General features: G+C 69.4%; 103 protein-coding genes (2 of these 103 only partly in view). 68 read left to right on the top strand and 35 right to left on the bottom strand.

Annotated features, from left to right (window positions below):
- The 13 genes from cpaB to AQJ46_RS06325 form a co-directional block, all read left to right on the top strand.
- Positions 1–177, top strand: the end of a protein-coding gene (gene cpaB, locus AQJ46_RS06380) for a Flp pilus assembly protein CpaB (RefSeq protein WP_059204662.1). 531 nt of this gene lie to the left of the window's left edge; only the last 177 of its 708 coding nucleotides appear in the window; its start codon lies beyond the left edge, outside the window; its stop codon occupies positions 175–177.
- A gap of 9 nt (positions 178–186) precedes the next feature.
- Positions 187–1437: an AAA family ATPase gene (locus tag AQJ46_RS06375; RefSeq protein WP_059204661.1), complete on the top strand. Its 1251-nt coding sequence runs from the start codon at positions 187–189 to the stop codon at positions 1435–1437.
- A gap of 44 nt (positions 1438–1481) precedes the next feature.
- A complete protein-coding gene (locus AQJ46_RS06370) occupies positions 1482–1805 on the top strand; it encodes a pilus assembly protein (protein WP_263972862.1) in 324 nt (107 codons plus the stop codon).
- A 1-nt stretch (position 1806) separates the two neighbouring features.
- Positions 1807–2160: a TadE/TadG family type IV pilus assembly protein gene (locus AQJ46_RS06365; protein ID WP_057609953.1), complete on the top strand. Its 354-nt coding sequence runs from the start codon at positions 1807–1809 to the stop codon at positions 2158–2160.
- A 12-nt stretch (positions 2161–2172) separates the two neighbouring features.
- A complete protein-coding gene (locus AQJ46_RS06360; RefSeq protein WP_059204659.1) occupies positions 2173–3510 on the top strand; it encodes a CpaF family protein in 1338 nt (445 codons plus the stop codon).
- Positions 3511–3521: 11 nt separating this feature from the next.
- Positions 3522–4466, top strand: a complete 945-nt coding sequence (locus AQJ46_RS06355; protein WP_059204658.1) for a type II secretion system F family protein — start codon at positions 3522–3524, stop codon at positions 4464–4466.
- Positions 4467–4476: 10 nt separating this feature from the next.
- Positions 4477–5367, top strand: coding sequence for a DUF5936 domain-containing protein (locus tag AQJ46_RS06350; protein ID WP_057609956.1), 891 nt, complete (start codon positions 4477–4479; stop codon positions 5365–5367).
- Positions 5368–5378: 11 nt separating this feature from the next.
- Entirely contained in the window at positions 5379–6674 is a 1296-nt protein-coding gene (locus AQJ46_RS06345) for a sensor histidine kinase (protein WP_404828380.1), read from the top strand.
- A 32-nt stretch (positions 6675–6706) separates the two neighbouring features.
- Positions 6707–7501, top strand: a complete 795-nt coding sequence (locus tag AQJ46_RS06340) for a response regulator (protein ID WP_059204657.1) — start codon at positions 6707–6709, stop codon at positions 7499–7501.
- 112 nt (positions 7502–7613) lie between these two features.
- Complete coding sequence (locus AQJ46_RS56115) at positions 7614–7775, top strand: Flp family type IVb pilin (protein WP_167368204.1); 162 nt, start codon at positions 7614–7616, stop codon at positions 7773–7775.
- Positions 7772–8389 carry a pilus assembly protein TadG-related protein gene (locus tag AQJ46_RS06335; RefSeq protein ID WP_079072198.1) on the top strand — a complete coding sequence of 206 codons (618 nt, stop codon included), beginning with the start codon at positions 7772–7774 and terminating at the stop codon, positions 8387–8389. Before AQJ46_RS56115 ends, AQJ46_RS06335 begins: the two co-directional genes overlap by 4 nt.
- A 16-nt stretch (positions 8390–8405) precedes the next feature.
- Complete coding sequence (locus tag AQJ46_RS06330; protein WP_057609959.1) at positions 8406–8987, top strand: hypothetical protein; 582 nt, start codon at positions 8406–8408, stop codon at positions 8985–8987.
- 8 nt (positions 8988–8995) lie between these two features.
- Positions 8996–9628 carry an OmpA family protein gene (locus tag AQJ46_RS06325; protein ID WP_059204655.1) on the top strand — a complete coding sequence of 211 codons (633 nt, stop codon included), beginning with the start codon at positions 8996–8998 and terminating at the stop codon, positions 9626–9628.
- A gap of 19 nt (positions 9629–9647) precedes the next feature.
- Here the strand turns inward: AQJ46_RS06325 and AQJ46_RS06320 are convergent, their stop codons facing one another.
- Positions 9648–10880 carry a cytochrome P450 gene (locus tag AQJ46_RS06320; protein ID WP_059204654.1) on the bottom strand — a complete coding sequence of 411 codons (1233 nt, stop codon included), beginning with the start codon at positions 10878–10880 and terminating at the stop codon, positions 9648–9650.
- 389 nt (positions 10881–11269) lie between these two features.
- Between AQJ46_RS06320 and AQJ46_RS06315 the strand changes: the two genes are divergently transcribed.
- The 3 genes from AQJ46_RS06315 to AQJ46_RS06305 all read left to right on the top strand — a co-directional run bounded on the left by AQJ46_RS06315 (position 11270) and on the right by AQJ46_RS06305 (position 14502).
- Positions 11270–11608: a hypothetical protein gene (locus tag AQJ46_RS06315; protein ID WP_059204653.1), complete on the top strand. Its 339-nt coding sequence runs from the start codon at positions 11270–11272 to the stop codon at positions 11606–11608.
- A 61-nt stretch (positions 11609–11669) separates the two neighbouring features.
- A complete protein-coding gene (locus AQJ46_RS06310; protein ID WP_059204652.1) occupies positions 11670–13937 on the top strand; it encodes a DUF6571 family protein in 2268 nt (755 codons plus the stop codon).
- Between the two features lie 31 nt (positions 13938–13968).
- Complete coding sequence (locus AQJ46_RS06305; RefSeq protein WP_059204651.1) at positions 13969–14502, top strand: hypothetical protein; 534 nt, start codon at positions 13969–13971, stop codon at positions 14500–14502.
- Between the two features lie 37 nt (positions 14503–14539).
- Here the strand turns inward: AQJ46_RS06305 and AQJ46_RS06300 are convergent, their stop codons facing one another.
- Positions 14540–14947: an ATP-binding protein gene (locus AQJ46_RS06300; protein WP_059204650.1), complete on the bottom strand. Its 408-nt coding sequence runs from the start codon at positions 14945–14947 to the stop codon at positions 14540–14542.
- A 235-nt stretch (positions 14948–15182) separates the two neighbouring features.
- Here AQJ46_RS06300 and AQJ46_RS06295 point away from each other — a divergent pair, with 235 nt between their 5' ends.
- Both AQJ46_RS06295 and AQJ46_RS51810 read left to right on the top strand, forming a co-directional pair.
- The gene (locus AQJ46_RS06295) at positions 15183–16025 is read left to right on the top strand and encodes a helix-turn-helix domain-containing protein (protein WP_059204649.1); all 843 of its coding nucleotides are present in this window, start codon (positions 15183–15185) and stop codon (positions 16023–16025) included.
- Positions 16026–16033: 8 nt separating this feature from the next.
- Complete coding sequence (locus AQJ46_RS51810; protein ID WP_079072152.1) at positions 16034–16258, top strand: DUF397 domain-containing protein; 225 nt, start codon at positions 16034–16036, stop codon at positions 16256–16258.
- A 32-nt stretch (positions 16259–16290) separates the two neighbouring features.
- Here AQJ46_RS51810 and AQJ46_RS06290 read toward each other — a convergent pair whose 3' ends face one another.
- The 3 genes from AQJ46_RS06290 to AQJ46_RS06275 form a co-directional block, all read right to left on the bottom strand.
- The gene (locus AQJ46_RS06290) at positions 16291–17619 is read right to left on the bottom strand and encodes a S8 family serine peptidase (RefSeq protein WP_063803771.1); all 1329 of its coding nucleotides are present in this window, start codon (positions 17617–17619) and stop codon (positions 16291–16293) included.
- A gap of 94 nt (positions 17620–17713) precedes the next feature.
- Entirely contained in the window at positions 17714–19087 is a 1374-nt protein-coding gene (locus AQJ46_RS51805; protein ID WP_079072151.1) for a hypothetical protein, read from the bottom strand.
- A 55-nt stretch (positions 19088–19142) separates the two neighbouring features.
- A complete protein-coding gene (locus AQJ46_RS06275) occupies positions 19143–19463 on the bottom strand; it encodes a hypothetical protein (RefSeq protein WP_059204646.1) in 321 nt (106 codons plus the stop codon).
- 564 nt (positions 19464–20027) lie between these two features.
- On the opposite strand from AQJ46_RS06275, the gene AQJ46_RS51300 reads away from it, so the two are divergent.
- The 5 genes from AQJ46_RS51300 (at position 20028) to AQJ46_RS06250 (ending at position 25367) form a co-directional block, all read left to right on the top strand.
- Entirely contained in the window at positions 20028–20570 is a 543-nt protein-coding gene (locus AQJ46_RS51300) for an SseB family protein (RefSeq protein ID WP_059204645.1), read from the top strand.
- Positions 20567–21151, top strand: coding sequence for a hypothetical protein (locus AQJ46_RS06265; RefSeq protein WP_059204644.1), 585 nt, complete (start codon positions 20567–20569; stop codon positions 21149–21151). Before AQJ46_RS51300 ends, AQJ46_RS06265 begins: the two co-directional genes overlap by 4 nt.
- Complete coding sequence (locus AQJ46_RS06260) at positions 21151–23157, top strand: putative T7SS-secreted protein (RefSeq protein WP_059204643.1); 2007 nt, start codon at positions 21151–21153, stop codon at positions 23155–23157. The genes AQJ46_RS06265 and AQJ46_RS06260 overlap by 1 nt, the downstream gene beginning before the upstream one ends.
- Positions 23157–24203, top strand: a complete 1047-nt coding sequence (locus AQJ46_RS06255) for a type VII secretion system-associated protein (RefSeq protein ID WP_059204642.1) — start codon at positions 23157–23159, stop codon at positions 24201–24203. Before AQJ46_RS06260 ends, AQJ46_RS06255 begins: the two co-directional genes overlap by 1 nt.
- A gap of 183 nt (positions 24204–24386) precedes the next feature.
- Positions 24387–25367, top strand: coding sequence for an alpha/beta hydrolase (locus AQJ46_RS06250; protein WP_107117216.1), 981 nt, complete (start codon positions 24387–24389; stop codon positions 25365–25367).
- A gap of 9 nt (positions 25368–25376) precedes the next feature.
- Here the strand turns inward: AQJ46_RS06250 and AQJ46_RS06245 are convergent, their stop codons facing one another.
- Complete coding sequence (locus AQJ46_RS06245) at positions 25377–25784, bottom strand: hypothetical protein (RefSeq protein WP_059204641.1); 408 nt, start codon at positions 25782–25784, stop codon at positions 25377–25379.
- Positions 25785–25922: 138 nt separating this feature from the next.
- On the bottom strand, positions 25923–26285 hold the full coding sequence (locus AQJ46_RS06240) for a DUF192 domain-containing protein (protein WP_059204640.1): 363 nt from the start codon (positions 26283–26285) through the stop codon (positions 25923–25925).
- A 96-nt stretch (positions 26286–26381) separates the two neighbouring features.
- Between AQJ46_RS06240 and AQJ46_RS06235 the strand changes: the two genes are divergently transcribed.
- From AQJ46_RS06235 to AQJ46_RS06190, 10 genes are all read left to right on the top strand, one after another.
- Entirely contained in the window at positions 26382–26945 is a 564-nt protein-coding gene (locus AQJ46_RS06235; RefSeq protein WP_059204639.1) for a dihydrofolate reductase family protein, read from the top strand.
- 50 nt (positions 26946–26995) lie between these two features.
- Positions 26996–27868: an LLM class flavin-dependent oxidoreductase gene (locus AQJ46_RS06230; RefSeq protein WP_059204638.1), complete on the top strand. Its 873-nt coding sequence runs from the start codon at positions 26996–26998 to the stop codon at positions 27866–27868.
- Positions 27869–28024: 156 nt separating this feature from the next.
- Entirely contained in the window at positions 28025–28813 is a 789-nt protein-coding gene (locus tag AQJ46_RS06225) for a methyltransferase domain-containing protein (protein WP_059204637.1), read from the top strand.
- A gap of 682 nt (positions 28814–29495) precedes the next feature.
- Positions 29496–30269 (top strand): isoprenyl transferase, encoded by a 774-nt coding sequence (locus tag AQJ46_RS06220; RefSeq protein ID WP_059204636.1) that lies wholly within the window; start codon positions 29496–29498, stop codon positions 30267–30269.
- Positions 30270–30610: 341 nt separating this feature from the next.
- On the top strand, positions 30611–31936 hold the full coding sequence (locus AQJ46_RS06215) for a PhoH family protein (RefSeq protein ID WP_057609974.1): 1326 nt from the start codon (positions 30611–30613) through the stop codon (positions 31934–31936).
- Positions 31937–32362: 426 nt separating this feature from the next.
- Complete coding sequence (locus tag AQJ46_RS06210; protein WP_225887257.1) at positions 32363–33046, top strand: aggregation-promoting factor C-terminal-like domain-containing protein; 684 nt, start codon at positions 32363–32365, stop codon at positions 33044–33046.
- A gap of 125 nt (positions 33047–33171) precedes the next feature.
- Positions 33172–34515, top strand: coding sequence for an AI-2E family transporter (locus AQJ46_RS06205; RefSeq protein ID WP_059204635.1), 1344 nt, complete (start codon positions 33172–33174; stop codon positions 34513–34515).
- A gap of 154 nt (positions 34516–34669) precedes the next feature.
- Positions 34670–35488 carry a MarR family transcriptional regulator gene (locus AQJ46_RS06200; protein WP_225887256.1) on the top strand — a complete coding sequence of 273 codons (819 nt, stop codon included), beginning with the start codon at positions 34670–34672 and terminating at the stop codon, positions 35486–35488.
- 42 nt (positions 35489–35530) lie between these two features.
- Entirely contained in the window at positions 35531–35929 is a 399-nt protein-coding gene (locus tag AQJ46_RS06195; RefSeq protein ID WP_059204633.1) for a roadblock/LC7 domain-containing protein, read from the top strand.
- Positions 35930–35933: 4 nt separating this feature from the next.
- Complete coding sequence (locus AQJ46_RS06190) at positions 35934–36362, top strand: hypothetical protein (protein ID WP_057609978.1); 429 nt, start codon at positions 35934–35936, stop codon at positions 36360–36362.
- A gap of 28 nt (positions 36363–36390) precedes the next feature.
- On the opposite strand, the gene AQJ46_RS06185 is transcribed toward AQJ46_RS06190, so the two are convergent.
- From AQJ46_RS06185 to AQJ46_RS06165, 5 genes are all read right to left on the bottom strand, one after another.
- On the bottom strand, positions 36391–38754 hold the full coding sequence (locus AQJ46_RS06185) for an ABC transporter permease (RefSeq protein WP_059204632.1): 2364 nt from the start codon (positions 38752–38754) through the stop codon (positions 36391–36393).
- Positions 38751–39437: an ABC transporter ATP-binding protein gene (locus tag AQJ46_RS06180; RefSeq protein WP_057609980.1), complete on the bottom strand. Its 687-nt coding sequence runs from the start codon at positions 39435–39437 to the stop codon at positions 38751–38753. Before AQJ46_RS06180 ends, AQJ46_RS06185 begins: the two co-directional genes overlap by 4 nt.
- Positions 39434–39958, bottom strand: a complete 525-nt coding sequence (locus AQJ46_RS06175; RefSeq protein WP_059204631.1) for a PadR family transcriptional regulator — start codon at positions 39956–39958, stop codon at positions 39434–39436. The genes AQJ46_RS06180 and AQJ46_RS06175 overlap by 4 nt, the downstream gene beginning before the upstream one ends.
- 105 nt (positions 39959–40063) lie before the next feature.
- A complete protein-coding gene (locus AQJ46_RS06170) occupies positions 40064–40330 on the bottom strand; it encodes a hypothetical protein (RefSeq protein WP_059204630.1) in 267 nt (88 codons plus the stop codon).
- Positions 40327–41244, bottom strand: coding sequence for an SPFH domain-containing protein (locus AQJ46_RS06165; protein ID WP_059204629.1), 918 nt, complete (start codon positions 41242–41244; stop codon positions 40327–40329). The genes AQJ46_RS06170 and AQJ46_RS06165 overlap by 4 nt, the downstream gene beginning before the upstream one ends.
- Before the next feature lie 238 nt (positions 41245–41482).
- Between AQJ46_RS06165 and AQJ46_RS06160 the strand changes: the two genes are divergently transcribed.
- On the top strand, positions 41483–43837 hold the full coding sequence (locus tag AQJ46_RS06160; protein ID WP_059204628.1) for a transglycosylase domain-containing protein: 2355 nt from the start codon (positions 41483–41485) through the stop codon (positions 43835–43837).
- A 60-nt stretch (positions 43838–43897) separates the two neighbouring features.
- On the opposite strand, the gene AQJ46_RS06155 is transcribed toward AQJ46_RS06160, so the two are convergent.
- From AQJ46_RS06155 to AQJ46_RS06140, 4 genes are all read right to left on the bottom strand, one after another.
- Positions 43898–46018: a SpoIIE family protein phosphatase gene (locus AQJ46_RS06155; RefSeq protein ID WP_059204627.1), complete on the bottom strand. Its 2121-nt coding sequence runs from the start codon at positions 46016–46018 to the stop codon at positions 43898–43900.
- 295 nt (positions 46019–46313) lie between these two features.
- Positions 46314–47006: a cytidylyl-2-hydroxypropylphosphonate hydrolase gene (gene fomD, locus AQJ46_RS06150; protein WP_208616889.1), complete on the bottom strand. Its 693-nt coding sequence runs from the start codon at positions 47004–47006 to the stop codon at positions 46314–46316.
- A 72-nt stretch (positions 47007–47078) separates the two neighbouring features.
- A complete protein-coding gene (locus tag AQJ46_RS06145) occupies positions 47079–48482 on the bottom strand; it encodes a class II fumarate hydratase (RefSeq protein ID WP_079072150.1) in 1404 nt (467 codons plus the stop codon).
- Between the two features lie 71 nt (positions 48483–48553).
- Positions 48554–49129: a CGNR zinc finger domain-containing protein gene (locus AQJ46_RS06140; RefSeq protein WP_059204625.1), complete on the bottom strand. Its 576-nt coding sequence runs from the start codon at positions 49127–49129 to the stop codon at positions 48554–48556.
- Between the two features lie 87 nt (positions 49130–49216).
- Here AQJ46_RS06140 and AQJ46_RS06135 point away from each other — a divergent pair, with 87 nt between their 5' ends.
- A complete protein-coding gene (locus AQJ46_RS06135) occupies positions 49217–50389 on the top strand; it encodes an epoxide hydrolase family protein (RefSeq protein ID WP_059204624.1) in 1173 nt (390 codons plus the stop codon).
- A gap of 204 nt (positions 50390–50593) precedes the next feature.
- On the opposite strand, the gene AQJ46_RS06130 is transcribed toward AQJ46_RS06135, so the two are convergent.
- The gene (locus AQJ46_RS06130) at positions 50594–52264 is read right to left on the bottom strand and encodes a fumarate hydratase (RefSeq protein WP_057609989.1); all 1671 of its coding nucleotides are present in this window, start codon (positions 52262–52264) and stop codon (positions 50594–50596) included.
- Between the two features lie 166 nt (positions 52265–52430).
- On the opposite strand from AQJ46_RS06130, the gene AQJ46_RS06125 reads away from it, so the two are divergent.
- Both AQJ46_RS06125 and AQJ46_RS06120 read left to right on the top strand, forming a co-directional pair.
- Positions 52431–53147 (top strand): DUF1707 SHOCT-like domain-containing protein, encoded by a 717-nt coding sequence (locus AQJ46_RS06125; RefSeq protein WP_059204623.1) that lies wholly within the window; start codon positions 52431–52433, stop codon positions 53145–53147.
- 174 nt (positions 53148–53321) lie between these two features.
- The gene (locus tag AQJ46_RS06120; RefSeq protein WP_079072149.1) at positions 53322–53696 is read left to right on the top strand and encodes a WhiB family transcriptional regulator; all 375 of its coding nucleotides are present in this window, start codon (positions 53322–53324) and stop codon (positions 53694–53696) included.
- Between the two features lie 77 nt (positions 53697–53773).
- On the opposite strand, the gene glpX is transcribed toward AQJ46_RS06120, so the two are convergent.
- Entirely contained in the window at positions 53774–54808 is a 1035-nt protein-coding gene (gene glpX, locus AQJ46_RS06115) for a class II fructose-bisphosphatase (RefSeq protein ID WP_037719931.1), read from the bottom strand.
- A 127-nt stretch (positions 54809–54935) separates the two neighbouring features.
- Here glpX and AQJ46_RS06110 point away from each other — a divergent pair, with 127 nt between their 5' ends.
- The gene (locus tag AQJ46_RS06110) at positions 54936–55457 is read left to right on the top strand and encodes a DUF4245 domain-containing protein (protein WP_057609992.1); all 522 of its coding nucleotides are present in this window, start codon (positions 54936–54938) and stop codon (positions 55455–55457) included.
- Between the two features lie 60 nt (positions 55458–55517).
- On the opposite strand, the gene AQJ46_RS06105 is transcribed toward AQJ46_RS06110, so the two are convergent.
- The 3 genes from AQJ46_RS06105 to xseA form a co-directional block, all read right to left on the bottom strand.
- On the bottom strand, positions 55518–56108 hold the full coding sequence (locus tag AQJ46_RS06105; protein ID WP_057609993.1) for a malonic semialdehyde reductase: 591 nt from the start codon (positions 56106–56108) through the stop codon (positions 55518–55520).
- A gap of 137 nt (positions 56109–56245) precedes the next feature.
- Positions 56246–56482, bottom strand: a complete 237-nt coding sequence (locus tag AQJ46_RS06100) for an exodeoxyribonuclease VII small subunit (protein WP_059204622.1) — start codon at positions 56480–56482, stop codon at positions 56246–56248.
- A 9-nt stretch (positions 56483–56491) separates the two neighbouring features.
- Positions 56492–57700 (bottom strand): exodeoxyribonuclease VII large subunit, encoded by a 1209-nt coding sequence (xseA, locus tag AQJ46_RS06095; RefSeq protein ID WP_059204621.1) that lies wholly within the window; start codon positions 57698–57700, stop codon positions 56492–56494.
- A 200-nt stretch (positions 57701–57900) separates the two neighbouring features.
- Between xseA and AQJ46_RS06090 the strand changes: the two genes are divergently transcribed.
- Together AQJ46_RS06090 and ppgK are read left to right on the top strand one after the other, a co-directional pair.
- Positions 57901–58911, top strand: a complete 1011-nt coding sequence (locus AQJ46_RS06090) for a 4-hydroxy-3-methylbut-2-enyl diphosphate reductase (RefSeq protein WP_079072148.1) — start codon at positions 57901–57903, stop codon at positions 58909–58911.
- A 29-nt stretch (positions 58912–58940) separates the two neighbouring features.
- Entirely contained in the window at positions 58941–59684 is a 744-nt protein-coding gene (gene ppgK / locus AQJ46_RS06085) for a polyphosphate--glucose phosphotransferase (protein WP_059204620.1), read from the top strand.
- 64 nt (positions 59685–59748) lie between these two features.
- Here ppgK and AQJ46_RS06080 read toward each other — a convergent pair whose 3' ends face one another.
- Positions 59749–60144 (bottom strand): DUF6542 domain-containing protein, encoded by a 396-nt coding sequence (locus AQJ46_RS06080; protein WP_059204619.1) that lies wholly within the window; start codon positions 60142–60144, stop codon positions 59749–59751.
- 300 nt (positions 60145–60444) lie between these two features.
- Here AQJ46_RS06080 and ychF point away from each other — a divergent pair, with 300 nt between their 5' ends.
- Positions 60445–61533 (top strand): redox-regulated ATPase YchF, encoded by a 1089-nt coding sequence (gene ychF / locus AQJ46_RS06075; protein WP_059204618.1) that lies wholly within the window; start codon positions 60445–60447, stop codon positions 61531–61533.
- 88 nt (positions 61534–61621) lie between these two features.
- Here the strand turns inward: ychF and AQJ46_RS58770 are convergent, their stop codons facing one another.
- The 6 genes from AQJ46_RS58770 to AQJ46_RS06050 form a co-directional block, all read right to left on the bottom strand.
- Entirely contained in the window at positions 61622–63382 is a 1761-nt protein-coding gene (locus AQJ46_RS58770; protein WP_079072147.1) for an AAC(3) family N-acetyltransferase, read from the bottom strand.
- Positions 63379–64641, bottom strand: a complete 1263-nt coding sequence (locus tag AQJ46_RS06065) for an FxsB family cyclophane-forming radical SAM/SPASM peptide maturase (protein ID WP_079072146.1) — start codon at positions 64639–64641, stop codon at positions 63379–63381. Before AQJ46_RS06065 ends, AQJ46_RS58770 begins: the two co-directional genes overlap by 4 nt.
- Before the next feature lie 92 nt (positions 64642–64733).
- A complete protein-coding gene (gene fxsT / locus AQJ46_RS06060; protein WP_059204616.1) occupies positions 64734–68705 on the bottom strand; it encodes an FxSxx-COOH system tetratricopeptide repeat protein in 3972 nt (1323 codons plus the stop codon).
- Complete coding sequence (locus AQJ46_RS06055; protein ID WP_079072145.1) at positions 68695–69996, bottom strand: TIR-like protein FxsC; 1302 nt, start codon at positions 69994–69996, stop codon at positions 68695–68697. Before AQJ46_RS06055 ends, fxsT begins: the two co-directional genes overlap by 11 nt.
- A 160-nt stretch (positions 69997–70156) precedes the next feature.
- A complete protein-coding gene (gene fxsA, locus AQJ46_RS51295; protein WP_225886344.1) occupies positions 70157–70351 on the bottom strand; it encodes an FxSxx-COOH cyclophane-containing RiPP peptide in 195 nt (64 codons plus the stop codon).
- A 329-nt stretch (positions 70352–70680) separates the two neighbouring features.
- Positions 70681–71589, bottom strand: a complete 909-nt coding sequence (locus AQJ46_RS06050; protein WP_059204615.1) for a LysR family transcriptional regulator — start codon at positions 71587–71589, stop codon at positions 70681–70683.
- A 79-nt stretch (positions 71590–71668) separates the two neighbouring features.
- Between AQJ46_RS06050 and AQJ46_RS06045 the strand changes: the two genes are divergently transcribed.
- Positions 71669–72499 carry an oxidoreductase gene (locus AQJ46_RS06045; protein ID WP_059204614.1) on the top strand — a complete coding sequence of 277 codons (831 nt, stop codon included), beginning with the start codon at positions 71669–71671 and terminating at the stop codon, positions 72497–72499.
- A 337-nt stretch (positions 72500–72836) separates the two neighbouring features.
- On the opposite strand, the gene AQJ46_RS06040 is transcribed toward AQJ46_RS06045, so the two are convergent.
- Positions 72837–74018 carry a serpin family protein gene (locus AQJ46_RS06040; RefSeq protein ID WP_059204613.1) on the bottom strand — a complete coding sequence of 394 codons (1182 nt, stop codon included), beginning with the start codon at positions 74016–74018 and terminating at the stop codon, positions 72837–72839.
- Positions 74019–74101: 83 nt separating this feature from the next.
- On the opposite strand from AQJ46_RS06040, the gene AQJ46_RS06035 reads away from it, so the two are divergent.
- The 6 genes from AQJ46_RS06035 (at position 74102) to AQJ46_RS06010 (ending at position 80619) form a co-directional block, all read left to right on the top strand.
- On the top strand, positions 74102–75379 hold the full coding sequence (locus AQJ46_RS06035) for a DUF4190 domain-containing protein (protein ID WP_059204612.1): 1278 nt from the start codon (positions 74102–74104) through the stop codon (positions 75377–75379).
- Between the two features lie 147 nt (positions 75380–75526).
- Positions 75527–76279: a GntR family transcriptional regulator gene (locus AQJ46_RS06030; RefSeq protein ID WP_059204611.1), complete on the top strand. Its 753-nt coding sequence runs from the start codon at positions 75527–75529 to the stop codon at positions 76277–76279.
- A gap of 313 nt (positions 76280–76592) precedes the next feature.
- Positions 76593–76784, top strand: coding sequence for an SPOR domain-containing protein (locus AQJ46_RS06025; RefSeq protein WP_057610010.1), 192 nt, complete (start codon positions 76593–76595; stop codon positions 76782–76784).
- 24 nt (positions 76785–76808) lie between these two features.
- Positions 76809–77216 carry an NUDIX domain-containing protein gene (locus tag AQJ46_RS06020; RefSeq protein WP_059204610.1) on the top strand — a complete coding sequence of 136 codons (408 nt, stop codon included), beginning with the start codon at positions 76809–76811 and terminating at the stop codon, positions 77214–77216.
- 95 nt (positions 77217–77311) lie between these two features.
- Positions 77312–77719 carry an ATP-binding protein gene (locus tag AQJ46_RS06015; RefSeq protein WP_059204609.1) on the top strand — a complete coding sequence of 136 codons (408 nt, stop codon included), beginning with the start codon at positions 77312–77314 and terminating at the stop codon, positions 77717–77719.
- Positions 77720–77991: 272 nt separating this feature from the next.
- The gene (locus tag AQJ46_RS06010; protein ID WP_059204608.1) at positions 77992–80619 is read left to right on the top strand and encodes a SpoIIE family protein phosphatase; all 2628 of its coding nucleotides are present in this window, start codon (positions 77992–77994) and stop codon (positions 80617–80619) included.
- A 15-nt stretch (positions 80620–80634) separates the two neighbouring features.
- On the opposite strand, the gene AQJ46_RS06005 is transcribed toward AQJ46_RS06010, so the two are convergent.
- On the bottom strand, positions 80635–81957 hold the full coding sequence (locus tag AQJ46_RS06005; RefSeq protein ID WP_225887255.1) for a hypothetical protein: 1323 nt from the start codon (positions 81955–81957) through the stop codon (positions 80635–80637).
- Positions 81958–82098: 141 nt separating this feature from the next.
- Between AQJ46_RS06005 and AQJ46_RS06000 the strand changes: the two genes are divergently transcribed.
- Genes AQJ46_RS06000 through AQJ46_RS05990 form a run of 3 tightly spaced genes read left to right on the top strand, consistent with a single transcriptional unit; the run spans position 82099 to position 84515 of the window.
- Positions 82099–83187 carry a glycoside hydrolase family 18 protein gene (locus AQJ46_RS06000; RefSeq protein ID WP_225887254.1) on the top strand — a complete coding sequence of 363 codons (1089 nt, stop codon included), beginning with the start codon at positions 82099–82101 and terminating at the stop codon, positions 83185–83187.
- A gap of 45 nt (positions 83188–83232) precedes the next feature.
- Complete coding sequence (locus AQJ46_RS05995) at positions 83233–84204, top strand: phosphotransferase (RefSeq protein ID WP_059204606.1); 972 nt, start codon at positions 83233–83235, stop codon at positions 84202–84204.
- Positions 84205–84209: 5 nt separating this feature from the next.
- Positions 84210–84515, top strand: coding sequence for a hypothetical protein (locus AQJ46_RS05990; protein WP_159063995.1), 306 nt, complete (start codon positions 84210–84212; stop codon positions 84513–84515).
- Here the strand turns inward: AQJ46_RS05990 and AQJ46_RS05985 are convergent.
- From AQJ46_RS05985 to AQJ46_RS05970, 4 genes are read right to left on the bottom strand one after another with little or no spacing between them, the layout of a single operon-like run.
- Positions 84496–85266, bottom strand: a complete 771-nt coding sequence (locus AQJ46_RS05985) for a succinate dehydrogenase/fumarate reductase iron-sulfur subunit (RefSeq protein WP_059204604.1) — start codon at positions 85264–85266, stop codon at positions 84496–84498. The two genes, AQJ46_RS05990 and AQJ46_RS05985, sit on opposite strands and share 20 nt — an antisense overlap.
- Complete coding sequence (locus AQJ46_RS05980) at positions 85263–87197, bottom strand: fumarate reductase/succinate dehydrogenase flavoprotein subunit (RefSeq protein WP_059204603.1); 1935 nt, start codon at positions 87195–87197, stop codon at positions 85263–85265. Before AQJ46_RS05980 ends, AQJ46_RS05985 begins: the two co-directional genes overlap by 4 nt.
- 17 nt (positions 87198–87214) lie before the next feature.
- The gene (locus AQJ46_RS05975; protein WP_059204602.1) at positions 87215–88051 is read right to left on the bottom strand and encodes a hypothetical protein; all 837 of its coding nucleotides are present in this window, start codon (positions 88049–88051) and stop codon (positions 87215–87217) included.
- A gap of 19 nt (positions 88052–88070) precedes the next feature.
- Positions 88071–88361, bottom strand: coding sequence for a hypothetical protein (locus tag AQJ46_RS05970; RefSeq protein WP_057610020.1), 291 nt, complete (start codon positions 88359–88361; stop codon positions 88071–88073).
- 298 nt (positions 88362–88659) lie between these two features.
- On the opposite strand from AQJ46_RS05970, the gene AQJ46_RS05965 reads away from it, so the two are divergent.
- From AQJ46_RS05965 to AQJ46_RS05905, 12 genes are all read left to right on the top strand, one after another.
- Positions 88660–90894 carry an ABC transporter family substrate-binding protein gene (locus AQJ46_RS05965; RefSeq protein ID WP_059204601.1) on the top strand — a complete coding sequence of 745 codons (2235 nt, stop codon included), beginning with the start codon at positions 88660–88662 and terminating at the stop codon, positions 90892–90894.
- 128 nt (positions 90895–91022) lie between these two features.
- The gene (typA, locus tag AQJ46_RS05960) at positions 91023–92930 is read left to right on the top strand and encodes a translational GTPase TypA (RefSeq protein ID WP_059204600.1); all 1908 of its coding nucleotides are present in this window, start codon (positions 91023–91025) and stop codon (positions 92928–92930) included.
- Positions 92931–93301: 371 nt separating this feature from the next.
- A complete protein-coding gene (locus AQJ46_RS05955) occupies positions 93302–94321 on the top strand; it encodes an ABC transporter permease (protein ID WP_059204599.1) in 1020 nt (339 codons plus the stop codon).
- Between the two features lie 99 nt (positions 94322–94420).
- A complete protein-coding gene (locus tag AQJ46_RS05950) occupies positions 94421–96214 on the top strand; it encodes an ABC transporter substrate-binding protein (RefSeq protein WP_059204598.1) in 1794 nt (597 codons plus the stop codon).
- Between the two features lie 98 nt (positions 96215–96312).
- Positions 96313–97290, top strand: coding sequence for an ABC transporter permease (locus AQJ46_RS05945; RefSeq protein ID WP_059204597.1), 978 nt, complete (start codon positions 96313–96315; stop codon positions 97288–97290).
- 15 nt (positions 97291–97305) lie between these two features.
- The gene (locus AQJ46_RS05940; protein ID WP_059204596.1) at positions 97306–98367 is read left to right on the top strand and encodes an ABC transporter ATP-binding protein; all 1062 of its coding nucleotides are present in this window, start codon (positions 97306–97308) and stop codon (positions 98365–98367) included.
- Positions 98368–98380: 13 nt separating this feature from the next.
- Positions 98381–99517 (top strand): ABC transporter ATP-binding protein, encoded by a 1137-nt coding sequence (locus tag AQJ46_RS05935; RefSeq protein WP_059204595.1) that lies wholly within the window; start codon positions 98381–98383, stop codon positions 99515–99517.
- Between the two features lie 952 nt (positions 99518–100469).
- A complete protein-coding gene (locus AQJ46_RS05925) occupies positions 100470–102113 on the top strand; it encodes a peptide ABC transporter substrate-binding protein (protein WP_059204593.1) in 1644 nt (547 codons plus the stop codon).
- Positions 102114–102120: 7 nt separating this feature from the next.
- Positions 102121–103044 (top strand): ABC transporter permease, encoded by a 924-nt coding sequence (locus tag AQJ46_RS05920; protein WP_059204592.1) that lies wholly within the window; start codon positions 102121–102123, stop codon positions 103042–103044.
- Positions 103037–104005 (top strand): ABC transporter permease, encoded by a 969-nt coding sequence (locus tag AQJ46_RS05915; RefSeq protein WP_057610030.1) that lies wholly within the window; start codon positions 103037–103039, stop codon positions 104003–104005. Before AQJ46_RS05920 ends, AQJ46_RS05915 begins: the two co-directional genes overlap by 8 nt.
- A gap of 304 nt (positions 104006–104309) precedes the next feature.
- On the top strand, positions 104310–105284 hold the full coding sequence (locus AQJ46_RS05910; protein WP_059204591.1) for an ABC transporter ATP-binding protein: 975 nt from the start codon (positions 104310–104312) through the stop codon (positions 105282–105284).
- Positions 105277–106314 (top strand): ABC transporter ATP-binding protein, encoded by a 1038-nt coding sequence (locus tag AQJ46_RS05905; protein WP_059204590.1) that lies wholly within the window; start codon positions 105277–105279, stop codon positions 106312–106314. Before AQJ46_RS05910 ends, AQJ46_RS05905 begins: the two co-directional genes overlap by 8 nt.
- Positions 106315–106433: 119 nt before the next feature.
- Here AQJ46_RS05905 and AQJ46_RS05900 read toward each other — a convergent pair whose 3' ends face one another.
- On the bottom strand, positions 106434–108557 hold the full coding sequence (locus tag AQJ46_RS05900) for a S9 family peptidase (RefSeq protein WP_059204589.1): 2124 nt from the start codon (positions 108555–108557) through the stop codon (positions 106434–106436).
- Between the two features lie 176 nt (positions 108558–108733).
- Here AQJ46_RS05900 and AQJ46_RS05895 point away from each other — a divergent pair, with 176 nt between their 5' ends.
- From AQJ46_RS05895 to AQJ46_RS05875, 5 genes are all read left to right on the top strand, one after another.
- The gene (locus tag AQJ46_RS05895; protein WP_059204588.1) at positions 108734–108928 is read left to right on the top strand and encodes an SH2 domain-containing protein; all 195 of its coding nucleotides are present in this window, start codon (positions 108734–108736) and stop codon (positions 108926–108928) included.
- 45 nt (positions 108929–108973) lie between these two features.
- Complete coding sequence (mshB, locus tag AQJ46_RS05890) at positions 108974–109831, top strand: N-acetyl-1-D-myo-inositol-2-amino-2-deoxy-alpha-D-glucopyranoside deacetylase (protein ID WP_059204587.1); 858 nt, start codon at positions 108974–108976, stop codon at positions 109829–109831.
- Entirely contained in the window at positions 109828–110238 is a 411-nt protein-coding gene (locus AQJ46_RS05885) for a DUF6113 family protein (RefSeq protein ID WP_059204586.1), read from the top strand. The genes mshB and AQJ46_RS05885 overlap by 4 nt, the downstream gene beginning before the upstream one ends.
- A gap of 160 nt (positions 110239–110398) precedes the next feature.
- On the top strand, positions 110399–113023 hold the full coding sequence (locus tag AQJ46_RS55355) for a hypothetical protein (protein ID WP_059204585.1): 2625 nt from the start codon (positions 110399–110401) through the stop codon (positions 113021–113023).
- A 109-nt stretch (positions 113024–113132) separates the two neighbouring features.
- A protein-coding gene (locus AQJ46_RS05875) for an ABC transporter ATP-binding protein (RefSeq protein WP_059204584.1) crosses the window boundary here: on the top strand, positions 113133–113441 show its beginning. The gene runs 627 nt beyond the window's last position; 309 of the gene's 936 nt are visible here — the first part of the coding sequence; its start codon is at positions 113133–113135; the stop codon falls past the right edge of the window.

The raw sequence follows: 113441 nt of genomic DNA, 5'->3' as shown, positions 1-113441 counted from the left end.
ACCCGCGCGGCGACCGAGGCCCGCCCCATCACCTTCGCCCTCTCCGCCCTCGACGCCCAGCGCATCACGTACGCCGAGTCGTTCGCCAAGCGGGTCCGGCTCGCCCTGGTCGCGCCGGGCGAGACCGGGACCGTGCCCGAGCAGGAGCGCACGTACGAACTCGCGAAGGACAAGTGAGAGGCCGCCATGCCCACGAGGATCCTCCCGGCAGTCGGCGACGCGGACGCGGTCCGCTCCCTCACCACGCTGCTCAGCCAGCTCCCGGACGCCGAGCCGGTCGTCCCGGTGACCGACTCCACCCAGCTCATCGACACCCTCGCACGCCTGGCGTCCGAGTCGATCGACGAGCTGCCCGAGGTCGTCGTGGTGCACGAGCGGATCGGGCCCGTCCCGGCCCTGGAGCTGATCCGTGAGGTCGCCCTGCGTTTCCCGGCCGTCGGCGTCATCCTCGTCACCTCCGACGTCAGCCCCGGCCTCTTCCAGGCCGCCATGGACTACGGCGCCCGCGGTCTGATCTCCCTCCCGCTCGGCTACGAGGAACTCGCCACCCGGGTGCACGCGGTCGCCCAGTGGTCGACGGGCGTACGACGGCACCTGGGCGCCGCCACCGACGTGTTCACCGGCATCGGCGGCACCGTCGTCACCGTCAGCGGCGCCAAGGGCGGCGTCGGCGCCACCACGGCCGCCATCCAGCTCGCCCTCGCCGCCCAGGCCTCCGGCCGCACCACCGCCCTGCTCGACATGGACCTCCAGACCGGCGACGTCGCCTCCTATCTGGACGTCCAGTTCCGCCGCTCGGTCGCCGACCTCGCCACCATCACCGACATCTCCCCGCGCGTCCTCGCCGACGCCGTCTTCCCCCACGACACGGGCCTCGCGCTGCTGCTCGCCCCCGGCGAGGGCGAGCGCGGCGAGGAGGTCACCGAGCGCGCCGCCCGCCAGATCGTGAGCGCGCTGCGCTCCCGCTACGAGGTCGTGGTGGTCGACTGCGGGTCGCAGCTCAGCGGGGCCGGCGCGGCGGTCGTGGAGATGGCCGACACGGCCCTGCTGGTCACCACGCCCGACGTGGTCGCCGTACGCGGCGCCAAGCGTGCCGTGCGCATGTGGGACCGCCTCCAGGTCCGCAAGGCCGAGGAGACCACCGTCGTCGTCAACCGGCACAGCCGCGCCACGGAGATCCAGCCCGCGCTCATCCAGAAGATCACCGGCACCGGTGTCGCGGCGACCGTGATCCCGGCGAACTTCAAGGAGCTCCAGGGCGCGGTGGACGCGGGGCGGGTCCACGAACTCGACGCCAAGGGCACGGTCAAGCAGGCCCTGTGGACGCTCGCCGGTGAACTGGGCCTGGTCAAGGGCTCGGAGGCGAACTCCCATCGCAACGGAGGCCGGGAGCGCGGCGCGCTGGCCTTCCGGCGGCGCAGGGAGCTCGGGAGGTGAGCGGGCGGCGGGACGAGGGGCAGGTGACCATCGAGTTCCTCGGGATGACCCCGCTGATCCTGATCACGCTGGTGTTGCTGTGGCAGTTCGTGCTGCTGGGATACACGTACACGCTCGCGGGGAATGCTGCGGACGAGGCGGTACGGGCCGCGACGGCGGCGCCACCGGGGGAGCGGGAGGCCGCGTGCGAGCAGGCGGGACTGGACAAGCTGCCCGGCGCCTGGACCGGCCAGGTGGACTGTGCCACCGGCGGTGGCTATGTCACGGCCGATGTCCACCTGGACGTCCCCGTCCTCTTCCCGGGCGCGATCGCCTTCCCCTTCCAGGTCGACGGACACGCGGGCGCCGTGGAGGAGGACAAGGACTGAGATGTCGTACTCCCGGAAGAGCACGCGCGACCGCGGCCAGGTGGCCCTCGAGTACCTGGGCTTCATCCCGATCCTGATCCTCGTCGCCATGGCGGGCGTCCAGATCGGGCTCATCGCCTACACCGCCCAGCAGGCCGGTACGGCGGCCAGGGCCGGGGCGCGGGCCGCCTCGCTGGACATGAGCGCGCAGGAGGGCTGTGTGAACGCGATCAGCGACTGGCTGTCCGTCGACTGCGCCGAGGGCGGCGGAGGCGACTCGGTCACCGTCACCGCCACCGTCCAGATCCCGTCGATCGTCCCCGGCTGGGACTTCGATCCCGCCGTCAAGACCGCCACCATGCCGCTCGACCACTGAACGAGGTACCTCATGAGTCTGCGGTCCCGCATCAACACCCCCGAGGAGAACGGCAGCCGGGGTGAGGACGGCCACCTCGTCTCCTCCTACCGCGCCAAGCTCCTGGAGGAGATCGACCTCGCGGAGATGAGCGTGCTGGCGGCGGCCGAGCGCCGGGCCCGTCTCGAGCGGGTGCTCGGGCACATCATCAGCCGTGAGGGTCCGGTCCTGTCGACGGTCGAACGCTCGCAGCTCATCCGGCGGGTGGTCGACGAGGCCCTCGGTCTCGGCATCCTGGAGCCGCTGCTCGAAGACGCCTCCATCACCGAGATCATGGTCAACGGCCCGGACTCGATCTTCGTCGAACGCGGCGGCCGCGTCGAGCAGCTGCCCCTGCGCTTCCCGTCCCACGACCAGCTGATGCAGACCATCGAGCGAATAGTCTCCACGGTCAACCGGCGCGTGGACGAGACGAACCCGATGGTCGACGCGCGCCTCCCGTCCGGCGAGCGGGTGAACGTCATCATCCCGCCGCTCTCCCTGACCGGCGCGATCCTCACGATCCGCCGCTTCCCCCGCTCCTACACGCTGCAGGAACTGGTCGGCTTCGACTCGCTCGACGAGAACATGCTGTACCTGCTGGCGGGCCTGGTGCAGGCGCGCTTCAACATCATCGTGTCGGGCGCGACGGGCACGGGGAAGACGACCCTGCTCAACGCGCTGTCCGGGCTCATCCCGGAGGGCGACCGGATCATCACCATCGAGGACTCGGCCGAACTCCAGCTCCAGCAGCGGCACGTGGTCCGGCTGGAGTCGCGGCCGCCGAACGTGGAGGGCCAGGGCCGGGTCACCATCCGCGATCTGGTCCGCAACTCGCTGCGGATGCGCCCCGACCGGATCGTGGTCGGCGAGGTCCGCGGCGGTGAGTCCCTGGACATGCTCCAGGCGATGTCGACGGGCCACGACGGCTCCCTCGCCACCGTCCACGCCAACAGCGCGGAGGACGCGCTGATGCGGCTGAAGACCCTGGCCTCGATGTCGGAGGTGGAGATCCCCTTCGAGGCGCTGCACGACCAGATCAACAGCGCGGTCGACGTGATCATCCAGCTCACCCGGTTCGCCGACGGCGCCCGCCGGATCACCGAGATCGCCCTGCTCGACAGCCACGGCAGCGAGCCGTACCGGCTGGCCACGGTGGCCCGCTTCGACGCCCAGCCGATGGCGGCGGACGGCCGGATCTACGGCCGGTTCGAGTACTTCCCGCTTCCGCGCCGTACCGTCGACCGCCTCTACATGGCGAGCCAGCCCACGCCCCAGGCCTTCGGCGTGGCCCAGTCCGCGAACCAGTTGGCCATCCGAGAAGCCAGGTAGGACCCACCCCCATGGACCTGCAGACCCTAGTCACGCTCACCATCGGCGCCACCCTGCTGACCTGCGCGCTCGCCGTCGTGGGCATCCACTTCTACGCCAGGGGACGGGCCCAGCGGGCGGCGCTGGTCGACCGGCTGTCGGCCGCGAGCCAGGTGCCGTACACCGGCCGCCGCCGGCACTTCCGCGACCTGGACCGCCGGCTGCGCCGCACCCGGCTCGGCAGGCAGCTGGAACTCCGGCTGGCGGCGACCGGGCTGGACGTGACGCCGGGCGAGTTCTTCGCCGCGATGGTCGGGCTAGTCGGAGGCCTGTGGCTGATCGGCCAGGCGACCCTGGCGCCCTTCTTCGGCCCGCTGGCCGGTCTGGCGGGCGTCTGGGCGGCGGTGCAGTTCCTCAACTGGCAGCGGCAGAAGCGCATCGAGAAGTTCATCAACCAACTCCCCGAACTGGCCCGCATCCTGGCCAACGCCACCCACGCGGGCCTCGCCCTGCGCACCGCGATCGGCATGGCGGCGGAGGAACTGGAGGCACCGGCGGGGGAGGAACTGGCGAAGGTGGCCAACCAGTTGGCGGTGGGCGTGTCGATGGAGGACGCGCTGGACGAGATGGCGAAGCGACTGCCGTCCCGGGAGCTGGTGGTCCTGGTGACGACCCTGGTGCTGTCGAGCCGGGCCGGCGGCCAGGTGGTCAGCGCCTTGCGGAACCTGACCGAGACGCTGGAGGAGCGCAAGGAGACGCGGCGCGAGGTCCGCACCCAGCTCTCCCAGGTGAACATGACGTCGTACGCGGTCCCGGTCCTGGGCATCGGCTCCCTGTTCCTGATGAACGGCGTCAAGGACGGTGCGCTGGAACGCATGACGGGCTCACCACTCGGCCAGGCGGCGGTGATCATCGCGTTCGCCCTGTACGCGGTGGGATTCATCCTGATCCGCCGCCTGTCCCGGATCGACGTCTGAGGGGGCGGCCATGATCGGTATCGGACTGGCCCTGTTGATGGCCGTGAGCGTGTGGGGCGTCTTCGCCGGCCTCCGTATGTACCGGGCGGAGGCGAAACTGCCGAGCGACCTGGTGCTGGCACTGGAGGTCGGATCGACCCGCACCGGCGCGGTGGACTCCCTCATCGACCGCATGGGCATGCGCTACGCCCCCGCCGTGCTGCGTCTGATGGGCCCCAAACAGGTCGCCAAGTACCGCCGCAAGATCGACCTCGCGGGCAACCCCGGCGGCCTGACCATCCACCGCTACGCGGCCCGCAGGGCGGTCTACGGCTTCCTCGGCGCCCTGGGTTTCCTGGTCTTCCTCCTCCGCGGCCAGATCCTGGTGGCCCTGCTCCTGCTGGCCTTCGGGGCGTTCTGGACGGAGGTCGGCATCTGGTCGGCGATCCGGGTCAGGAAGGACGTCATCGAGCGCACGCTCCCCGACTTCCTGGACGTGCTGGCGGTGGTGGTGAGCGCGGGTCTGGGCTTCCGCCAGGCGCTGGACCGCGTGGCCTCCAAGTACGAGGGCCCCTGGGCCGACGAACTGCGCATCACACTCCGCCAGATGGACCTGGGCATGAGCCGCCGCCAGGCCTTCGCGGAGCTGCGCCGCCGCAACGACTCCGAACAGGTCGCGATGTTCGTGACGGCGCTGCAGCAGGGCGAGGAACTGGGCGCGCCCATCGTGGACACCCTGGTCTCCCTGGCCAAGGACATGCGCCGTACGGACGCCCAGAACGCCCGCCGCAAGGCCGCCCGCGCGGTCCCCAAGGCCACCATGATGATCACCACCTTCATGGTTCCGGCCACGATGCTTCTGCTGGCCGCCGGGCTGCTGCTCGGCTCGGGCACCGACTTCGGCACGATCACGGGGAAGTAGGGGGCCGGGCGATGTCGATGACGGATGCGCGCAGGAACACCGACCCCGCCGAAGGCCGGGTGGGGGCCTCCGACGTACCCGCACTGGACATCCAGGTCAACGCACTGCAGGCCATGTGCCGCCAGGTCTTCGGCTTCCGGCTGGCCATGATCGCCCTCGCCGCGCCCGCCGCCCTCCTCAACGCCAACCCCGGCCTCGGCACCCGTTTGGTCGGCGCGGCGGTCGTCGTCACCTTCATGGTGTCCTACGCCCTCTTCAGGGACTGGGAACGCTTCGGTCCCCTCCTCCTGCGCCACCCCAGCCTCCTCGCCGCGGACACCCTCTTCGCCAGCCTCCTCCTGATCTCCGCGGGCCCCGACACCACGCTCGCCTACGTCAGCGTCTGCACTCCTCTCCTCGCCGGTATCGCCTACAGCTGGCGAGGCGCCGCGGTCTTCGCGTCCCTGCAGTCCCTGATCCTGCTCCTGGCCCAGACAGCCCTCCCGCACCCGAACACGACTCCCGCCGAGATGCTTCTCCTCCCGGGCTTCTGCGTGATCACGGGCGCGGTCGGCTCGACCCTGCGCAACCTCCTGCTCCGCTTCGGCACGGCGACCCAGGCCCTCACCGCGATGAAGGCACGCCTGGCGGTGACGGAGGCGATCAGCGAGGAACGGGCCCGTCTGGCGCGGGAGATGCACGACTCGGTGGCGAAGACCCTCCATGGCGTGGCCTTGGCGGCGGAAGGCCTGGCGACATCGGCGGCCGCCCCCACCCCGGACCCGGCCCTGCTCAAGCAGCAGGCCGAACTCGTGGCCCGGGCGGCCCGCAGAGCGGCGACCGAGTCCCGCGAGCTCCTCACCGACCTGCGCCGGGACCAGGCCCCCACCACGGACGTACTCGAGGAACTGGCCACCCGCACAAGGAACTTCAGCGCCCGTACGACCCTCCGGGCGACCTACCGGGCCCCCACCCACCCCCACCCCGCGCTCGCCGTCCCGCACCCCGTGGCCCGCCAACTCCTCACCATCACCGAGGAGGCGATGGAGAACGCCCACCGGCACGCCGAGGCCACGCGCATCGACGTCACCGCGGACCTGGACCCCGACCACGAACTGCTCAGCATCAGCGTCCAGGACGACGGCCGCGGCCTCCCCCCGGACACCACCCTCGACGCACTCCGCCGTTCCGGCCACTTCGGCCTGGTCGGCATGGTGGAACGCGCCGAGTCGGTGGGCGCCCGTATCCACATCGGCGAGGGCGCGGACGCGAAGGGCACGGAAGTACTCCTGGAACTGCCCTTGTCACTCCCGCGGGCGGACCGATGACCCCCCGCCCCACCACGAGAGGAGGCCGCGACATGCCGGACGACCCCCAGCACCCCACCCCACCGATCGCACTGTTCCCGACGGCCCCGCCGACCCCCGTCCGGATCGTCGTCGCCGACGACAACCCGGTGGTCCGGGCGGGCCTCACCGCCCTCCTCACGGGCCGTGAGGACATCACGGTCGTGGCGGAGGCGGCGGACGGCCGTGAGGCGTACGAGGCCGCGAGCCGGCACCACCCGGACGTGATCCTCCTGGACGTCCGCATGCCGGGCGTCGACGGGATCTCGGCGCTGCCGTACCTCGTGCCGATCGCCCCGGTGCTGATGCTGACGTACAGCGGAGAGCCGGAGACCGTCCAGGAGGCCCTGCGCAGAGGAGCCGACGGTTACCTCGTCCACGGCGAGTTCACCGCGGACCAGCTCGTCCTGGCCGTCAGGGACACCGTGCAGGGCCGCACCCACCTCACGCCCACGGCGGCGGGCGCCCTGCTGACCCAGCTACGCGATGCGAATGCACATGTAAATCCCTATCTTCCGGTGCCAGCAACGCCGTTTCCCCTCAAAGGGCTTTCGCAACTGCAATCATCTGTGGGACAGTCGTCATCGGACCGGTCGCGTTTCCAACTCAGCGCGAGGGAGGCGGAGATCATGGACCTCATCGCATCCGGCATGAACAACCAGCAGATCGCCGCCGCCTGCTTCATCAGCGAGAAGACGGTCAAGAACCACATCAACCGCATCTTCGCCAAGCTCCACAGCACGAGCCGCTCCGAGGCCGCCGCGAAGTGGCTGGGCACGGCGCCGAGTTCGGGCCGAGGGGTGGGGTGAGCCGTGTCGATGCGAGGTTGGGCCCGGATTTGGGCCCACGGGCCCTGCGCCGACCGGCATCCGCAGGTCTACGTTCCGGTTGTCGACAGCGACGACGCCGAAGGGGCCCGCAATGAGCAACCGGTTCAACGACGACAAGGGTCAGACCGCGGTCGAGTACCTGGGCATCATCGCGGTGGTGGTGGCGATTGTGCTGGCGATCACGGGGACGGATATCGGCAACACGATCTACACCGCGATCGTGGACAAGGTCAACGAAGTCATCAGCGGCTGACCGGGCCTCGTAGACACGACGACGCAGGGCAGGCTTTCCCCATCTACATCATGGTGGTGGCGGGCCTGCTCTTTCTCGCGTTCGCCTACCTCGCGGTGGGCCAGGCCGCGGCGAACAGAAACGGCGCCCAGACGGCGGCCGACGCGGCGGCGCTGGCAGCGGCCCTGGACACCCGGGACAAGCTCACCGACAAGTGGGTGGAGAACGTTCTCGATCCCACCAAGTGGCAGGACATCTTCAACGGCGTGGGAGTGGACTTCGACGGGTGCCCGCGGGCGGACCAACTGGCCGCACAGAATGACGCCACCCCCGTGTACTGCCAGTCGATATCGGGGCTGCCGCCGGGCTACAACGTCGAGGTCAGGACGAACAAGACCGTCGGTGATTCCATAGTCCCCGGAGTCGAGGGCAAGCAGTCGACCGAGGTCGCCACGGCGGTCATCGAACCGGTCTGCGAGTTCGAACTGCCTGGCGAAGACGCGGACGCGGACGTGTTGCCGGAGCTCACCTGCGAGGACGGTGTCGTGTGGCCCTTGGACCCGGACGACCTGACGGATCTGCCCGGACCCGAGGACCTCTTCGACGTCCATCTGGCACAAGCGAACGACGAGTGACGAAGGAAGCGGAGTGATGAGCATTCGGTTCACGGCGAAGGCCCGCAGGGGGATGGTCGCGTTGACGATCGCGGCCGGACTGGCCGTCGGTGTGGCCGGTTGCAGCGGTGGAGGGGACGACGACAAGAAGCCGGAGACGTCGGCGTCGGCCTCTCGCACGAGCGGGTCCGACCCGAGTACTCAGGAGGGCGAGTCCGGCGAGCCGATGGCGGAGTTGAAGGGCTCGAGCGGGCTGCTGCTCCAGATCACCTCGGCCACTCGTGACGCCGGCGGCTTCGTCACGGTGAACGGCAACCTGAAAAACGACGGCTCCAAGCGCATCACCATTCCCCCCGCGGTGCGCGGAGACGAGACGGAGATTCTCCGGCACGGCATGTCGCTCGGGGGCGCGACCCTGGTGGACGCCACGTCGAAGAAGCGCTACTACGTGCTGCGCGACACGGACGGCCGACCCCTGACGACGACCGGCTTCTCATCGCTGCAACCCGGCGAATCCCTGGCCGTCTTCGTCCAGTTCCCGGCCCCCCCGACCAGCACCACCGACGTCACCTTCCAACTCCCCACCTTCGCCTCCGCCCCCATCCAGATCTCCGGATGACGCCCACCATGACCGCCACCCGAACCCCACCCCGCCTCGCCCTGGCCATCACGGTCGCCTCGCTCATGGCGGCGCTGACCCTCACGCCCGCCCAGGCCGACGACGGCGGCCCCAGCGTGCCCCCGGGCACCGAACCCTCCGCCACCGCACCCGTCGAGGTGGACCCCAACGACCCGGATCTGAAGCTCCCGGAAGGCGCCACCCTCGCCGAACCGAAGGTTCTGGACATCAAGCAGGTCGTCGAGGACCAGAGCGGTGACGAGCGCAGGGAGGACACCAACGCGGACGTGAAGTTCGCCCTCCAGGCGGAGGTCCTGTTCGGAAAGGACAGCGCGAAGCTGAACGGCGAGGCGAAGGCCCGTATCTCCGCGATCGCGGCGGAGATCAAGAACCAGAACGCCACCCGGATCCGTGTCTTCGGCTTCACCGACAACCTCGGCAGCTACGCCCACGGCCGCACCCTCTCCCGGCAGCGCGCCAACGCCGTACAGGACGTCCTCGACCAGGAGTTGAAGGACTCGGGCATCACCTACGAGGTCCGCGGCTACTCCGAGGACTACCCGATCGCCTCCAACTCGACGGAGTCGGGCCGCAAGAAGAACCGCCGAGTCGAGGTGTCCTTCCCCCGAGGGGAGAACTGACCGACCGGGATGGTGTGGCTCACCAGGTCACCGGCAGCTCGTAGACGCCGTAGACGATGCCGTCGTCCTTGAACGGGATCTGGTCGAGGTCGGTGGCCCGGCGCAGGGTGGGGATGCGGCGGAAGACGGTGTGGTAGACGACCTGGAGTTCCAGGCGGGCCAGGGGCTGGCCCAGGCACTGGTGGATGCCGAAGCCGAAGGCCATGTGGCGACGGGCGTCGCGGCGGACGTCGAGCCGTTCGGGGTCGGGGAAGACGTCGGCCTGCCAGTTGCCGGTGGCGCCCGGCATGATGACGCCTTCGCCGGCCCGGATGGACCGGCCGCCGATCTCCAGGTCCTCCAGGGCGAGTCGGCGCTGGCCGTTGTGGACGACCGTCAGATAGCGCAGCATCTCGTCCGCGGCGGACGCCAGGACCTTCGGGTCGTCGGTGTCGCGGACGACGGCGAGCTGGTCGGGGTGTTCCAGGAACGCGAGGATGCCCAGGGCGAGCATGTTGGCGCTGGTCTCGTGCCCGGCGCCGAGCAGCAGGACACCCAGCATGGTGGCGTCGTGGTGGGTGAGGTCACCGGCCCGCACCCGGGCGGCCAGATCGGAGAGCATGTCGTCCGCCGGGCCGGCGAGCTTCACGTCGATCTGACCGCTCAGGTACTGGTAGATCTCCCCGAAGGCGGCCCGTACCGCTTCGGCGGTCACGTCCCGGCGCAGCCCCACCTTGCTGTTGGCCTGGAAGAAGTCGTGGTCCTCGTAGGGGACGCCGAGGAGTTCGCAGACGACCAGTGACGGCAGGGGGAGCGTGAGGGCCTCCACCAGGTCGACCGGCTTGGGGCCGGCCAGCATCGCGTCGATCAGGTCGTCGGTCATCCGCTGGACGGCCGGGCGCATGGCCTCGATGCGTTTGACGGCGAACGCCCCGGTGACCATCCGGCGGATGCGCGCGTGATCGGGGTCGTCCATGTTGAGAAAGGACGGCGGGTTCTTGGCGGCGGTCTCCCGGAAGGCCTCGTTCAGGTAGGGGAAACCCGGCCGGGTGGTGTCGACACTGAGGCGCGGGTCGCCGTACAGGGCCCTCTGGTCCTCGTACCGGGTGACAAGCCAGTGCACGCTCCCGTCCCACAGCCGAACCCTGGAGACCGGCTCCTCGGCGTGCAGTTTCATCATCGCCGGAGGCGGAGCGAACGGACACCCCGCTGCCCGGGGCATCGGAAAGTCGGCAACAGCCTCGTCCTGCGTGTCGACAGGGGCGTGGGTCATGACACTCCTCGGTGGGGGGAAGGAAGCCGAGGACATCGAACCCCGCGAGCCTGACAACTCCCCGTCAGACGGCTGACGGGCGGCTGATTGGCCGGATCCAGAGAGGTGCCTGTGCTCAAAAGTCACGGTCCTGAGCGCGGTGGCGGCCACCATCGAGTCGATCGCGTATGCGTGTGCTCCAGCGGCGCGGAGCGTCTCGTGGGCGTATGCGAGAGCAACGGCTCTACGACTCCTCCCGGTCTGTGTCGTCAGGGTCGGAATCCAGCCGAAGGCCCGGAAAGGCAGCCCGCCACGGTGATACTTTTTACTCGCTCACCGCAAATCGATTCGCGTAACAAATCGAAAGCCCCGGAACATGAGGGGCGGCAGCGAACAATGGGGGATACGGCATGTCGGGCGGCACGGACATCGAGGATCCGGCGGCACTGAACCGCGCGGGCACCGGCGCGCAGGAGATGGCGGGACGGACGCGAACCGCCGGCGCCCACCCGGTGGACGAGACCCGCTCGGCATCCAAGGACTTCGGCAGCGGCAACTGGAACGGCGGCCTCGGCGCAGCACTCAGCGGCCTGGCGGAGACCTGGTCGAGCCAGGTCTCGGCACTCGCGTCCAAGTGCGAAGGCCTCTCCCGCCAGTGCGGCGGCTCGGGCCTGCTCTACCAGAGCACCGAGACGGCGAACACGCAGACCATGCGCTCCCTGTCCGGCAAGCCGTCACCGTTCGGCTGACGCTGACGCGATCACACCACCGCCATCTGCGATCACCACACCACGGGGACCCACCACAGCCATGCCGACATACGAGCAGCTGTACCACCTCAACCTCAGCAACCTCAAAGCGGCGGCCGACCGCTGGCGGCAGACGGCCACGAAGTTCAAGGGCCTGCACACCGCGTACAGCGACGAGGTCGCGGCGCCCTTCAAGCAGGCCGGCTGGCACCAGCCCGTTCTGACGGCGGCCAAGGCGGACAGCGATGTCCGCGCCGCCCACCAGGAGTTCGAGGACGCCCAGAAGGAGGCGGAGGGCATCGCCGGTGTCCTCGCCTCACTCCACGGCGCTTTGAAGAAGGCCAAAGACGACCTCAACCATCTCGCCGAGGTAGAGGCCCCCAAGCAGGAGCTGCACGTCAGCGCCAGCGGCGTCGTCACCCCGCGCAACGACCTCTCACAGGACACCGGCGCCCGCCATGATCCTGACGGCCAGGCCCTCATCCGCGAGCAGCAACAGGCGTGCGACGCCTTCGCCCGTCGTATCGAAGCCGTCCTCCAACAGGCCGCCGACGCCGACGAGACCGCCTGCTGGGCCCTGCGCCGCGACCTCGGCGGCTACACGGACAACTTCAACTCCAAGGTCGTCATGTCCTTGGACTCCGCCGACGCCACCCACGCGGCCGAGCTGATGAAGAAGGGCGACAAGCTCACCGACACAGAACTCACCGAGCTCAACCACCTGCTGAAGTCCAACCAGGGCGACGCGGAGTTCTCCACCAACTTCTACAAACAGCTGGGCCAGAAGGGCACCCTCCAGCTCTACGGCCAGCTCGCCCTCCAGACCGCCGACGCCGGCGACGAACGCAAGGCGCTGCTCCAGGAGTTGCAGCGCAACATGGGCAACAACCTGGCCACCGCCACCAACCCGGGGAAGACCCCGCACCTGGACGAGCAGTGGACCGCCGACCTGCGCAAACTCGGCACCCAGCACATCGCGCTGTATCCGGACAGCATGCGCGAGGGCCCCTACGGCTACCAGCTCCTCGGCGGCATCCTCCGCTACGGCGACTACGACTCCTCCTTCCTCACCCCGATCGCGGAGCACGTCACCCAACTCCACGCCAAGGACCCGTACTTCTTCGCCGGAACGAAGTCCGACTTCGGAGGCTCGGACTACGGCTTCAATCCCTCGGGCAAGAACGGCGCGGGCTACGACCCGATGAACAGCGTCCTGGAGGCGTTGGGGCACAGCCCGCAGGCGGCGACGGACTACTTCACGCCACCTATGGAGAAGTACACAGAGGACGGCACCCACAAGGGCGAGCTTGCCAACATCGACGGCGCGAACAGCTACCTGGACTACCTCGTCAACAAGGACTACGAGTCCTTCCCCGACATCACGGGCCACGACCCCGACGCCGCGCAGAAGTCCATGAACGACTTCCCGGACTCCTTGGGGCACGCCCTCGAAGCGGCCACCACGGGCCGTCCTGCCGGTGCCGACCCTTCCACGGGCCCGCTCGCGCACAGTCCGGACCAGGCGGCTCTCGCTTCCCAAGTGATCAACAAATTCAGTGGCCCTGATGCCGGCGGCCTCCTCAACAGCGACGACGGAACCGCTCCTTACACGGCTGCCACTGACAGCCTTGGCAACATCGGCGCCGACTACATGGGCGACATTCAGCGCTCCATCTCCGGCCAGAACAGCCTGCCTGTCCAGGGGACGAGTGCTGAACTGGTTGACGCTGAGGTGACTAAGGAGTTCCTCTACCAGGTCAGCCAGGACCCTGACGCCTATGCAGCGCTCACCGGTTCTCAGCAGGCCTACACTTCTGCTCTTATCGACGCGGAGATCAACGGTCCAAACGACAGTCAAGTAGACCTCACCCAGCGGGTCTCCTCCGCGGCTCACCCCGGAGCCGAGGTCGCAGGCATCATGAGCGCAGCCCGCGCTCACGCCGTACACGACACCCACGCGCACGAGGACACCGAGTACAACGAAAGCGTCGACACTGCGAACAAGTGGGTCGGTCGCGGTCTCGGACTTGCGATTGGCAAAATCCCTGTGGCCGGTGAGGCCGTCGGCTGGGTGGTCGAGGACGTTCAGGAGAGCGTGGCAAACAGCCTGTACCAGGACACGACCAACGAGGCCCAAAGCGAGGCGGGGCGCACCTACACCACCGGCGAGTCGGCGCTGCGTGAGGCGGTCCGCGCCGACATTGCCCGTTCTGGAGCGAGCAGTTCTCTCAGCTCGCAAACCATTTCGGACTTGCAGAACGCCGTTGGCCGAGAGACCGACCAGAGTCATACCACCGGTGCTGAATGGGGAGACCAATACCATGGCTGATCGTTGCCTCCGCCGCAGTATCGGCTGCACAGTGCTCTCACTCGCCGCACTTCTGCTGACTTCCTGCTCCGGTGAGAAGAAGCTCGAAGTCGAATATGCCTTGCCCGGAGCATTCTGCGGAGCACACATCGGGAAGGACGCGATCAAGCCCTTCTTCCCGCCCGGCAGCAAGCTGACGAAGACAGGCAACGCCCTTGTCAACGGCGAGTACGCTTCTGGCTGTGACTATGCGGTCGACAACAGAAAGACGCTCCTCGTAAGCAACTTCTTCCACTCGGACGCACCAACTGCCCGCGATATCGCGGAGAAGAGGGCCACCGCCTACGGCGACGGAGACACCAAGGTCACAGTCGATTCCTCCGGCGACGTCGCCTTGTACTCACGCGGTGCCGTGGCGGTGGAAGCGTGCCCCGGCTACCCGTCCGATGCGGATGGCCTGCCGCGCAAGAGCTTCTCTGTGGAGATCCTGACATATTATCCCAAGGACCTGTCCAAATCAGAGAAGGCGCTCATGCAATTGGTGAAGCAACTAGTCCCTGTGGTGAAGAAGGCCAACGGCTGCTGAACTCGCACGGGTCACGCGCGACATGGGCGGAGTAGAGCTAAGCCGCGGCCAGCTCGAACCACACGTACTTGCCACGATTGCCGTCTCTCGACAGCGGCTGCCACCCCCACAGGTCGGCGCACGCCCGCACCAACGCTAGCCCCCTGCCCTCCTCAGCTTCCGCGAGCAGCCCCAACTCTCCTGGTGGCACGGGCGGTTCGGGGTCGGTGTCCCATGCCCCGACCCGAAGCACGCCCGCCGACCAGCGGATCCGGAGCGCGGCGGGCCCCTTCGTGTGGCGTACGGCGTTGGCGACCAGCTCCGCTGCGAGCAGCTCCGCGGTATCGACCAGGCGGATCAGGCCGTGCATTGTGAGGATGAGACGGAGGGTGCGGCGGCTGACGGTGACTGCTCTGGGCTCGTTCGGGATGTACAGGGTGTACTCCCAGGCGGTGTTTTCTGGCATGCGTCAGCTCCGGTTGGGGGTCGGATATCGGAGGGCCGTGGATCGCGGGTGGTGGCATTGCCGCAGCCGTCGTGGCAGGGCGGAGCGGTGCGCTTCCGGGATGCCGGGAATTCCACAGTGTGTGCGTCGCATCACTGAAGGTAGGTCTATATCTACATGTCTTGCAAGCGGGTCGCGTAATCTGACCCCCGAACGAGTCGCGCCCACAGGCGCGTTGGGAGCAAGGAGCCGGTTAATGGCCTTGAGGCGTCAGCCGAGGGCACGTCAGATGCGCCTGGCGGTCGAGCTGCGCAGGCTCCGAGAGGCCGCAGGCCTCAACGCCCGTCAGGCGGCGGCTCTGCTGGGTGTGGGCCCCGCTCAGATCACTCACATCGAGTCTGCCCTGGCGGGAGTGAGTGAGAAGCGGTTGCGCCGCCTGGCCGCTCACTATGACTGCATGGACGAGGAGTTCATCGACGCCTTGGTCGCCATGGCCATCGACCGGACACACGGTTGGTGGGAGGAGTACCGGGGCCTGCTGCCTACGCTGTTCCTCGATCTCGCCGAGTTGGAACACCACGCCACCTTCTTGCGTGAGGTGCAGTTCCTGTTCATCCCCGGCCCACTCCAGACAGAGGACTACGCCCGTGCGGTCTTCGCGTATCGAGTGCCTGAGCTACCTCAGGAAGAACTTGAGCTGCGTGTCCGTCACCGGATGCAGCGCAAAGTGATACTGGAGAAGACTCCGTACGAAGCGATCATCCACGAGGCCGCACTGCGCATCAACGTCAGCAGTCGCGCTGCTTCGCGAGATCAACTCTTCCGCCTTGTCGAACTCTCCGAAGCCGACCACGTCACGGTACGGGTCATCCCCTTCGCGCTGGAGTGCTTTGCCGGCGCCGCGAGCGCAATGGTGTACGCGGGAGGCGCTGTATCCAAGCTGGACACCGTCGCGCGCGATGCGCCCCACAGCACGGCTTTCATTGACTCCGAGGCCCAACTTGGCGCCTTTCGAACGCTCTTCCGTAAGGTGGAAGCCGCGTCGCTCGAGCCCGACGGTTCGCGTGAACTCATCCACAAGCTGGCGAAAGAGCTGTGAGGCATCCCATGAGTACACCCGGCAACTGGCGGAAGTCGTCCTACTCGGGCCCGGGTGACGGCAACTCGTGCGTGGAAATCGCAGACGATCTCACTCGGGTAGCGATACGCGACTCCAAGACCCCCGCCAGGACGCCGCTCGTCTTCCCGGCCGGCGTTTTCGTCGCCTTCATAGATGCACTCAAGGAGGCGCCTCGCTCCGCAGCCTTCGACCTCGTCCGGTTCCGAGGCTGATCCGGTTCGCGTCCCGGGGGCGCAGACAGCGACTACTGCTGCGGCGGCCACTGGCTGTGAGGCGGGGTGGGCTGTTGCTGATACGGATTGTGCGGCTGGGGCGAGACCGGCTGCTGGTACGGGTTTTGCTGCGTGTGGGGCTGCTGACCGTACTGGGGGTAGGCGACGGGACCGCTGGGACCGGCGGGTCCGCCCTCGCTGTTCCTGCGTCGCCGTGACCGCTTCACGATCAAGAGAATTGCCAGGCCGATGACGGTCAGTGTCGCGACACCGACGACAGCCCAGATGATCAGGGCCTTCTGGTCTGCCTTCCCCTGCTCGTCATCGGACGCATCGAGTGCGGGGGCGGCGGACTTCTCCTTCAGGGACTCGGGGACGGTCAGCGGGCCGTACTTCGAGCCGACCGGGATGTTGTCCTTGAGGGCGGCGAGGGGTTGGATGATGCCGTAGCCGTACTTCTCGTCCGGAAGAGACAGGCCCTTCTCGGCATCGGGCAGCACTGCAGTTTTCACGAGGCGGTTTGCGATCTGGCCCGGGGTCAGGTCAGGGAACTTTGACTTAATCAAGGCAGCGGCTGCAGAGACGAACGCCGAAGACGCGGAAGTTCCTGTACCATCGCTCAATTTATCTCCAGGCCATCCAGCACTCACGATGTGGGTGGCGGGGGCGGTGAGCAGAACCTGGGGACCATAGTTGGAGCGTTCCCAAATGGTTCCGCCATTATCTACACCGCCAACGGTCAGGACGCCTGGATACTCTCCCGGAAAGTCAATCTGACCAGACTTTCCTTCATTTCCCGAAGCCGTCACGATGAGAACGTTATGCTCAAGCGCGTATGTCACCGCTTCTCGGCCCTCGGACGACTCCTGGCTCGTACTCGTGGACATGTTGATGATGGACGCGCCATGATCCACCGCGTATCGAATCTGATCTGCAAAGTCGCCGCCAGTCGACCGAATGGGCAAGATTTTGGCTTCTGGTGCCAGTCCCATTACGCCGTCGGCAGCTCCGGCGCCATGTCCATGTCCAGCAATTATCGAGGCCATTTCTGTACCGTGAGTAGCGGAAAGGTTGGAATCAGACTCCTCTGGCGAAGCGTCATCATCGCCATCCGTGAAGTCCTTGCCTTTGAGCAAATTTCCCTTAAGGTCTTGGTGCTCGGCGTTGACCCCGGTGTCGATGACTGCGACCGTGACGCCTTTGCCCTTCGCAATCTTCCAGGCGGATTCGGCGTGAAGCGCGTTGAGTGCCCACTGATCACGTCTCGTCTGGTCGGCGAGAGCAGTAGGAGCTGCGGCAAGGATCAGCGCACCAGTCAGCGCCATGGCGCTCAACGCATGCACCGTTCGCTTCAAGGCCATCACGTCTTCCCTATCCCGTTACTGAACATGGGCGTGGCCCGGAAGCCACGCCCACGCATCCTGTCATGTGCTCATGAGCACTGACCGCAGGCGACTATTCGATGACCCGAGGTGCTGCGTTGGTCTTCGGGGTCCAGGTCTCCTCGTCCTCGACCAAGTAGTCGGGACGCTCCCCCTCGCGCTGTTCGTCGTCCTTGCGGCGACCGGTACGCGAACCAGGGGCCCCTGCGATGCCGCCCTTGCGGACAGCGCCGGCTCCCTTTCCTGCCGCACCACGGCTGCTGTGCAGGCCCGAACCACCAGCTGTGCCCCTGCCGGCGCCTGCACCAGCCTTGGGCGTGCCACCGACTACGCCATCTCGTGCCGAGCTTCCGACACGCCCGGCACCGCCCTTGCCGGCACCGCCGACGCCTCCAGCAGCACGCCCCGTCGCGCCCGCAGCACCGGCACGACCGGCGATGCCCCGCGCAGCGCCGGATCCAGCTGCACCGCCAACCGCGCCGCCCACGAAGCCGGCGCCACCACCGATTCCAGTACCGCCAGCGGTTGCGCCGCCAACGGTGCCTGCACCGCCACCCATGGAAGGCGCTCCCGTGCGACCACCAGCAACACCGTCAATCGCTGTGCCTACCTGAGGCTGCGACGGGGTCGACTTGTGTGCTCCGCCCGTGATACCCGAGGGTGGCGTCACAGCCTTGGAGGAGCTGATCGGGCCGACCTGGCTCCCATGAGCCGTACTTGTAGTGGCTCGCTGCGGGCTACGAGTTGTACCTGTCGGTACAACTACCGGGGTGGGTGCAATACCGCCAGGCTCGGGGGGATATTCTTGATGATCTTCCCTGACCTTGCTCCACGACCCCATAGCCTTGGTCTGCGAGTTGTACGCCGCGCCCAACGTCTCCATCTTGGAGGCCATCTTCAGCTGCGCCTCTCGCCCCGCGGACAGATCGTCGTGGTTGCGGTCGAGTACATCCTGGGCGCCTCTTCCGGCAGCGATGTCCTTGTCCGTGCCCTCTCCGCTTCGGGTGAATCCGTCTCCGGCGGAGTTGAGGAAGCTGGAAACCCTGCCCGGCTTCTCCATCGCCATGACGTCGTCCTTGATGGGCCCCAGGGTGGCGCCGACGTTCGTCATCGCAATCGATGTGTGGCTGGCGTACTTGGCCGTGTTGCCGATGCTCTTGCTGACCTGCTTGGCCGCCGCGGCGAATCCGTCGGCGGCGGCGCCCGTCCAGTGCGCCTGGATGCGGGCCACCTCCTTCTCGAACTCGGCCTGGATGTCGGTCAGGTGCGCCGACAGACCGGACCAGCCCTTGGCGACGTCTGTCACGAGGTCCGGCCTGGCATTGCCGAGCATGGCCTTCATCTCGTCCATGTTCTTGCCACCGGCGAAGTTCGTCGTGTGCTTCTCGTTGAAGCACATGTTCATCTCGGTGTAGTCGTACTCGATTTGGCCGTCGCTGTCAGCCATGCCCCCGTACCCCCTCGTTGCTGCGCGCCTCGGCACTCACCTGGTTCATGGACCACTACTGTCCCGCGTTCGGGAAGCTCGCCTTGGCCTCGTAGTCGGTGTCCTGATACGCCCCGTGTGTGTACTTCGTCTTCCGCCCGAACTCGTCCATGACGGTGTTGAGGTACCTGACGGCGTCCTCGATGTACGTCTTGATCTCGTTGTGCGCGTTGGCGAGCTTGTCCGCCTCGTCGAATCCGGTACCGAGGGCACCGGGCGGGAGGTAGGTGTTGGTCGCCGTGTCCGTGCCCGCCTTGCCGAGACCGCTCAGCACCTGGTTCAGCGCGGTGACGGTCTTCTCCAACTCGTCGAGATCGACGCTTACTTCTTCAGCCATGCCCAACTCCCCGTTGGCTCCCCGTGGTTGCCCGCGACCCTGTGCGCGCCGCCGGCCACTCAGAAGCCGTCCTTACTCCATCAGACGTGTGTTCCAGGGCTGGCCTCACCGGGACCGTCGACCGAGCGATCTCGCCTTGAAGGACGCAGGGGTTCTGAGTACACCCAGTGTAGTTAATGCCACTGACGGTGGCGATCACCGGTCGCATCCCGTGGCTTGATCGCGATGAATCCATCTCACCTTCTTCACATACCTCCGTGCTCGGGGCGACTGGCTGGTGGCGATGTCATGTCGGGAGCACGGCAGCATGGCACTGCTCCTGGAAATGTTGCCGGACGCCGCCACTCCTGTGATCCGCTTCCTGTCCGAGCAGGACCTGCACATCGCGCCCCGTTGATTTCGCTTGTGTTCCTGTCCAACTCCGTTCGCGACTGCACGCCCGCGCGGCACCCCTGTGGACAGATCGGTGTCACTTCAGAAACTCCCGCCACGCCGGTTGGACTGACGCACGGCAATCGTGATGTGCTTCCGCGCACTACAAGATCAGACACGGGATGACCACGCATGAACGCGGTTGCGGCCAACGGCCCGACAGGTGGCGTAGGCACCATCGAACGGGCAACGCTGGCCGCCGAGATCCACGACCTCTACGACGGCCAGGGTGACGGCGACCGGCTGCTCGCGGCCTTCCGGACGGCAGCCCTCTACGTGCCGTTCGACCAGAGCGTCGAGGGCGCCGGGGAAGCCAACGGCACCCAGGGCGACGCCATGTGCTCCGGCGAAGCCGACGGCGTCCGCTGGCTGTACGCCTTCACCTCCACCACCGAGCTGGAGCGTTTCGCGCGCGCCCGCACCAACGCGGGCACCGACCCCGGGTGGGCGAGCGGCCGTATCCGCTACTGGACGGTGCTCGGCTCACGGCTGCTCGACATCGCCGTACCCGCCGCCGTAGCGGAGAGCCGTACCCCCACCGGGGTGGCGGTGGACGTCGGTGGCATCCGGCCGCTCCTCCTTCCTCCGCTGTCCGGTGTCGTGCCGGACCGGGTGGCGGTGGATCTCATCGACCGGACTCCAGGGGCCAGGCCTCGTAGCGCAGGAGAAGCGTGAGCAACGGTTACGAAGCGGACCCCGAGGTCCTCAAGCAGGCCGCCAAGGGCATCAACCAGACCATCGAGGAGCTGCAGGACGTCGGCATGGTCGGCGGGGGCGCGGTCGGGCGCGGCTTCGGCAGCCTGCAACTGACCCAACTGCAGATGGGGCACACCGGGCTGGCCAAGGCCTTCGCCACCTTCGCGGAGCGCTGGGAATGGGGAGTGAAGGCGCTGGTCGACGAGGGCAATGAGATCGCGGGGAAGCTCGATCTGTCGGCCGGTTACTACCACGAGGCCGAGGAGTACGCGATCGGCGTCACCAAGGACTACGTCGTGGCCACCTTTGGCGATCCGGCCGTCTCCGGCGAGGACGCGGAGCGGATGTCGTGGGGCCAGGTCGGGGCGTCGGCGAAGGGGAGTTGGACGCCGGATCTCTCCCGGCAGTCGGCCTCCGAGTCCCTGCACCAGATGGGGCAGAGCTGGCAGGCCACCGAGGAGGACCTGACCACCAGCGGTCAGTACGGCACACAGCTGCGGGTCGGCGGCGAGTTCGTGCGGGAGTCGGTGGACGCCGTCACACCTGAGGACGGCGACTGATGGGCGTCCTGGGGGAGTTGGGGGACCTGGCCGACGGCGTCAAGCAGGGCGTCTCCGACGGAGTCAACGCGACCGCGGGCGTGGTGGGCGACAGCCTGGACGGGGTCGGGCTGAAGTCCGCCGGGGAAAAGGTCCGCGACGGCGCCGAATACCTCACCGGGGCGGTCGGCGCCGTGGTGCCCGAGCGGGACTTGGGCGAGACCGACGAGCCGGGGGAGCTGATCCACGGCTCGACCGGGGACATCGAGGAGGCCGTACGGCATCTGAAGGCCTTCGCCACCGCCTTCGAGAGCGTCGGGCAGGCACTGAAGAAGCTCGACCCGGGCCACTGGACCGGCACCGCGGCCGAGTCCTTCCGGGAGTCCTTCACCACTCACCCCAAGAAGTGGCTCGCCGCGGCCGACGCATGTACGGCCGCGGCGCAGGCACTGGGGTCGTACGCCGACACGGTTTCCTGGGCGCGCGGGCAGGCGGGCGAGGCGATCGAGAAGTGGCGGGCCGCGGAGGCGAAGAGCACCGCGGCCCGGCAGAAGTACGACCAGCAGTTCTGGGACTACCAGTCCGCCCTGACCGTCGGCTCCCTGTCGGGCTCCGACACCGCAACCCCCACCGACCCGGGGGACTTCGTGGACCCGGGAGAAGCCGACCGCGGGGCGGCCCGGGAGACCCTTAAGGACGCCCGCCACACGCGGGACTCCGCCGCCGAGACCGCCGCGACCAAGGTGACCGGCGCGTTCGAGGCGGCCCCTGCCGAGCCCGGTGCCTGGGCCAGGTTCAAGGCCGGCCTGATCGACGCTCCCATGGCCCTGAACATGGAGCTGGAGCACTTCGCCGGCGGCTTTCTCAAGGGCGGGATCGGGCTGACCCGCATGATGCGGACGGTCAACCCGCTGGACCCGTACAACCTCACCCACCCCTCGCAGTACCTGCGGAACGTCTCCATCACCGGCATGGGTCTGCTCACCTCGGCCAACCACCCGGTGCGCACAGCCAAGTCGATGGCCGGCTCCGGCTGGTCCACCGACCCGTCCGAGGCGCTGGGCACCCTCAGTTTCGACGTCGGCCTCGACCTGCTCACCGGCGGTGCGGCTGGGGGTGCGGCCGCGGCCCGGCGCACGTTCACCGTGGGCGCGAAGGACGCCATGGAGACGGGGGTGGAGCGGGGCGCCCGGGAGGGGATGGGGACGACAGCCGAGAGCGCAGGTGAATCGGCCGCGAGGAATGTGGCCAAGGACGGCTTGCCGGACGGCTGGACCTTCAAGCGGGCCGAGGAGACCGCGGACGCCACGGCGGATGCCGCCAAGGACGTCGCCCGGGACAAGTGGGACAAACCCGCCGACCCCGCGGGCGGTTCACCGGCTGCGGAGGCCGATGCCCAAAGCGCTCCCCCGGGGCGGGGCGGCCTCCCGGACTCCGCCAGGCACGAATCGGCGATGGCCGGGATCTCCGAAGGCGCGGTCACGTTCAGAAGCAGTGAGGGCGCGATGCAGTACGGCGCCAAGCACTGGAATGACTATGCGGAGGGTCTGCCGAACGAGGTGAAGGAGACGGTGAAGGGCTACACGGAGACCGGGCATCTGCGCGTCAACGGGTTCCTGCGAGGCGAGAAGTACTACGACACCCCGGAGGTACACCAGCAGATCGAGCGTCTCGACAAGGCGCTCGCCGGGAATCCGTTGCCTGAGGACGTCGTCGTCGACCGCAGCACGAACCTGGAACACTTCTACGAGAAGATGAATGTCGACGACCCGAGACTGCTGGTCGGTAGGAACTTCACGGATGACGGCTACATGTCCACCTCGCTGGGCGGGGCCGTATCCGAGTCCAGGGCCGCCGTCCTCCATCTGCGAGTGCCCGCGGAAACCCCGGGCCTGTGGGTGGAGAAGGTGGGCGCCTACGGTGCCGGAGAGCGTGAACTGCTGCTCGGCCGCGGCAGCGAATACACGATCACCGAGGCGTTCAAGGACGCCAACGGGAAGTGGCAGATCTACGGAGAGATTCACTGATGAGCGAGCAGCACCGGCCGGACGAACACTTCGGGGAGAGGCCGTCTTCTGCGATGTCGCAGGATCTGCGCGTACGGCTGACAGGCGGGGTGGAAGACTATCCACACCATGCCGACGGTCCCGTGCAGTACGTCGTGGTGGCCTACATGGCGGGGATTCTGCTGGCTGTGTACGCATCGGATGCGGAGGGTGCCCTTGGCTACGTCGTGCGCCCGGAGCTGGGTCCCGATGCAAGTAACTCCACCGGCTTCTGGATCGACCGTATGCGGGCCGCGTGGGTACTGAAGACGCCTCCCACCGAGGCGTTGGCCGAGATGGTGGCGGTGGCGCAGCGGGACGGGCTTCCGTTCCAGGCGTGGGTGGTGCCCGGGCCGTGGCGGGAGGCTCCCAGCCTGGCGGCCCTCAAAGAAGAGATTGTCGGCGACGGCAAGTGGGACCGGAGCCCGCGCAACCTGAAGCTGAACGTGTATCCGGTGATCCCCTTCCGCGGTCCGAAGATGCTCGCCCCCGAGGTGACCGAGGTCATGCGGTATGTCGCCCGGCGCCAGCCCGGCAAGGTGATCTTCGCCATCGATCCGGCATACGACCCGCACGGCGAGGTCCCGGAAGAGAGGATGCTCGGCGGCTGGGCCATCGACGAGAACGGCGAGATCGGCGAGTTCCGTTTCAACCCCACCTATGAGCCCACCCTCACGGCGCTGCGGTACCGTCCGCCGGAGAACGAGGTCGAGCGTACGCTCCAAGCCCTGGACTCGCGCCGCGGCACCCCCGAGGCACTCCTGGAGGCCTTCCGCGAAGGCACGTTGCTGGTCTCCGTCGACGAGGACGGCAAGCAACTCCGCTTCCGTCAGCGCGACGACGGCGAGCGCATCCTGGACGTCTACACCAGCACCCAGTACGTCCCGGACGACGGTCGGCAGGTGCGGGCGATGAACGGGGGCGAACTCGCCAAGGGCCTGTTCGGCTGCTACGTGGCGATCAACCCCGGCAGTCGCGCCAACATCTCGATCCCGTCGGCCGATCTCGCCGTCAGCGCGTTCGGCTGACGGCGGCGGTACGACAGTTCGGCGCCGCACTCGCCTTCCCGCCGGGCGGGCTCGCCCACGTCCTCTCGCGCACGAGGCCCCAGTGTCCGCTACTCAAACGGGCCGTCGGTGTCCGCAAGTACACCCTCGACCGGGTGTGCAGGGCCATCGTGTGACACCGAGGGGATTCCTAGCCTCATCGGTATGACTGACAACAAGAACCCTCATCCCGAAGTAACTTCGCGGCGCCGGGCCTTACGAGGCCTCGCCGCGGCAGCGGGTGCCGCCGCACTCGCCGCAGGTACAGGTGCGGGAACCGCGTACGCCACCGGAACCGCCGGTGGCGTACGGACGTACGTCCTCGTCCACGGCACGCACAGCGCGGCCGCGTTCTGGACGGCGATCGGCAGGGAGCTCGCACTGCGCGGGCACCGGGTCGTCGCCGTGGACCAACCCCTGCACGGCACCGAGAAGTTCATCCCGAAGGCCTACCAGGCACAGGACTTACGCGCCCTCGCGACCGAGCCCTCGCCCGTCGCCGCCCTCACCCTCGACGACTTCGAGCGCCGCGTCACCGGCGCGGTCCGCCGCGCCGCCCAACTCGGTGGCCCCGTCGTCCTCGTGGGCCACAGCATGGGCGGCCTCTCGGTGAGCCGGGTCGCCAACGCCGTACCCGAACTCCTCTCCCATCTCTGCTACATGGCCGCCTTCTGCCCGAGCCGCACCATGCCGTCCCTGATGGACTGCGCGTCCTCCCCGGAGGGGCAGCACGCCCTCAACCCGCTGCACCAGGTCGGCGACCCGGAGGAACTGGGGGTGCTGCGCCTCAACTGGCGTACCTCCGACCGCCGCGAACTGGCCGCCTTCAAGGAGATGATCTGCGCGGACCACACGGACGCGCAGTTCCTGCGCGTGCTGGAGGGAATGCAGACCGACGAGTCGATGACGGCGTACGCGGACCGGGCGGTGGGCCGAGCGACCACCTGGGGCCGCCTCCCGCGCACCTACCTGCGCTTCGGCAAGGACAGGACCGTTGCCCCGCAACTCCAGGACCGCATGATCGCGGAGGCCGACGAACTCACCCCGCACAACCGCTTCACGGTCCACGACGTCCCGAACGCGGGCCACCTGGGGCCCCCGGACCCCACCCGCGTGACGGACGTCCTCCACGGCCTGCCGCTGTGAGAACACCGTCTACGTGACGATGAGCAGAACGATCCACATGACGGCGGCGAGAACCGGAAGCGCGTAGGCGATCAACGGCATCGCGCTGGGACCGGAGATGCGGCTGGCTCTGTAGGTTTCCGCATAGTCCGACAGGCGCTCGGCAGTGCGCCGTTGGATGGCCCGGTTGTAGCGGTGATACCGGTGTCCCACGTATGCCCAGACGGCGGTGAGAGCGAGCCCGAAGCCGGCCAGGACACGTGCTGCCGCGTGAGTGGTGCCCGATGTGGCGGTGGTGCTGTAGGCCACCGCCAGGAGGGATTGTGCGACGAGGAACAGGTTGCCGCGCTGGAAGACCATGGTGTCGGTGTGGAGGTGGTGCGCCCACAGCCGGGCGTCCGCGTCTCGCCGATGCTCGTTGCTCTCTGACGTCGCCATGCGGCAGGCCTGCCCGCAGCGTCCGGGAACCAGTCGACTCCGACCAGGCTCACGGAAGCAACCGCCCGGCGTGAACCTGGCAGTACACCCTGTGGCGGCGGCAGAGGCCTGCTGATGGGGACGCGACGCGTCCGCCGCCTACTCCACCGCGATCTCCACCCGCACCCCCACCCGCACCCCCCACCCCTCCATCACCCCGGCCTCCGCCTCCAGCACATGCCGGGACCGCAGCCGCGGCAGCCCGAGCCGCCCCGGCTTCATCGTGCGTACGGCTATGACGCGGAGCCGGCGGTCGAGGTAGGCGACGTCGATGGGGAAGCGCATCCGGAAGGTGTGCACACTGCCCGCGGGAGAGAGGAGCAGGGCCCCGTCGACGGAGTCCCGTCCCAGCAGTCCCTTCGTCCGGGCGCGGTAGGAGGAGGCGATCTCCAGCGGCACGGCGAGCTCTCCCTGCTCCCCGTGCACGATCAGTCTGCCGCGGCCGTCCTGCCAACGCCCCATCCCGGAGCCACCTCCAAGCCGTGGAGTTCCCACGCCGTCCGTGCCGGTCCCCGTACCGTGGGAGATCCTCTCTCTTCTGCCCAGGTCAGGTGTCCGATGCGAAAAATCGTCCTGATGATGTCCGTGTCCCTCGACGGCTACATCGAGGGCCCCGACCGGGACATCAGCTGGCACCGTGTCGACGACGAACTGCACACGCACATGAACGCCACGGTCGGCAGCATGGGCGGACTGCTCCACGGCCGGGTCGTCTACGAGCTCATGGCCGACTACTGGCCCACCGCCGATGCCGACCCCGACGCCCCCGCGTCCGTGAGGGAGTTCGCCCCGATCTGGCGGGATCTCCCCAAGGTCGTCTACTCCCGGACCCTCACGAACGTCGACTGGAACTCCACCCTCGTCCGTGAGGTCGTACCGGAAGAGGTCCGGGCACTGAAGGCGCAGCCGGGCGGTGATCTCGCGCTGGGCGGGGCCGACTTGGGGGCGACCTTTCTGCGGTACGGCCTCGTCGACGAGCTGCGGGTCTACGTCCACCCCGTCCTCATCGGCCGGGGCAAGCCTCTCTTCCCGCACACCGACACGCTGACCTCGCTCCGGCTCGTCGAGTCGCACACCTTCGGCAACGGCGTCGTACTGCTGCGGTACGAGCCGACGCCGTAAGGAACGTAAAGAAGTTGTCCTGTCCCACCGACATGGGTAGGAAGGGCGGCATGACCGGACTCGGCGCTGTGTTCCGTCCCCAACTCCCTCCCGAGCGGCTGCGGGCCCTCGCCCGGCTCGCGGACGAGACCGGGCTCGAAGAGCTCTGGCTGTGGGAGGACTGCTTCCGGGAGGGCGGGATCTCCACCGCCGCTGCCGCCCTCGCGTGGACCGAGCGGGTGCGGATCGGCGTCGGCCTGCTCCCCGTGCCCCTGCGCAACGTCGCCATCACGGCGATGGAGGCGGCCACCCTGCACCGGATGTTCCCCGGGCGGGCGGTCCTCGGTATCGGCCATGGTGTGCAGGACTGGATGGGGCAGGTGGGAGCGCGGGCGGAGTCGCCGCTCACCCTGCTGCGCGAGCACCTCGTCGCGCTGCGCGCCCTGTTGGGAGGCGAGCGCGTCAGCACCCGGGGACGCTACGTCTCGCTGGACGACGTCGCCCTCGACTGGCCGCCCGAGGGACCCGTCGAGGTGCTCACCGGGGCCACCGGCCCGCGCACCCTCCGCCTCGCGGGCGAGGCCGCCGACGGCACGGTGCTCACCGCCAACACCCCGCCCGAGGGTGTCCGCCGGGCCCGTCTGCTCATCGACGAGGGACGGCAGAAGGCGGGGCGGACGGATCGGCACCGGATCGTCGTCTACCTCCTCACCGCCACCGGGCCCGACGCGGCCGCCCGGCTGCGCGCCGAACTCACCGACGAGGGCGCAGCGGACGTCCCCGACCTCGGCGTCGCCGGGGACGCGGGGGCGGTCGCCAAGGCCGTCCAGCGACTCGCCGACGCCGGCGCCGACACGGTCGTCCTCCAGCCGACGACCGACGAACCCGACCCGGAGGGTTTCGTACGGTTCGCCGCGGAGGACGTCCGGCCTCTGGTGCCCTGACCCACTGGGCGGAGGGGATCCAACGGTCCTGAAGCGGCCGGAATCCCGAAGCGGCCGGAATCCCGAAGCGGCCGGAATCCCGAAGCGGCCGGAATCCCCAAGTGGCCGAAAAAAACGAGCGGCGCCCGCCCGCGTCGGCCTGCGACGATCACCCCCATGACCTCCCACCGCACCCGCACGTTCGAGGACCTCGTCGCCGAGGGCGCCGCCGTGCCCACCGAGGGCTGGGACTTCTCGTGGTTCGAGGGGCGGGCCACCGAGGCGCGGCCCTCGTGGGGGTTCGCCCGCTCCCTCGGTGACCGCCTGGCCGGTGCCACCGCCTCGCTCGACATCCAGACCGGCGGCGGCGAGGTCCTGGACTTCGCCCTCGGGCAGGGAATCAAGACGCCCCTGCTCGCAGCGGCCACCGAGGGCTGGCCGCCGAACGTCGTCAAGGCCACCGCGCTGCTGCGTCCGCGCGGCATCGTGGTCGTCGCCGCACCGGAGGACGCGCCGCTGCCCTTCGCCGACGCGACCTTCGACCTGGTCAGCAGCCGGCACCCGGTCAACCCTCAGTGGGCGGAGATCGCGCGCGTGCTGCAGCCCGGCGGCACGTACTTCGGCCAGCACGTCGGCCCGCGCAGCGTCTTCGAACTCGTCGAGTACTTCCTCGGCCCGCAGCCGGAGGCGCAGAGCTCGGACCGCCACGCCGACCGCGAGCGCGCAGCCGCCGAGGCCGCCGGACTGGAGATCGTCGACCTGCGCGCCGAGCGGCTGCGGATCGAGTTCCACGACATCGCCGCCGTCGTCCACTTCCTGCGCAAGGTGGTGTGGATGGTCCCCGGCTTCACCGTGGCCGAGTACGAGCCCCGGCTCCGGTCCCTGCACGAGCGGATCGAGTCCGAGGGCTCCTTCGTCGCGCACAGCAGCCGCCATCTCCTGGAGGCCCGTAAGCCACGCGTCTGACGTTCACGGCTGCGGATGGATCCGAGATAGCCGCAAATCGGGCAACTGGTGCATCGGGTGCCGATCTGCCTGGCATTTCCATGGTCTTCACGGGGTTTCCACATCGTTATCCCAGGCGGCTCGCATCCGGGCTGTGGCTGACATAAATTCAATGCGAGGCAATTCGCGCCGGCAAAGCTGCGCGGTGGCACCGCGCAGAGGAGGGGGCTGCGCGGTGCCGCGCCCACTTCCCGGCGTCAAAGAAACGTTCCGACCCGGAGTCACCCGCTTGGGCGATGCCTCACGTCTCCATGATTCCGCCGTGATTCGGCCACGAAACCCCCATGAGCAGGCCTTCAACGGGTCATCGCGCCGTTGCCGCCCGACTCCGGAGAGTAGTTGTGGCACGCCGATGCACACACCAACCCTCACGAAGGGTTATGGTGGAACCCCCCCCTCGGGCCGGTCCGTCTCCCCCCCACGGACCGGCCCGTTTTTTTGTCGCGCGGACCAGGACGCTTCGTCCCGCCGGCCAGGGGCCGCCCGCCCGAAGGGCTTTCACGGCTCCGCCGCGCCGGCGCCACCGGCCCCCACAACGCGTGGGAGCGCACGGACGGATGGCCCCCCGGACGCCGGGCATGCGGCACTCCCCGGTACGCTCTAGCCGCGGGGACCGCCATCCGTCAAAGGGGCTGACAATCACGTGAACCTGCGCGACAAGCTGCGCGGCCTGCTCGTCAGGCTCTACGCACGCCGGGTGGAAGGCCACCTGGACCACGCCCAGGTGCCGAAGCACATCGGTGTCATCGTGGACGGCAGCCGGCGCTGGGCGAAGGCGGCCGGTTCCACCCCCGTCGACGGCCACCGCGCCGGCGCGGAGAAGATCGAGGAGTTCCTCGGCTGGTGCACCGAGACGGACGTCGAGGTCGTCACCCTCTGGCTGCTGTCGACGGACAACTTCAACCGCCCGCCGGAGGAGCTCGGCCCCCTCCTCGGCATCATCGAGGACGTCGTGCGCACCCTCGCCGCCGACGGCCGCTGGCGGGTCCACCACGTCGGCACCCCCGACCTGCTGCCCTCCCCGATGCAGACGGCGCTGAAGGAGGCGGAGGAGTCCACGGCCCACGTCGACGGCATACTCGTCAACGTCGCCATCGGCTACGGGGGCCGCCAGGAGATCGCCGACGCCGTACGGTCGATGCTGCTGGACGCGCACGACAAGGGCACCTCGATGGAGGAGCTCGCCGAGGCCGTCGACGTCGACATGATCGGCCGCCATCTGTACACCGGCGACCAGCCCGACCCCGACCTCGTGATCCGTACCAGCGGTGAGCAGCGGCTGTCCGGCTTCATGCTGTGGCAGACCGCCCATTCGGAGTACTACTTCTGCGAGGTCTTCTGGCCGGCCTTCCGCAAGGTCGACTTCCTGCGCGCGCTGCGCGACTACGCGGCACGCCACCGCCGCTACGGCGGCTGACCAACTTCTTCGGGTACCCCGTTCGGGGCGGAAGTGTCGCGTTTTCAGGGCGATACCCCCAGATCCCCAGGAGTTCACCAGGGCGTCGTCACATGAGTCGGCATGGCATCGCTTGTTCGAGGGCATAAGCCAGTCAGGTCGATGCCCGAACCACGGGTGTCGGATCTCAGCGGACGGCACGGGGCCGTCCGCCCGGGAGGCCCCTTGCACCAGCTCGACCGTGCGGTCACAGCACGGAAGAAGCAGTGGAGGGCCGGTTCCCGGTCCGTGCAAACGGGCCGACGACCGGTCCAGCTCCACTCCGTCGCTCCCCGACCTCATCCGAGGGGGTACGTCCTTCCGTGGTGACCAGCACAAAGCGCCGCATGCCTGACCGGCGCACCTATGTTCTCGACACCAGCGTCCTGCTGGCCGACCCGAACGCCCTGAACCGCTTCGACGAGCACGAGGTCGTGCTCCCCATCGTCGTGGTCACGGAGCTGGAGGCCAAGAGGCACCATCCCGAACTCGGCTACTTCGCCCGGCAGGCCCTGCGGCTGCTCGACGAGTTCCGGGTCCGGTTCGGTCGACTCGACGCCCCCATCCCGATCGGGGAACTCGGCGGGACCGTCCGTGTCGAGCTCAACCACTCGGACCCCAGCGTGCTGCCGTCCGGATACCGCCTTGGTGACAACGACTCCCGCATCCTCGCGGTCGCCCGCAACCTGCAGGCCGAGGGGTTCGACGTCACCGTCGTGTCCAAGGACCTCCCGCTCAGGATCAAGGCGTCCTCGGTCGGACTCCTCGCCGAGGAGTACCGCGCCGAGCTCGCCATCACGGAGAACTCCGGCTGGACCGGAATGTCCGAGCTGACCCTGCCGGGCGAACAGGTGGACATCCTCTTCGAGGAGGGCCACGTCTACGTTCCCGAGGCCGCCGACATCCCCGTCCACACCGGGCTGACGATCCACTCGGAGCGCGGCAAGGCCCTCGGCCGCGTCTCGCCCGAGGGAAACGTCCGTCTGGTGCGCGGCGACCGGGAGGCGTTCGGAATCAAGGGGAGGAGCGCGGAGCAGCGCATCGCGCTGGACATCCTCCTCGACCCGGACATCGGGATCGTGTCCATGGGCGGCCGGGCCGGCACCGGCAAGTCGGCGCTCGCGCTGTGCGCGGGTCTCGAGGCGGTCCTGGAGCGCCGCCAGCACAAGAAGGTCATGGTCTTCCGTCCGCTCTACGCGGTCGGCGGCCAGGAACTGGGCTATCTGCCGGGCTCCGAGTCCGAGAAGATGAGCCCGTGGGCGCAGGCGGTCTTCGACACGCTGTCCGCGGTCACCAGCCGCGAGGTCATCGAGGAGGTCACCGCACGCGGCATGCTCGAGGTTCTGCCGCTCACCCACATCCGCGGCCGCTCGCTCCACGACGCGTTCGTGATCGTGGACGAGGCGCAGTCCCTGGAACGGAATGTACTTCTCACCGTTCTGTCCCGAATCGGCGCGAATTCACGGGTCGTTCTGACCCATGACGTGGCCCAGCGGGACAATCTGAGGGTCGGTCGCTACGACGGTGTGGTCGCCGTGGTGGAGAAGCTGAAGGGGCACCCCCTCTTCGCCCACGTCACGCTGACGAGGTCCGAGAGGTCCCAGATCGCGGCCCTTGTGACCGAAATGCTCGAAGACGGCCACATCTAAGGCAATCGGCCAGATCTGAGCAAAGCTGGGGTATCCAGAGCCAGTTGGCGCCGTCCGGAAAGGCCAAGAGCCTAGCCGGGCGGCGCCTTCGCGTGGTGCTGTTTCTCGAAATCCCAGGGCCCAAACGGGATGTGAGCTTTCACACGCAACTCAGAATTGCCACCCGGCGTCCGGTTACGGCAGAGTCTCATTCCTGTCAGGCCCCGCATACGACACACCTGTACCCCCAGCGGTACGGCACCACAGCAACACCACCAACTCCACAGCGTCGTCGTATGCCGCCCGTGCACCATGCGGCGCTCCCCGCGAGGGAGTTGCCCACCGGGCCCGTGCCTCCCGTGACCCCGTTAGTTGGGAGGCCAGTGTCTAGGGGCACGATTGCGTCCGCCAGGGTCACCGAAGCGGGCGATGCTGGAAGGAAACCGTGTGAGCCCGATTTCGGTCCGGGGATTCGCAGTGGCCTCCGCCACCGCGGTCACCGCTGTAGGAAGCGTTGTCGGAGTTGCCTCCGGCAGTGTCGCGCAGCCGAATGACGCAGAGGCGACGGCAGCCGGCACGACGCTCCTTGCGGACATCCCCGCGGGTGAGCAGGCTCAGGTGCAGACCGCGTCCCTCACGCAGCAGGCCGACACCCAGGCCATCGCCGCGGACGCGAGCGCCAAGAAGGTCGCGGAGGAGTCGGCGCGCAAGGCCGCCGCCAAGTCCGCGATCGAGAAGAAGGAGGCCGCCGAGAAGGCGGCCAAGGAAGCCAAGGAGCGCGCCGAGGCCAAGGAGAAGGCCAGCAGGAGCTCCTCCAGCTTCCCGGTCCAGAGCTCGTACACCGTCGCGCAGATCCAGTCGATGGCTGCCTCGATGGTGCCGAGCGGGCAGTTCCAGTGCTTCAGCAACATCGTGGACCACGAGTCCAGCTGGAACTACCGGGCCGTCAACGCCTCCTCCGGTGCCTACGGTCTCTTCCAGGCCCTGCCGGGCTCCAAGATGTCGTCGGTCGGCTCCGACTGGCAGACCAACCCGGCCACCCAGATCAAGTGGGGCCTCAACTACATGGACAGCCGGTACGGCAGCCCCTGTGAGGCCTGGTCGTTCTGGCAGGCCAACCACTGGTACTGAGCGCGCCCGGCTCTCAACCTCGCGAAGCCCCTCCCCGTCCTAGGGGGAGGGGCTTTTGCCATGTACGGTCGGTCCGGACGACTCCAGGGGGAGTGGTGAGGAGAGACGGGGGAAGAGGACGGATCATGTCGCGAGTGCCAGGGTGGCTCGGTCGGGTCGGTACCCGGCTGACCGATATGGGTGAGCGGTTGGACGAGCGCCGCGCGGAGGTGGCCCGCGAGGAGGCCGAGGCCGACGCGGCCGAGCCGCCTGCGCGCCGGCCGAAGAAGCCGTCGGGCGTCGCCTCGCGCGCGCCCGTCGTGCTGGTCCCCCGGCCCGATCCGGCGCAGGCCGTGCCGTGGGGCGTACGGGTCGCCGCCGAGGCCGGCTGGCGGCTCCTGGTGCTCGCGGGCACCGTCTGGGTGCTGATGCGGGTCATCAGCTCCGTACAGCTCGTCGTCTTCGCCTTCGTCGTCGCCCTGCTCATCACCGCGCTGCTCCAGCCGACGGTGGCCCGCCTCATGCGGCACGGCGTCCCGCGCGGCCCCGCCACGGCTCTCACCGCGATCCTGGGCTTCGTCGTCATCGGCCTGATGGGCTGGTTCGTGACCTGGCAGGTCATGGAGAACATCGACGACCTCTCCGACCAGATCCAGAGCGGCATCGACGACCTGCGCAACTGGCTCCTGAAAAGCCCCTTTCATGTCACCGACAAGCAGATCAACCAGATAGCGAAGAACCTGCGGGAGGCGGTCGGCGCCAACACCGACCAGATCACGTCCGCGGGCCTGGAGGGCGTCCAGGTCGTCGTGGAGGCGCTCACCGGCATCCTGCTGACCTTCTTCTCCACGCTCTTCCTGCTCTACGACGGCCGGCGCATCTGGGCGTGGACGCTGAAGCTGGTCCCCGCGGCCGCCCGGCCCGCCGTGGCCGGCGCGGGACCGCGCGCCTGGCGCACCCTGACCGCCTACGTCCGCGGCACGGTCCTCGTGGCCCTCATCGACGCCGTCTTCATCGGTATCGGCATCTACTTCCTCGACGTCCCCATGGCCGTCCCGCTGGCCGTCTTCATCTTCCTGTTCTCGTTCATCCCGCTCGTGGGCGCGGTGGCCTCCGGAGCGCTGGCGGTGCTCGTCGCGCTGGTCACGCAGGGAGTGTTCACGGCGGTGATGACCCTCGCGGTGGTCCTCGCCGTCCAGCAGATCGAGGGCCACATCCTCCAGCCGTTCATCCTCGGCCGCGCGGTGCGCGTCCACCCGCTCGCGGTCGTCCTCACGGTCGCCACGGGCGGCATGGTGGCCGGCATCGGCGGCGCGGTGGTCGCCGTACCGCTGGTGGCGGTGACGAACACGGTGGTGAGCTACCTCAAGGCGTACGCCGAGGAACAGTCGGCGCCACCCGAGATCGAGGACGAGGTCGTAGCCGACGAAGAGGGTCCGGCGGAACCGCCCCCGGACCCTGAAAAACCTGCCTCGGATTCGGTCAAATGAGCGCCGAACACAGTGCTTTGAGCTCCCCGCGAATTCAACTTCCGTCAACTAGCGGCAGGTAGGAAACCCGCCCCCGGAATATGCGCCCGGACTGATACACATTCCCTCCTCAGCGCTACGCGTCAGGCGTATGTGCGAGGCGGCGGGGGGTGTGATGTCGGGCCACGAACACCTGGCACAGGCCCTGGCCGCGTGCGGCCGTGACGGCTTCACCGGAGAGCTGCGGATCACCGGGACACCCGGTGGCACCTTCCACTTCGGGGACGGCCGGGTGGTCGCCGTGGAGTCGCCCGGCGCCCCGGGACCCGAGGCACTGCTGCTGCGCTCCGGGCGGGTCAGCGGCGAGCAGTGGGCCGAGCTGGTGCGGGAGTCCGGCGGTTCGCGCTGGCCGGCCACCGCGCTCATCGCGCACGGCTACGCGGGGGCCGCACAGCTGCGGGTGGTGTGCGCGCTGGCCCTGCACGACGCCGCGTTCGCGATGGCCGCGGGCCGGGTGGAGGACTGCGAACGCCGCGCCACCGCGGAGCCGTTCGCGCAGGTCCCCCTGGGTGAGCCGCCGCTGCGGCTGCTGCAGGACGCTATCCGCAGACTCACCGCCCTGGCCGCACTGCCGCACCCGGTGCACCCCGATCGCGAACGGCCCGTGCCCTCGGGCACGGACAACGGATCCGGGGCCCTGCGGCGCGAGCTGCTCACGCACGCCGACGGTCGCAGTACGGCCCGCGACCTCGCCTTCCGGGTCGGGCGCGGTGTCTACACCGTGACGGTCGAGGTCGCGCGCATGCTCGAGGAGGGGCTCCTGGTGTGCGCCGGACCGGCCACGCCCATCGCGGTCCGCTCTCTTCCCGACGGCGACGAACTCCGGCCTCGCACGCCCACGCCCGTGGAGCAGCTCCCGTCCCCGACAAGGACCGATCTGCCCCGCCGAAAACCCGGCAGCTTCTTCCGACTCCGGAACGGAATGCCCAAATGAAAAAGCCGATCAGATGTGAACAGAATTAGGGGAGTTGAGTACATGGATCACCAAGCCCTGGCGCTCGAAATGCGTGGTCTGCGCGAACAGGTCACCGGAATCACCGACACCGCGGTCGCCGCCGCGGACGGACTGCTCATCGCCGCGGACACCGCCGACTCCATCGACCCGGAGGGCCTCGCGGCGCTCGCCGCGGCCGGCCTCGGCCTGGCCCGGCGCACCGCCGGGGCGACCGCCCGCGGCGCGCTGCGCCGGACGGTGACGTACGGCAGCCACGGCTGCGCCGCCTTCTACGCCGTCGGTGACACCGCCCTGATGGTGGTGCTCGGCGACGAGGGCATGGACGTGGACCACCTGCACCGGGCGACCCAGCCGACCCTGAACCGGATCGGCTCGATCCTCACCGACAAGGCGACCGAGAAAGCGCCAGAAGGAGTCTGAAGGGATGGCGACGAAGCGTATGACCTCAGGTTTCTCCGACCAGGTGATGGGCCTGGTCAAGTCCCTTCGCACCGACGCCCCCGACTGTGTGGCGTCCGGTGTCGTCGACATGTCCACCGGCATGCTGCTGTCGTACGAGACCGTCGAGAACCACCCGCCGGAGGTCCTGGACCTCCTGGCGGGTGCGACCCTCGACCTGTTCCAGGGCCGTACGGTCGTGATGATCGAGGACGTCTTCAAGGAGCGCCGCGGCGTCAGCAGTGACAACCACTTCTTCCAGGAGATCCTGGTCAACAGCGAGAACCTCACGCACCTGTTCGTGCGGCTGAGCGAACAGCAGGACGTCGTGGCCGTGGTGGTCTGCCGCAAGTCGGTCAACGTCGGCATGCTGTTCGCCCAGGTCCGGCGGGTGGTGAAGGAGTACAGCCTCTAGGGCCCGGTGGACGGCCGGCTGCGGGCGGTCACTCCGTCCGCAGCCCGTCCGGCCGCATCAGCCTCAGCAGCGGCGGCAGGCTCAGCACAGTCACCACCAGGACGACACCGGCGCCCACGCCGGTCATCGACAGCACGCTCGACCAGTCCACGCGCACCGAGGTGTCGGTCATCTTCAGCAGGACCACGCCCAGCGTCAGCCCCACCCCCGACGCCAGCAGCAGACCGAGCCCGACCGGGATCGCCGTCTGCCACAGCACCGACAGGCTCAGGGTGCGCCGCCTGGTACCGAAGGCGACCAGCGCCGACAGCAGCCTCCTGCGCTCACGCAGCTGCTCCAGCTGGGAGACCAGCAGGCTCGCGCCGATCAGCGCGAGGACACAGACGGCGCCCACGAACAGGCCGGTGCGGATGGAGGAGTAGCGGTCGTTGCTCTCGGTGGACACCCAGGTCATGGGCTCCTCGTACGGGTTGATCCGGGCGGCCGTATTGCGGACGTAATCGCGCGCGTCCGGCAGAGAGTCGTCCACCCGCACATAGATCTCTCCGCGCACCCCCGCCGCGGCCTGTGCCGGGAAGGCGCCCGGGGTGAGCAGGATTCCGCCGCGCCGGTAGCCCGTCGGGTCGGCGATGGACTCCGCCTGCTTGACGGCCTTCGGGACCGTCCAGGCGACCGAGGTCTGCTTCTCCGCGGCCTCGGAGGTGTCGAAGTAGAGCTTCTGGCCGGGCCGGGCCGTCACGTTCGACTCGTCGTCGGCGTTCTGCCTGTCGGTGTCGCCCTCGCCCGCCGCCGGCGCGACATGCGAGACGAAGACGTCGCCGTCGCGGCAGGAGGGCAGCTTGGCCACCTCACGCAGGGACGTGCAGTCGGCGACGGTCACCCGGGCCCAGCTCGCGTCTTCGCCCGAGCCGTCGTTGACGTAGCCCTCGTCGAACGCGTACACCTGCCGGACGCCCTTGGTCGCGGCCAGTTCCTTCGCGGTTGCCGCGAGCGCCTTCCCCTTCGGGACGGTCACCTGCATCTGCGCCCGCGAGATGTCGTAGCCGGTGTCCTTCGTGTAGTCGCTCGAGGTGCCCGCGAACAGCATCTGCAGCGCGATCGCCCCGGCCACCGCCACCGCGATGCCGTTGACCATCCGGGCCGCCGTGCCGCTGCTCAACTGGAGCCTGCGCACGGCCAGTTGCCAGGAGACCGCGCCCGCGCCCAGCCGGGCCACGACCGCCTCGACGATCCACGGCAGCAGCGCGGTCACACCGACCAGCAGCAGGATGACACCGCCGCTGACGAGGTACTGGTTGAAGTCGCCGCCGTCCCGGCCCTGTCCGACCATGGGGTACAGCATCCCGAGCCCGGCCAGCGGCAGCAGCAGCCGCCACCACAGCCTGCGTCGCGCGGGCTTCGCCGTACGCACCACGCCGAGCGGCTCGATCACCACGCCCCGCAGGGCGAGCAGCGTCACCAGCACGGCCGCCGCGGGCACCGCGACCGCGACCAGCAGCGCCAGCAGCGGCGAGGGGTTGAGATAGCTCGGGAACACGCTCTGCCCGAACACCTCGACGGAGCCCGCCACTTCGCGGCCGATCAGGAAGAACCCGGTGCCGAGCACGAGACCGAGCACCGAGCCCGCCAACGCCTCGCCGGCGGCGATCCGCCGGGTCGAGCGGCCGTCGGCGCCCACCAGACGCAGGGCCGCGAGCCGCCGATCGCGCCGCTCGCCGCCGAAGCGCGCGGCCGCGGTGATGAACACGGCGACCGGCATCAGCAGCACCACGAAGACGACCAGGACCAGCAGCACCAGCACCGGGTCGGAGTCCGACTCGGTCGGGTTCGGGTTCCCGTACTTGTCGATCCGGCTGATCCCGGCGCCGTTGATGTCCTGGGCGGCGAGCCCCTCGGCCCCGCGGTAGAAGGCGAGTTCTTGGGAGCCGATCAGCCCGCTCTCGGCGATCGTCCCGGCGATCCGGTTCGACAGCCGCTCCCGCAGCAGCTTGCCGTCCTCGGACTCCAGCAGTTTCTTCAGCGCGGGGGAGACGACCATCTCGCCGACCGCGGGGAACTTCGCGACCCCGGGCGGCAGGGGCGCCTTCGGCCCCTCGGGCTCCAGGTCCCGGCCGCGGATGTCGGTGTCCCGGAAGGTGGTCGACGCGTTCCCCGAGAGCAGGGTGTCGTCGGCCTTCTTCTTCTCCTGCCCGTAGTTGATGTCCGCGCGGGCGTCGCCCCGCTCGTGCCGGACCGCCAGGGCGCTCGGCAGCGCGGTGGTCAGCAGCAGCAGCGCCACCCCCAGGCCCACGCCGACCGCGGTCAGCAGCGCCCGGACCCACCCCTCGCGTCCGCCCGCGAAGGCGAACCGGACCCCCATGGCGAGGTCTCGCCACCACTGCCTGAGACTCATACGACCCGCTCCATGTCCCGGGACTTCCCGTCCCGTACGACGATCTCGCGGTCGGAGTAGGCGGCCACCCGTGCCTCGTGCGTGACGAGCACGACGGCCGCGTTGGTGGACCGGGCGGCCTCGGTGAGCAGGTCCATGACACGCTCGCCGTTGAGGGAGTCGAGCGCGCCGGTCGGCTCGTCGGCGAACAGCACGCGCGGGTTGGTCACCAGGGAGCGGGCCACGGCCACGCGCTGCCCCTGACCACCGGACACCTCACCGGGCCGCTTCTTCCTCAGGTCGTCGACCTCGAGGCGTTCCATCCAGCCCAGCGCCGCCTTCTCGGCCTCCTTGCGGGACGTGCCGTTGAGCCGCAGCGGCAGCGCCACGTTCTCCACGCAGGTCAGCTCGGGGACGAGCTGCCCGAACTGGAAGACGAACCCGAACTCGGAGCGCCGGAGCGCACTGCGCTCGGCGTCGTTCATCGTGGCCATCTCCCGGCCGTTGTAGGTGATCGAGCCCGAGTCGGGCGTGACGATCCCGGCGAGACAGTGCAGCAGGGTCGACTTGCCCGACCCGGAGGGGCCCATCACGGCGACGACCTCGCCGGGGTGGATGGAGAACTCGGCGCCGTCGAGCGCGACGGTCGGACCGTAGGTCTTGCGCAGCTCGTCGGCCACGAGCAGGGAACCGGCCGGGGTCACTTGACCACCACCTCCGCGAGCTTGTCGAGACGCGCGGCGGTGAGCTCCAGCCAGCGCAGGTCGGCTTCCAGATGGAACAGGGCGTGGTCGCAGATCAGCTGGTCGGCGAGGTCGCCCTTGCGCTTGCGGTCGGTGAGGATGCGCATCATCCGCAGGTGCTCGGCGCGCTGGTTGTCGAGGATGTCGCCGGCGTTCCGGTGCGTGAGCAGCGCGAGGACGACCTTGGTGTACAGCGTGGACTGGAGATACGGCTCGGGCTTCTCCGGCGTCGCGAGCCACCGCTGGACGTCGGTGATCCCGGCGTCGGTGATGGCGTACCGCTTGCGCTCGGGGCCGCCGCCGGGCTCGATCCCGTCGACTTCGACGAGCCCGTTCTTCAGCAGCCGCGACATTGTCGAGTAGACCTGGCCGTAGTGCAGCGGCCGGTCATGACCGAACTTCTCGTCGAAGGCCCGCTTGAGGTCGTAACCGTGGCGGGGCCCGGACTCCAGGAGCCCTAGGAGGGTGTGACCGATGGACATGGGGAGGACTGTACATGCGGTGTATACCCACCATGTATACGCAGGGTGTTTAGAGGGGATCGGGACGTGAGGAGCCGCAGGTGAGGGCCGATTGTCACGGTTGTGCTACGCGTCTTCTGGCGGCCGTTCTCTGGACGGCTGTTCTTTGGGTGGCCGTCCCCGGCGCGGCAGCGGCCCGGTGTCGCCGGGAAGCCGGCCGGTCTCCTTCAGGGCCCGGCGCAGCAGGAACTCGATCTGCGCGTTCGCCGACCGCAGCTCGTCCCCGGCCCACCGCGCCAGCGCCTCGTACACCAGCGGGTCCAGCCTCAGCAGCACCTGCTTGCGCTGCTGAGGCCGCCGCTCGGGGGAGCCCCCCTCGGAAGGTGTCGTCACTGGTAAAGGGTCCCAGTGTTGAGTACGGGCTGCGGAGCGCGGTCACCGCACAGCACGACCATCAGGTTGGACACCATCGCCGCCTTGCGCTCCTCGTCCAGTTCGACGATGTCCCGCTCGGTGATCCGGGCGAGCGCCTCCTCGACCATGCCGACCGCGCCCTCCACGATCTGCCGCCGGGCCGCGACGACCGCGCCGGCCTGTTGCCGCTGGAGCATCGCCGAGGCGATCTCCGGCGCGTAGGCGAGGTGGGTGAAGCGGGACTCGATGATCTGCACACCGGCCGACTCCACGCGCGCGTGCAGCTCGGTGGCGAGCTTCTGCGTGATCTCGTCGGCGTTGCCCCGCAGGGAGAGCCCGTCCTCCTCGTGGGCGTCGTAGGGGTACTCGATGGCGATGTGCCGTACCGCCGTCTCCGTCTGGGTGGCGACGAACTTCACGAAGTTGTCCACCTCGAAGGTGGCCTGCGCGGTGTCCTCGACCTTCCACACCACGACCGCGGCCAGCTCGATCGGGTTGCCGTAGGCGTCGTTGACCTTGAGGACGGCGGTCTCGTGGTTGCGGACCCGGGTGGAGACCTTCGTGCGGGAGGTGAAGGGGTTCACCCAGCGCAGGCCGTCCTGGCGGATCGTGCCCTTGTACCGCCCGAAGAGCTGGACCACCCGGGCCTCGCCCGGCGCGACCGTGTTCAGGCCGCGCAGCGAGATGAGCGCCACGATCAGGACGAGGGCGCCGCCGACGGCGAAGCCGGGGCTCTCCCCGCTCGCGGCGAACAGGAACACGGCGAGCAGCAGCCCGACCAGGCCCAGCAGCAGCGCGAGCGCGCCGCCGATGCTGTGCGCGGCGAACTCCCGCACGCGCGGAGCGGGCATGTCGGGTGCGTCGGCGATGGGTGCGGATTCTTGCGCGGACATGGAGGGTCCCCCCGTTTCGAGTCTAGCTCGATGTTATCTAAGTGATAACACTTTAACCCGTCTCGGCAACCTTGACACCCTCTCGGAGGTCTGGTTCCGAGGAGGCGGGTGCTGATTCTCACGCCCCCCGAAGGCCCGATCGAATGTCCTGTGTCATATGGACCGGTGTTAGCTTTCTGAGCTGACCTGTGCCACGAACCTGTGTGGCCGCCGATGAGGAAGCGGAGCGAGTCGACCCATGGGACGAGCGGAAGAGAGAAGAGCACGTCAGCGCGGTGGCCGCCGCGCGGCGCCGCCCACGCGCTCGTCCGGGACGCCGAGCGAGGGCATCGCGCCGGGCGGCAGGGCCGCGGCGCGCAAGGCTGCCGCCCGCGGTAAGAAGGGCGCCAAGAAAGGTAAGAGCGGCATACGCCGGCTCTTCACCTGGAAGAAGATCCTCGGCGCCTTCCTCGGCTTCTGTCTGCTCGGCATCGGCGCCTTCATCGTGATGTACATGATGATCGACGTGCCCAAGGGCAACGCGGCCGCACAGAAGCAGAGCAACATCTACGAGTACAGCGACGGCTCGGTCATGGCCCGCGTCGGCGACACCAACCGCGAGATCGTGGATCTCGCGGAGGTGCCCAAGCCCGTCCAGCGCACCTTCGTGGCGGCGGAGAACAAGTCCTTCTACACGGACTCCGGCGTCGACCTCAAGGGCACCGCCCGCGGTCTGCTGAACACCCTGTCCGGCAAGGGCAAGCAGGGTGGTTCCACGATCACCCAGCAGTACGTCAAGAACTTCTACCTCGACCAGGACCAGACCGTCTCGCGCAAGCTGCGGGAACTGGTCATCTCGTTGAAGGTGGACCGCACGACGTCCAAGGACGACATCCTCGCGGGCTACATCAACACCAGCTACTACGGCCGGGGCGCCTACGGCATCCAGGCCGCCGCCCAGGACTACTACCGCGTCGACGCCAAGAAGCTCAGCGTCGCGCAGGGCGCGTACCTCGCCGCGCTGCTCCAGGCCCCGAGCCAGTACGACTGGGCGGTCGCCAGCAAGACCGGCAAGGAACTGGTGACGGCGCGCTGGAACTACGTCCTGGACAACATGGTCGAGCAGGGCTGGCTGGACAAGGCCGAGCGCGACGACATGACGTTCCCGGTGCCCAAGCCGCCGAAGGCCGCCCCCGGTCTCGAGGGCCAGAAGGGCTACCTGGTCAAGCTCGCCAACCAGCAGCTGGAGAAGCAGCTGGTCAAGACGCAGGGCATCACCCAGGACGAGGCGGAGGCCCGGGTCGAGAACTCGGGCTGGACCATCACCCTGAACATCGAGAAGAAGAAGCAGGCCCAGCTGGAGAAGTCCGTCAAGACCCAGCTGATCAGCAAACTGGACCCGAAGAAGCGGTCGGTCGACAAGAACGTCCAGGCCGGTGCCGTCTCCGTCGACCCCAAGACGGGGAAGATCGTGGCCCTGTACGGCGGCCAGGACTACACCAAGCACTTCATCAGCAACGCCAACCGCACCGACTACCAGCCCGCGTCGACCTTCAAGCCGGTCATCCTCGCCGCCGCCCTGGAGAACGCCTCCGAGACGCAGGGCGGCAAGGCGATCGGCGCGAACACGATCTACGACGGCACCAGCAAGCGCCAGGTCGTGGACAGCAACGGCGACAAGGTCGGATTCGCCCCCGAGAACGAGGACGACCACAACTACGGCAAGCAGGTCACCGTCCAGACGGCGATGAACCAGTCCATCAACTCCGTCTTCGCGCAGATGGGCGTCGACGTCGGCATGGACAAGGTGCTGGCGACGGCCACCAAGCTCGGCATGGACACCGGCAAACTGAGGCCGCTGCCCGCCTACACCCTGGGCACCATGGGCGCGAGCCCGATCCAGATGGCGGCTGTCTACGCCACGCTCGACAACCACGGCAAGCAGGTCACGCCGACCATCATCAAGTCGGCCGAGCAGGGCGGCACCGAGACCCGGATGCCGGACCCGATCGGCGAACAGGTCATCAGCCGGGAGGCCGCGGACACGGTGACCTCGGTACTGACCGGCGTGGTCGCCGACGGTACGGCGAAGGTGTCCGTGGCGGAGAACCCGGCCCGCGACGGCCGTAAGGTCGCCGGCAAGACAGGTACCTCCGACGACAACCTCTCGGCCTGGTTCAACGGCTTCACTCCGGACCTGGTCACCTCGGTCGCTCTGTTCGGCGAGGACGCCAAGACCGGCGCCCAGACCAAGATGTACAAGACCGCCGGCCTTCCCCGTGTCAACGGCGGTGGCTTCCCGGCGCAGATCTGGGCGGCGTACACCTTCGGCGTCGCGGCCGAGAACAGCAAGTTCGACCTCGACACCGACCAGGGCGCAGCGGTTCAGCCCACCTGGACCCCGAGCCCCTCCGTCTCCCGGTCCGAGACGCCGTCGTCGACCCCGACCACGGAGAAACCGTCGGAGACGCCCTCGGAGACGCCGTCGGAGACCCCCTCTCAATCCCCCCCGTCGCAGTCGCCGTCGCAGTCTCCGCCGACCGGCGAGCAGAGCACTCCGGTCGAGATAACGACCTCACCGGAGAATCCGTTCGACCCGAACAACGACCAATAGCGAACAAGAAAGGGGCGCCCGGTGACCACCGGGCGCCCCTTCTCGCATGTCAGAGGTGCGTCAGCTCCTGTTGAGCTCGAACCACACCACCTTGCCGGTGCTGAGCCGGGTCGCTCCCCACCGCCGGGCAAGCCGGTTGACGAGGTACAGCCCTCGCCCACCCTCGTCGGTGGCCCGGGCCTGCCGCAGCCGCGGCAGTTGCGGCACATCGTCCCCGACCTCGCACCGCAGCACATCGGTGCGCAGCAACCGCAGCGTCACCGGCCGGGTCGCGTACCGCACCGCGTTGGTGACGACCTCACTCACCAACAGCTCGACGGAGTCGGTGAGATCCTCCATGCCCCAGCGGGACAGCGCCCGCCGCGCGAGCCGCCGCGCACGTCCCGGCGCCGCGTCCTCCGGCTCCAGGAACCAGTACGCCACATCACTGGGCGCGATCCCGTCGAAGCGGGCCGCGAGCAGCGCGATGTCGTCGTCCCGGTCGCCCGGCCCGAGCATGTCGAGCACCTCGTCGCACAACGCCTCCAGCGGCGGCGGATGATCGGGCCCGGTGAGCTGAGCGGTCGCGGCGAGCTTCTCCCGCAACTGCTCTATCCCGGTCCACACGTCCCGCAGCCGGGACTCGACGAGCCCGTCGGTGTACAGCAACAGCGTCGCCCCGGCCGGCGCGTCCAGCTCCACGGCCTCGAAGTCCACGCCCCCGACACCGATCGGCGCGCCCGGCGGCACCCGGAGCACCTCGGCACGGCCGCCCAGGTGCAGCAGCACCGGTGGCGGATGACCGGCGTTGGCGATGGTGATGCGGTGCGACACCGGGTCGTAGACGGCGTAGAGGCAGGTCGCCATACGGTCCGTGCCGAGCCGCTGCGCCTGCTCGTCGAGGTGGTGCAGCACCTCCTGCGGGGGCAGGTCGAGCCCGGCCAGCGTCTGTGCCGTGGTCCGCAACTGACCCATGATCGCGGCGGACGTCATGGAGTGGCCCATCACATCACCCACGACCAGGGCGACCCGGCTGCCCGGCAGCGGGATCGCGTCGTACCAGTCACCGCCCACCCGGGCCGTCTCGGCGGCGGGCAGATAGCGCGACGCCAGCCGCACTCCCGTCGGCCGCGGGAGCGTCTCGGGCAGCATGGTGCGCTGCAACTCGTCGGCGATGTACGCCTCACGGCCGTACAGAACGGCCTTGTCGATGCCCAGCGCGCTGTGCGTGGCGAGCTGGGCGGCGACGAGCAGGTCGTCCGGGTCGAAGGGGATGCGGTCGGGGCGGCGCAGGAACAGCGCGGCACCGATGACCCGGCGCCGGCCGCGCAGCGGGGCCAGGATCGTCCGCCGGCCGGTCGGTACGGCGAATTCGCCGCCCTCGCCGAGCAGCTCCGGCAGCGCGGCGCGGGCCGCGGGCGTGTCCGTGAAGACCGGACGCACCCCGCGCAGCACCTCGGCGAGCGCGCTGCCGGGCTGCACCTCGCACAGCTCGGTGCCGAGGGCGTCCAGTTCGGTCGGGTTCTCCGGCACCGGCACCGGCAGGATGCCGTCCTCAAGGTCCCGTTCCTGCTGCGGAATCCGGTCGCTGCGCCGCAGCCGGAGCACGAGGGGGCCGGTGGGCCGCTCGTCGCCGACGGGCAGCGGGTCGCGCAGATAGACGAGGATCGCGTCCGAGAAGGTCGGCACGGTCGCCCGGCACAGACCCATCACGATCTCGTCCAGGTCGATGCCGCGGGCGATCCGGCGGGTCGCCGCGCCCACGAAGCGCAGCCGGTCGCCGTCCCGCCGCATGGGCGTGGGCCGGCCGGGGACCGAGCCCTGTCCGGTACGGCGTTCCTCGCCGCTCTGGGGCCGGTCCTCCTCGGCGCCCGGCTGGACCGGGACGCCTTCGGGTACGGGCCGCGGACGATGCGTGTCCTGCTCGGCGGCGGCCGGCTGGGAGTGCTCGGGGCCGGTACCGGCCGGATTCATGCCCATGTCCTTGTGGTTACCGGTCCTGCCGGTCGTACCGCTGCTGCCCTCGACGACGGGTGCCGCGTCCGGCGTGGGGTCACCGGAGCGGGCCTGGACGGGTAAAGCCGTCGCCGCCTCGACGCCCTGGGCGGACGGTGGTGCCGGGGAACGCAGGAGCGCCCCGCGGGGGTCCGTGGGGTCGACGCCCGGCTGAGGGCGTTCGAAGGAGGTCGGGTGCTCCGTCACGCGTGTCGAATCCGTCCGTCCGGGGCTGCACGCCGTGCGCACAGTTGGTCCCGCCGAAATCCCGATACCCGGAATACGTGTCCCAGGAACGGAATTCCCGCGTGGTCAGGGGCTGTTCCTGCGTTTTTGGTCAACTTTCCGCGGCCCGTAACCGTGTTGCCCTCATACCCCACGCTCACGTCCTGCCGCCCCTCGGTGACGATCGGTCAAGCCCAGTGCCCGCTCCGGTAGTTGCCGCTGCGCACTCTTGCGGAGGACGATCCTACGTTTGCAGCCCGGGGGCGCATCAAGGGTCTCATGAGGACAAGTGCGCGGGCATACGGTCCCAGTCTTCCGGAAGAAGCGGCACAGTCCAGGACGGATCGGGCCGCCAGTCGGGCCAGCCGTCCGAGAACGGCGGGCCCCAGGCACGGATCACCTCCACCGCGGACCGCCCCGCCTCCCTGACCCGTTCGGCCAGGTCCGGGCCCATCAGCCCGTCCTGCTGGGCCTGCGCGAACTCGTCCTCGTCGCGCCACTGCCAACCGCGGTCCGGATCCACGGTGATGTCCAGGAAGTGATCCTCGGAGTCCACCCCACCGGCCCACCGCGCCAGCGGCTCCTCGAGGTTCACATACCAGTTCTTGAACCGCCAGCCCGGTTCCCAGAACAGCCACACCGACCACGGCAGCCCCGGCCGCGCCAGCTTCAGCACCCCGGTGCCGAACCAGCGGTCCCGCTGCACGGAACGCGGCTTGGTGTACCGCGACTCCAACGGCTCGGCATGCACCGACGTGCCGTCGGCCAGCACCGGCTTCACACACTCGGTGCCCGGTGCCAGCCACACGGCGAGCAGGTCCTCGTCATCGCGTACGACGGTGACCGGACGGGCGATGTGCACGTGCGCGCCGGCGTTCTCCCGGTAGCGCCACAGGATCTGACTCCCGGGCTCCCAGAAGTGCGCCGTCGTACCCGCTTCCACCGCTCTCACCGCTCCACCGTCTGCCATGACCAGATATTAGGTGCCATAGGCATACGACGCTGCGGTGCGCGTCACGGTTCACCCCGGGGCGGGGAAAGGTTACGGCCGTGTCATCCGCAGGACATCCAGCGCCTCGTCGAGCTGCTCCACCGTGAGATCGCCGCGTTCGACATAGCCGCTCTCCAGCACGACCTGGCGGATCGTCTTCAGCTCCGCGAGGGCCTTCTTGGCGACCTTCGCGGCCTCCTCGTACCCGATGTACCTGTTGAGCGGGGTGACCACGGAGGGCGAGGACTCGGCGTACTCCCGGGCGCGTTCGCGGTGCGCGACGATCCCGTCGACGGTCCGGTCGGCCAGCAGCCGGGAGACGTTGGCGAGCAGCCGGACCGACTCCAGGACGTTCTTGGCGATGACCGGCAGCATGACGTTGAGCTCGAAGTTGCCGGCCGCACCGGCGGTGGCGACGGTCGCGTCGTTCCCGACGACCTGGGCGGCGACCATGAGGACGGCCTCCGGGATCACGGGGTTGACCTTGCCGGGCATGATCGACGAACCGGGCTGCAGGTCGGGCAGGGAGATCTCCGCGAGCCCGGTCCTGGGTCCGGAGGACATCCACCGCAGATCATTCGCGATCTTCGTCAGGCCGACCGCGATGGTCCTGAGCTGCCCGCTGGTCTCGACGATCCCGTCCCGGGCGCCCTGCGCCTCGAAGTGGTCCCGCGCCTCGGTGAGCGGCAGCCCGGTGGTGCGGGCGACCTCCTCGATGACGGCGGCGGAGAAACCGGGCGGGGTGTTGATGCCGGTGCCGACCGCGGTGCCGCCCAACGGCAGTTCGGCGAGCCGGGGAAGAGAGGCCTGCAGCCGCTCGATGCCGTACCGCACCTGTGCCGCGTACCCCCCGAACTCCTGACCCAGGGTCACCGGGGTGGCGTCCATGAGATGGGTCCGCCCGGACTTCACGACATCGGCGAACTCCTCGGACTTGCGGGCGAGGGCCGTGGCGAGATGGTCGAGGGCGGGGATCAGATCCCGGGTGACGGCGGCGGTGGCGGCGATGTGGATGGAGGAGGGGAAGACGTCGTTGGACGACTGGGAGGCGTTGACGTGGTCGTTGGGGTGCACGTCACGGCCGAGCCGCTCGGTCGCCAGCGTCGCGATGACCTCGTTGGTGTTCATGTTGGAGGAGGTGCCGGACCCGGTCTGGAAGACGTCGACGGGGAAGTGCGCGTCCCAGTTCCCGCGGGCCACCTCGTCGGCCGCCTCCTGGATCGCCTCCGCGACGTCCTTGTCGAGCACGCCCAGCCGCGCGTTCACCTTCGCGGCCGCCCCCTTGATCCGGGCGAGGGCCTCGATGTGCGCCCGTTCGATCCGCTGCCCGGAGATGGGGAAGTTCTCCACGGCCCGCTGGGTCTGGGCCCGCCACCTGGCGTCCACCGGGACACGGACCTCGCCCATGGAGTCGTGCTCGATGCGAAACGCCTGTTCCTGTTGCTCGTCGGCCACTGCCGATCACCTCCGTCGTGGTCAGCGTCCGTGACCGCCGGGGCTATTCCTGCCGCAGGTCGTTGGACCGATCACTCCGCTGATCTGGTGCTTTTTCGGTGGTTGGCGTTGAAGCGCGCCTTCTTCTGACGATTCCCGCATGTGTTCATGTCACACCATTTGCGGGTGCGGCTCTGGCTGGTGTCGAAGAAGGCGGCTTGGCAGGTCGGCGAGGCGCACAGGGCCAGTTTTCCGTCTCGTTCGCCCGCGATGATGCTGATCGCGTCGGCGGCGATCACGCCGAGGGCGTCTTCCACACGGGAGGCCGAGCTGAGCCGCCATCGCCGCTCGCCCTCGGGCGTCAGGATCGCCGCGGCCCGACCCTGAACGCTGCGGTCGTTGATGACCTGGACGGCAGGCGCGGGGAGCGTGTCCCGGATCGCGGCCGCTGTCGCGGCGGCGTGGATCGACTCCCGCAGTTCCCGGGCGAGGTCGAGCTGGGCAGGGGTGCAGGAGTCCACGGCGAGGCCGTTCACCGCCAGCCAGTCGACGAGTCGGTGCGGCGTGGGAATGCGCTCCACAGCGTCGCCATGACGCTCCGACAGAGTCCCCGTGAAGCTGGTCGCCAGCACCTTGCCGAGGCGGAAGTCAGGGAAGTCGGCGCGCATGGAACCACCTTAGCTGGTTGCTCACCGGCAGGAAGACATGTCACGCTGGAACCGTCTTAGACGGTTCCACGATGGCCAGGAGGTCTCATGTCCCGTCCGACCAGCGCCGTGCAAGCATGTGAAGCCCGCGCAACCGACGCCGACCTCGACGACCTGCGCGCGCGACTGGCCGCCGCGCGACTACCGGAGGCCGAGACGGTCCCTCGAGCCGCGCCCGGCCGTCGCCGATGGGAACAGGGCGTTCCGCTCGCCGACCTCGTCGACGTCGTGAACTACTGGCGCACCGGGTACGACTGGCGGTCGTTCGAAGAGCGCCTCGACCGAATCGGCCAGTTCCGCACGACCATTGATGATCTGGGAATCCACTTCCTGCACCGCCGATCCGCGCGCGCGGATGCCACTCCTCTGATCCTGACGCACGGCTGGCCGGGCAGCATCGCGGAGTTCGTCGATGTCGTGGACGAGCTGGCAGATCCGAAAGACGCGGACGCGCCGGCGTTCCACGTCGTCGTCCCATCGCTACCGGGCTTCGGTTACAGCGACAAACCGGCCACCACCGGGTGGGGGACCGAAAAGATCGCGGCCGCGTGGGTGGAACTGATGGGAAGGCTCGGCTACAGCAAGTTCGTGGCCCACGGCGGCGATTGGGGAGGCAATATCACCACGGTTCTCGGCGGCAGATTCCCGGAGCAGGTTCTCGGCATCCACACGTTGTTCGCGGAGGCGCCGCCCGGGCTGACCACGGACGGGCTGACGGCGGTCGAGCGCAAGTGGACCGAGGAAACCCGCGACTTCTGGCGCCACCGAGCGGCGTACGCGAAGCAGCAGGCGACCCGACCGCAGACCATCGGCTACTCGCTCGTCGACTCACCGATCGGGCTTCTCGCCTGGATCCTCGACAAGTTCGCCGAGTGGTCGGACACCGAGGACAGCCCGTTCGAGACGATGTCCATGGACAGGGTCCTTGACGACGTCACCCTGTACTGGCTGACGCGGACCGGCGCATCGGCGGCCCGCATCTACTACGAAAGCCACAACTCGCTGGACCCCGACCTTCGGGTCGACGTCCCGTCAGCCATCACCATGTATCCCCGCGACATCGAGAAGTCTCCGCGCCCCTGGGCACAGGAGCGGTACCGACAGATCGTCCGATGGAGGTCGCCCGAAGCCGGGGGACACTTCCCGTCGCTGGAGGTTCCCGGGTATTTCGTCAAGGACCTGCAGGAGGGCCTCACCGCAGTGCTGACCGCCAACCGGTGAACGCAGCAACAGACCCCCCGGCGTCCGCCGAGGGGTCTGGACACTTTTACCGGGGCCGCCGGTCGCCGGGCAGCGGATCCGGCGTCGTCCAGATCCTGACTGCCGCGGCAGGCGCTGCCATGGCGCCGGGCGCGGCAAAGAGCGCTCGCCGACCAGGCCGAAGCCGCGAGGCGATCGTTGCCTGACGCGGCCCCTGACGGCGACTCAGGCCAGGCCAGGACCCCGGACCGGGATGCTGGTGAACGTCGGCTGCTCGGGTTCCGGTGAAGTGAAGAAGTCGTTGCCCTTGTCGTCGACGACGATGAACGCCGGGAAGTCCTCGACCTCGATCTTCCAGACCGCCTCCATACCGAGCTCCTCGTACTCGACGACCTCGACCTTCTTGATGCAGTCCTGGGCGAGCCGCGCGGCCGGGCCGCCGATGGAGCCGAGGTAGAAGCCGCCGTGCGCATCGCACGCGTCGGTGACCTGCTTGCTGCGGTTGCCCTTCGCCAGCATCACCTTGGATCCGCCCGCCGCCTGGAACTGCTCGACGTAGGAGTCCATACGGCCGGCCGTGGTCGGGCCGAAGGAACCGGACGCGTAGCCCTCGGGCGTCTTCGCCGGACCCGCGTAGTACACCGGGTGGTCCTTCAGGTACTGCGGCATCTCCTCGCCCGCGTCAAGGCGCTCCTTGATCTTGGCGTGCGCGATGTCACGCGCGACCACGAGCGGACCGGTCAGCGAAAGCCGCGTCTTCACCGGGTACTTGGTCAGCTCCGCGAGGATGTCGTCCATCGGCTGGTTGAGGTCGATCTTGACGACGTCACCATCGGACTCGAGGTGCTCGTCCGTCGTCTCGGGCAGGAACCGCGCCGGGTCCGTCTCCAGCTGCTCCAGGAACACCCCCTCCGCGGTGATCTTCGCGACGGCCTGGCGGTCGGCCGAGCAGGACACGGCGATGGCGACCGGACAGGACGCGCCGTGCCGGGGCAGCCGTACGACACGCACGTCGTGGCAGAAGTACTTCCCGCCGAACTGCGCCCCGATCCCGATCTTCTGCGTCAGCTCGAAGACCTTCTCCTCCAGCTCCTTGTCCCGGAAACCGTGCCCGAGCTCCGAGCCCTCGGCCGGAATCTCGTCCAGGTAGTGCGCGGAGGCGTACTTCGCGGTCTTCAGCGCGTACTCGGCCGACGTACCGCCCACGACGATCGCCAGATGGTACGGCGGACAGGCGGCCGTACCGAGCGAACGGATCTTCTCCTCCAGGAACTTCATCATGGAGGCCTCGTTCAGGACGGCCTTCGTCTCCTGGTAGAGGAACGACTTGTTGGCCGAACCGCCGCCCTTGGCCATGAACAGGAACTTGTACGCGCCGCCGTCGGTGGCGTACAGCTCGATCTGCGCGGGGAGGTTGGAACCGGTGTTCTTCTCGTCCCACATGGTCAGCGGGGCCATCTGCGAGTAACGCAGGTTGAGGTTCAGGTACGCGTCGTAGATGCCCTCCGACAGCGCCGCCTCGTCACCGCCCGCCGTCAGCACGTTCTGGCCGCGCTTGCCCATGACGATCGCGGTGCCGGTGTCCTGGCACATCGGGAGGACGCCCGCCGCCGCGATGTTCGCGTTCTTCAGCAGGTCCAGCGCCACGAACTTGTCGTTGCTCGACGCCTCGGGGTCGTCGATGATCCGCCGCAGCTGAGCGAGGTGCGCGGGCCGCAGGTAGTGCTGGATGTCGTGGATGGCCTCCGTGGCGAGCTTGCGCAGCGCCTCCGGCTCCACCTTGAGGAAGGTCCGCCCGTCGGCCTCGAAGGTGGAGACACCCTCGGAGGTCACCAGCCGGTAGGGGGTGGTGTCCTCTCCCATGGGGAGCAGATCCGTATACGCGAACTCAGGCATCTCAGCCCATTCCTCACTCGAAAGACGGCCACCCACCTCCGTTGGCGGGCCTCACCAGCGTAGAACCTGTCCAAGGACGGGAGCTTGTGAGGTAAGGCTCAGTTGGTTGACCAAGAGTTGTCCACAGGCCTAGTCGCGATCTATCGCGTTTCGGTACGCTGCTGCCGTGGACCTTCAGAAGCCCGACCTTCAGAAGCACGCGGACCCCGCACCCGCGCCGGCCGACCTGCGTGCCTCGGACGCCGACCGCGACCGCATCGCCGACATCCTGCGCGAGGCCCTCGCCGAGGGCCGCCTCACCGCGGACGAGCACGAGGAGCGGGTCGAGGGGGTGCTGAGCGCCAAGACGGTGGGCGAGCTGGAGGTCTTCATACGGGACCTGCCGGCGGCCCACGAGCGCCGTGCCGCCCCGGCCTGGTCCCCGGCCCCGAACCGCCCGACCGACGCGATACCCCACGACCCCGACGACAACGTGGTGGCGGTCCTGAGCGCCGCCGTCCGTAAGGGCCGCTGGCGCGCGGGCCGTCGTATCCACGCCTACGCGATCTTCGGCAGCGTGGAGATCGACCTCAGTGAGGCGATCTTCGAGTACCGCCAGGTCGTGATCAAGGCGTTCTCGTTCTGCGGCAGCGTCGAGGTGCGCGTCCCAGAGAACATCTCGCTGCGCGGCGCGGGAGTCGGTGTCCTGGGCGACTTCCAGGTGGACACGCTCGACTCGGCCGAGCAGGACGCGCCCGTGGTGTACGTCGACGGCTGGGCCGTCCTCGGCAGTGTCGACGCGAAGCCGAAGCGGGGCAAGCTCGTCGCGGACATCCTCGACCGGGTGCAGCGCGCGGTCGATCGCAAGGTCGACAAGAGTTTGCGCAAACACCTGGATCGTTGACGGTTGTGAATCCGGGCGCATCCGAAGAGAACGGATCGGCCCGTGGTGGGCTCCGGGAAGCGCACGCGACCGCCCGCAATCCAGCGGTTCGGGACTCAGTGCATAGGCGCGCGCACAGCGGGTAGGGCTTGCTGCATCGTCTCTCGCTCGCGAAGCCGTCGTCAGGAGTAGACCGTGCTGCAACCGCCGCATTCGTCCCTGCAGGTAGCTGCCGTTCCGGCCCAGCGGGTGCCAGTGCGGGACAGGGACCAAGACGCTCCATGGCACACCGAGGCGGTGTGCCGGCGCGACGAGGCCGGCCTGTTCTTCGCCCCGTCCAAGGAACCCACCGCCGCCAGGCTCTCCCGCGAGGAGGCCGCGAAACGCGTCTGTGCCCGCTGTCCCGTCATGGTCGAGTGCCGCGAACACGCCCTGCTCCAACCCGAGCCCTACGGCGTCTGGGGCGGCCTCACCGCAGCGGAACGCCGGGTGGTCCTGGCCCGCAGGCGCCGCCGCGACCTGGAACTGCAGAAGGCGGCGAGGGCGGCGCGGATAGCCCAGGCGGGCTGACGGCCCGACACACGAAAAGGGCGCCCCCTCCGCACCGGGGGCGCCCCCTTACTTGGGTGCGAGTACTTCGGCGCGAGTTACTTCGCGCGGTCGAAGTCGATCGCGCTGTAGGCCCGCAGCTTGCTGAGCCGGTGCTCGGAGTCGATCCGCCGAACCGTCCCCGACTTCGACCGCATCACGATCGAGTCGGTCGTCGCGGTCTCCGACCGGTACCGCACACCACGCAGCAGCTCACCATCGGTGATCCCGGTGGCCACGAAGAACACGTTCTCCCCGGACACCAGGTCGTCCGTCATGAGCACCCGGTCCAGATCGTGCCCTGCGTCGATCGCCCGCGCCCGCTCCTCGTCGTCCTTCGGCCACAGCTTGCCCTGGATCGTCCCCCCGAGGCACTTCACGGCACAGGCGGAGATGATCCCCTCGGGCGTACCGCCGATGCCCAGCAGCATGTCGACGCCGGTGCCTTCGCGCAGCGCGTAGATCGACCCCGCCACGTCGCCGTCGGAGATCAGCTTGATCCGCGCCCCGGCCTCCCGGATCTCCTTGATGATCCCTTCGTGCCGGGGCCGGTCGAGGATGACCACGGTCACGTCCTCCGGAGTGGACCGCTTGGCCTTGGCGACCCGCCGGATGTTCACGGAGACCGGCGCGTTGATGTCGACGAAGTCCGCGGCCTCGGGACCGGTGACCAGTTTGTCCATGTAGAACACGGCGGACGGGTCGAACATCGACCCGCGGTCCGCCGCGGCCAGTACGGCGATCGCGTTCGGCATGCCCTTGGCCGTCAGCGTGGTCCCGTCGATCGGATCGACGGCGATGTCGCACTCGGGGCCGGTCCCGTCGCCCACGCGCTCTCCGTTGAAGAGCATCGGGGCCTCGTCCTTCTCGCCCTCACCGATGACGACGACGCCGTTCATCGACACGGTGGAGACGAGGGACCGCATGGCGCGCACCGCGGCGCCGTCGGCGCCGTTCTTCTCGCCCCGGCCCACCCAGCGGCCCGCGGCCATCGCGGCGGCTTCGGTCACCCTGACGAGTTCCAGGGCGAGGTTGCGGTCGGGGGCCTCGGAGGGGACTTCGAGTTCGGACGGCAGATGATGATGCTCGGTCATCGGAGCGCACCTTTCTGATACGACGACGGCCGGATGAGGGTTCGACCGTCGACTCTATCCTCAGTCCGACAAAATGAGCAGGGGACCCCACGGATGAGCGGACCGGGCACCTGCGACGATAGGGGGCGTGGCAGGTTCGAACGGCAAGCAGAAGACGGTCCGGGACATGATTCTCTCCCTGGGCCTGATCGGGATCGCGGCGGCGGTCATCTACGTGTTCATCCCGCACGACGACTCCGCTCCCGACATCAAGACGGTCGACTACCGCGTCGAGCTGCTCACGGCCCGCCGCGCGGCCTCCTATCCGGTGGCAGCGCCCGAGGATCTGCCGGCCGGCTGGAAGGCGACCTCGGTGCGCTTCCAGGGCGACCAGTCCGACGCCTGGCACCTGGGTTTCCAGGCCCCTGGTGATCAGTACGTGCAGGTCGAGCAGTCGACTCAGAAGCCGTCGACGTTCATCGACGAGGCGAGCCAGGGCGCAGAGGCGACGAAGCAGACCCAGCAGATCGCGGGCCGCACCTGGACGCGGTACACGGGCGGCCGCTACGACGCCCTCGTGCACACCGGCGACGGGGCGACGACCGTGGTCGCGGGCACGGGATCGTTCGCCCAGCTGGCCGAGATGGCGAAGTCGCTCAAGACGGCGTGAGACCACGGGAAAGGGCCCGGCTGCCAGGCGGCCGGGCCCTTTTGTCGCGTGTCAGCCGTCTCAGACGGTGGTGACGACCTCGTCGTACGCCAGGCGCGGGGAGCGCGGGAACCAGGCGTCCTCGCCCGGCTTGCCGATGTTGACGACCATCAGCGGGGTGTGGTCGTCGTCCAGGAACTCCTTGCGGACGCCCTCGAAGTCCAGACCGGTCATCGGGCCGGCGGCGAGGCCCGCGGCACGGACGCCGATGATGAAGTACGCGGCCTGCAGGGCGGCGTTCAGCCCGGCGGCACCCTCGCGGGCGGGGCGCTCGCTGAAGAAGACGTCCTTGGCCTGCGGGAAGTGCGGGAAGAGCTCCGGCAGCTCCTCGTGGAACTCGTTGTCCGCGGAGAGGATCGCGACCAGCGGGGCGGTGGCGGTCTTGGGCTGGTTGCCCTCGGCCATGTGCTGGACCAGGCGCTCGCGGGCCTCGGCGGAGCGGACCAGCGTGATGCGCAGCGGGCTCTGGTTGAAGGCGGTCGGGCCGTACTTGACCAGGTCGTAGATGGCCTGGAGCTGCTCGTCGGTCACCGGCTCGTCGGTGAAGGTGTTCGCGGTGCGGGCCTCGCGGAACAGCAGGTCCTGGGCGGCGGGGTCAAGAACGAGAGACATAGGAAACCTTCTCGGGGGGTGCGTCGACCCCGGAAACGGACCGGGGACCGGTTGACGTCTCGACGGTACGCGACTGAAGTTCAACCTTCAACAAAAACCAGGGCGTGGTGATCCGCTTCACAGATCACCCAGGTCTCCTACTCGGCGTCGCCCTCGGTCCCGGCCTCTTCCTCCTCGGCCAGTGCCGCGTCCAGTCGCGCCCGCGCCCCGTCCAGCCAGCGCCGGCACACCTTGGCCAGCTCCTCGCCCCGCTCCCAGAGCGCGAGGGACTCCTCGAGCGTCGTGCCGCCCGCCTCCAGCCGCCGTACGACCTCGATCAGCTCGTCCCGTGCCTGCTCGTACCCGAGCGCCTCTTCCGTCACCTTGCTGGTCATCCGCCCACCCTATGCATCGACTCGGACAACGAACTCACCCTCGGCGACCCGCGCCCGCAGGGTCTCCTCCGCCGTCACCTCGTCCGGCGCCCGCACCACGTGCCCGTCGGCCTTCTGGAGCACGGCGTACCCGCGCTGGAGGGTCGCGGCGGGGGAGAGGGCCACCACGCGTGCGTGCGTGTGCGTCAGCTCGGAGTCGGCGCGGTCCAGCAGATGGCCCAGGGTGCGGCGGCCGCGGTCGGTCAGGGAGGACACATGGTCGGCGCGCTCGTCGATCATCCGGTGCGGATCCTCTATCGACGGCCGCGCGAGGGCCTGCGCGAGGCCCCGCTCCTCCCGCTGCAGGAAGGACTCGACGCACCGCCGTGCGCGGTCCCGCAGCGCCCGCACCCGCTCGTACTCCTCACCCACGTCCGGTACGACCTTCTTGGCCGCGTCCGTGGGCGTGGAGGCCCGCAGGTCGGCGACGTAGTCCAGCAGCGGGGTGTCCGGCTCGTGCCCGATCGCCGAGACCACCGGCGTACGACAGGACGCGACCGCGCGCACCAACTGCTCGTCGGAGAACGGCAGCAGATCCTCCACGCTGCCCCCGCCGCGCGCCACGATGATCACGTCCACGTCGTCCAGCGCGTCGAGCTCCTTGACCGCCTGCACGACCTGGGGGACGGCGTGCACCCCCTGCACGGGGACGTTGCGCACCTCGAACCGGACAGCCGGCCAGCGGTGCCGGGCGTTCTCCAGGACGTCCCGCTCGGCGGCCGACGCCCGCCCGCAGACCAGCCCGATCAGCTGCGGCAGGAACGGCAGCGGCTTCTTGCGCTCCGCCGCGAACAGCCCCTCCGCGGCGAGGGACTTCTTCAGCTGCTCCAGCCGCGCCAGCAGCTCACCGACCCCGACCGGCCTTATCTCGGTGGCCCGCAGCGAGAGCTGACCCCGCGGCGCGTACCACTCCGGCTTCGCCAGTACGACGACTCGGGCGCCCTCGCTGACGACATCGGCGATCTCGTCGAAGACCTGGCGGAAGCAGGTGACGCTCACCGAGATGTCGTACGACGGGTCGCGCAGCGTGAGGAAGACGACGCCCGCGCCGGGGCGCCGGGAGAGCTGGGTGATCTGGCCCTCGACCCATACGGCGCCGAGGCGGTCGATCCAGCCGCCGATGAGGCGCGACACCTCGCCGACGGGCAGGGGCGCTTCGGGGGTCGAGTTCACAGCCATGCCGCGAGCGTAACGGCCCGGTACGACAACGCACCGTCACCGGCCGTCACTACCCGGCCGGTTCCGGCCTCGTTCGCTGCACCACCAGCACCAGCAGCCCCCGGCGAGGTCCCGGAAGCCCAGGCTGCGCCGACATGGTGCCTCCGCCTGTGTCACGGGCACGAGCACGCGATCTTTGACCGGCCGAGCGCGGCCTTACGATGGGACGCATGACTGCTTCGCCTGGCCGCCGTGTCCTGCTCGCCGCCCCCCGTGGCTACTGCGCGGGTGTGGACCGCGCCGTGATCGCCGTCGAGAAAGCCCTGGAGCAGTACGGCGCTCCGGTGTACGTCCGACACGAGATCGTCCACAACAAGTACGTCGTACAGACCCTGGAGAAGAAGGGCGCCATCTTCGTCGAACGGACGGAGGAGGTACCGCCGGGCAACATCGTCATGTTCTCGGCCCACGGCGTCGCCCCCGTCGTCCACGAGGAGGCCGCGCGCGGCAACCTCGCCACCATCGACGCGACCTGCCCGCTCGTCACCAAGGTCCACAAGGAAGCCGTCCGCTTCGCCAATGAGGACTACGACATCCTGCTGATCGGGCACGAGGGCCACGAGGAGGTCATCGGCACCTCCGGCGAGGCCCCCGACCACATCACGCTGGTCGACGGCCCCTCGGACGTCGCCAAGGTCGAGGTCCGCGACGAGTCGAAGGTCGTGTGGCTCTCCCAGACCACGCTGTCCGTCGACGAGACGATGGAGACCGTCGACGCCCTCAAGGAGAAGTTCCCGCAGCTCATCTCGCCGCCCAGCGACGACATCTGCTACGCCACGCAGAACCGTCAGCTCGCGGTGAAGCAGATGGGCGCCGAGGCCGAGCTGGTCATCGTGGTCGGCTCCCGCAACTCCTCCAACTCCAAGCGGCTCGTCGAGGTCGCCAAGCTGGCCGGCTCCCGCGAGGCCTACCTCGTGGACTACGCGAGCGAGATCGACGAGGCCTGGCTTCAGGGCGTGACCACGGTCGGCGTCACCTCGGGCGCCTCGGTGCCGGAGGTACTGGTCGAGGAGGTCCTGGAGTGGCTGTCGCAGCGCGGTTACGGCGACGTGGAACTCGTGAAGGCGGCCGAGGAGTCCATCACCTTCTCGCTGCCGAAGGAACTGCGCCGCGACCTGCGCGAGGAGGCGGCGGCGCTGGTCGCGGAGCGCAAGGGGACCTCGCAGGCGTGACAGTCAGTCGTCCGTCGTAACGTAGGGCCATGCAGATCTTCGGCTTGGACATCGGCGGATCCGGGATCAAGGGCGCTCCTGTGGACCTGGACAAGGGCGACCTCACCCAGGAGCGCCACAAAGTGTTCACCCCGCACCCGGCGACGCCCGACGGCGTGGCCGACGGGGTGAAGCAGGTCGTGGACCACTTCGGGTGGACGGGACCGGTCGGCCTGACCTTCCCGGGCGTGGTCACCGGCGGCTCGACGATCCGTACGGCGGCCAATGTCGACAAGAGCTGGATCGACACCGACGCGCGCGCGTTGTTCAGCGAGCGGCTCGGCGGACTCCCGGTGACCGTCGTCAACGACGCGGACGCGGCGGGCGTCGCCGAGATGAACTTCGGTGCGGGCAAGGACCGCAAGGGCACCGTCATACTGCTCACCTTCGGCACCGGCATCGGCAGCGCGGTCTTCGTCGACGGCGTCCTCGTCCCCAACACCGAGCTGGGCCACCTGGAGCTGCACGGCCACGACGCCGAGAAGAAGGCCTCCAGCAAGGCCAGGGAGGACGAGGAGCTCACCTGGGAGCACTGGGCCCACCGCGTCCAGAAGTACCTCGCCCATGTCGAGATGCTCTTCTCGCCCGAGCTGTTCATCGTCGGCGGCGGCGTCAGCCGCAAGGCCCAGAAGTTCCTGCCGCACATCGAGGGCGTCAAGGCCGAGATCGTCCCGGCACAGCTGCAGAACAACGCGGGGATCGTGGGGGCGGCGATGCGGGCGGTGGAGGGTTGAGAGGGGCGGAGCCGCAGGTCCCGCCTTCGGAGCCGCAGGCCCCGCCTCGTACCGCTGGTCCCCGTCAGCGCGAGCGGCTCCGTACCAGGCGGATCCTGCGGACCAGCGCGATGATGCCGGCGGCCAGCGTGCCGGCGTAGAGCCAGCCGGCCTGCGTGGCCAGCGCGGTGAACAGGCCCATCAGGCGCCCCGAGGTGCCGCCGCTGCTGTCGGCGACCGGGACGAGCCCGGTGGCGAACGCGATCGGGACGATGATCGGGGCGGTCAGCAGATCGCCCCGGCGCATCCAGACCGCCGTCAGTACGCTCACCGGCACGAACAGCACGCCGTACACCGTCAGCGACGAGCCGAACAGCAGTGAGACGAGGAAGCCGAGCGTGAACATCAGCCCGGCGCAGAACAGGCCGCCGCCGAGCCCGGTGAGCCGGGGGTTGGGGAACCGTCGCAGCGTCTGGATCACGGGCGGCGGGGGGCGACGGGGCGCCGCCGGCCGTCGCTCACCGCGGGCCTGCGCGGGCAGCGGCGCTCCCGGGGCCGGGCGTCGCGTTCCGTTGTGCGGGGGGCGTGTCCTGTGTTGCTCCACTGGACCAACCTAGGTCTGTTTATGTGCGGAATCGCTCCTCGGACACGCGGTGCGAAAGACCTTGGCCATGCGTTCGAGAGGTCAGCCGGAGCGTGCTGCGGCACGCCGTAGACTGGTGGATCGGCCCCCTGGCCGCCAGTCTCCTCACGTCTCCTCTTACGTACGGGAAGTCGCAACGTGTCGCTCACGATCGGAATCGTCGGTCTGCCGAATGTCGGCAAGTCGACCCTGTTCAACGCCCTGACCAAGAACGACGTGCTGGCGGCCAACTACCCGTTCGCCACGATCGAGCCGAATGTCGGCGTGGTCGGCGTCCCGGACCCGCGGCTGGCGAAACTGGCCGAGATCTTTTCCTCCCAGAAGATCCTCCCGGCGACCGTCGACTTCGTCGACATCGCGGGCATCGTGCGCGGCGCGAGCGAGGGCGAGGGCCTGGGCAACAAGTTCCTCGCGAACATCCGTGAGTCGGACGCGATCTGCCAGGTCATCCGTGCCTTCAAGGACGAGAACGTCGTGCACGTCGACGGCAAGGTCTCGCCCAAGGACGACATCGAGACGATCAACACCGAGCTGATCCTCGCCGACCTCCAGACCATCGAGAAGGTCCTGCCCCGCCTCCAGAAGGAGTCGCGGATCAAGAAGGACATCGCCCCGAAGGTCGCGGCCGTGGAAGCGGCGAAGGAGATCCTGGAGAAGGGCGACACCCTGTTCTCCGCGGGCATCGTCCAGGGCTCCGGCAACGAGGAGCTCCTGCACGACCTGCACCTGCTGACGACGAAGCCCTTCCTTTACGTCTTCAACGTCGACGAGGACGAGCTGGTCGACGAGTCCTTCAAGGACGAGCAGCGCGCCCTGGTCGCCCCCGCCGAGGCGATCTTCCTCAACGCCAAGCTGGAGGCGGACCTCGCCGAGCTCGACGAGGAGGACGCGATGGAGCTCCTGGAGTCGGTCGGCGCCGAGGAGCCGGGCCTCGCCACCCTCGCCCGCGTCGGCTTCAACACCCTCGGCCTGCAGACCTACCTCACGGCCGGCCCCAAGGAGTCCCGCGCCTGGACCATCAAGAAGGGCGCCACCGCCCCCGAGGCCGCCGGAGTCATCCACACCGACTTCCAGAAGGGCTTCATCAAGGCGGAGGTCATCTCCTTCCACGACCTGGTGGAGACGGGATCGGTCGCCGAGGCCCGCGCGAAGGGCAAGGCGCGCATGGAGGGCAAGGAGTACGTGATGCAGGACGGGGATGTGGTGGAGTTCCGCTTCAACGTGTAGCGGGTGGCGTGCCACCACGCCGCTGATCTCGCAAATGTGCGGTTCAGGAGGGGCCTGACGCTTCGAGGTCGGGCCCCTGCCCGCACGATCACTCCCCGGCGGACCTGTCCGCCAGTCGCCCGACGGCGAATGCGACGGCGTCAGCGAGGTCGAACAGCCGGCAGCGGGCAAGACCGACCCGACCGGAGCGCACCGCCCCGGTCGCCTCGTAGGCGGCCCCCACAGCCGCGAACGAGGAGGTGTCCAGGAGCACTTCGGCACACTCGTGCGGGCCCGCAAGACGGCTCGGGATGCGGTACTCCGCCAGGTGGAACGCGGTGCACGCCTCGAAACCGACGCCCATCAACAGCACCCGGGCGTCGAGCTCCTCCAGTCTGCCCAGCGGTGACGCCTTGCCCAGGGAGCAGTCGAGGGAGTGGTCGGAGGTGATGTGGTCCGCCTGGGCGCCCAGCGCCGCGAATGCACTCCGCGGATGAGCGCTGCGCAGGGCAGCGGGCCGGTTCCGTACCGTCTCGGCCAGGACACCGACGCCGAAGCCCGGTGCGGTGCAAGGGGCGGACGCGGGCGTTCCGGCGCGGGCGTCGCCAGGTGTCGGCGTGTACACCACGAGCGTCCCGTTGGGTCCGAGCACCTCCAACAGCGCGCTCACCATGGTCTCTGCGCCGTTGGAGACGGGCCCGACGGCGCTCAGGGCGGAGTGCACCAGGACGGTGTCTCCGGCCCGGAGCCCCAGTCCGCGAAGGTCATGCACGAGGTCCGCTCTGCCGCGCAGCGCCCCTGCCGGCGCGGGCCGACGACGCACGGCCTCGCGCAGCTCCGTCACGAACCGCCTGCCCGCGGGCAGGAGTTCGCCGCTTTCGAGCAGCGTGTGAGCGGCTGTGTCGGTGTGCTCGCGCCAGGTCTCGTACTCGCGACGGGCACGCTCGCCTCCCGTCCCGGAGGCGAGTTCGGTGCGCCAGAAGTCCGTCACGCCCAGATGCGCGTACGTCCCCTGGAGCAGCGCTCCGGCCGGACGCTGATCGGGTCGCCACGGGGCGTGGTAGCGGGCCTCCGTGGGAGGGCCGTGCAGCGGCAACAGGTCGAGCAGAGCGCCGAGTTGGACGTGCAGAAACTCGTGCACGAGGGTCAGTGCGAGAAGCACGGGGTCGTCGGGGAGAGAGGCGGCGACGGCTCCGAAGGCGCGACGCGCCGCCGAACTCACCTCGGTGCCATCGGGGTTGGGAAGCAGCGGGACCACTGTGGTCAGGCCGGTGGCGATGGCCTGCGCGTGCCAGGGGTGCCGCCGCACGAGCACGGTCCAGGCGGCACGCAACGCCTGTGCCCACTCCTGTGCCTGTCCGGCGGAGAGCGGTTCGGCGAGTTCGTGACCGTGCACCTCACGGAAGGGGCCGCGGTCGGCGAGCCGCAGTTCGAGTGCCATGCCGTCACAGACGGCGTCGACGCCGTGCCACGCCCGCCGACCTGCGTCCGCCGTCAGTTGTTCCAACCACCGCAGATCAGTGGGCAGTCCGCGCTCCAGCGCGGTGAGAGCCCGGGTCAGTCCCTCGTCCAGGTAGGGGTGCAGCATGACCTCGCGCCAAGCCGCGCGGTCCCGCCGGTTCAGTTCGACCAGGCCGCGGTACGCCGCTTCCGCGGTGCCCTCCTCCGGATGCCCGTCCGCCGCCCGGCGCAGGGCGTGCACCATCAGCGTGCGTTTGCTCAGTTGCCCGCCCCGAAGCAGGTCCACGGCCGTCGCACCGCCGCGGGCGCGGGCCAGGGCTCTGAAGACGGGGGCGGGGACGGTGTGCGGGACGAGATCCTGACCGGGGCGTGGGGCGGCACCAGTCCCCAGCCCGGTCCCTGTTCTCATCGGGACGCCGTCCGTCGGGACACGGTCAGCGTGGCCACGTCCCGGTGCAGCCGGGCGCTGATGTGGTCGACCAGTACCGCCAGGTCGTCGCAGTACACGGAGGGAGCCGAGAAGACCGGGGAGGCTCCCGGAGAGTATCTGTGGGCGTACAGGCCGCCGCCGCACACGCGGGAGCGGGCGCAGGAGCGGCAGACGGGGCCGAGCCCGCTCAACCCGCGCTGCCGGGCGCGGAAGGCGGGATGCGCGGCGGCGTCGGCGAACGTGTCACGGAACACGTGCAACCCGGTCTCGGGCGCCCCGGGATAGCTGACTTTGAGCGAGTCGGCCTGCTCGATCGCCCCGTCGGTCTCCACGACGACGAGGTCGACGGGTGTAAGACCGACCACCTCGCTGCGTGCGGTACCGCCGAGCAGCAGCACCATGATCTCCTCGAAGAGCCGGATGCCGGTCTCCCGGCTCGCGGCGCCGTACCAGCGGTCGAAGACCGCGCGCAGCCAGTCGGCGTACGGGGTGGCACGCATGGCCGCGCCCGGCGCAGGCGGAGCCGAGGGCGGGGAGGTCAGGGCGGCGAGCCCGGGCGGCGGAGCCTGCCAGGTCCCGTGCGGAAGTAAGAGGTCCAGCCGGGGCGGAGCGAACCGCAGGAGCGCCTCGTACGTCTCCAGCGGGTCGGTGGTGGGGTCGATCACGCACAACAGGCCGGCGAACAGGTGCCGGTGGGTGGGGTTCGTCAGCAGTTCGAGCGCGCGGACCGTGGCGGCGTGACTGCTTCCACCGTCGGCCCGCCGCCGGTGCCGGTCGTGCCCGGCCGGGGTGCCGTCCAGGCTCACCCCGATCCGGACCCCGTGACGGTCGAGAACGGGGAGCAGCCGTGGATCCTCGGACAGCCGGATGCCGTTGGTCTGCAGGGTGAAACGCGGCGCGGCGATGCCGGCCAGGGCATCCGTGACCGTCCCGAGGAGTGTCTCCAGGTACTCCGCCCCGACCAGCAGGGGTTCGCCGCCGTGCAACACCACATGCACCTCGGACAGTCCGTGCTCCGTGGCGTGTTCGGCCATCAACCGCGCCGCCCGCCGCACCGTCGCGGGAGCCATGCTCCTGGGGCGTTGCCGCCAACTCTGGTCGGCCGCCTCGTACATGTAGCAGTACGTACAGGCCAGATTGCACCGGCTGTGGATCTTCAGCAGGAACTGCCGGAAGGGCACGGACTCCGTCCCGCTGTCCGGCGCGGCGGGCGGGGCGTTGGTAGCGGACATCGGCATCGATCGCTCTGGTACGGCGGCGGAGGAGGAAAGAGGCCATCATAGGTACCCGGCAGACGCCGAGTGGCTCTTGGGGCGGTGAGGTCCCCTGATCAGGTGGTCGGTGGTTCGATATCCGAGTCGAGCCGCTTCCCGGACAGTATCGTCCGGGTCGTGGGGTGTGCCTCGCCCAGCTTGTCCCGGGCCCGTTGCGCGGCCTCTGCCGACAACTGCCCCGCCTCCTCGGTACGGCCGATCGCCCGCAGGCTCAGGCCAAGGTTGGAGGTGATGCTGATGGCGTCGTAGTGGTCAGGCCCCAGGATGTCGAGGAAGTGCCGCCGCGCACGCCGGTCCCACTCGACTGCCTGCTCCAGTTCGCCGGCCAAGGAGAGGTCGTTCGCGTGATTGATCATGCAGCTGAGGGTGTACGGGTGACTCTCCCCGACGATCCGTGACATCTGGTGCAGAGCCTGGTGGGACAGCTCGCATGCGGACTCCGTGCTGCCCGTCAGCCGCCGGTAGACCGAGAGGTTGGTGGCGCAGGCCAGAGTCACGGGATGCTCCGCGCCCAGGTAGGTGCTGTAGCGGTCCATCGCACGCTCGGCCAGTTGCCGTGCCCGCTGCGGTTCCCCGAGCGCCGCCAGGTCGCAGGCGAGACCGCAGGCCGCAGCGAGCGTGTCCGCGTGCTCCGTGCCGTGCGCTTCGACGTAGCGGGAGTGGATGTCCTCGTCGATCTTTCTCGCCTGTTCGTAGTCCCCGGCCCGACGCAGGGCCACCGCGAGGTTGCGGCGTGTCCGTAGCGTCTCCATATGGCTGTCCCCGAGGGTCTGCTCGTACCACTGGACGGTGGTGCGCAGCAGGTCCAGGGCCTCCCTGAGACTCCCCGTCTCACGCAGGTCCCGGGCGTAGTTGCTGGCGAACAGCAGGGAGTAGAAGTTGTCCCGCCCGCGCGCCTCGCTCTGCTGCCGGTACGCGAGTTCATGGAGATCCAGGGCCGCCCGGCGATCGCCCGCGAGGTACTCCGACATACCCAGGTTGTTGGTGTACATGAGTGTGCGCGGGTGGTCGTCACCCAGTGTCCGCAGAGCTCCGTCGAGGGTCTGGCGGTCGAGTTCCCGGGCCTCGAGGTAGCGGCCCAGTGCGCGCAGGTCGGCGGCGACGTTCCCGGCGGCCGCGAGGGTGTGCGCGTAGTCCGGGTCCTTGGTGCGGTGGAACCGCTCGAAGGTGTCCAGGTCGATCTCGTACGCCTTCTCCAACCGTCCCCTGGAGCGGAGCACGTTGCCGAGCTGGATACGCAGCATCAGGGTCTGCGGATCGTCGGGGTGCCCGATGCCGCACTCCTTCCAGCGGGCCAGTGTGCGTTCCGCGAGCTCCTGGCCGTCGGTGTGCAGGCCGCGTTTCCACAGGTAGCGCACTGAATCGGTGACCCACTTGCGTACTTCGGGATCCGAGCTTTCGGCAGCCAGACTCGGCCCCAGGTGGGGCAGGAGTTCCGCATAGCGGTCCCAGTCCCCGGGGACGTCCGGGTCGCCGGGGTCGGCGTCCACCAGCGCGGCGTGCACCACTCCGCGGGCCTGCGGGGTGCGCGCGTCGTCGACCTGGTCGCGGATGACGGCCTGCACCAGCCGGTGCACCGTGAGGGTCGCACTGCTCTGGTCGCTCTTGGCCAGGCCGAACCGGTTGATCGCCCGGACGAGTTGGGCCACCGCCATCTCGTCGCGCGGCTCACCCGGAGGCAGGGTCAGCGCCTTGGTGACGGCTTTGCTGTAGAGGAGTCGCAACGGAATGGGGTCGGGTCCGAAGAAGGAGCAGACCTCCAGCATCTCGGCCGCCGCCTGGTTCACCCGGCGCAATTCGTCGACCGCCAGATTCCAGGTCGCCGCGGCGGAGTGGGGGTAGTCCCGCTCCGGTAGCTGGGTCGTCTGCAACACCTCGGTGAGGCGGTCCTTGAGCAGCGCCAGATAGGTGGCCACCGGCATACTGCTCTCGCTGAGCCAGACGGCGGCCTGGGCGACGGCCAGCGGCAGGTCGCCCAGTTCCCTGGCCACCTCCTCGGCGTCGGAGGCCGTGAGCCCGGTGTTGAGGCGGTGCAGCAGATCTGTGCTCTCCTGGCGCTGGAACACCTCGACCTCGACCAGTCCTGCGTCGTTCACCCAGGTCCGGTCGCGGGAACTGAGGAGGACGTGCCCGCCGGGCGGTCCGGTCGGGATGAAGGCCGCGAGCTGTTCGGGGCGTCCGGCGTTGTCGTAGACCAGAAGCCAGCGGTCGAAGGGCTCCCCCCGTCGTAACGCCCTCAGCACCGACTCCGCGGTGCTCACCATGTCCTCGCCGACCTCCAGGCCGAGGCGCGGCGCAAGATCGGCAAGCGCCGGGCGGATCAGACCGGGTTGCGCGGCGGTAACCCACCAGACCACGTCGTAGGCCGCTTTGAACCGGTGTGCATATTCTTGAGCGATCTGCGTCTTTCCCACCCCTCCGAGTCCGTACAGGACCTGTGTCGTGCTGCCGGAGGTGAAGCCATTGCGCAGTCGCTCCAGCAGAAAGCCCCGACCGGTGAAGGAGACGTTCCTGGACGGAACGCGCTGCACCGCGGGGGACGTACCGGGAAACGGCGGGGCGGGCGAGCCGGGAGCCGGTGCGACGCTGCCCGGGACGCGGGCGCGGCGGACCGGGCCGACGACCGAAAGCAGCTGGGTCTCCGCCTCCTCGGGGGTGCAGTGGGTGAGGTCGGCGGCGAACCGTCCCCTGAAGGGGTCCCGAGCAGTGGTTTCGAACTCCTGAACGCGAACCGCCAGCAGCGCTCCGTCGGCGCTCTCATGACCTCTCAACTGCTTCCAGATGTCCTGGGCACGCCGCTGCACCATGTACTCGGGGGAGAGCAGGGCGAGCAGCCGTCCGCGCCCCTTCAGGACGGGGGCGACCTCGGGCAGCGTCCCGGCACCCGGTTCAGCGGTGCTGTGCAGCGAGACCTGGTATCCGATGCCCTCCAGCCGGGCCGCGATCCATTCCGCCCACATCCGGTCGCCCGAGGCGTAGCTGACGTGGATGCGCGGCCACGACGTCCTGGGGTCGAGGTAGGCGGCACGCATCCGCTGCCGCTCCTCCTCCGGATGGGGGACGAGGGATCGCACCCGGCCGTCGGTGATCCACGCGGTGAGCCGCTCGAAGGCCGCGAGCAGGTTGCCCGGCTGGGAGGGCCGGTCCCGGACCGTGGCCGGGATCTCGGCGTAGGCGTAGTACTTCTTGTAGGGGATCTCGACCTCTCCCCAGTACTGGTCGTGCTCCGATTCGACCAGCCAGGAGAGGAATGGTCCGAACTCGACACGAGCCAGGTCCCGGCCCCATTCGAGCAGCTCCTGTTCGCCGTCCTCGACACGCATGGGGACGGGGAGGATACGGACCGGGTGGCGCACCTCCGAGGCCACCGACTGCGCGACGTCCAGGCCGCCCTCGATGCTCTGGTGGTTCAGCACGAACCCGTCGACGAGGACGTCCGGCATCAAGGTGGTGCAGATCCCCGAGATGTCGCTGACGCCCGTGCGGCTGTCGATGAGGACGTAGTCGTACGAGGCCTTCATCTCCTCCCGCAGCATCTGGAGGAAGGAGCCGCCGCCCAGACGTTCGTAGAACGCGCGCCAGTTGAAACTGGTGACGTCCGCGGAGTACGAGGGGGACATCCGCCCGGCGGGCAGGAAGTCGAGCCGGCCGCCCGCGGGGAAGCGCAGGTCCAGGCCGGTGGTGCGCGGGCCGAGCCGTGCGTGGGAACGCAGTTCATCGTCGCTCATCACGGTGGCCCCGGCGCCGGGTTCCAGCGGCTCCCCGGGGCGTATCACCTGTCCGACGAAGGAGTTCACCATGTTGATCAGGCCGTCGGTGTCCCGCAGCTTCGGGTCGAGGAGGAAGGGACGCAGATACCGGTGCAGCCCGGGGGCCTCGAGGTCCCAGTCGACCAGCAGCACCCGCTTGCCGTTGCTGGCCATGATCCAGCCGACGTTGACCAGTGCCATCGTGCGGCCTGTGCCACCTTTGTAGGAGTAGAAGGTGACTATCCTGCCGGTGTCCTGAGCCTCGGCCTCAGAGCTCATCGTCCTGATCCTTCTGCAGGGGCGTACGACCCGGCGGCTCGGCCGGATGGTCAGTGCTGGAGGACGGTAGGTACGGGACACTGAGTCCCGGCATGGGCGGTGCCGACGGCCCGGCGGGCAGGCGGCGCGGAACGGCCTTCTCCATGAGACGGTTCTGGGCGACGACCACCATGCGGGCCATCCGGTCCTCGAACCGTTGTCTTTCGACCTGGACCTGGAACAGCGGATCGTAGGGGTCGTTGCGCCGCATCCAGTTGCGTCTGAAGACCTGCTGAAGGTCGGACCACAGCTTCTCGTCACCGGATTCGTCGTCCGTCTCGTGATGCGGCACGAGCACACCGGTGACCGGGTGGTTCTGCCGGTCGTAGTCGGACAGCGGAGCGCGGTACTGGTTTTCCCGGGCGGCCCAAGCATCGACCAGCAGCACGGACGTCTGGTTGTTGTACATGGCCTCGTCGAGCTTCTCGCCGAGGCCGGCGTCGACGACTTCCAGGCTGCTCGTGCACCCTTCGTCGATGATCACGCGCTGAGCCCGGTAGGCCACAGTGGGATGGATCGGAGGGTGGTACGGCGTCCAGTCGAGCGGTGAGGGCCCGTAGTACTCGCGCCGCTGCCGGCCCGTGGGCAGGGGGTCGGTGACGCCCGCGGCGATGAATACCCGGACGTGACCCGTGGTACGTCTTCCCGGCCCGGCGGGCTCCCGCCCCTCGAAGGGGCTGCGCACGGCCTTCAAGTCGAGGCCCTGCGCGCGGGGCAGCCGGAAGAGATCAGCGACGTGCTGCACCCGCTTCGCGACGAGTTCCAGGACGGCGTGGTAGGCGCGGCCACCCGGAGCGGAACGCAGCAGCCCCATCAGACCCTGCTCCAGGTACTCCTGACCCATCGGCGGTTCGAAGTACTGGTACTTGCTGATCTCCGGCGGCATCGCATGGTGCAAGGGGACCCACAGGACCGGTATGAGCGCCGGTACCTCTATGTCGGTCTGCTCGCGGTATCTCAGCAGCCTGGATTCGAAGGCGGCCCATTCCTTGCCGCAGTAGAGACTGTTGACGTAGGCGGGCGAGCACAGGGCCACCAGGGCCCGACAGTGCCCGATCTCGCTGCCGAGCGCGCTCTCCCAGTCCATGCCCAGGCCGATCCGCTCGATGTCGAGGAACGGCTGTTGTCCGCTGCAGTCCACGCCCAGACGGCCGAGTTCCGTCACCAGATCGTCGTAGAAACGACGGACGAAGGCGCTACCCCGGTCGTCCCGGCGCGCGTAGCTGAGGAAGAAGTACGGCTCTCGCTCCAAAGCACCCCCCGGCCGTCGCGTCCGGCCGCAGGCGTTTCGCCGCGCCTATGAGCCGGGATACGTGCGTGGCAACGTGATACCCCGCTGGGCGGGGGCTCAACTCACGACGGGGGGACGGATCGTAGTTGGCCGAAAGGCGGCGACGAGGACTGCCGGCGCGTCAGAGAAGTGCCGACGAGAACGCGGCGAAGCTCTCGCCCGAAGGGCATCGCACATCGCGGAGCACCGACGCGAGGACCGTGTCCGGCAGGTCCTCCAGCGCGTCCATGGGCAGGTCGGTGATGTCCACCAGGTCCGAGACGTACTCGGGGCTGCTCGTCTCTCTCAGCACCTGCAGTGCCTTTCTACCCCGCACGCGCCGACTGTGGAGGCGTGCTTGTTGTCCGGTGCCACGCCGGGGCACCGGGCGACGGGACAGAGCCTAGACCCAGACCGGCAATCTTACGCATTCGGGGCGGCCGATGCCACGGAAAATCGCCCGTCATCAGCACTGCTGCGCAACCCCCACGTCGCGGGCCGTCATCACGATGGCCGTTTTCGCCGGGTGCATCGGGGGCTGAGCGTGCTTTTGGCCGCAGGCTCGCGAAGCGGGCGCGCCGCCGCCACTGTCCCCCCACGGCCGGCCCCTCCCCAGCCGCCCCCGCCTTACCCGTGCGGAGGTACCCCGAGGGCGATGGGCCTCGCTCAGCCCCCCGCCACCGCCCGGCACGCCTCCGCATACCCCCGCACCAGCGCCCGCCCCCCGTCCTCCTTGCGCCAGGCCAGGACGTATCTGCTCGGGCCGATCCCGCGCACCGGCCGGGTGACCACCCCGCCCAGGGTGATCAGGGGGGCGTTGCCGGCGGCCACGAGGCAGATGCCCAGGCCCGCGACGAGGGCCTCGTACGTCTCCTCCGTGCCCGCGATCTCCGCGCCGATGCGGGGCGGTCGGCCGGACCGTTCGTCGAGGGCGAGCCAGAAGTCGCGCAGGGGGCCCGCGCTCGCCGGCAGGGCGAGGAACGGTTCGTCGGCCAGGTCGGCGAAGTCGACCTCCTCGCGGGCGGCGAGCGGGTGGTTGTCGGGGAGGGCGACCAGACGGGGCTCCTCGGCGACCACGGTCCATCCGAAGCGCTCCTCGTCGGGCAGCGGCAGCCAGACGAACGCGACCTCGGTCTCGCCGTCCGCCAGACCCGCGGTCGGGTCCTGCCAGCCCATCTGCCGCAGCCGTACGACCGCCTCCGGATGCGCGGCCGTGAAGCGGGACCGGATCGCCGGGAGCAGACCGCCGCGGCCGGGGCTGGTGCTCATACCCACCACCAGCGTGCCGCGCTCCGCCGCCCGGGCCGTCGCCATCGCGGCGTCCGCAGCCGCCCAGGCCGCCAGCACCTGCCGGGCGTGCGGCAGCAGCGCCTGACCCGCCTCGGTGAGCAGGACGCCCCGCGGGTCCCGCCGTAACAGCTCCACGCCCAACTGCCGCTCCAGGGCACGGATCTGCTTGCTCAGCGCGGGCTGTGACACGTACAGCCGCTCGGCCGCGCGTGTGAAGTGCAGTTCCTCGGCCACCGCCAGGAAGTAACGCAAATCCCGTACATGCACGTCGGTCGTCATAGCCATCGGTTATCACCGTGGGTCTTGGACGGGCAACCGACTTCGGCAGCAGGCTGGTGGGAACAACCCGAGAAGAGGAGTCGTGATGAACAAGGTCTGGCTGATCACGGGCGCGAGCAGCGGATTCGGGCGGGCGATCGCCGAGGCGGCCGTGGCCGACGGCGATGTCGTGGTGGGCGCGGTCCGCAGGCCCGAGGCGCTGGACGACCTCGTGGCCGCCCATCCCGACCAGGTGGAGGCGGTGCGTCTGGACGTGACCGACATGTCCGCCGCGGGGGCCGTCGCACGGGATGTGGTGGCCCGGCACGGACGGATCGACGTGCTGGTCAACAACGCGGGCCGGACTCATGTCGGTGCCTTCGAGGAGACCACCGACGACGAACTGCGCGAGCTGTTCGACCTCCATGTGCTCGGACCGGCGGCGCTCACCAGGGCGGTGCTGCCTGCCATGCGCGAGCGGCGTTCGGGTGCGATCGTGCAGATGAGCAGCATGGGCGGGCAGATGTCCTTCGCGGGCTTCTCGGCGTACAGCGGGACGAAGTTCGCGCTGGAGGGCATGTCCGAGGGGCTCGCCGACGAGGTGCGGGAGTTCGGCATCAAGGTGCTGATCGTGGAGCCGGGGTCCTTCCGCACCTCGCTGTTCGACGCGAGCCGCGCGGGGGCCAGTGCCGACAGCGGCGTCTACGCCAAGGTGAGCGAGACCCGCGGCTTCGTCTCCGGCGGCGACGGCACCCAGGCCGGCGACCCCGCAAAGGCGGCGGCCCTGATCCGCGCCGCCCTTGACGCCGAGGAGACCCCACTGCGGCTGCCCCTGGGCGACGACGCGGTGACCGCCGTACTCGACCACCTCGACGCCATACGCAACGACGTGGCCACCTGGGAGAAGACCACCCGGGCGACGGCCTTCGACGACTGAGGCCGTTGGGTGGCCGCCGGAGTGGCGCCCGGTGCTGTCGCCTGTCCCGTCGCCGGGGCGAAGGCCGTCCGGGTCGCCGCGTTCGGTGACTGAGGCCGTTGGGTGGCCGCCGGAGTGGCGCCGGTGCTGTCCCGGGGCCCCGTCGCCGGGGCGAAGGCCGTCGGGGTCGCCGCGTTCGGTGGCTGAGGCCGTTGGGTGGCCGCCGGAGTGGCGCCGGTTCTGTCGCCTGTCCCGTCGCCGGGGCGAAGGCCGTCGGGGTCGCCGCGTTCGGTGGCTGAGGCCGCTGGGTGGCCACCGGAGTGGCCCCGGTTCCGTCCCCCCCCGTCCCGTCGCGCGGCTAGCGGAACGGCGCCGGTTCCGTCACCCAGCCCGCCGTCAGCGCCAGCCGTGTCTCGCGGTGTACGGCGAGGAAGGCGAAGGGGCGGTCGAAGGTGGCCGTGACCACGGTCGAGGTGTAGCGGGGCGTGGGCGGCGGCCCACCCGGTGCCGCCGCGACCGCCGTCACCGCGGCCGCCTCGAAGCCGAGCGCGTCGAAGCGGGCCAGGACGGACTGCCGGGCGGAGCCGACGACCAGGGGTGTGGCGCTGATGCCGGCGAAGTGCCCCTGCCGCGCGTCCCGAGCCGCGGTGAGGCCGAACAGTCCGTGCAGGTCCAGCAGATCGTGGTGCGCCCGCACCTCGAACGCCGCCGTCGTCACCTCCAGCGTCGGTTGTTGCGGGCTGACACACGGCCGCTCCTCGACCCGCAGTCCCGGCCCCGCGGGCCCGTGCGGAAGCAACGACCCGCGTACGGCAGGACACGTGCCGTCGAGCACGGCCGCCCCCGCCGCCATCACCTGCCCCGGCGTCATGTGCTCGTCCCCGAGCAGGAGATGGACGTCGATGCCGTTGTCGCCGAGCACCTTCACCTCGGTGACCCGGCCCTCGGGCGCGGTCACGACGCCGACCCGGTCCAGCCGCACGCTCCCGCGGCTGAGGCCGCGCAGGGTCCGACCCTGCCAGGGACCCGCGGACGGCCGTACCGGACGCGCCTCGAAGGGCCGCAGCCACGTGGTCCGCAGAGCCAGCGCGCTCGCGAGCACCAGCTCGGTGTCGTCCCGCACCTCCACCGGCATCCGCTCGATCAGCCCACCCGTCCGCTTCGCGGCCCAGGCGTCCATTTCCCACTGATCGAGGGCGGGATCGCCGGTGAGGACCCCGAGCGCGTCGGTGGGCAGCCCGGTCTCCCACTCCTCGCGCAGCTCCAGCGTCCGCCTGGTCCACAGGCCCAGAGCCGAGTCCAGTGCCTCCGATTCGGCCAGTCCCGCGAGCAACTCCCGCGCCGCCGCGGCCGCTTGCTCCGCGGGCACCCCGAGCGCCCGCGCCAGCTCGGCCCGCGCCGGGCCCCGCGCCCCGTCGGCCAGGAAGGCCAGCAGCGGCCACACACCGGCGGCCGAGAACACGGTCCCCCCGGAAGACACCCCCGCCCACCGTGCCGTCAGCCCGTTCACCGCCTGGGTCGTCGCACCCGTGATCGGCATTCCACCCCCGCCCGCCCCGCGCATACCATGCGCCCTGTCGTACGTCAGTTCCCCGCCACTGCTGAACCAGGAGCACGGTACCCGTGTCCATACCCCCGCCCCCTGGGCCCCACCAGCCCGACCCCGCCCAGGGGCCGTCCCCCGACCCGGACCCGTTCGGGCCGCCGCCGCAGGGACAACAGCCGTATGGGCAGCAGCCGTACGGACAGCAGCCGTATGGGCAGCAGCCGTACGGACAGCCATACGGGCAACCCTATGGCCCGCCCTATCAGACCTGGGGACAGGGCTACAGCCCCCATGCCCGCCCGTCGTCGGTCAACGGCCTCGCCGTCGCCTCCCTGGTGCTCGGCGTCCTGTGCTGCTTCCCGGCGGTGGGACTGGTGCTGGGTGTGATCGCGCTGGTGCAGATCAAGAAGAAGGGCCAGTCCGGCAAGGCCCTGGCGATCGTGGGGTCGATCCTGTCGTCGCTCGGACTCGCCCTGTGGGTGACGGTGCTCGCCACCGGCGGGCTCTCCGACGCCTGGGAGGAGTTCAAGAAGGGCGCGAGCGAGGGCACGACCTTCTCCGTGGTGAAGGGCCAGTGCTTCGATGCGCCGGGGGAGTCCCTCGAAGGCCTCACCTACGACGTCGACGAGGTGCCCTGCGCGGGTGAGCACGACGGCGAGGTGTTCGGCGAGTTCAAGATGGCCGGCGGCGACGCCTTCCCGGGGGACCGCGCGGTCTCCGACACCGCCGACGACAAGTGCTACCCCCTCCAGGACGCCTACGTCATGGACACCTGGGCGCTCCCCAGCGATGTCGACGTGTACTACTTCGGCCCCACCCGGCAGAGCTGGCGCCTCGGCGACCGCGAGGTCAGCTGCATCTTCGGCAACACCGACGAGAAGGCCACCCTGACCGGCTCGCTGCGCGCCGACGAGACCACCCTCGACACGTACCAGATCACCTTCCTGCAGTCCCTCAACGCGATGGACACCGTGCTGTGGGAGGAGCCCGAGGACTACCCCGAGGACGACCTGCCCGGCTATCGGAAGTGGTCGCGAGATGTCCACGACAGCCTGAACAAGCAGATCAAGGCCCTGCGCGCGCAGTCCTGGCCGGCCGCTGCCGACAAGCCGGTCGCGGCGCTGGTGAAGGACATGGAGGACGCGCGCGCCGAGTGGGCGAAGGCGGTCGCCGCGGCCGAGGACGACGACGTGGACACCTTCTACCTCCACTACGACAAGGGCTACGCGTACGTCGACGGCCCCAGCACGGTCACCGCACGCAAGGCTCTGGGGCTCGCCACCAAGCGGCCGACGTACGACGACGGGGGCGACGACGGCAGCGGCGAGTCGGGCGGCGGCGAACTCAAGGTGTGAGCGCGGCCATAGCGGGGAGAAAGTGCCTGCGTAAAGACCCCCACCGGAACATGTCATCACATCGAGTGATTCTCTGGCCTTTGCTTGCATGGCCCAACCCACGGTTGCCAGGCTGTTGCTGTCTGTACAACCTGATGGGAGCGGCCAGTGACATTCGGTGAGCAGCCGGCGTACCTGCGCGTCGCGGGTGATCTCCGCAAGAAGATCGTCGACGGTTCGCTGCCACCGCACACCCGCCTGCCGTCCCAGGCCAGGATCCGCGAGGAGTACGGCGTCTCGGACACCGTCGCGCTGGAGGCCCGCAAGGTGCTGATGGCCGAGGGCCTGGTCGAGGGCCGTTCCGGCTCCGGGACATACGTCCGGGAGCAGCCCGTGCCCCGCCGCATCGCCCGCTCCGGCTACCGCCCGGCCTCGGGCGCCACGCCTTTCCGGCAGGAGCAGGCCGACGGGGAGGGGCGCGGGACCTGGGAGTCCAGCAGCGCGCAGACCGAGGCGTCGGCCGCCATCGCCGAGCGGCTCGACATCCGGCCCGGCGACCGCGTGATGTGCACGAAGTACGTCTTCCGGGAGGCCGGTGAGCCGATGATGCTCTCCACCTCCTGGGAGCCCCTCGCGGTCACCGGCCGCACTCCCGTGATGCTCCCCGAGGAGGGCCCCCTCGGCGGCATGGGCGTGGTCGAGCGCATGGCAGCCATCGATGTCGTCGTGGACAACGTCACCGAGGAGGTGGGCGCCCGTCCCGGCCTGGCCGAGGAACTGCTCGCCCTGGGCGGTGTCCCCGGCCATGTCGTGCTCGTGGTCCACCGCACCTATTACGCCTCGGGCCGCCCGGTGGAGACCGCCGACGTGGTCGTCCCGGCCGACCGCTATCAGGTCGCGTACCACCTCCCGGTGAAGTAGCGCGCGCCCCGGGGAGGTTGCCCCGGGCGAACACTCAACGGGTCCACAGGCGAACGCCGTTCGAATTCGGCCGTTCTCGCAGGTCGACACCCCAGTTCCAGAGGCGCCCCTGACCGGAGGCATCGCCGCCCACCGGGGGCGCGTTCACGACCGCGCGCCCCTGTCGGAGGAGTCCGTCCTGGCTGGTTGCGTACCTCTTTGTGAAAACGCGTGTTCGCTGCGTAAAGGTTGGGCGTAGGCTCAGGCATATGCGGAGTGCGGTTTCCTTATCGGGTGGGGCTCGACGCAGGTCGGGAAGGAGCGATGGGGCGCTATGAACGACGGCACGATCACTCTTCCCTGGCTCGTCATACGGCAGGACGACAACGGCAATCGCTACCGCGTGGGCAGGTACGCGACCCGGGCCGAGGCTCAGAAGATCGCCGACAGCCTCGACGCCCGCGGCCACAAGCAGCTCTACTGGGTCGAGCGCATCAGCCCGAACGGCGCGAGTTCGGCCGACTGAGGAGCCTCCCGTAGGCTCCGGCGCATGACGGAACGGATCGTGGTGGTGGCGGCCGCCCTGTGCGACGGCGACCGCCTCCTCGCAGCCCGCCGCAGCGCACCTCCTGTTCTGGCCGGCAAGTGGGAGCTGCCCGGAGGCAAGGTGGAGGAGGGGGAGTCGCCCGAGGCGGCCCTCGTGCGCGAGCTCCGGGAGGAGCTGGGGGTGGAGGTGGAGGTCGTGGCGCGCATCCCCGGCGAGTGGCCCCTCAAGTCGCCGTACGTCCTCCAGGCATGGACGGCCCGCCTCGTCCCGACCTCCCCGGATCCCAAGCCTCTGCAGGATCACGACGAACTGCGCTGGCTCGCCCCGGACGAGATCTGGGACGTGAACTGGCTGGACCAGGACGTGGAAGCGATGCGCTCGCTGGAGGCACTCGGGGGCGCGGGCTCTTAGCCGCCCCTGTTACGTCGTTCGGCGCGGTACCGCAGGCCTGATATCGGGTATGTGCCCCTTAACCCCACGAAAGCGGACATGGGCTGGCCCGGGATGTGATCGGCGTGATCGACACCGAAGGCGACTGCGCCAAGTGGACGTTCCCGGCGGACCCGGGCGCCGTCCGCGCGGCCCGGACGGCTGTCCGGGACCGGCTGGCCGCCTGGAATCTCGACGGCCTCACCGACATCGCCGCCCTGCTGGTCAGTGAGCTGGTGACCAATGCCCTGCGGCACGCCACCGGCCCCATCGGTGTCCGCCTGGTCCGCCCCGAGGCCGTCGACGGCGTCCTTCTGGTGGAGGTCTCCGACCCCCTCCCCGACCCGCCCCGCGAACGGGTCGCCGCCCTGGACGACGAGAGCGGCCGCGGTCTGCAACTGGTCGCCCATGCGGCCCACCGCTGGGGTACCCGTCCCGGCGTGACGGGCAAGACGGTCTGGTTCGAACTCTCGGTGGCGGGATGAACAGGGCCTGATCGCGGTGCTGAGCGCCTGTATGGCACCGCCGCCCCTGTCCATCGACTGGTTCAGGCCGGTGGCGGTTGTCGGCAGACGTGATTCGAGGAGGTGTCCGCTGGTTAGAAGACTGGAAGTGTTGTCGCAGCCCGGACCGAAAACCGTCGGGATCGTGCTGTGATCGTGAACACCGTGTTGTGCGGCGCCGTAGTGCTGGATACTGCGGGCAGCCGCCCCCGGTGACCGGTACCGGACGCGGTGAGCTGGAGGGGACGGTTCGCGTGAGCGAGATACCAGCGAAGGCCACGGAGTCGACAGACCCGTTGGACGGCGCGAGGGCGGAGGCCGCGGATGATGCCGTGGCGCATGTCCGTCCCGGCGAGCCGCCGTCCGGTGACGCCATGTGGCAGAGCAGCCCGCCCGGCTCGATCTACGACTACATCAAGGTCGCGTCCTTCTCCATAGGCCCCGACGGTCTGGTCGAGCAGTGGAGTCTGCGCGCCGAGCAGCTCTTCGGCATCCCCGCCCGGCACGCCGTCGGCATGGACCCCATCGAGGCCTTCATCGACCCGGACCTGCGGGCGCAGGGCCAGCGCAAGATGGCGGAGATCCTGGACGGCCGCGAGTGGACCGGTGTGGTGCCCTTCCGGGTGCCCCCGTCGGCGGCCGACGGGGAGTGCGGCCGGGAGGGTCTCGCCGAGGTCTATGTGATGCCGACGCGGACCGAGGAGGGCGAGAAGGCCGCCGTCTGCATCGTCGTCGACGTGCGCACACTGCGCAGCATCGAGACCGACCTCGCCGCCTCGCAGGCGATTTTCGGTCAATCTCCCTTCGGGTTCGTGCTGATCGACCCCGACCTGCGGGTTCGCCGCGTCAACTACCGTTTCGCATCCCTCTTCGGCGGCAGCCCGGACGACCACCGGGGCAAGGGCGTCCACGACTATCTGCCGCGCCCCGAGGCCGAGCGGGTCACCGCGACCCTGCGCCGGGTCCTGGAGACCGGCGACTCCATCACCGACATGCACGTCACGGGCTTTCTGCCGGGCTCCGACGAGCGCCGCCACTGGTCCATCAACCTGTACCGGGTGCGCAGCGGGTCCGGCCGGCCCATCGGCATCGCCTGGCTGGGAACCGACATCACCGCCCGCCGCGCCGCCGCCCGCGAAGCAGCAGCCGCCCGGCGCAATCTCGCCCTGCTGAACGAGGCCGGCGCCCGCATAGGCAACTCCCTCGACCTGGAGACCACCGCCCGCGAACTCCTCGACGTCGTCGTCCCCGGCTTCTGCGACCTGGCCACCGTCGACCTCTACCAGGGCCTCCTGGCCGGCGACGAGACCCCGCCCGGCCTCGCCGACGGCAGCGCGGAACTCCGCCGGGTCGCCTTCGCCAGCGCGGTCTCCGACGCCCCCTTCATCGGCTCCGGCGACCCCGTCTCGGTCGGCGCCGTCCACCACTACCCCTTCAACTCGCCCTGTGCGGACGCCCTGCGCACCGCACGCCCGCAGTACATCCCGGCCGAGGAGGGCGGCCTCGTGCAGTCCACGCTCGCCGTGCCGATGGTCGCCCACGACACCGTCGTAGGCCTCGCGCAGTTCGCCCGGACCAAGGGCAGCGAGCCGTTCGGGGACCGGGACCGGGATCTCGCGGTGGAGCTGGCGGCGCGGGCGGCGGTCTGTATCGACAACGCGCGCCTGTACCGGCGGGAGCACGAGCGGGCGCTGATACTGCAGCGGTCCCTCCTGCCCCCCGGCGACCCGGTCGCCTCCGGCCTGGACATCGCCTGCCGCTATCTGCCCGGCAACTCCTCCGCGGACCGGCCCAGCGAGGTCGGCGGCGACTGGTTCGACGTCATCGAACTGCCGGGCCACCGTACGGCGTTGGTGGTCGGTGACGTGATGGGCCGTGGTCTGCGGGCGGCGGTGGCGATGGGGGAACTGCGGTCCGCCGTACGGACACTGGCCCTCCTGGACCTCGAACCGGCCGAGGTGCTCAGCGCGTTGGACGAGATCGCCCGCGGTCTCGGCGCACCCGGCGGGGTCCAGCAGGCCACCCGGGCGGCCCGCCGCCCCCGTGAGGCGGACCTCCTGGAGGTGTACCTCGCGACCTGCGTCTACGCCGTCTACGACTCGGTGACCCGCCGCTGCACCTTCGCCAACGCGGGGCACCTCCCGCCCGTCCTGGTGGAGCCCGGCGAGGACGCGCTGATGCTCGACGTGCCGCCCGGCATGCCGCTCGGCGTCGGTGGCGAGCCCTTCGAGGAGGTCGAGGTCGAACTACCCGAAGGCGCCCTGCTCGCGCTCTACACGGATGGACTGGTCGAAAGCCGCGATCACCCCCTCGATGAAGGTCTTCAGGCCTTCGTAGGAGCGCTCACCGACCCCTCCGCCCCCCTGGAGGACGTCTGCGACCACGTCCTCAACACCCTCGACACCCACCACGGCGAGGACGACATCGCACTGCTGATGGCCCGTGTCCAGGGCCTGCCCGCCGACTCGGTCGGCGACTGGACCCTGCCGCGCGAGCCCCGCAGTGTGGGCAAGGCCCGGGAGTACGCGCGCGGCCAGCTGCTGAGCTGGGGCCTGGAACCCTTGGTCGACACCACGGAACTCCTGGTCAGCGAGCTCGTCACCAACGCCCTGCGGTACGGCGAGGGTGACATCCGGCTACGGCTCCTGCTGGACCGCACTTTGGTCTGCGAGGTCTGGGACTCCGGGCTCGTCCAGCCGCGCCGCCGCCGCGCCCGCGACACCGACGAGGGCGGCCGGGGCCTGCAACTGGTCGGTCTCCTCAGCGCGGCCTGGGGCTCCCGCCGTACACCGCTCGGCAAGACGGTGTGGTTCGAACTGCCCTTGCCCGACGGGCAGAACGGCATGGTGGATCCGGCGGAGGCGTTGCTCAGCCTGTTCTGAGTCCTGGGCCTGCTTCTAGGCGGGGTGCCCGCGCAGGCGGACGTCCTGTTCGGCGAGGTCACGCGCCTCGCGGGCCAGGGCGTCCGCCCGCGGGAGTTCGTCGGTGCGCCGAGCCCGCGACAGCAGGACGCGGGGCGCGGCACCGACGGCCTCGCGGTGGACGGTGACGTAGTCGTCCGCCGCGGCCACGGACTCCCGGGCTACCAGCAGCGCGGCCACCGCGAGTACCCCGGACCGGCCGGTCGCCAGGGGCGCGGTCGCCTGCACGATCCGACGCAGGACGCCGAGGGGGTCGTAGGGCTGTCCGGACGTCGTCTCCTGTCGTACGGCGGCCAGGACCGCGTCGGCGTGCAGGAGCCGGGCGTAGGTCTCGCCCTCGTACGCGGTGCTGTCGCGGAAGGGGGCCAGCTCCGCCTCCGCGCCCGTGAGCGCGGGCGGGATCAGCCGGGCGGCCTCGGTGCGCGCCGAGCGCAGCCGGGACACGGCCGTCACCAGCACGTCCGCCCGGGAGATCGCGGTCTCCGCCGCGCGGAGGTGGTGGGCCGCCTCGTCCGGCCGGCCGGAGGCGGTGGCCTGGTGGGTCTGGTTGAGGTGCTCTGTGGCGGTGACCAGGCCGTCCTTGGCCAGCTCGAGATACCCGGTGACGGAGTCGTCCAGGGGCGTCGCCTCCGCCCCTGCCGTGCGCGCGGTCAGCTCACGGAAGCGGGCCTCGGCCGACGCCAGGGCCGCGGCGGGGTCACGGTCCAGCGCCCGTAGGGTGCGCAGGCTCTCCCCGGCGGCGGTCAGCCGTCGCTCGGCCTCCTCGCAGCGGCCCACGACTCCGGCGAGGGCGGCCGCCTCCTCCGGTACGCCACCCTCGTACCGCGCCCGTATCGCGCACGCGGCCGACAGTTCGGCCTCCGCCGCCTCGGCCGCCGTCGCGCAGGGGGACACCGCCTCGGGGCCGGACACGGCCTCGGCAAAGGGGAGTTCCTGCCGGAAGGCGCGCAGGCGGTTGTCGGCGTCGACCAGCGCGGCCTGGGAGCGGTCGTCGAGGTCGGTGAGCGGGGGCTGGGTCCCGGGAGCGGGATACGCGCCGACATGGGTCGTGCCGGCGGCCGCCGGGGTCGTACGGCTGCGGGTGCGGCGTATCCGGCGGACGGATCCGTAGGCGGCGAGGGCGAGCACCACGGCGAGCGCGGCCACCGGCAGGACGAGGTCGGTGCTGGAGGACTCGTCCTCCGCCGGGACGGCGGCGCTCGTGCGCGCGCCTGCAACCGGAGCGTCGTCGTTGATCGTCATCCACGGCAATACCAGCCACGCGACCCCGGCGACCACGCCCAGCAGGGCATGTGCCACCCGCGCGGATATGTGCGAGCGGCCTCGCCGCGGTCGGCCCCGTATCAAGGATGGCGTCACGTTTCGGAGCGTATGGGCCGGAATGCGGGGGCGCGAGCGGGGTGGGACGGGCGGGGGTACGCGAGGGGAGTGGGGGAGCGGATGTCAGAGGTGCGGGACATACAGGTCGACGGGGGCGGGGACGGGGACGGTGAGGCGGAGAAGGAGGCACCGACGCCGAGGCCCACACGCCGCCGCTGGATTCGCGGGGGTCTGATCGCGCTCGCGCTCGTCGTCCTCCTTCCCCTCCTCACCGTCGCCGTCGCCCTGCGCCTCAACTACGCCGGCGACCCCGCGGACGGCACCCGCACCCGGGGCAAGGACGCGATCTGGCTCGGGCACGCCTGGGTGGACGGCCGCAAGACCGACGCCGACGTCAGCGCCCTCGCCCGGCGCCTGCGGGACACCGGGATCCGGGACCTGTACGTCCACGTGGGGCCCCTGGAGCACGACGGGACGCTGCCCGGGTCGGCGTACCCGAGGGCGCGGTGGCTGATCGGCGCCGTGCACAAGGCGGCCCCCGGCATCCGGGTGCAGGCGTGGCTCGGCGACAAGCTCGCCACCGAGAGCCCGGACGGACTGCGCCTCACCGAGAAGGACACCCGAGCCGCCGTCGTACGGTCCACCCGTCAGATCCTCGACGCCGGATTCGACGGCGCCCACTTCGACCTGGAGCCCCTGCACTCCGGCGACAAGGACTACCTCGACCTCCTCGACGCCCTCCACCGGCTCACCCGCGCCCACGGCGTGCCCCTCTCCGTCGCCGCCCACCAGATCGACCCGCTCCCCGCACTGCACTCCGTCGCGGGCACGCTCACCGGGCACCCCAAGTGGTGGTCGCAGGCCTACTTCGGTCAGGTCGCGCGCCGGGTCGACCAGATCGCGGTGATGTCGTACGACACGGCCACGCCCCTGGAGAGCCTGTACGGCGGCTATGTCGCCCAGCAGACCTCACTGGCCCTGGAGGTCACCCCCGACTCCACCGACCTGCTGATGGGCCTGCCCTTCTACCGGGAGGACAACTTCGCCCACTGGTCCTTCGCCGAGACCGTCCCCGCGGCCGTCCGGGGCGTCCGCCTCGGGCTCTCCCGCACGGACGCGGACCGCGCGAACTTCGGCGTGGCGCTGTACGTCGACTTCGCGGCCACGGAGGCGGACTGGACGGCGTACGAGAAGGACTGGGTCCGTTAGAAAACCACCTGCGGTCCGGCGCACCGCACTGCGACGATCTGCCGAATGACCACCACCCGCAGACACCTCACCCGCGACGACCTCGCCCCCCTCGCCCGTGCCGCGACCGGCCGCGCCCTCACCGGCGTCACCCGGCTCCGCGGTGGCAGCAAGAAGGGTGTCTACCGGCTGGCCCTCGACGACGGTACGACGGTCGTCGCCTACGTCTGGTCGCCGGACGAGGACTACTGGGACGCCGGCCCCTCCGACCCCCGCGACCCCTTCTCCGCCGGCACCGGTCCCGACGTGTTCACGGCCGCCCACGACCGGCTGGTCGCGGCCGGCGTGCGCACCCCCCGCCTCCTGTACGCCGACACCACCATGGACGCCGTGGTCGTCGAGGACATGCGGGGCGGCAGTCTGGAGGAGGCCCTGGAGCGGGACCCGGTCGCCGGTCGCGCCGCGCTGGGGCTGCTGGCCGCCGAACTCCGGTCTCTGCACGCGCAGGAGGGCCCCGCCTTCGGCAAGGTCGGACTCGTCGACAACGGCGGCACCTCGTCGTCGGGTTCGGCCGCCCGGCGTATCACCGAGGGCGCCCTGCGCCACATCGAGCAGGCCGCCGTACGGGACGAACGGATCGCCGGCGTACGGGAGGAGCTCGAGGAGACCGTAGGACGTCTCGCCGCAGCCGTCCGGCCCCGTGCCCGGCACACCCTCGTCCACGGCGAACTCGGCGCCGACCACGTCCTGTTGGACGACCAGGGCAGGCCCGCCCTCATCGACATCGAAGGGCTCATGTACTTCGACGTCGAGTGGGAGCACGTCTTCCTGCGCATCCGCTTCGGGCCGCAGCACTACGACGTCCTGCGCGCCCCCGGCCTGGACGAGGACCGGATGCGCCTGTACCGCCTCGCCATGCACGTGTCCCTGGTCGCCGGCCCCCTCCGCCTGATCGAGGGCGACTTCCCGAACCCGGACGGAATGCGGGAGATCGCGGAATCCAACCTGGTCAGGGTGCTGGAGCTCATGGGACGATGATCGGTATGCACGACGTACTGGAGATCCTGGCGGTCCTGCTCCTGGTGGTCGGAGCCGTGCTCTCCATGGCCGCGATCACCACCGGATGGATCATGCCGGGCCGCGGGCGGACCAAGGTGCTGCGGCCCCGCGTGTGGGGCTACGGCACCCTGGTCGCCATGGCCGGGATCGGCACGTTTCTGTTCGTCGGCCCGCTCCAGGGACCGGACAGGGGCAACTTCCCGGTCTCGATGAGCGGCATGGCCGTGTTCGCCGCGGGGCTGTACATCCAGCGGCAGGCCATGAAACCGGCTAGGAAGACCTCCTCCTGATCTTCGAGCCCAGCCACACCAGCGGGTCGTACTTGCGGTCGACAGCCCGTTCCTTCAGCGGAATCAGCGCGTTGTCCGTGATCTTGATGCCCTCGGGGCAGACCTCCGTGCAGCACTTGGTGATGTTGCAGTAGCCGAGACCGTGCTCGTCCTGGGCCGTCTTCTTGCGGTCCAGGCCGGACTCCTCGGCCGCGTCCAGCGGGTGCATGTCCAGTTCGGCCACCCGCATCAGGAAGCGCGGGCCCGCGAACGCCGTCTTGTTCTCCTCGTGGTCGCGGACGACATGGCAGGTGTCCTGGCACAGGAAGCACTCGATGCACTTGCGGAACTCCTGCGAGCGGTCCACGTCCTCCTGCATCATCCGGTACTCGCCCGGCCCGAGATCCGGCGGCGGCACGAACGCCGGGACCTCGCGCGCCTTCTGGTAGTTGAAACCGACGTTCGTGACCAGGTCCCGGACCACGGGGAAGGCCCGCAGCGGGGTGACCGTGATCGTCTCGTCCTGGGTGAACACCGACATGCGGGTCATGCACATCAGCCGGGGCCGCCCGTTGATCTCCGCGGAGCAGGAACCGCACTTGCCCGCCTTGCAGTTCCAGCGGACGGCGAGATCGGGCGCCTGGGTGGCCTGGAGGCGGTGGATGATGTCCAGCACCACTTCGCCGTCGTTGACCTCGACCTTGAAGTCCTCCAGGTCGCCGCCCTTCACATCGCCCCGCCACACCTTGAAGTGGGCCGTGTAGCCGCTCATTCGTACAGCTCCTCTTCGGCGAGGTACTTGACCAGCTCCTCCTTGTCGAAGAGGGCGAGCAGGTCGGCGCGGATGGGGTCGGTGGTCTCGCGGGTGAGGTCGATCTGGCCCCGGACGGGGTCGGTCGCCGCCAACCCGCCCGTGGGGTCGGTCAGTTGGCACAGCAGGTTGATCCGGCGCCACTCGCGGTCCATCGCCGGATGGTCCTCGCGGGTGTGGCCGCCGCGCGACTCGGTCCGCTCCAGCGCGGCCCGCGCCACACACTCGCTGACCAGCAGCATGTTCCTGAGGTCCAGCGCGAGGTGCCAGCCCGGGTTGAACTGCCGGTGCCCCTCGACCCCGGCCCGCCGGGCCCGGACCCGAAGATCCGCCAGCTTCTCCAGGGCCTGCTCCATCTCACCCTCGCGGCGGATGATGCCGACCAGGTCGTTCATCGCCTGCTGGAGCTCCTGGTGCAGGGTGTATGGGTTCTCCGGAGGGCCTACGGCGGGCTCCGCCCCCTCCGCCGAGAACGGCCGCAGCGCCTCGGCCGCCGCCGCGTCGACCTGGCCCTCGTCCACGGGCGGGCGGTCCGCAGCGAGCCCGGTCGCGTACTCGGCCGCGTGCCAGCCCGCCCGGCGTCCGAACACCAGCAGGTCGGAGAGGGAGTTGCCGCCGAGCCGGTTCGAGCCATGCATGCCGCCGGCCACCTCACCGGCCGCGAACAGCCCCGGCACCCCGCGAGCCGCCGCCGTGTCCGACTCGACCGCGATACCGCCCATCACGTAGTGACAGGTCGGCCCGACCTCCATCGGTTCGGCCGTGATGTCGACGTCGGCCAGCTCCTTGAACTGGTGGTACATGGACGGCAGCCGGCGCCGGATGACCTCGGCGGGCATTCGTGTCGAGACGTCCAGGAAGACCCCGCCGTGCGGGGAACCCCGGCCGGCCTTCACCTCGGAGTTGATCGCGCGGGCCACCTCGTCGCGGGGGAGCAGTTCGGGCGGGCGCCGGTTGTTGTCCGGGTCCTCGTACCAGCGGTCGCCCTCCTCCTCCGACTGGGCGTACTTCTCCTTGAAGACGTCGGGGATGTACTCGAACATGAACCGCTTGCCCTCGGAGTTCCTGAGCACCCCGCCGTCGCCACGGACCGACTCGGTGACGAGGATGCCCTTCACCGACGGCGGCCAGACCATGCCGGTCGGGTGGAACTGGACGAACTCCATGTTCAGCAGGGGCGCGCCGGCGAGCAGCGCCAGTGCGTGGCCGTCGCCGGTGTACTCCCACGAGTTCGACGTCACCTTGAAGGACTTGCCGATGCCACCGGTCGCGATCACGACGGCCGGGGCCTCGAGGACGAAGAAACGGCCGGTCTCGCGGTCGTAGGCGAAGACTCCGGAGACGCGAGAGCCGTCTTTGAGGACCCGGGTGACCGTGCACTCCTGGTAGACCTTCAGGCGGGACTCGTAGTCACCGGTCTCCTTGTGGTCCTCCTGCTGGAGCGAGACGATCTTCTGCTGGAGCGTGCGGATCAGTTCGAGGCCGGTGCGGTCGCCGACGTGGGCGAGGCGCGGGTACTCATGGCCGCCGAAGTTGCGCTGCGAGATCCGGCCGTCCTTCGTACGGTCGAACAGGGCGCCCCAGGTCTCCAGCTCCCAGACCCGGTCCGGGGCCTCCTGGGCGTGCAGTTCGGCCATCCGCCACTGGTTGAGGAACTTCCCGCCGCGCATGGTGTCGCGGAAGTGGACCTGCCAGTTGTCGTTCGAATTGGCGTTGCCCATGCTGGCCGCGATGCCGCCCTCGGCCATCACCGTGTGCGCCTTGCCGAACAGCGACTTGCAGATCACGGCCGTACGGGCACCGCGCTCGCGGGCCTCGATGGCGGCGCGGAGACCGGCACCCCCGGCGCCCACCACGACGACGTCCCACTCCTGCCGGTCGACCACGGACATCAGAAGGCACCTTCAATCTAGAAGAAGCGCGGATCGTCGAAAGCGCCGGAGGCGACGAGATACACGTAGAAGTCGGCGAGCGCCACGCTCACCAACGACGCCCAGGCGAGCTGCATGTGCCTGGCGTTGAGCTTCCCGACCCACTGCCACATCCGGTAGCGCACGGGATGCCTGGAGAAGTGCCTGAGCTTGCCGCCGACGATGTGCCGGCAGGAGTGGCACGAGATCGTGTACGCCCAGATCAGCACGATGTTGATCAGGAAGACGAGGGTGCCGAGGCCCATGTGCCCCCACTCGTACCGCTCGTTGCGGAACGAGAGCACGGTGTCGTAGGTCAGGATCCCGGCGACCACGATCGCGGCGTAGAAGAAGTACCGGTGGATGTTCTGCAGGATCAGCGGGAAGCGGGTCTCACCGGTGTACTTCTTGTGCGGCTCGGCCACCGCGCAGGCCGGCGGGGACGCCCAGAAACCCCGGTAGTAGGCCTTGCGGTAGTAGTAGCAGGTCAGGCGGAAGCCGAGCGGGAAGATCAGGATGATGATCGCGGGGGAGATGCCCCACCAGCTGCCGAAGATCTCCCAGTTGGGGCCGTGGCGCATGGGTTCGCAGCGCTCGGCGAGACAGGGGGAGTAGAACGGCGAGACATACGGGGCCGCGTAGTAGTCCGTGTCGGCGAAGGCCCGCCAGGTCGAGTACACGATGAAGGCGAGCAGCCCGGCGGCGGTGACCGCCGGTGCCAGCCACCAGCGGTCGGTGCGCAGGTGAGAGGCGTCGATCGCGGCGCGCGTACCGGTGCGTACGCCGCCGCGGGCGCTATGGGATTCGGTGTCGGGGGGTTCCGTACCAGTGGCCAACTCTTGACTCCGGTCGGGTTCAGGGGGCTCGGCGGTCGCGGGCGCCGAGTCCCTCGTCGTCCGAGTCCGTCCACAGGGTGTTGTCGTACGGGGTGTCGGAGATCGAGACGAGATCAGGGCGGCGCGCCTTGGCGAGCGCCGGGTCGGTCTCCTTCAGCAGCGCGAGGCTCTCGCGCAGCCGGTCGGCGTCGATCCGCACACGGCGCATCTCCAGACCGCTGCTGCCCAGCTGCTGCTCCAGGCGCTTGACGTACCTGAGCACCTCGTCGAGCGAGCGCTGTGCCGCTACCAGTTCGTCGTTCACGGACATGACGTGACCTCACTTCCGTGGGCGGGGATGCCCTGGACGGGAACGGTCATGCGCCTGCGAGTGTTGCGCGTCACACCGGCCGGTGTGAAGGGACGTGCACGGATTGGCGGATCGTGAGCCTCCGTGCGCGCCCCTCGTGCGCCGTCGATTGCGCCGCACGGGTGGGCTTCCCGGTCGTTGTCGCCGTGTCGCCGTCCGTTGCCGAACCCTTTCCTCTTCAGTGGCCGCATACATGTGATCAGCTCCATATACCGCCAAAAGTGATCATAACGCCCGCGGCTCCCGGAGGTAAGCAGAGATGTCCAACGACGGCGTCGGACTGCGCGCGGTCACGCGCTCGGTCGCCTTCCTGACCGCGGGCGCGCTCGCGGTGACCGCGCTCTCCGGGTGCAGCTCCGAGGAGAAGCGGAGCAAGCCCCTCGCCGCGCAGGACATCGCGCCCGCCGCCCGCGACCGGGTCGCCGACGGCGGCACCCTGCACTGGGCCGTGGACGCCGTACCGGAGACCCTGAACACGTTCCAGTCGGACGCGGACGCGACCAGCACCACCGTCGCCCAGGCGGTCCTCCCGTCGATGTACCGGCTCGACGCGAACGGGCGCCCGCAGGTCCATCCCGACTACCTGGAGTCGGCGAAGGTCGTCGAGACCGAGCCGAAGCAGGTCGTGCTGTACAAGCTGAACCAGCAGGCCGTGTGGAGCGACGGCCGGGAGATCGGCGCCGCAGACTTCGCCGCCCAGTGGCGCGCCCTGTCCGGCAAGGACTCCGCGTACTGGACCGCTCGCAACGCCGGCTACGACCGCATCGAGAAGATCGAACGCGGGGCCGACGACCTGGAGGTCCGGGTCACCTTCGCGCGGCCGTACGCCGACTGGCGTTCGCTGTTCTCACCGCTGTACCCGAAGGACGTCATGGGCACCCCGGACTCCTTCAACGACTCCGCCCGCAAGAAACTCAAGGTCACCGCCGGTCCCTTCACCCTGAAGAAGGTCGACCGCAAGGACGACGAGGTCATCCTCACCCGCAGTGCGCGCTGGTGGGGCCACCCGGCCAAGCTGGACCAGATCGTGCTCCGCGCCGTGCCGCGCGACAAGCGGGCGGCCGCGCTGGCCGCCGGGGAGATCGAGCTCGCCGACGTCGACTCCGAGGCCCTCGGCCGCATCGGCCTCGCGGCCCGTGCGGGAGCCAAGCCCGGCAGCAGCCCCCTCGCGGGGCCGGGCAGACTCCCCGGGCACGGCTCCGCCGGCAACCTGAGCGCCGCCGACGCGCTGCGCGCCTGGGCCCTCGCTCACGGCGACGACGAGGAGGACGCCGACGAGGAGCTCAGCGCCCGGCAGAAGGAGCGCAGGGCGCTCGCCGCCTACAAGCGTGAGCAGACTGCCCTGAAGGGCTTCGAGGTCCGCAGGTCCCTGGAGCCCGCCTACACCCAGCTGGCCCTCAACGGCGCCTCCGGCCCGCTCGCCGACGAGCGGGTCCGCCGGGCCGTGGCCCGCGCCATCGACCGCAAGGCGCTGGCCGGTGTCGTCCTCTCCCCGCTCGGGCTGCCGGCCGTGCCGGTCGGCAGTCACCTCGCGCTCTCCGGCCAGGACGCCTACGCCGACAACAGCGGCGCGCTCGGCGGCCAGGACACCGAGGAGGCGCAGGCACTCCTCGCGGACGCCGGGTGGGTGGCCGGCGGCAAGGTCGAGAAGGAGAAGAAGGAGAAGAAGAAGGGCGAGAAGGCCGCGGGGGCCGAGGGCAAGAAGACCGGGCGGGACTCCGAGAAGGAGGACGACGGCACGTATGTCGTCGGTGAGGACGACAAGGGCGACGACAAGGAGCCCAAGGACCACCACAAGGGTGCGGACGGTCCTCAGCATCTCGCTCAGGACGGCAAGCAGTACGCGAACAAGCTGAGGCAGGGCGGCGCGCCCGGGGCCTACGCCCCGAAGGGCACGGCGGCTCCGGCGGCCGGGGCGACGAAGGTGCTGGCCAAGAAGGGCAAGGCGCTCGCCCTGCGGTTCGTGCTGCCGTCGGGGCCCGGGTCCGGGACCCTGCGGACGGTGGCCGGGCGGATCTCCTCGATGCTGGAGAAGGTCGGTATCCGGACGGAGATCTCCAAGGTCTCCGACGAGAGCTACTTCAAGGACCACATCGCGTCCGGGCAGTACGACCTCGCGTTGTACTCCTGGCCCTCGTCCGCGTTCCCCGCCACCGACGCCCGCCCGATCTTCGCGAAGCCGGTGCCGGCCGCGGACGGCTCGCTGAACGTCGAGCAGAACTACACGCGGGTCGGCACCGACCAGGTGGACCAGCTCTTCGACCAGGCCGTCGCCACTCTCGACGAGGGCAAGAGCCGCAGCCTGATCCGCAAGGCCGATTCCCGTATCTGGGCCGCCGCCGGATCCATCCCGCTCTATCAGCGGCCCCAGCTGACCGCCGCGAAGAAGGACGTGGTCAACGCCGGTGCCTTCGGATTCCAGACGCCCGTCTACGAGGACATGGGCTTCCTGAAGAAGGGCGTGAAAGCCTCGGCCGGGCCGTCCGCGGACTGAGCCCGGCGAGCCCCTGCCCGGGAGGCACCGTACGATGGGGTGAGGCCGTGGCGTGTCAAGCCCGGCAGGCCCGCGTCACACGGACGTTCGTAGCAGGGCCTTCTCACCACTTGGGAGTACGCCGCAATATGGCCACGCGCCACGACATCCGCAATGTCGCCATCGTCGCCCACGTCGACCACGGCAAGACGACTCTTGTCGACGCCATGCTGAAGCAGGCCGGCGCCTTCGCCGCGCACGCCGCCGAGTCGCTCGACGACCGCATGATGGACTCGAACGACCTGGAGCGTGAGAAGGGCATCACGATCCTGGCCAAGAACACGGCCGTGAAGTACCACCCGAAGGATGGCGGCGACGTCATCACCATCAACATCATCGACACCCCCGGCCACGCCGACTTCGGTGGCGAGGTCGAGCGTGGTCTGTCGATGGTGGACGCGGTGGTCCTGCTCGTCGACGCGTCCGAGGGCCCGCTGCCGCAGACCCGTTTCGTGCTGCGCAAGGCGCTTCAGCAGCGCCTGCCGGTCATCCTGTGCATCAACAAGACCGACCGCCCGGACTCGCGGATCGACGAGGTCGTCAACGAGACGTACGACCTCTTCCTGGACCTGGACGCGGACGAGGAGCAGATCGAGTTCCCCATCGTCTACGCGTGTGCGCGTGACGGTGTCGCCTCGCTGACCAAGCCGGAGAACGGCACGGTCCCGGCGGACAGCGACAGCCTGGAGCCGTTCTTCTCCACGATCCTGTCGCATGTCCCGGCCCCGGAGTACGACGAGACGGCCCCCCTCCAGGCGCACGTCACGAACCTGGACGCCGACAACTTCCTCGGCCGTATCGCGCTCCTCCGCGTCGAGCAGGGCGAGCTGCGCAAGGGCCAGACCGTCACCTGGATCAAGCGCGACGGCACGATGTCCAACGTCCGCATCACCGAGCTGCTGATGACCGAGGCGCTCACCCGCAAGCCCGCCGAGATGGCCGGCCCCGGTGACATCTGTGCCGTCGCCGGTATCCCGGACATCATGATCGGCGAGACCCTCGCCGACCCTGAGAACCCGATCCCGCTGCCGCTCATCACGGTCGACGAGCCGGCCATCTCGATGACCATCGGTACGAACACCTCGCCGCTGGTCGGCCGGGGCGGCACCGGCAAGGGCGCCTCGGCCAAGGCCGCGGTGAAGGACCGCAAGGTGACCGCCCGCCAGGTCAAGGACCGCCTCGACCGCGAGCTGATCGGTAACGTCTCCCTCCGTGTGCTCGACACCGAGCGCCCGGACGCCTGGGAGGTCCAGGGCCGTGGAGAGCTCGCGCTGGCCATCCTGGTCGAGCAGATGCGCCGTGAGGGCTTCGAGCTGACGATCGGCAAGCCGCAGGTCGTCACCAAGATCGTCGACGGCAAGGTGTACGAGCCCGTCGAGCGCATGACGATCGACGTCCCCGAGGAGCACATGGGCGCGGTCACGCAGCTCATGGGCGTCCGCAAGGGCCGTATGGACAACATGTCGAACCACGGCTCCGGTTGGGTCCGCATGGAGTTCGTCGTGCCGTCCCGCGGCCTGATCGGCTTCCGTACGGAGTTCCTGACCGGCACCCGTGGCACGGGCATCGCCCACTCCATCCACGAGGGCCACGAGCCGTGGTTCGGCACCCTGACGACCCGTAACAACGGCTCGTTGGTCGCCGACCGCGCCGGTGCCGTCACCGCCTTCGCGATGACGAACCTTCAGGAGCGCGGCGTGCTGTTCACCGACCCGGGCACCGAGGTGTACGAGGGCATGATCGTCGGCGAGAACTCGCGCTCCGACGACATGGACGTGAACATCACCAAGGAGAAGAAGCTCACGAACATGCGGTCCGCCTCGGCCGACTCGTTCGAGGCGATCGTCCCGCCGCGCAAGCTCTCCCTGGAGCAGTCCCTGGAGTTCTGCCGCGACGACGAGTGCGTCGAGGTGACTCCGGAAGCGGTCCGCATCCGTAAGGTCAACCTGGACGCCCGCGAGCGCGCCCGCGCCGCGAGCCGCGCCAAGCACGGCTGATCCCACCGCCGGCGACCGTCGGCAGCCCGGTTCTCCGACACGCGGGGAACCGGGCTGCAAGCATGCCCACCGATACCTGTCCGTGACCTATGAGTGACCGTCCGGATATCGGTAACCCGCCCAGGTGTTTCGGACATGTGAACAGAAATCCATTGCGGTATGTCCGTTTTGACGGTCTGTCGGTTCACGTGTCAAGCGCGCGCAGGTGTCAATCTTTGCAATTTTTCCTCAAAATATGGTCGGTAGGGAGATCCCTATGCCTTCCGCCCTTGACGCGCGTTGAACACTTTGGCGAAAGTTCCCCCAAACCACAGAACCTGCCGGTATCTGTGCTGCGCTCAACTCTCCAACCCCCCGGGGGAAGTACACACATGACCAGTCCAGTCGCCTTGGACCCCGAGCTCGAGACGGACGCCGAGCCTGTCAAGGGCGAGCAGAAGCTCGAGGGTCGTTCTCCCGGCCAGTTGATGTGGCAGCGCTTCAAGCGTGACCGTACCGGTGTCATCTGCGCCGTGGTAGTGATTTTGTACTTCGTGGTCTCGCTGGCCGCGCCGCTGCTGGTCAAGCTGAGCGGGACCGACCCGTACACGCTGTACGGGCAGGACCCGACCTACGCCGACAAGCCGATCCTGGACCAGTTCGGGCTTCCCCTGGGCTACTTCGGCGGCGTCTCCGGCGACCACTGGTTCGGTGTGGAGCCGCAGTACGGCCGCGACCTGTTCGCCATGCTCGTGTACGGCATGCGGACGTCGCTGTTCATGGCCCTCGGTGTGACGGTCCTGCTGATGGTCACGGGCGTGATCATCGGTCTGATCGGCGGCTACTTCGGTGGTCGCACCGACTACTGGATCGGCCGGGTCACCGACTTCTTCCTGTCCTTCCCCCAGCAGCTGTTCTTCATCGCCTTCATGCCCGTGGTCACCGCGTTCTTCGTCGACCCGCGGGAGGAGACCCCCACGTACTTCCGCGCACTGGCGATGCTGATCGTGCTGTGGCTGCTGGGCTGGATGAGCATGGCCCGCCTCGTTCGCTCCACCGTGCTGTCCCTGCGGGAGCGGGAGTTCGTCGAGGCCGCCAAGGTCTCCGGCGCCTCCCCGGGGCGGATCGTCCGCAAGGAGATCCTGCCGAACGTGGTGACGCCGATCCTGGTGCAGTTCACGTTCCAGCTGCCCAGCACCATCCTCACCATCGCCTTCCTTTCCTTCGCCGGAGTCGGTTTCGTCGAGCCGACTCCGGACTGGGGACGACTGTTCGCCGCAGCTGCCAACTACACCGAGCAGGACCCGGCGTTCCTCTTCTTCCCCGGCCTGGCGCTGGTGATCTTCGTTCTGGCCTTCAACCTCCTCGGAGACTCGGTCCGGGACGCTTTCGACCCCAAGTCCGGGCGGTAACTCGTCCATTGGTGGGGGGTGGCTGCCGCCCCCGCGTCGGCCTACCAGCCGCGTCAGGCAGTACTCATGGATAACAACCGACAGGTAGGTATTCGCCTCATGAAGCCCATCAGCTCGCGCAGAGCGCGCGCCGTCATCGTCGCCCTCGCGGCCGGTTCCCTGGCCCTCACGGCCTGCTCCAAGAACGAGGGCGGCGACTCCGGTACCGACTCGAAGAAGGACCAGAGCGAAGCATCGGTCCAGTCGAAGGCGGTCACCTACGCCGACGCCGCGGGTTCGACGGGTCCTGCCGAGGATGTCGCCGGCGCCAAGCCCGGTGGCACGATCAGCGTGTACCAGGAGGCGGGCCTCTCGCACCTGGACCCGGGCCAGATCTACGTCTCCGACGCCGGTCAGGTCGCCAACCTGCTGTTCCGTCGCCTGACCCAGTTCAAGGAGGACGGCAAGGGCGGCGTCTCGGTCGTGGGTGACCTCGCGACCGACTCGGGCAAGTCCTCGGACGGCGGCAAGACCTGGACCTTCACGCTGAAGGACGGCATCAAGGACCAGAACGGCAACGCCATCACGTCCGCCGACGTCCGCCACACGGTCGAGCGCCAGTACGCGAGCTTCATCTTCGACGGCCCGACCTACCTGCAGACCTGGCTGAGCGGCGCGGACTACCGCAAGGCGCTCCCGGACGGCGGCTTCGGCAAGAAGCACCTGCCTGCGTCGGTGCTCGACACCCCGGACGACAAGACGGTCGTCTTCCACTTCGACACCGCGCGCCCGGACCTGCCGCAGACCCTGGCCATGGCCGGCTACGCCATCGTCCCGGAGAAGACGGACACGAAGGCGGCCTACGACAAGGCCCCGGTCGCCACCGGCCCGTACAAGATCGCCTCGAACAAGGTCGGCAAGGAGCTCGTCCTCACGAAGAACACCAACTGGGACCCGAAGACCGACTCCGTGCGCCACCAGTACGCGAACGGCTTCGACTTCCAGTTCGGCATCACCGAGTCGACCCAGACCAAGCGTCTGATCGCCGACCAGGGCGCGGACAAGAACGCCATCCAGCTCACCGGCGCCGTCGAGGCCACGCAGATCCAGGACGTCATCGGCAACCCGGCCGTCAACAAGCGCACGGTCAAGGGCTACCAGCCCTACGTCATGCAGCTGACCTTCAACCTGGACCGCGTGAAGGACCTCAAGGTCCGTCAGGCCATCACCTACGCGGTCAACTCCAAGTCGCTCATCGCCGGTGAGGGTGGCGCGTACGGCGGCGACGTGGCCCCGAACTACTTCGCCCCGACCCTGCCGGGCTACGAGGCGAACTACGACCCCTACGGCCGTCTGAAGACGCCGCAGGGCAACATCGCGAAGGCCAAGGAGATCCTCAAGGGCGTTCCGGCGGCCGAGAAGAAGGTCGTCTTCGCCTACTCCAACAGCGAGGCCGGTCAGAAGCGCAAGGTCGCCATCGAGGACGCCCTCAGCAAGGTCGGCTTCGACGTCGTCTCCAAGGAGGTCGACGCGGCGAGCTACTACGAGCAGATCGGCAAGCTCAAGAACCCGTACGACATCTACATCACGGGTTGGGGCCAGGACTGGCCGTCCGCGGGCACGGTGATCACGCCCATCTACGACGGCACCCAGGTCGCCGACGGTTCCTCGAACTACTCGCACGTCAAGGACCCGAAGGTCGACGCCCTCATCAAGCAGGCGCTCTCCGAGGACCCGACCGCGGCCGCCAAGACGTGGAAGGAAGCCCAGCACTACCTGCTGGAGAAGATCATCCCGGCTGCCCCGCTCTGGTACACCAAGCAGTTCCAGCTCTCCGGGTCGAACATCGGCGGCGCCCGCTACGGCTCGGTGTCCAGCCTCATCGACATCACCCGCCTGTACGTGAAGTCGTAACTCTCTACGGCTGATCGCGGGGGTGCGCACCAGGCGGAGCGCACCCCCGCACCTCCGTGAAACCTCCCACCGTCTCCGCAGAGAGCAGCCCTCCCGCCATGTTTCAGTTCATCATCCGGCGCACGGTCGGTGCCCTGGTCACCCTGTTCCTCATCGGCGCCGCCACGTTCTTCCTGTTCGTCGCAGCGCCCTCCGACTACGCCTCCCTGGCCTGTGGCAAGGACTGCTCGCCCGCGAGACTGGAGGACATCCGCCAGGCGCTCGGCCTCAACCTGCCGATCCACCAGCAGTTCTGGGACTTCATGTCCGGCATCGTGATGGGCCGTGACTATCCGACCGGGCATTGCAGCGCGCCCTGCCTGGGCCAGTCGTTCTACTCGGGCGACATGGTCTGGTCGACGATCATGGACCGTTTCCCGACGACCCTCACGCTCACCGCGGGCGGCGCGGTCGTCTTCGTCATCGTCGGTGTCGGCGCCGGCATGATCGCCGCCTACCGGCGCGGCACCCTGATCGACAAGGTCGCCACCGGTGTGTCCATGGTGCTCAGTTCGTTCCAGATCTACGTGCTCGGACCGATCGTCCTGCTGATCTTCGTCTACAGCACGGGCTGGATGGACAACCCCGCGTACCACCCGATCACCGAGGACCCGTGGACCTGGTTCACCGGCATGCTGCTCCCCGTGCTGGTGATGGCCACCATCTTCACCGCGCAGTACACGCGTATGGCCCGCTCCTCGATGATCGAGCAGCTCGCGGAGGAGCACGTCCGCACCGCCCGCGCCAAGGGCATGTCGAACAAGTACGTGTTCTTCCGCTACGCCTGGCGCGGTTCGATGATCCCGATCGTCACCGTCCTCGGCATCGACATCAGCGCGATGCTCGGCGGCGCCGTGGTCACCGAGATCACCTTCTCGCTCCAGGGGATCGGCCGTCTCGCCGTGGACGGCGCGGTCCACAAGGACCTGCCGCTCACCATGGGCGTCATGCTGTTCGGTGCCTTCTTCATCCTGATCGTCAACATCCTCACCGACATCGCGTACGCCTACATCGACCCGCGCGTCCGGCTCTCCTAGGAAGAACGAACCACCGTGACCACACTGACCAAGACCGAGGACGCGCCGGCCCCGACCGGTCCGGAGAGCTTCCTCTCGGTGCGTGATCTGAAGGTGCAGTTCTCCACCGAGGACGGCATCGTCAAGGCGGTCGACGGCCTCTCCTTCGACGTCGAGCGCGGCAAGACCCTGGGCATCGTCGGCGAGTCCGGCTCCGGCAAGTCCGTCACCAACCTGACGATCCTGGGCCTGCACAACCCGCGTTCCAGCTCCGTCGACGGCGAGATCGTCCTCGACGGCAAGGAACTCGTCACCGCCACCGAGCGGGAGCTGGAGCAGCTCCGCGGCAACAAGATGGCGATGATCTTCCAGGACCCGCTGACCGCGCTGTCGCCGTTCTACACGGTGGGCCGCCAGCTGTCCGAGCCGTTCATGAAGCACCGCGGCGCCTCCAAGAAGGACGCCAGGGACCGGGCCATCCAGCTGCTGGAGAAGGTCGGCATCCCTCAGCCCAAGGCGCGCTTCGACGACTACCCGCATCAGTTCTCCGGCGGTATGCGCCAGCGCGCGATGATCGCCATGGCGCTGATGTGCGACCCCGAGCTGCTGATCGCCGACGAGCCGACCACCGCGCTGGACGTCACCGTGCAGGCCCAGATCCTGGACCTGCTCAAGGACCTCCAGCAGGAGTTCGGCTCCGCGATCATCTTCATCACGCACGACCTCGGCGTCATCTCGAACATGGCCGACGACCTGCTGGTGATGTACGCGGGCCGGGCCGTGGAGCGCGGTTCCGTCCGGGAGGTCCTGGGCGCGCCCAAGCACCCCTACACGTGGGGCCTGCTGAGCTCCATGCCCCGCCTGGACGGCGACATCAACGAGGCGTTGGAGCCGATCCCCGGCTCGCCGCCCTCGCTGCTCAACCCGCCCACCGGCTGCCCGTTCCACCCGCGGTGCGCCTTCAAGGACGAGGTGCCGGGCACGCTGTGCACCGACTCCCGTCCGCCGCTGGGCGAGGGGCGCGCCTCCGCGTGCCACCTGACGGCCGAGCAGAAGCAGTCCATCTTCATCGACAAGATCCAGCCCCGGCTGCGCTAGGGAGATCCGAGACATGAGCGACAACCTCACCCTCCCCGCCCAGCAGGGTTCGACCGGTTCCTCGACCGAGGAACTCCTCAAGGTCGAGGGCCTGACGAAGCACTTCCCGATCTACGGCGGCTTCCCGATCAAACGCAAAGTCGGCGCCGTCCAGGCCGTCGACGGGGTCGACCTGACGGTCGGCGTCGGCGAGAGCGTCGGCCTGGTCGGCGAGTCCGGCTGCGGCAAGTCGACGACGGGCCGGCTGATCACGCGGCTCCTGGAGCCGACGGCGGGCAAGATCACGTACTCCGGTCAGGACATCACGCACGCCTCGCGCCGCCAGCTGGCGCCGGTGCGGTCCGAGATCCAGATGATCTTCCAGGACCCGTACTCCTCGCTGAACCCGCGTCAGACCGTCGGCTCGATCATCAAGTCGCCGATGGAGGTCAACGGGATCGAGCCGGAGGGCGGCCGGGAGAAGAAGGTCCGCGAGCTCCTCGAGCTGGTCGGCCTCAACCCCGAGCACTACAACCGCTTCCCGCACGAGTTCTCCGGCGGCCAGCGCCAGCGCATCGGCGTGGCTCGCGCGCTGGCCCTCCAGCCCAAGCTGATCGTGGCGGACGAGCCGGTCTCCGCGCTGGACGTGTCGATCCAGGCGCAGGTCGTCAACCTGCTCAAGAAGGTTCAGGACGAGCTGGGCATCGCCTTCCTGTTCATCGCCCACGACCTGGCCGTCGTACGGCACTTCTCGCAGCGCGTCGCGGTCATGTACCTCGGCAAGATCGTCGAGGTCGGCGACCGGGAGTCGATCTACAACCGGCCCCGGCACCCGTACACGCACGCCCTGCTCTCCGCGGTGCCGGAGGTCGACATCGACGGCACGGGTGCGAGCCGCGAGCGGATCCGCCTGTCCGGCGACGTCCCCTCGCCGATCCTGCCGCCGTCCGGCTGCCGCTTCCGCACCCGGTGCTGGAAGGCGCAGGACAAGTGCGCCACGGACGAGCCGCCGCTGGTCCAGATCTCCGGCAACCTGGCCGGCCACCTCACGGCCTGCCACTTCCCGGAGGACCCGACCACCGCCCGTGACGAGGACGTCATCATGGACCCGGCGCTGCAGGCGCTGGAGGACGTGACGGACTCGACCGACGAGGCGCCGGCCAAGGACTGACGCGCCCTGCACGACCCCCGGCCGGGGCGGAGGCGATGTGCTTCCGCCCCGGCCGCGGTTTCCCCCTGGCTGGCCGTGCCGACGCCGGTGGGGTGACCGGGGGAGGGGACGCCCACGTCGGCCTGGCGGCGCCTGGACCTGCCGGCGGCCTGGCCTGTCGTCCCCCTGACACACCGGCACGTTGGCTTGGCGGGCCCCTGATCCACGGGCGGCTGGGTCTGGCGGTGCCGCGATCTGCCGGCGGTCCCGTGAGTCACGGGCACCTTGGCCTGGCGGTTGCCCGCCTCACCGGCGGCTTGGTCTATGGGCGCCGTGGCTCGGCGGCGCTGCGATTTGTTGTCCCGGGCCCCGTCGCGCCGGCTCTTTGGCCGATCGGCGGCTTGGGCCGCGGGCACCCTGATTCAGGGGCACCTGACACGCCGACACTCCGCCCCCTTCAACTCCTCGTCCCCCTTCAACTCCTCGTCCCCCTGACCTCCGGCTCCCTGACCTCCGTCCCCCTGACCTCCGTCCCCCTGACCTCCGGCCCCCGTCCTGCTGGCGGCTGGTCCGTCGGCACCGTGGCTCGGTGGCACCTGGCACGCAGGGCGATGGTGTAACCGGCGACGCATTCCAGCGCCTCGCCCGTGGACACGCCCCGATCTCTTCCCCCTCGACCCATTGCCCTCAGGCCCCCTGGCGCCCCGGCAGCGTGGCCGGCGGGCACCGTGGCTCGGCGGCACCTGGTACTCCGGCGCCCGCCCCCTCGACCTCTCGCCCCCGAACCCTTGCCCCCGACCTCCGGCACCCTGACGCCCCGGCACCTTGACCTGGTTTCACCTGCCGCCTCGGCCCCCCCGACCTGCCGCCCTCCACCCACCGTCCCCCACCCCCAAAGGCCTACCCAGGCGTGCGAAATGCCCCTCTCGGTTCGATATTGGCCGGTAACGGATCAGTCTTGAGGAGGCACTCCATGCGTGGAGCCACGCACGCCAAATGGGCCGCTTGCGCGGCGGCGGTAGCCCTCGCGGGGACGGCCTGCGGTGGGGACAGCGGCAGCGACAGCGGCAGCGGCAGCAGCGACGGGGGCGCCGCGCTGAGCTCCTCCTGGGGTGACCCGCAGAACCCGTTGGAGCCGGCCAACACCAACGAGGTGCAGGGCGGCAAGGTCCTCGACATGATCTTCCGGAGCCTGAAGAAGTACAACCCGGAGACCGGCAAGGCCGAGGACATGCTCGCCGAGAAGATCGACACGAGCGACTCGCAGAACTTCACGATCACGGTCAAGAGCGGCTGGACCTTCAGCAACGGCGAGAAGGTCACCGCCAAGTCGTTCGTGGACGCCTGGAACTACGGAGCCTCCCTCAAGAACAACCAGAAGAACGCCTACTTCTTCGGCTACATCGACGGATACGACAAGACGCACCCGGAGGACGGCAGCAAGCAGAGCGCCGACACCCTCTCCGGACTGAAGGTCACCGGCGCGCAGACCTTCACCGTCAAGCTCAACCAGAAGTTCTCGACCTTCCCCGACACCCTCGGCTACCCCGCCTACGCCCCGCTCCCGCAGGCCTTCTTCAACGACCACGCCGCCTGGCTGCAGAAGCCCGTCGGGAACGGGCCGTACACCATCGACTCGTACACCAAGGGCTCAGAGATGGCCCTGAAGAAGTGGGACGGCTACCCCGGCCCGGACAAGGCCCAGAACGGCGGAGTCACCCTCAAGGTCTACACCGACAACAACACCGCCTACACCGACCTCCTGGCCGGCAACCTCGACCTGGTGGACGACGTCCCGGCCGCCCAGCTCAAGAACGCCAAGAACGACCTCGGCGACCGCTACATCAACACCCCGGCCGGCATCATCCAGACCCTCGCCTTCCCGTTCTACGACAAGAGGTGGAACGCGCCCGGGATGGAGAAGGTCCGCACCGGCCTCTCCCGGGCGATCAACCGCGACCAGATCACGGAGACGATCTTCCAGAAGACCCGCACCCCCGCCACCGACTGGACCTCCCCGGTCCTCGGCAAGGAGGGCGGCTTCCAGGACGGACTGTGCGGGGACGCCTGCGACTACGACCCCGCCGCCGCCAAGAAGCTCATCCAGGACGGCGGCGGACTCCCCGGCGGTCAGATCAAGATCACGTACAACGCGGACACCGGCTCCCACAAGCAGTGGGTCGACGCCGTCTGCAACTCCATCAACAACGCGCTCGACAACGACAAGGCCTGCGTCGGCAACCCCGTCGGCACCTTCGCCGACTTCCGCAGCCAGATCACCGCGAAGAAGATGAGCGGCCCCTTCCGGGCGGGCTGGCAGATGGACTACCCGCTCATCCAGAACTTCCTCCAGCCGCTCTACTACACCAACGCCTCCTCCAACGACGGCAAGTGGTCCAACAAGGACTTCGACAAGCTCGTCAACGAGGCCAACGCCGAGACCGACACCACCAAGGCGGTGGAGAAGTTCCAGGAGGCCGAGAAGGTCGTACGGGACAACATGGCCGCCATCCCGCTCTGGTACCAGAACGGCAGCGCCGGCTACTCGGAGCGGCTCTCGAACGTGAAGCTCAACCCGTTCAGCGTCCCCGTCTACAACGAGATCAAGGTCGGCTGACCCCGCCATGGGACGGTACGTCGTCCGGCGTCTGCTCCAGATGATCCCGGTGTTCATCGGGTCGACCCTGCTGATCTTCCTCATGGTGAACGTGATGGGTGACCCCATCGCGGGCCTGTGCGGCGACAAGCAGTGCGACGCGGCGACGTCCGCCCAGCTCAAGAAGGAGTTCGGCCTCGACAAGCCGGTCTGGCAGCAGTACCTGACCTACATGGGCCACGTCTTCACCGGCGACTTCGGCACCGCGTTCAACGGCCAGAAGGTCACCGAGCTGATGGCGACGTCGTTCCCCGTGACCATCCGGCTGACGATCGTCGCGATCCTCATCGAGATCGTCGTCGGCATCACCCTGGGCGTGATCACCGGACTCAAGCGCGGCCGGCCCGTCGACACCTCGGTCCTCCTCCTCACCCTCGTCGTGATCTCCATCCCCACCTTCGTCACCGGTCTGCTGCTCCAGCTCCTCCTCGGCGTCGAGTGGGGCTGGATCAAACCCTCGGTGTCCACGGAGGCCGGCTTCGGCGAGCTGCTCGTGCCGGGCCTGGTCCTCGCGTCGGTGTCACTGGCGTACGTGACCCGGCTGACCCGCACGTCGATCGCGGAGAACCGGCGCTCGGACTACGTCCGTACGGCGGTGGCCAAGGGCCTGCCGAGACAGCGGGTCATCGTCAGGCATCTGCTCCGCAACTCGCTCATCCCGGTGGTCACCTTCATCGGCACCGACATCGGCGCCCTGATGGGCGGTGCGATCGTCACCGAGCGCATCTTCAACATCCACGGCGTGGGCTACCAGCTCTACCAGGGCATCCTGCGCCAGAACACCCAGACCGTGGTCGGTTTCGTCACCGTGCTCGTCCTGGTCTTCCTGGTCGCCAACCTGCTCGTCGACCTCCTGTACGCCGTCCTCGACCCCAGGATCCGCTATGCCTGAATCCCAGGAACAAGAGGGAGCCATCGCCGGGACCGGAGCGGGCGGTGCGATGGATCTCGCGGTGAGCGAGGCGACCACCCTGGAGAAGGGTCCCGACGATACGACTCCTCTGGACAAACCCCGCTCCCTCTGGTCCGACGCCTGGCGCGACCTGCGCCGCAACCCCGTCTTCATCATCTCCGCCCTGGTGATCATCTTCCTGGTCGTCATCTCCCTGTGGCCTTCGCTGATCACCTCGGGCAACCCCCTCAAGTGCGACCTCTCCAAGGCCCAGGAGGGCTCCCAGCCGGGCCATCCCTTCGGCTACGACGGCCAGGGCTGCGACGTCTACACGCGCACGGTGTACGGCGCCCGTACGTCGGTGACGGTGGGCGTCTGCGCCACGCTGGGCGTCGCGATCCTCGGGTCGGTCCTCGGCGGCCTCGCCGGGTTCTTCGGAGGCTTCTCCGACTCGATCCTGTCCCGCACCACCGACATCTTCTTCGCGATCCCGGTGGTCCTCGGCGGCCTGGTGCTCCTGTCGGTCGTCACGAGCAGCACGGTGTGGCCGGTCATCGGGTTCATGGTGCTGCTGGGGTGGCCGCAGATCTCCCGCATCGCGCGCGGCTCGGTCATCACCGCCAGACAGAACGACTACGTACAGGCCGCCAGGGCTCTCGGCGCCTCCAACTCCCGCCTGCTGCTGCGCCACATCGCCCCGAACGCGGTCGCCCCGGTGATCGTGGTCGCGACCATCGCGCTCGGCACCTACATCGCCCTGGAGGCGACCCTGTCCTACCTCGGCGTGGGCCTCAAACCCCCCACGGTCAGCTGGGGCATCGACATCTCCGCCGCCTCCGCCTACATCCGCAACGCCCCGCACATGCTCCTCTGGCCGGCCGGAGCCCTCGCGATCACGGTTCTCGCCTTCATCATGCTCGGCGACGCCGTCCGCGACGCCCTCGACCCGAAGCTGAGGTGAGCGGACGTGGTGCTGAGCGCGCGTGAGAGCAGCGGCAGTGCGGCGCGGCGGACCCCGCCCTCCTTCCGCCCGCACCATGTCGTCCTGCCCGGTGGCGCCGCACCAGACGCGCACCCCGAAGCCGAGGCGAGCGGCAGCGGCCCCCCGCGACCGCTCCGCGCGGGCAGGTCGGGATCCGGTCGCGGCGTGGCGCGGTGCGGCCGCCCGAGACGTCGTCGTCCGTCGCGCCATGCCCCGTCCGTCCCCGTTTTTTCCTGCGCGGCGCCACCCGCGACGCCCCGACCCGAAGCCGAGGTGAGTCGCCGTGCTGCTCGAAGTGCGTGATCTGCATGTGGAGTTCAGGACCCGGGACGGGGTCGCCAAGGCGGTCAACGGGGTCGACTACGGGGTGGACGAGGGCGAGACCCTCGCCGTGCTCGGGGAGTCGGGATCCGGGAAGTCGGTGACCGCGCAGGCGATCATGGGGATCCTCGACATTCCTCCGGGGAAGATCACCGGCGGCGAGATCGTCTTCCAGGGGCAGGACCTGCTGAAGCTGAAGGAGGACGAGCGGCGCAAGGTCCGTGGTGCCGAGATGGCGATGATCTTCCAGGACGCGCTGTCGTCGCTGAATCCCGTACTGAGCGTCGGGGACCAGCTCGGCGAGATGTTCGTCGTGCACCGCGGGATGTCGAAGAAGGACGCCCGGGCCAGGGCCGTCGAGCTGATGGACCGGGTGCGCATCCCGGCCGCCAAGGAGCGCGTGAGGGACTATCCGCACCAGTTCTCCGGGGGCATGCGCCAGCGCATCATGATCGCGATGGCGCTCGCCCTGGAACCCGCGCTGATCATCGCCGACGAACCGACGACCGCGCTCGACGTCACCGTCCAGGCCCAGGTGATGGAGCTGCTCGCCGAGCTCCAGCGCGAGTACAACATGGGGCTCATCCTCATCACCCACGACCTCGGTGTCGTCGCGGACGTGGCCGACCGGATCGCCGTCATGTACGCCGGACGGATCGTCGAGCAGGCCCCCGTCCACGACATCTACAAGGCGCCCGCCCACCCCTACACCCGCGGACTCCTCGACTCCATCCCCCGTCTCGACCAGAAGGGGCAGGAGCTGTACGCCATCAAGGGATTGCCGCCCAACTTGATGAACATCCCGCCGGGTTGCGCGTTCAACCCCCGGTGCCCGATGGCCCGGGACGTCTGCCGCACGGACGTACCGCCGCTGTACGACGTTGACGACGGACGGACGAGTGCCTGTCACTTCTGGACGGAGTGCCTCAATGGTTGAGCCGATCCTGGAAGTGGCTGGACTGGTCAAGCACTATCCCTTGACGCGGGGCATTCTGTTCAAGAAACAGGTCGGTTCCGTCAAGGCCGTCGACGGTGTGGACTTCACCCTCGGTAAGGGAGAGACCCTCGGCATCGTCGGGGAGTCCGGCTGCGGCAAGTCGACCGTGGCCAAGATGCTCGTCAATCTCGAGCGGCCGACCGCAGGGTCGATCAAGTTCAAGGGCGAGGACATCACCAAGCTCTCCGGCAAGGCGCTCAAGTCGGTCCGCCGCAATATCCAGATGGTCTTCCAGGACCCGTACACCTCGCTCAACCCCCGTATGACGGTCGGCGACATCATCGGGGAGCCGTACGACATCCACCCCGAGGTGGCCCCCAAGGGAGACCGGCGCAGGAAGGTCCAGGAGCTGCTGGACGTCGTGGGCCTCAACCCCGAGTACATCAACCGCTATCCGCACCAGTTCTCCGGCGGTCAGCGCCAACGCATCGGCATCGCGCGCGGACTGGCCCTGCGCCCGGAGGTCATCGTCGCCGACGAACCGGTCTCCGCCCTCGACGTCTCCGTGCAGGCCCAGGTGATCAACCTCCTCGACCGGCTCCAGAGCGAGTTCGAGCTGTCGTACCTCTTCATCGCGCACGACCTGTCGATCGTCCGGCACATCTCGGACCGGGTCGGGGTGATGTACCTCGGGCGGATCGTCGAGATCGGCCGGGACGCCGAGATCTACGACCATCCGACCCACCCGTACACCCAGGCGCTGCTGTCCGCCGTGCCGTTGCCCGACCCGGAGGCCCGCGAGCGCCGGGAGCGGATCATCCTCACGGGTGACGTCCCGTCCCCGACGAACATCCCGTCCGGGTGCCGCTTCCGTACCCGCTGCTGGAAGGCCCAGGAGCGCTGCGCGCTGGAGGTCCCGGCGTTGGCGGTGCCTGCCGAGTTCCGGTTCGCGGCCGGGCCCGCCGCACACGACTCGGCGTGCCACTTCGCGGAGGAGAAGCAGGTCGTCACGACCAAGGAGCCGGAGTAACACGGAGGCAACTTGACTGACCCGGTTCCGATATACGGACGCGTCAGTCTCTACGACGTACGGCCGTGCGGGTGCCGTAAGCGGGCCGGGACGCGCCATGTCGTCCCGGCCCGCTGCTGTTACTGCGCCGGCCCCAACGACCGCTTCAGGAAGTCCAGCTGAAGCCGCAGCAGATTCTCCGCGACCGTCTCCTGCGGGGTCATGTGGGTCACACCGGACAGCGGCAGCACCTCGTGCGGGCGGCCGGCGGCCAGCAGGGCCGAGGACAGGCGCAGGGAGTGGGCGACCACCACGTTGTCGTCCGCGAGGCCGTGGATGATCATCATCGGGCGGTGCGGCTCGGCCGCGTCGACCAGGCCCTCGTCGTGGACCAGCGAGTTGCGGCGGTAGACGGCCGGCTGCTCGTCCGGGTGGCCGAGGTAGCGCTCCTGGTAGTGGGTGTCGTACAGGCGCAGATCGCTGACGGGGGCGCCGACCACCGCCGCGTGGAAGACGTCGGGCCGGCGCAGCACCGCGAGGGCCGCCAGATAGCCGCCGAAGGACCAGCCGCGGATCCCGACCCGGGAGAGGTCGAGAGGGAAGTCCCCGGCGAGCGCCTGGAGGGCGTCGACCTGGTCCTGGAGGACGACCGCCGCGAGGTCGTCCCGGACCGCCTTCTCCCAGGCGGGGGAGCGGCCCGGGGTGCCCCGGCCGTCGGCCACGACCACCGCGAAGCCCTGGTCGGCGAACCACTGCGAGGTCAGGTGCGGATTGTGCGCGGCGACCACCCGCTGACCGTGCGGACCCCCGTACGGGTCCAGCAAAACCGGAAGGGGGCTGTCACCGGCGTAGTCCTGCGGCATAAGCACGGCGCACGGGATCTTTCGTGCGCCCCCCTCGATGAGGGTCACGCGCGGGGTCAAACCGGGATCTTCTGCGTACGACGTGACAGTCGCCGTCTCCTTGCCGTCGCGCAGTACCCGCGCGCGGGCGCCCGGCCGGTCGAGGGCCGCCGACACCAGCACGGTCACGCCCCCGGCGCGCACCGCCGAGTGCACGCCGGGCTCCTGCGACACCCGCTCCACCCCGAGCTCGTTCACCCGGTAGACGTGCACCTCGCCGGTCTCCGGTGACTCGGCCTCCGCACCGGCCGACGCCGAGACCAACACGTCGTCCCCGGTCACGTCCAGCACCGCGCGGACGTGCAACTGCGGTCCGGTCAGCGGGCGTTCACCGACCGCGAGCACCCGCGCGCCACCCTCGTCGGCGATCCGCACGAGCTGTCCCGAAGGGCTCCAACAGGGCACCCCGGGGAAAAGATCCAGCCAAATTGGATCTTCGTCCGCGTGCACCATCCGGGTCGCTCCGGACTCCGGGTCCACCGCGAGATACAACTGACTGCGCTGGTCGCGCGCCTGTACGAGCAGCAGCGGAGCGCCCGCCGCTGACCAGTGCACATGGGCCAGATACGGATAGCGCCCCCGGTCCCAGGAGACCTCCGTGCGGGCCCCGTCCAGGGCCAGCACGAACAGCCGTACCTCCGCGTTGGAGGTGCCCGCGGCCGGGTACGGGACGTGGTGTGGCTCACGGTCCGGGTGGGCCGGGTCGGAGATCCACCAGCGCCGCACCGGCGTGTCGTCCACCCGCGCGACCAGCAGCCGGTCCGACTGCGGCGACCACCAGAAACCCCGCGACCGGCCCATCTCCTCGGCCGCGATGAACTCCGCGAGACCGTAGGTGACGTGGTCCGACTCCGGGACGGCGAGCGCCCGGTCCCCTTCGCCCTCGGCGCCCACGACCCTCAGGGCGCCCTGGGCGACGTACGCGACGTGCCGTCCGTCGGGGGCCGGGCGCGGGTCGATCACCGGTCCGGGGACGGGCAGTTCACGTGCTGTGCCGGCGCGCAGCTCCGCCGTGAAAAGCCGCCCTGACAAGGCGAAAGAGGCCAACTCGACGGCTGCGTCGGTGGCGTGGCCGATGATGCCGGCACCGCCCTCGCGGCTGCGCTCGCGGCGCGCCCGCTCCTCGGGCGAGAGGTGCTCCTCGGCGCCACCCAGGAGAGCGCGCGGGTCGGCCGCCACGCGCTCCCAGCCGTCCGCCGTGTCGAGCACCCACAGTGAATTGGCCCGGTCCGTGCCGGAGTTCGAGCGCAGGAACACGACACGCGATCCGTCGGGCGCCACGGTGAACGCGCGCGGCGCGCCGAGCGTGAAGCGCTGGGTACGGGCGTGCCGGCGGGGGAAGGAGTCAGGCTCGGTCGTCATGCCCCGACCATATTGGCCATGCGCCCCCTTGTGCGGCCGTGCGCCGACGGATGCGCAGGCCCGGATAGTTATGATCACTACCGCATAGTGGGTATGCACCTGCTGGCTGACGTATGGATTTATCTGCCCCCTGGTCCGACCCCCCGCGCTCTTGGGATCTTTGGAGGTGAGCCGCCGTGGCACTCTCGATTTCGGCGGTGGTGCTGCTGGCGATCATCGTCTTCTTGTTGGTCAAGAAGTCGGGATTGAAGGGCGGGCATGCCGTCGTGTGCATCCTGCTCGGCTTCTATCTCGCCGCCTCTTCGATCGCACCGACGATCAGTGAGCTGACGACCAACATCGCGGGCATGATCAGCAGTATCAAGTTCTGAGACCGGCTGAGCGGGACTGTCGGTGGCTCCTCGTAGGGTGGGGCCATGACGGAACAGCCCGCTCGGCGTCTTCTCCTGGTGCACGCGCACCCGGACGACGAGTCGATCAACAACGGCGCGACCATGGCCAGGTACGCGGCCGAGGGCGCCCGGGTGACCCTGGTCACCTGCACCCTCGGCGAGCGTGGCGAGGTCATCCCGCCGGAGCTGCGGCATCTGACCGGCGCCGGCCTCGCTCAGGAGCGTGAGCGCGAGCTGGCCGCGGCCATGGAGCGACTGGGCGTCGAGGACTTCGGTTTCCTCGGCGGCCGCGGCCGGTACCAGGACTCCGGGATGATGGGCACCGCCGACAACGACAACCCGCACTGCTTCTGGCGTGCCGACGTCGACGAGGCGGCCCGCCATCTCGTCGAGGTGATCCTGGAAGTGCGTCCCCAGGTCCTCGTCACCTACGACGACCACGGCGGATACGGCCACCCCGACCACATCCAGGCCCACCGGGTCGCCATGCGCGCCGTCGAGCTCGCCGCCGGGGCGGGCTGGACGATCGAGAAGGTCTACTGGAACCGCGTACCGCGCGCGGTCGGCGAGCAGGCCTTCGCGCGACTCCACGACGACCTGCCCGGCCTCCCCTTCACCAAGGCCGCCGTCCTCGACGACGTACCAGGTGTGGTGGACGACGAGCGCATCACCACGGAGATCGACGGCACGGCGTACACCGCCGCCAAGAGCGCCGCGATGGCCGCGCACGCGACCCAGATCGACGTCTCCGGGGCGTACTTCGCGCTCTCGAACGAACTCGCGCAACCCCTCTTCACCACCGAGTACTACCAATTGGTGAGTGGGGAACACGGGGAGACCAAGGAGACCGACCTGTTCTCCGGGATCGAGGGCACATCATGAGCGACCGCACGTCGATGCTGGCCCAGCCCCTGCAGCGCCCCTCCGCCGGACGGGCCGCCGCCTACCTCGGTCTTTTCGTGCTCGGCGCGGTCGTGGGGCTCGCCGGAGCGCTGGTGCAGGGCGGCTGGTTCCCGGGCGGACTGCTGCTCGCGCTGCTCGGCGAGGCCGGACTGCTGCTCGGCGGAGCGCGCGCCGCCGACAGCCGCGCCGGAGCCGTCGCGCCCGCGGGCGGCTGGATGCTCGCCGTCATCTTTCTCACCGCCAGCCGTCCGGAAGGCGACTTCGTCTTCGCCGCAGGAAGTGGCTCCTATCTCTTCCTGCTCGGTGGCATGGCTTTGGCTGTGATCTGCGCCACCCTTGGGCGAGGGCGGCAACCGGGCGGCGACCCCGTCCGACTTGGCAAGTGACGTACCACTTCTCCGCATCGCGCGCGTGCGAGTCCCGTGTGGGTTTCCTCAGCGGTCGTGGGATACAGGCCAGAAGTGGCCAGTATGGTGGTGCGCGCCGCCGAGCCGCCCGAAGCACTGAGGTCGAACCGGGCGGTGGAGCCAACCAGGAGAACCTGCCTTGAGTCGTGAAACTGACAGTCCGTCCTCCGGGCCCAACGGGCGCGGCGGAGCCGCCTACCCCTCGGGCACGCCGCCGTACGGGACACCCCAGGTGTCCGACGGCGGTCCGGACGCGGGCCGTTCGGCCGCGCAGCCGGAGGAACGCAAGACCGAGACCACGCTGACGACCCGAATCCGGATCAACATCCCCGGATCGCGGCCCATTCCGCCGGTCGTCGTGCGTCAGCCCGTTGGCGAGACGGAGAACTCCGGCGACAGAGGCCAGGACACCCAGGCGTCGGCGCCGAGTCCCTCCTCGACCACGGGCACCGTCGAACTGCCCGCCGACCCCGCGCCGCCCGCCGCCGATGAGAAGGCGAGCGACTGGTTCGCGCCCCGCAAGTCCGGCCCCGCCAAGGGCGGTCCGGGCGAGGGTGCCACCAACGGGGCGGGTCTGCAGGGCGGTTCGGGTGCGGGTGCGCCCGGTACCGGTGCGCCGGGTGGTGCGGGCTCGGGTGCCGGTGCGTCCGGTGGCCGCCACGGTGGCTCGAGCGCGGCCGCGTCCGGTGGTGCGCGTCACGGGGCCGGTCGGCCCGGTGGTGTGGTCGGCTCCATGAGCATGCCCGGCGGCTCCCGCCCCGGCGGGACGAACGGCGCCGGGCTCACGGGCGCCACCGGCGGTCCGGTGGCCCCCGGCCACGGCGGCGGCACCGGCTCCTTCGACGTCACCGAGGCCCTGAACGCCGGCCCGCGCGGCACCGAACCCCGCCGCGACGACCTCCCGTACTTCGCGGAGAACGGCAACGGCTCCGGCAGCCCGAACGGGGAGAACGGCCAGGGCGGGTACGGCGGCCAGAACGGCCAGAACGCTCAGAACGGCCAGGACGCCCTGAGCGGCCATGGCGGGTTCGGCGGCCCTGGCGGTCACGACGGCCCGAACGGTCAGAGCGGCTTCGGCACGCAGGGCGGCCCCGGCGGACAGAACGGCCAGATCGACTACGGCGGCGGCTTCGGCGGACCGAAGGGTCCCGGCGGCCCGGGCGGACCCCAGGGCCCCGCGGGCCCGACCGGCGGCCCGGTCACCGGCGACGGCCCGGTCGTGCCGCCCGCAGGACCGGACCCCTTCGCCGGGGCCGAGTCCTTCGGCGGCGAGTCCTTCAACGGTTCCGACGGCTTCGGCGGTCAGGGCGGCCCTGGCGGTCAGGGCGGACCCGGTGGCCCGGGCGGCCCGAGTGGCGCACGCGGCCCCGGCGGCCCTGGCGCTTCCCGCGGTCCGGGCGGCACACGCGGTCCAGGTGCCCCAGGCGCTCCCGGAATCTCCGGCGGGCTCGCCGGCCCCGGTGCCCCAGGCGTCTCCGGCGGTCAGGCCGGCCAGGGCGGCCCCGGCACCCTCGGTCGCCCGGGTGGCCCCGGCGCCCCCGCCCCCGGCGGTGTCCCCGGCGCGGGCCTCGGCCCCGGCGGCGGTCTGAGCGACGACACCGCGATCCTCACCCCGCAGAAGCCGGCCCCCGGACCGGGCGCCCCCGGCTTCGGCAACCCCGACAACGTCTCCGGGCACACCGTCACCAGCGGCATCCCGGTCGTGCCGCCCGGCGCCCAGAACGCCCCCTTCGGGCCCGGCGCCGACGGCCGTACGCCCCCGAAGCTGCCCGACACCGCGTCGCAGGAAGCTTCGGCCGCCGCGCCCAAGAAGAAGAAAAAGAAGGGCCGCAGCAAGGTGGCCCTGCTCGGCGGCACCGTGGTCCTCCTCGGTGTCGGTGCCTACGGCGCCGGCCTCCTGATGAACCGCTCCGACGTGCCCAAGGGCACCACCGTGCTCGGCGTGGACATCGGCGGCGGTACCCGCGACGACGCCGTCAAGAAGCTCGACGACGCCCTCGGCGACCGGGTGAACGAGGCCCTGAAGCTGTCGGTCGGCGGCGACACCGTCTCGCTCAAGCCGGACCAGGCGGGCCTCCAGCTCGACGATCAGGCCACGGTCGCCGCGGCCGCGAAGAGCGACTACAACCCGGTCTCCGTCATCGGCTCCCTGTTCGGCAACCACCGGGTCGTCGACCCGGTCATGCCGGTCGACGAGGAGAAGCTCCAGGCCGCCCTGGAGGACGCCTCGGGCGGCGCCGGCTCGGCGACCGACGGCACGATCAAGTTCGCGAACGGCAAGGCCGTCGCCGTCTATGGCAAGGCCGGCAAGGGCATCGACGTGGCCAGGTCGACCACCGCGGTCGAGGACGCGTACCGCACCCAGGTGGAGACCGGCGCCGCCGGCTCGGTCACGCTGCCGACGACCACCAAGCAGCCGTCGGTCTCGAACGCCGAGGTCGACCGGATGATGAAGGAGTTCGCGGAGCCCGCGATGTCCCAGCGCGTCACGATCCGGACCGACGCGACGCACAGCATCGACTTCGGCTCGCTGTCCCTGCCGAAGATCCTCGGCTTCAAGGCGGTCGACGGCAAGCTCGTGGAGACGTACAACCTCGAAGCGCTCAAGGAGGCGTACGGCGCCACCTTCGACGGCGTGCAGATCAACGGCGCGAGCGGCAAGCGCGACGTCCTGCCGCAGGATGTCGCCTCCGCGCTGGGCAAGGCGCTGCGCGGCAAGACGGCGGCCGATCGCGTCGTGGTCATCGACACCGACCCGAGCTGACCGAGCCGCGAGAACCGCACCGGAGTGCCGCCCGACATGACATCTGTCATGCGGCACTCCGGACGGCCGACACTGCCCGCGGCCGCACCCGCGAAGCCACCATGGCCGTATGACAACGACAGCCCCGGTGGTCGCGTTCGACCAGGTGAGCAAGGCGTACGGCGCGGTACGCGCCGTGGACGGACTGACCCTGACCCTGCGGCCGGGGGAGACCGTGGCGCTGCTCGGCCCCAACGGCGCCGGCAAGTCCACCTCCCTCGACCTGCTGCTCGGCCTCAAGCAGCCCGACAGCGGCAGCGTCCGGCTCTTCGGCACCACCCCGCGTGAGGCGATCGTCGCCGGACGCGTGGGCGCGATGCTGCAGAGCGGTGGGCTGATGGACGAGGTCACCGTCGCCGAACTGGTACGGCTCGCCTGC

The sequence above is a fragment of the Streptomyces canus genome (assembly GCF_001514145.1).
Taxonomy (GTDB): Bacteria; Actinomycetota; Actinomycetes; order Streptomycetales; family Streptomycetaceae; genus Streptomyces; species Streptomyces canus.
Note: the sequence above shows the minus strand (reverse complement) of the source record. Positions and strands in the feature narration are given on the sequence as shown.

What these genes read in the sequence shown, in the direction of transcription:
- AQJ46_RS06375 (WP_059204661.1), top strand. Translation starts at nt 187, where the DNA reads ATGCCCACGAGGATCCTCCCGGCAGTCGGCGACGCGGACGCGGTCCGC.
- AQJ46_RS06370 (WP_263972862.1), top strand. Translation starts at nt 1,482, where the DNA reads ATGACCCCGCTGATCCTGATCACGCTGGTGTTGCTGTGGCAGTTCGTG.
- AQJ46_RS06365 (WP_057609953.1), top strand. Translation starts at nt 1,807, where the DNA reads ATGTCGTACTCCCGGAAGAGCACGCGCGACCGCGGCCAGGTGGCCCTC.
- AQJ46_RS06360 (WP_059204659.1), top strand. Translation starts at nt 2,173, where the DNA reads ATGAGTCTGCGGTCCCGCATCAACACCCCCGAGGAGAACGGCAGCCGG.
- AQJ46_RS06355 (WP_059204658.1), top strand. Translation starts at nt 3,522, where the DNA reads ATGGACCTGCAGACCCTAGTCACGCTCACCATCGGCGCCACCCTGCTG.
- AQJ46_RS06350 (WP_057609956.1), top strand. Translation starts at nt 4,477, where the DNA reads ATGATCGGTATCGGACTGGCCCTGTTGATGGCCGTGAGCGTGTGGGGC.
- AQJ46_RS06345 (WP_404828380.1), top strand. Translation starts at nt 5,379, where the DNA reads ATGTCGATGACGGATGCGCGCAGGAACACCGACCCCGCCGAAGGCCGG.
- AQJ46_RS06340 (WP_059204657.1), top strand. Translation starts at nt 6,707, where the DNA reads ATGCCGGACGACCCCCAGCACCCCACCCCACCGATCGCACTGTTCCCG.
- AQJ46_RS56115 (WP_167368204.1), top strand. Translation starts at nt 7,614, where the DNA reads ATGAGCAACCGGTTCAACGACGACAAGGGTCAGACCGCGGTCGAGTAC.
- AQJ46_RS06330 (WP_057609959.1), top strand. Translation starts at nt 8,406, where the DNA reads ATGAGCATTCGGTTCACGGCGAAGGCCCGCAGGGGGATGGTCGCGTTG.
- AQJ46_RS06325 (WP_059204655.1), top strand. Translation starts at nt 8,996, where the DNA reads ATGACCGCCACCCGAACCCCACCCCGCCTCGCCCTGGCCATCACGGTC.
- AQJ46_RS06320 (WP_059204654.1), bottom strand. Translation starts at nt 10,880, where the DNA reads ATGACCCACGCCCCTGTCGACACGCAGGACGAGGCTGTTGCCGACTTT.
- AQJ46_RS06315 (WP_059204653.1), top strand. Translation starts at nt 11,270, where the DNA reads ATGTCGGGCGGCACGGACATCGAGGATCCGGCGGCACTGAACCGCGCG.
- AQJ46_RS06310 (WP_059204652.1), top strand. Translation starts at nt 11,670, where the DNA reads ATGCCGACATACGAGCAGCTGTACCACCTCAACCTCAGCAACCTCAAA.
- AQJ46_RS06300 (WP_059204650.1), bottom strand. Translation starts at nt 14,947, where the DNA reads ATGCCAGAAAACACCGCCTGGGAGTACACCCTGTACATCCCGAACGAG.
- AQJ46_RS06295 (WP_059204649.1), top strand. Translation starts at nt 15,183, where the DNA reads ATGGCCTTGAGGCGTCAGCCGAGGGCACGTCAGATGCGCCTGGCGGTC.
- AQJ46_RS51810 (WP_079072152.1), top strand. Translation starts at nt 16,034, where the DNA reads ATGAGTACACCCGGCAACTGGCGGAAGTCGTCCTACTCGGGCCCGGGT.
- AQJ46_RS06290 (WP_063803771.1), bottom strand. Translation starts at nt 17,619, where the DNA reads ATGGCCTTGAAGCGAACGGTGCATGCGTTGAGCGCCATGGCGCTGACT.
- AQJ46_RS51805 (WP_079072151.1), bottom strand. Translation starts at nt 19,087, where the DNA reads ATGGCTGACAGCGACGGCCAAATCGAGTACGACTACACCGAGATGAAC.
- AQJ46_RS06275 (WP_059204646.1), bottom strand. Translation starts at nt 19,463, where the DNA reads ATGGCTGAAGAAGTAAGCGTCGATCTCGACGAGTTGGAGAAGACCGTC.
- AQJ46_RS51300 (WP_059204645.1), top strand. Translation starts at nt 20,028, where the DNA reads ATGAACGCGGTTGCGGCCAACGGCCCGACAGGTGGCGTAGGCACCATC.
- AQJ46_RS06260 (WP_059204643.1), top strand. Translation starts at nt 21,151, where the DNA reads ATGGGCGTCCTGGGGGAGTTGGGGGACCTGGCCGACGGCGTCAAGCAG.
- AQJ46_RS06255 (WP_059204642.1), top strand. Translation starts at nt 23,157, where the DNA reads ATGAGCGAGCAGCACCGGCCGGACGAACACTTCGGGGAGAGGCCGTCT.
- AQJ46_RS06250 (WP_107117216.1), top strand. Translation starts at nt 24,387, where the DNA reads ATGACTGACAACAAGAACCCTCATCCCGAAGTAACTTCGCGGCGCCGG.
- AQJ46_RS06245 (WP_059204641.1), bottom strand. Translation starts at nt 25,784, where the DNA reads ATGGCGACGTCAGAGAGCAACGAGCATCGGCGAGACGCGGACGCCCGG.
- AQJ46_RS06240 (WP_059204640.1), bottom strand. Translation starts at nt 26,285, where the DNA reads ATGGGGCGTTGGCAGGACGGCCGCGGCAGACTGATCGTGCACGGGGAG.
- AQJ46_RS06235 (WP_059204639.1), top strand. Translation starts at nt 26,382, where the DNA reads ATGCGAAAAATCGTCCTGATGATGTCCGTGTCCCTCGACGGCTACATC.
- AQJ46_RS06230 (WP_059204638.1), top strand. Translation starts at nt 26,996, where the DNA reads ATGACCGGACTCGGCGCTGTGTTCCGTCCCCAACTCCCTCCCGAGCGG.
- AQJ46_RS06225 (WP_059204637.1), top strand. Translation starts at nt 28,025, where the DNA reads ATGACCTCCCACCGCACCCGCACGTTCGAGGACCTCGTCGCCGAGGGC.
- AQJ46_RS06205 (WP_059204635.1), top strand. Translation starts at nt 33,172, where the DNA reads ATGTCGCGAGTGCCAGGGTGGCTCGGTCGGGTCGGTACCCGGCTGACC.
- AQJ46_RS06200 (WP_225887256.1), top strand. Translation starts at nt 34,670, where the DNA reads ATGTCGGGCCACGAACACCTGGCACAGGCCCTGGCCGCGTGCGGCCGT.
- AQJ46_RS06195 (WP_059204633.1), top strand. Translation starts at nt 35,531, where the DNA reads ATGGATCACCAAGCCCTGGCGCTCGAAATGCGTGGTCTGCGCGAACAG.
- AQJ46_RS06190 (WP_057609978.1), top strand. Translation starts at nt 35,934, where the DNA reads ATGGCGACGAAGCGTATGACCTCAGGTTTCTCCGACCAGGTGATGGGC.
- AQJ46_RS06185 (WP_059204632.1), bottom strand. Translation starts at nt 38,754, where the DNA reads ATGAGTCTCAGGCAGTGGTGGCGAGACCTCGCCATGGGGGTCCGGTTC.
- AQJ46_RS06175 (WP_059204631.1), bottom strand. Translation starts at nt 39,958, where the DNA reads ATGTCCATCGGTCACACCCTCCTAGGGCTCCTGGAGTCCGGGCCCCGC.
- AQJ46_RS06165 (WP_059204629.1), bottom strand. Translation starts at nt 41,244, where the DNA reads ATGTCCGCGCAAGAATCCGCACCCATCGCCGACGCACCCGACATGCCC.
- AQJ46_RS06160 (WP_059204628.1), top strand. Translation starts at nt 41,483, where the DNA reads ATGGGACGAGCGGAAGAGAGAAGAGCACGTCAGCGCGGTGGCCGCCGC.
- fomD (WP_208616889.1), bottom strand. Translation starts at nt 47,006, where the DNA reads ATGGCAGACGGTGGAGCGGTGAGAGCGGTGGAAGCGGGTACGACGGCG.
- AQJ46_RS06140 (WP_059204625.1), bottom strand. Translation starts at nt 49,129, where the DNA reads ATGCGCGCCGACTTCCCTGACTTCCGCCTCGGCAAGGTGCTGGCGACC.
- AQJ46_RS06135 (WP_059204624.1), top strand. Translation starts at nt 49,217, where the DNA reads ATGTCCCGTCCGACCAGCGCCGTGCAAGCATGTGAAGCCCGCGCAACC.
- AQJ46_RS06130 (WP_057609989.1), bottom strand. Translation starts at nt 52,264, where the DNA reads ATGCCTGAGTTCGCGTATACGGATCTGCTCCCCATGGGAGAGGACACC.
- glpX (WP_037719931.1), bottom strand. Translation starts at nt 54,808, where the DNA reads ATGACCGAGCATCATCATCTGCCGTCCGAACTCGAAGTCCCCTCCGAG.
- AQJ46_RS06105 (WP_057609993.1), bottom strand. Translation starts at nt 56,108, where the DNA reads ATGTCTCTCGTTCTTGACCCCGCCGCCCAGGACCTGCTGTTCCGCGAG.
- AQJ46_RS06100 (WP_059204622.1), bottom strand. Translation starts at nt 56,482, where the DNA reads ATGACCAGCAAGGTGACGGAAGAGGCGCTCGGGTACGAGCAGGCACGG.
- xseA (WP_059204621.1), bottom strand. Translation starts at nt 57,700, where the DNA reads ATGGCTGTGAACTCGACCCCCGAAGCGCCCCTGCCCGTCGGCGAGGTG.
- AQJ46_RS06090 (WP_079072148.1), top strand. Translation starts at nt 57,901, where the DNA reads ATGGGACGCATGACTGCTTCGCCTGGCCGCCGTGTCCTGCTCGCCGCC.
- ppgK (WP_059204620.1), top strand. Translation starts at nt 58,941, where the DNA reads ATGCAGATCTTCGGCTTGGACATCGGCGGATCCGGGATCAAGGGCGCT.
- AQJ46_RS58770 (WP_079072147.1), bottom strand. Translation starts at nt 63,382, where the DNA reads ATGAGAACAGGGACCGGGCTGGGGACTGGTGCCGCCCCACGCCCCGGT.
- AQJ46_RS06065 (WP_079072146.1), bottom strand. Translation starts at nt 64,641, where the DNA reads ATGCCGATGTCCGCTACCAACGCCCCGCCCGCCGCGCCGGACAGCGGG.
- fxsT (WP_059204616.1), bottom strand. Translation starts at nt 68,705, where the DNA reads ATGAGCTCTGAGGCCGAGGCTCAGGACACCGGCAGGATAGTCACCTTC.
- AQJ46_RS06050 (WP_059204615.1), bottom strand. Translation starts at nt 71,589, where the DNA reads ATGGCTATGACGACCGACGTGCATGTACGGGATTTGCGTTACTTCCTG.
- AQJ46_RS06045 (WP_059204614.1), top strand. Translation starts at nt 71,669, where the DNA reads ATGAACAAGGTCTGGCTGATCACGGGCGCGAGCAGCGGATTCGGGCGG.
- AQJ46_RS06040 (WP_059204613.1), bottom strand. Translation starts at nt 74,018, where the DNA reads ATGCCGATCACGGGTGCGACGACCCAGGCGGTGAACGGGCTGACGGCA.
- AQJ46_RS06025 (WP_057610010.1), top strand. Translation starts at nt 76,593, where the DNA reads ATGAACGACGGCACGATCACTCTTCCCTGGCTCGTCATACGGCAGGAC.
- AQJ46_RS06020 (WP_059204610.1), top strand. Translation starts at nt 76,809, where the DNA reads ATGACGGAACGGATCGTGGTGGTGGCGGCCGCCCTGTGCGACGGCGAC.
- AQJ46_RS06000 (WP_225887254.1), top strand. Translation starts at nt 82,099, where the DNA reads ATGTCAGAGGTGCGGGACATACAGGTCGACGGGGGCGGGGACGGGGAC.
- AQJ46_RS05995 (WP_059204606.1), top strand. Translation starts at nt 83,233, where the DNA reads ATGACCACCACCCGCAGACACCTCACCCGCGACGACCTCGCCCCCCTC.
- AQJ46_RS05990 (WP_159063995.1), top strand. Translation starts at nt 84,210, where the DNA reads ATGCACGACGTACTGGAGATCCTGGCGGTCCTGCTCCTGGTGGTCGGA.
- AQJ46_RS05985 (WP_059204604.1), bottom strand. Translation starts at nt 85,266, where the DNA reads ATGAGCGGCTACACGGCCCACTTCAAGGTGTGGCGGGGCGATGTGAAG.
- AQJ46_RS05980 (WP_059204603.1), bottom strand. Translation starts at nt 87,197, where the DNA reads ATGTCCGTGGTCGACCGGCAGGAGTGGGACGTCGTCGTGGTGGGCGCC.
- AQJ46_RS05970 (WP_057610020.1), bottom strand. Translation starts at nt 88,361, where the DNA reads ATGTCCGTGAACGACGAACTGGTAGCGGCACAGCGCTCGCTCGACGAG.
- AQJ46_RS05965 (WP_059204601.1), top strand. Translation starts at nt 88,660, where the DNA reads ATGTCCAACGACGGCGTCGGACTGCGCGCGGTCACGCGCTCGGTCGCC.
- typA (WP_059204600.1), top strand. Translation starts at nt 91,023, where the DNA reads ATGGCCACGCGCCACGACATCCGCAATGTCGCCATCGTCGCCCACGTC.
- AQJ46_RS05955 (WP_059204599.1), top strand. Translation starts at nt 93,302, where the DNA reads ATGACCAGTCCAGTCGCCTTGGACCCCGAGCTCGAGACGGACGCCGAG.
- AQJ46_RS05950 (WP_059204598.1), top strand. Translation starts at nt 94,421, where the DNA reads ATGAAGCCCATCAGCTCGCGCAGAGCGCGCGCCGTCATCGTCGCCCTC.
- AQJ46_RS05945 (WP_059204597.1), top strand. Translation starts at nt 96,313, where the DNA reads ATGTTTCAGTTCATCATCCGGCGCACGGTCGGTGCCCTGGTCACCCTG.
- AQJ46_RS05935 (WP_059204595.1), top strand. Translation starts at nt 98,381, where the DNA reads ATGAGCGACAACCTCACCCTCCCCGCCCAGCAGGGTTCGACCGGTTCC.
- AQJ46_RS05925 (WP_059204593.1), top strand. Translation starts at nt 100,470, where the DNA reads ATGCGTGGAGCCACGCACGCCAAATGGGCCGCTTGCGCGGCGGCGGTA.
- AQJ46_RS05920 (WP_059204592.1), top strand. Translation starts at nt 102,121, where the DNA reads ATGGGACGGTACGTCGTCCGGCGTCTGCTCCAGATGATCCCGGTGTTC.
- AQJ46_RS05915 (WP_057610030.1), top strand. Translation starts at nt 103,037, where the DNA reads ATGCCTGAATCCCAGGAACAAGAGGGAGCCATCGCCGGGACCGGAGCG.
- AQJ46_RS05905 (WP_059204590.1), top strand. Translation starts at nt 105,277, where the DNA reads ATGGTTGAGCCGATCCTGGAAGTGGCTGGACTGGTCAAGCACTATCCC.
- AQJ46_RS05900 (WP_059204589.1), bottom strand. Translation starts at nt 108,557, where the DNA reads ATGACGACCGAGCCTGACTCCTTCCCCCGCCGGCACGCCCGTACCCAG.
- mshB (WP_059204587.1), top strand. Translation starts at nt 108,974, where the DNA reads ATGACGGAACAGCCCGCTCGGCGTCTTCTCCTGGTGCACGCGCACCCG.
- AQJ46_RS05885 (WP_059204586.1), top strand. Translation starts at nt 109,828, where the DNA reads ATGAGCGACCGCACGTCGATGCTGGCCCAGCCCCTGCAGCGCCCCTCC.